This is a genomic window from Cohaesibacter marisflavi (assembly GCF_900115225.1).
Taxonomy (GTDB): domain Bacteria; phylum Pseudomonadota; class Alphaproteobacteria; order Rhizobiales; family Cohaesibacteraceae; genus Cohaesibacter; species Cohaesibacter marisflavi.
On sequence record NZ_FOVR01000010.1, the window covers coordinates 1 to 115,343 of the forward strand.

General features: G+C 54.5%; 96 protein-coding genes, 2 other RNA genes and 1 pseudogene (1 of these 99 running past the window's edge). 67 read left to right on the forward strand and 32 right to left on the reverse strand.

Annotation, left to right across the window (positions count from 1 at the left end; genetic code table 11):
* The 4 genes from BM258_RS16455 to BM258_RS16470 form a co-directional block, all read left to right on the forward strand.
* A partial coding sequence (locus BM258_RS16455; protein WP_210186785.1) for a mannitol dehydrogenase family protein occupies positions 1–460 on the forward strand: 460 nt, incomplete at its 5' end.
* Between the two features lie 416 nt (positions 461–876).
* The gene (locus BM258_RS16460) at positions 877–1,851 is read left to right on the forward strand and encodes a C4-dicarboxylate TRAP transporter substrate-binding protein (RefSeq protein WP_090074154.1); all 975 of its coding nucleotides are present in this window, start codon (positions 877–879) and stop codon (positions 1,849–1,851) included.
* Positions 1,852–1,931: 80 nt separating this feature from the next.
* Complete coding sequence (locus BM258_RS16465) at positions 1,932–2,429, forward strand: TRAP transporter small permease (RefSeq protein WP_090074156.1); 498 nt, start codon at positions 1,932–1,934, stop codon at positions 2,427–2,429.
* Positions 2,426–3,709, forward strand: coding sequence for a TRAP transporter large permease (locus tag BM258_RS16470; protein ID WP_090074158.1), 1,284 nt, complete (start codon positions 2,426–2,428; stop codon positions 3,707–3,709). The genes BM258_RS16465 and BM258_RS16470 overlap by 4 nt, the downstream gene beginning before the upstream one ends.
* Before the next feature lie 175 nt (positions 3,710–3,884).
* Here BM258_RS16470 and BM258_RS16475 read toward each other — a convergent pair whose 3' ends face one another.
* A complete protein-coding gene (locus tag BM258_RS16475) occupies positions 3,885–4,613 on the reverse strand; it encodes a FadR/GntR family transcriptional regulator (RefSeq protein ID WP_090074159.1) in 729 nt (242 codons plus the stop codon).
* A 465-nt stretch (positions 4,614–5,078) separates the two neighbouring features.
* Between BM258_RS16475 and BM258_RS16485 the strand changes: the two genes are divergently transcribed.
* A complete protein-coding gene (locus BM258_RS16485) occupies positions 5,079–6,095 on the forward strand; it encodes a zinc-binding alcohol dehydrogenase family protein (RefSeq protein WP_090074162.1) in 1,017 nt (338 codons plus the stop codon).
* A 178-nt stretch (positions 6,096–6,273) separates the two neighbouring features.
* Here the strand turns inward: BM258_RS16485 and BM258_RS16490 are convergent, their stop codons facing one another.
* Positions 6,274–7,305, reverse strand: a complete 1,032-nt coding sequence (locus BM258_RS16490; RefSeq protein WP_090074164.1) for a YeiH family protein — start codon at positions 7,303–7,305, stop codon at positions 6,274–6,276.
* A 107-nt stretch (positions 7,306–7,412) separates the two neighbouring features.
* On the opposite strand from BM258_RS16490, the gene BM258_RS16495 reads away from it, so the two are divergent.
* Positions 7,413–8,300 (forward strand): LysR substrate-binding domain-containing protein, encoded by an 888-nt coding sequence (locus BM258_RS16495; RefSeq protein WP_090074166.1) that lies wholly within the window; start codon positions 7,413–7,415, stop codon positions 8,298–8,300.
* Positions 8,301–8,433: 133 nt separating this feature from the next.
* Here the strand turns inward: BM258_RS16495 and BM258_RS16500 are convergent, their stop codons facing one another.
* Positions 8,434–9,138 (reverse strand): L,D-transpeptidase, encoded by a 705-nt coding sequence (locus tag BM258_RS16500; RefSeq protein ID WP_244544736.1) that lies wholly within the window; start codon positions 9,136–9,138, stop codon positions 8,434–8,436.
* 389 nt (positions 9,139–9,527) lie between these two features.
* Positions 9,528–11,948 carry a heavy metal translocating P-type ATPase gene (locus BM258_RS16505; RefSeq protein ID WP_090074168.1) on the reverse strand — a complete coding sequence of 807 codons (2,421 nt, stop codon included), beginning with the start codon at positions 11,946–11,948 and terminating at the stop codon, positions 9,528–9,530.
* Between the two features lie 294 nt (positions 11,949–12,242).
* Here BM258_RS16505 and BM258_RS16510 point away from each other — a divergent pair, with 294 nt between their 5' ends.
* Complete coding sequence (locus BM258_RS16510; protein WP_090074169.1) at positions 12,243–12,629, forward strand: DUF302 domain-containing protein; 387 nt, start codon at positions 12,243–12,245, stop codon at positions 12,627–12,629.
* Positions 12,630–12,684: 55 nt separating this feature from the next.
* Here the strand turns inward: BM258_RS16510 and BM258_RS16515 are convergent, their stop codons facing one another.
* Positions 12,685–13,299 (reverse strand): phosphoglycerate mutase family protein, encoded by a 615-nt coding sequence (locus tag BM258_RS16515; protein ID WP_090074171.1) that lies wholly within the window; start codon positions 13,297–13,299, stop codon positions 12,685–12,687.
* Positions 13,300–13,308: 9 nt separating this feature from the next.
* Positions 13,309–14,091: a 3-deoxy-manno-octulosonate cytidylyltransferase gene (gene kdsB / locus BM258_RS16520; protein ID WP_090074172.1), complete on the reverse strand. Its 783-nt coding sequence runs from the start codon at positions 14,089–14,091 to the stop codon at positions 13,309–13,311.
* Positions 14,092–14,761: 670 nt separating this feature from the next.
* Here kdsB and BM258_RS25100 point away from each other — a divergent pair.
* The 3 genes and pseudogenes from BM258_RS25100 to BM258_RS16530 form a co-directional block, all read left to right on the forward strand.
* Positions 14,762–14,902: pseudogene (locus BM258_RS25100) on the forward strand (CBS domain-containing protein); the annotation flags it as partial.
* Between the two features lie 9 nt (positions 14,903–14,911).
* Entirely contained in the window at positions 14,912–15,211 is a 300-nt protein-coding gene (locus BM258_RS16525; protein ID WP_244544749.1) for a CBS domain-containing protein, read from the forward strand.
* A gap of 92 nt (positions 15,212–15,303) precedes the next feature.
* Positions 15,304–16,647 (forward strand): ArsB/NhaD family transporter, encoded by a 1,344-nt coding sequence (locus tag BM258_RS16530; RefSeq protein ID WP_090074176.1) that lies wholly within the window; start codon positions 15,304–15,306, stop codon positions 16,645–16,647.
* Positions 16,648–16,931: 284 nt separating this feature from the next.
* Here the strand turns inward: BM258_RS16530 and BM258_RS16535 are convergent, their stop codons facing one another.
* On the reverse strand, positions 16,932–17,138 hold the full coding sequence (locus BM258_RS16535) for a hypothetical protein (RefSeq protein WP_090074177.1): 207 nt from the start codon (positions 17,136–17,138) through the stop codon (positions 16,932–16,934).
* Between the two features lie 219 nt (positions 17,139–17,357).
* Complete coding sequence (locus BM258_RS16540) at positions 17,358–17,672, reverse strand: hypothetical protein (protein ID WP_090074179.1); 315 nt, start codon at positions 17,670–17,672, stop codon at positions 17,358–17,360.
* Between the two features lie 115 nt (positions 17,673–17,787).
* On the opposite strand from BM258_RS16540, the gene BM258_RS24505 reads away from it, so the two are divergent.
* From BM258_RS24505 to BM258_RS16550, 3 genes are all read left to right on the forward strand, one after another.
* Positions 17,788–18,120 carry a hypothetical protein gene (locus BM258_RS24505; protein ID WP_175528121.1) on the forward strand — a complete coding sequence of 111 codons (333 nt, stop codon included), beginning with the start codon at positions 17,788–17,790 and terminating at the stop codon, positions 18,118–18,120.
* Complete coding sequence (ykgO, locus tag BM258_RS16545) at positions 18,074–18,199, forward strand: type B 50S ribosomal protein L36 (protein ID WP_090074422.1); 126 nt, start codon at positions 18,074–18,076, stop codon at positions 18,197–18,199. The genes BM258_RS24505 and ykgO overlap by 47 nt, the downstream gene beginning before the upstream one ends.
* 365 nt (positions 18,200–18,564) lie before the next feature.
* Complete coding sequence (locus BM258_RS16550) at positions 18,565–20,505, forward strand: methyl-accepting chemotaxis protein (protein ID WP_090074181.1); 1,941 nt, start codon at positions 18,565–18,567, stop codon at positions 20,503–20,505.
* Positions 20,506–20,584: 79 nt separating this feature from the next.
* Here the strand turns inward: BM258_RS16550 and pyk are convergent, their stop codons facing one another.
* Positions 20,585–22,027, reverse strand: coding sequence for a pyruvate kinase (pyk, locus tag BM258_RS16555; protein WP_090074182.1), 1,443 nt, complete (start codon positions 22,025–22,027; stop codon positions 20,585–20,587).
* A gap of 10 nt (positions 22,028–22,037) precedes the next feature.
* Complete coding sequence (locus BM258_RS16560) at positions 22,038–22,496, reverse strand: DUF1036 domain-containing protein (protein WP_175528123.1); 459 nt, start codon at positions 22,494–22,496, stop codon at positions 22,038–22,040.
* A gap of 775 nt (positions 22,497–23,271) precedes the next feature.
* On the opposite strand from BM258_RS16560, the gene BM258_RS16565 reads away from it, so the two are divergent.
* The 5 genes from BM258_RS16565 (at position 23,272) to metH (ending at position 30,056) form a co-directional block, all read left to right on the forward strand.
* Positions 23,272–23,526, forward strand: coding sequence for a DUF2312 domain-containing protein (locus BM258_RS16565; RefSeq protein ID WP_090074184.1), 255 nt, complete (start codon positions 23,272–23,274; stop codon positions 23,524–23,526).
* 85 nt (positions 23,527–23,611) lie between these two features.
* On the forward strand, positions 23,612–24,052 hold the full coding sequence (locus BM258_RS16570; protein WP_090074425.1) for an NUDIX hydrolase: 441 nt from the start codon (positions 23,612–23,614) through the stop codon (positions 24,050–24,052).
* 214 nt (positions 24,053–24,266) lie between these two features.
* A complete protein-coding gene (locus BM258_RS16575; protein WP_090074186.1) occupies positions 24,267–25,259 on the forward strand; it encodes an ArsR/SmtB family transcription factor in 993 nt (330 codons plus the stop codon).
* Positions 25,260–25,353: 94 nt separating this feature from the next.
* Positions 25,354–26,253, forward strand: coding sequence for a methylenetetrahydrofolate reductase [NAD(P)H] (metF, locus tag BM258_RS16580; protein ID WP_090074188.1), 900 nt, complete (start codon positions 25,354–25,356; stop codon positions 26,251–26,253).
* Positions 26,254–26,357: 104 nt separating this feature from the next.
* Positions 26,358–30,056 carry a methionine synthase gene (gene metH / locus BM258_RS16585; protein WP_090074190.1) on the forward strand — a complete coding sequence of 1,233 codons (3,699 nt, stop codon included), beginning with the start codon at positions 26,358–26,360 and terminating at the stop codon, positions 30,054–30,056.
* Positions 30,057–30,701: 645 nt separating this feature from the next.
* Here metH and BM258_RS16590 read toward each other — a convergent pair.
* Positions 30,702–32,000, reverse strand: coding sequence for an amidase (locus BM258_RS16590; RefSeq protein WP_090074192.1), 1,299 nt, complete (start codon positions 31,998–32,000; stop codon positions 30,702–30,704).
* 74 nt (positions 32,001–32,074) lie between these two features.
* Between BM258_RS16590 and BM258_RS16595 the strand changes: the two genes are divergently transcribed.
* The 3 genes from BM258_RS16595 (at position 32,075) to BM258_RS16605 (ending at position 34,521) form a co-directional block, all read left to right on the forward strand.
* Positions 32,075–32,776, forward strand: a complete 702-nt coding sequence (locus BM258_RS16595; protein ID WP_175528124.1) for an extensin-like domain-containing protein — start codon at positions 32,075–32,077, stop codon at positions 32,774–32,776.
* A gap of 222 nt (positions 32,777–32,998) precedes the next feature.
* Positions 32,999–33,709 carry a TerB family tellurite resistance protein gene (locus BM258_RS16600; RefSeq protein ID WP_090074194.1) on the forward strand — a complete coding sequence of 237 codons (711 nt, stop codon included), beginning with the start codon at positions 32,999–33,001 and terminating at the stop codon, positions 33,707–33,709.
* 65 nt (positions 33,710–33,774) lie between these two features.
* The gene (locus BM258_RS16605; RefSeq protein ID WP_090074196.1) at positions 33,775–34,521 is read left to right on the forward strand and encodes an N-acetylmuramoyl-L-alanine amidase; all 747 of its coding nucleotides are present in this window, start codon (positions 33,775–33,777) and stop codon (positions 34,519–34,521) included.
* A 93-nt stretch (positions 34,522–34,614) separates the two neighbouring features.
* On the opposite strand, the gene BM258_RS16610 is transcribed toward BM258_RS16605, so the two are convergent.
* From BM258_RS16610 to BM258_RS16620, 3 genes are all read right to left on the reverse strand, one after another.
* Complete coding sequence (locus tag BM258_RS16610) at positions 34,615–35,043, reverse strand: glyoxalase superfamily protein (protein WP_090074197.1); 429 nt, start codon at positions 35,041–35,043, stop codon at positions 34,615–34,617.
* Positions 35,040–36,449 carry an MATE family efflux transporter gene (locus BM258_RS16615; RefSeq protein ID WP_090074429.1) on the reverse strand — a complete coding sequence of 470 codons (1,410 nt, stop codon included), beginning with the start codon at positions 36,447–36,449 and terminating at the stop codon, positions 35,040–35,042. Before BM258_RS16615 ends, BM258_RS16610 begins: the two co-directional genes overlap by 4 nt.
* A 212-nt stretch (positions 36,450–36,661) precedes the next feature.
* On the reverse strand, positions 36,662–37,330 hold the full coding sequence (locus BM258_RS16620; RefSeq protein WP_090074199.1) for a pyridoxamine 5'-phosphate oxidase family protein: 669 nt from the start codon (positions 37,328–37,330) through the stop codon (positions 36,662–36,664).
* A 155-nt stretch (positions 37,331–37,485) separates the two neighbouring features.
* Between BM258_RS16620 and pdxR the strand changes: the two genes are divergently transcribed.
* The 22 genes from pdxR (at position 37,486) to ligA (ending at position 65,910) form a co-directional block, all read left to right on the forward strand.
* On the forward strand, positions 37,486–38,973 hold the full coding sequence (pdxR, locus tag BM258_RS16625) for a MocR-like pyridoxine biosynthesis transcription factor PdxR (RefSeq protein WP_175528125.1): 1,488 nt from the start codon (positions 37,486–37,488) through the stop codon (positions 38,971–38,973).
* 33 nt (positions 38,974–39,006) lie between these two features.
* Positions 39,007–39,392: RNase P RNA component class A (rnpB, locus tag BM258_RS16630), an RNA gene on the forward strand.
* Between the two features lie 408 nt (positions 39,393–39,800).
* Positions 39,801–40,280, forward strand: a complete 480-nt coding sequence (locus BM258_RS16635; protein WP_090074203.1) for a division/cell wall cluster transcriptional repressor MraZ — start codon at positions 39,801–39,803, stop codon at positions 40,278–40,280.
* 1 nt (position 40,281) lies between these two features.
* Positions 40,282–41,322 carry a 16S rRNA (cytosine(1402)-N(4))-methyltransferase RsmH gene (gene rsmH / locus BM258_RS16640; protein ID WP_090074204.1) on the forward strand — a complete coding sequence of 347 codons (1,041 nt, stop codon included), beginning with the start codon at positions 40,282–40,284 and terminating at the stop codon, positions 41,320–41,322.
* A complete protein-coding gene (gene ftsL, locus BM258_RS16645; RefSeq protein WP_090074206.1) occupies positions 41,319–41,690 on the forward strand; it encodes a cell division protein FtsL in 372 nt (123 codons plus the stop codon). The genes rsmH and ftsL overlap by 4 nt, the downstream gene beginning before the upstream one ends.
* A gap of 9 nt (positions 41,691–41,699) precedes the next feature.
* Positions 41,700–43,433: a peptidoglycan D,D-transpeptidase FtsI family protein gene (locus BM258_RS16650; protein WP_090074207.1), complete on the forward strand. Its 1,734-nt coding sequence runs from the start codon at positions 41,700–41,702 to the stop codon at positions 43,431–43,433.
* A gap of 44 nt (positions 43,434–43,477) precedes the next feature.
* A complete protein-coding gene (locus BM258_RS16655; protein ID WP_090074210.1) occupies positions 43,478–44,974 on the forward strand; it encodes a UDP-N-acetylmuramoyl-L-alanyl-D-glutamate--2,6-diaminopimelate ligase in 1,497 nt (498 codons plus the stop codon).
* Positions 44,971–46,374 (forward strand): UDP-N-acetylmuramoylalanyl-D-glutamyl-2,6-diaminopimelate--D-alanyl-D-alanine ligase, encoded by a 1,404-nt coding sequence (locus BM258_RS16660; RefSeq protein WP_090074212.1) that lies wholly within the window; start codon positions 44,971–44,973, stop codon positions 46,372–46,374. Before BM258_RS16655 ends, BM258_RS16660 begins: the two co-directional genes overlap by 4 nt.
* Positions 46,375–46,420: 46 nt before the next feature.
* Positions 46,421–47,506 carry a phospho-N-acetylmuramoyl-pentapeptide-transferase gene (mraY, locus tag BM258_RS16665; protein ID WP_090074214.1) on the forward strand — a complete coding sequence of 362 codons (1,086 nt, stop codon included), beginning with the start codon at positions 46,421–46,423 and terminating at the stop codon, positions 47,504–47,506.
* Between the two features lie 80 nt (positions 47,507–47,586).
* Entirely contained in the window at positions 47,587–49,050 is a 1,464-nt protein-coding gene (gene murD / locus BM258_RS16670) for a UDP-N-acetylmuramoyl-L-alanine--D-glutamate ligase (RefSeq protein WP_090074215.1), read from the forward strand.
* Positions 49,047–50,189 (forward strand): putative lipid II flippase FtsW, encoded by a 1,143-nt coding sequence (gene ftsW, locus BM258_RS16675; protein WP_090074217.1) that lies wholly within the window; start codon positions 49,047–49,049, stop codon positions 50,187–50,189. Before murD ends, ftsW begins: the two co-directional genes overlap by 4 nt.
* A gap of 146 nt (positions 50,190–50,335) precedes the next feature.
* Complete coding sequence (gene murG, locus BM258_RS16680) at positions 50,336–51,442, forward strand: undecaprenyldiphospho-muramoylpentapeptide beta-N-acetylglucosaminyltransferase (protein ID WP_090074219.1); 1,107 nt, start codon at positions 50,336–50,338, stop codon at positions 51,440–51,442.
* Complete coding sequence (murC, locus tag BM258_RS16685) at positions 51,439–52,848, forward strand: UDP-N-acetylmuramate--L-alanine ligase (RefSeq protein ID WP_090074221.1); 1,410 nt, start codon at positions 51,439–51,441, stop codon at positions 52,846–52,848. Before murG ends, murC begins: the two co-directional genes overlap by 4 nt.
* Before the next feature lie 8 nt (positions 52,849–52,856).
* A complete protein-coding gene (gene murB / locus BM258_RS16690; protein ID WP_090074223.1) occupies positions 52,857–53,810 on the forward strand; it encodes a UDP-N-acetylmuramate dehydrogenase in 954 nt (317 codons plus the stop codon).
* Positions 53,811–54,226: 416 nt separating this feature from the next.
* Entirely contained in the window at positions 54,227–55,150 is a 924-nt protein-coding gene (locus BM258_RS16695) for a D-alanine--D-alanine ligase (protein WP_090074225.1), read from the forward strand.
* Positions 55,138–56,070: a cell division protein FtsQ/DivIB gene (locus BM258_RS16700; protein ID WP_175528127.1), complete on the forward strand. Its 933-nt coding sequence runs from the start codon at positions 55,138–55,140 to the stop codon at positions 56,068–56,070. Before BM258_RS16695 ends, BM258_RS16700 begins: the two co-directional genes overlap by 13 nt.
* Positions 56,067–57,386 (forward strand): cell division protein FtsA, encoded by a 1,320-nt coding sequence (gene ftsA / locus BM258_RS16705; RefSeq protein ID WP_090074230.1) that lies wholly within the window; start codon positions 56,067–56,069, stop codon positions 57,384–57,386. The genes BM258_RS16700 and ftsA overlap by 4 nt, the downstream gene beginning before the upstream one ends.
* A gap of 201 nt (positions 57,387–57,587) precedes the next feature.
* Positions 57,588–59,483 (forward strand): cell division protein FtsZ, encoded by a 1,896-nt coding sequence (ftsZ, locus tag BM258_RS16710; protein WP_090074231.1) that lies wholly within the window; start codon positions 57,588–57,590, stop codon positions 59,481–59,483.
* A gap of 296 nt (positions 59,484–59,779) precedes the next feature.
* On the forward strand, positions 59,780–60,745 hold the full coding sequence (lpxC, locus tag BM258_RS16715; protein ID WP_244544738.1) for a UDP-3-O-acyl-N-acetylglucosamine deacetylase: 966 nt from the start codon (positions 59,780–59,782) through the stop codon (positions 60,743–60,745).
* A gap of 372 nt (positions 60,746–61,117) precedes the next feature.
* On the forward strand, positions 61,118–61,936 hold the full coding sequence (locus tag BM258_RS16720) for an outer membrane protein assembly factor BamD (protein ID WP_090074233.1): 819 nt from the start codon (positions 61,118–61,120) through the stop codon (positions 61,934–61,936).
* Between the two features lie 170 nt (positions 61,937–62,106).
* A complete protein-coding gene (gene recN / locus BM258_RS16725; protein WP_090074235.1) occupies positions 62,107–63,786 on the forward strand; it encodes a DNA repair protein RecN in 1,680 nt (559 codons plus the stop codon).
* 3 nt (positions 63,787–63,789) lie between these two features.
* Positions 63,790–65,910, forward strand: a complete 2,121-nt coding sequence (gene ligA, locus BM258_RS16730) for an NAD-dependent DNA ligase LigA (protein WP_244544739.1) — start codon at positions 63,790–63,792, stop codon at positions 65,908–65,910.
* Between the two features lie 103 nt (positions 65,911–66,013).
* On the opposite strand, the gene BM258_RS16735 is transcribed toward ligA, so the two are convergent.
* Positions 66,014–67,834 (reverse strand): aminopeptidase P family protein, encoded by a 1,821-nt coding sequence (locus tag BM258_RS16735; protein ID WP_090074237.1) that lies wholly within the window; start codon positions 67,832–67,834, stop codon positions 66,014–66,016.
* A 302-nt stretch (positions 67,835–68,136) separates the two neighbouring features.
* On the opposite strand from BM258_RS16735, the gene BM258_RS24960 reads away from it, so the two are divergent.
* Together BM258_RS24960 and BM258_RS24965 are read left to right on the forward strand one after the other, a co-directional pair.
* Positions 68,137–68,271 (forward strand): hypothetical protein, encoded by a 135-nt coding sequence (locus BM258_RS24960; RefSeq protein ID WP_280141781.1) that lies wholly within the window; start codon positions 68,137–68,139, stop codon positions 68,269–68,271.
* Between the two features lie 347 nt (positions 68,272–68,618).
* Positions 68,619–68,747, forward strand: a complete 129-nt coding sequence (locus tag BM258_RS24965; RefSeq protein WP_280141782.1) for a hypothetical protein — start codon at positions 68,619–68,621, stop codon at positions 68,745–68,747.
* A gap of 170 nt (positions 68,748–68,917) precedes the next feature.
* On the opposite strand, the gene BM258_RS16740 is transcribed toward BM258_RS24965, so the two are convergent.
* From BM258_RS16740 to BM258_RS16755, 4 genes are all read right to left on the reverse strand, one after another.
* The gene (locus BM258_RS16740) at positions 68,918–69,820 is read right to left on the reverse strand and encodes a 50S ribosomal protein L11 methyltransferase (protein ID WP_280141784.1); all 903 of its coding nucleotides are present in this window, start codon (positions 69,818–69,820) and stop codon (positions 68,918–68,920) included.
* A 39-nt stretch (positions 69,821–69,859) separates the two neighbouring features.
* Entirely contained in the window at positions 69,860–72,199 is a 2,340-nt protein-coding gene (locus BM258_RS16745; RefSeq protein WP_244544750.1) for an ATP-dependent helicase, read from the reverse strand.
* A 401-nt stretch (positions 72,200–72,600) separates the two neighbouring features.
* On the reverse strand, positions 72,601–74,229 hold the full coding sequence (locus BM258_RS16750) for a chloride channel protein (RefSeq protein ID WP_090074243.1): 1,629 nt from the start codon (positions 74,227–74,229) through the stop codon (positions 72,601–72,603).
* A gap of 208 nt (positions 74,230–74,437) precedes the next feature.
* Positions 74,438–75,718 (reverse strand): chloride channel protein, encoded by a 1,281-nt coding sequence (locus BM258_RS16755; RefSeq protein ID WP_244544740.1) that lies wholly within the window; start codon positions 75,716–75,718, stop codon positions 74,438–74,440.
* 546 nt (positions 75,719–76,264) lie between these two features.
* Here BM258_RS16755 and BM258_RS16760 point away from each other — a divergent pair.
* Together BM258_RS16760 and BM258_RS16765 are read left to right on the forward strand one after the other, a co-directional pair.
* Positions 76,265–77,686 carry an FAD-binding oxidoreductase gene (locus BM258_RS16760; RefSeq protein WP_090074247.1) on the forward strand — a complete coding sequence of 474 codons (1,422 nt, stop codon included), beginning with the start codon at positions 76,265–76,267 and terminating at the stop codon, positions 77,684–77,686.
* Between the two features lie 384 nt (positions 77,687–78,070).
* Positions 78,071–82,144, forward strand: coding sequence for an AsmA family protein (locus tag BM258_RS16765; RefSeq protein WP_090074248.1), 4,074 nt, complete (start codon positions 78,071–78,073; stop codon positions 82,142–82,144).
* On the opposite strand, the gene BM258_RS16770 is transcribed toward BM258_RS16765, so the two are convergent.
* The 4 genes from BM258_RS16770 to ssrA form a co-directional block, all read right to left on the reverse strand.
* Complete coding sequence (locus BM258_RS16770) at positions 82,138–82,386, reverse strand: ribbon-helix-helix domain-containing protein (RefSeq protein WP_090074250.1); 249 nt, start codon at positions 82,384–82,386, stop codon at positions 82,138–82,140. The two genes, BM258_RS16765 and BM258_RS16770, sit on opposite strands and share 7 nt — an antisense overlap.
* Positions 82,387–82,397: 11 nt before the next feature.
* On the reverse strand, positions 82,398–82,610 hold the full coding sequence (locus tag BM258_RS16775; RefSeq protein WP_090074252.1) for a DUF4169 family protein: 213 nt from the start codon (positions 82,608–82,610) through the stop codon (positions 82,398–82,400).
* A gap of 42 nt (positions 82,611–82,652) precedes the next feature.
* Positions 82,653–83,240 (reverse strand): SspB family protein, encoded by a 588-nt coding sequence (locus BM258_RS16780; RefSeq protein WP_090074253.1) that lies wholly within the window; start codon positions 83,238–83,240, stop codon positions 82,653–82,655.
* 145 nt (positions 83,241–83,385) lie between these two features.
* Positions 83,386–83,757, reverse strand: a transfer-messenger RNA (tmRNA) gene (ssrA, locus tag BM258_RS16785).
* 132 nt (positions 83,758–83,889) lie between these two features.
* Between ssrA and BM258_RS16790 the strand changes: the two genes are divergently transcribed.
* The 7 genes from BM258_RS16790 (at position 83,890) to BM258_RS16820 (ending at position 90,349) form a co-directional block, all read left to right on the forward strand.
* Positions 83,890–84,684 carry a thymidylate synthase gene (locus BM258_RS16790; protein ID WP_090074255.1) on the forward strand — a complete coding sequence of 265 codons (795 nt, stop codon included), beginning with the start codon at positions 83,890–83,892 and terminating at the stop codon, positions 84,682–84,684.
* Between the two features lie 11 nt (positions 84,685–84,695).
* The gene (locus BM258_RS16795) at positions 84,696–85,223 is read left to right on the forward strand and encodes a dihydrofolate reductase (protein WP_090074256.1); all 528 of its coding nucleotides are present in this window, start codon (positions 84,696–84,698) and stop codon (positions 85,221–85,223) included.
* Positions 85,224–85,590: 367 nt separating this feature from the next.
* A complete protein-coding gene (gene hflK / locus BM258_RS16800) occupies positions 85,591–86,730 on the forward strand; it encodes an FtsH protease activity modulator HflK (protein WP_090074258.1) in 1,140 nt (379 codons plus the stop codon).
* A gap of 2 nt (positions 86,731–86,732) precedes the next feature.
* Positions 86,733–87,743: a protease modulator HflC gene (gene hflC, locus BM258_RS16805; RefSeq protein WP_090074259.1), complete on the forward strand. Its 1,011-nt coding sequence runs from the start codon at positions 86,733–86,735 to the stop codon at positions 87,741–87,743.
* An 83-nt stretch (positions 87,744–87,826) separates the two neighbouring features.
* Positions 87,827–88,012, forward strand: a complete 186-nt coding sequence (locus BM258_RS16810) for a DUF2065 domain-containing protein (protein ID WP_090074261.1) — start codon at positions 87,827–87,829, stop codon at positions 88,010–88,012.
* A gap of 165 nt (positions 88,013–88,177) precedes the next feature.
* Positions 88,178–88,639 carry a hypothetical protein gene (locus BM258_RS16815; protein ID WP_090074263.1) on the forward strand — a complete coding sequence of 154 codons (462 nt, stop codon included), beginning with the start codon at positions 88,178–88,180 and terminating at the stop codon, positions 88,637–88,639.
* A gap of 342 nt (positions 88,640–88,981) precedes the next feature.
* A complete protein-coding gene (locus BM258_RS16820) occupies positions 88,982–90,349 on the forward strand; it encodes a Do family serine endopeptidase (protein WP_244544741.1) in 1,368 nt (455 codons plus the stop codon).
* A gap of 104 nt (positions 90,350–90,453) precedes the next feature.
* On the opposite strand, the gene serB is transcribed toward BM258_RS16820, so the two are convergent.
* Positions 90,454–91,347 carry a phosphoserine phosphatase SerB gene (gene serB, locus BM258_RS16825; RefSeq protein WP_090074264.1) on the reverse strand — a complete coding sequence of 298 codons (894 nt, stop codon included), beginning with the start codon at positions 91,345–91,347 and terminating at the stop codon, positions 90,454–90,456.
* A gap of 48 nt (positions 91,348–91,395) precedes the next feature.
* On the opposite strand from serB, the gene miaA reads away from it, so the two are divergent.
* From miaA to BM258_RS16860, 7 genes are all read left to right on the forward strand, one after another.
* Entirely contained in the window at positions 91,396–92,349 is a 954-nt protein-coding gene (miaA, locus tag BM258_RS16830; protein ID WP_244544742.1) for a tRNA (adenosine(37)-N6)-dimethylallyltransferase MiaA, read from the forward strand.
* A gap of 395 nt (positions 92,350–92,744) precedes the next feature.
* A complete protein-coding gene (locus BM258_RS16835) occupies positions 92,745–94,514 on the forward strand; it encodes an acetolactate synthase 3 large subunit (protein WP_244544743.1) in 1,770 nt (589 codons plus the stop codon).
* 40 nt (positions 94,515–94,554) lie between these two features.
* Positions 94,555–95,097 carry an acetolactate synthase small subunit gene (ilvN, locus tag BM258_RS16840; RefSeq protein WP_090074267.1) on the forward strand — a complete coding sequence of 181 codons (543 nt, stop codon included), beginning with the start codon at positions 94,555–94,557 and terminating at the stop codon, positions 95,095–95,097.
* Positions 95,098–95,224: 127 nt separating this feature from the next.
* Positions 95,225–95,968, forward strand: a complete 744-nt coding sequence (locus BM258_RS16845; protein ID WP_090074269.1) for a pyridoxine 5'-phosphate synthase — start codon at positions 95,225–95,227, stop codon at positions 95,966–95,968.
* 164 nt (positions 95,969–96,132) lie between these two features.
* Positions 96,133–97,152: a ketol-acid reductoisomerase gene (gene ilvC / locus BM258_RS16850; RefSeq protein WP_090074271.1), complete on the forward strand. Its 1,020-nt coding sequence runs from the start codon at positions 96,133–96,135 to the stop codon at positions 97,150–97,152.
* A gap of 166 nt (positions 97,153–97,318) precedes the next feature.
* The gene (locus tag BM258_RS16855) at positions 97,319–98,245 is read left to right on the forward strand and encodes a PhzF family phenazine biosynthesis protein (protein WP_090074273.1); all 927 of its coding nucleotides are present in this window, start codon (positions 97,319–97,321) and stop codon (positions 98,243–98,245) included.
* Positions 98,246–98,338: 93 nt separating this feature from the next.
* A complete protein-coding gene (locus BM258_RS16860) occupies positions 98,339–99,010 on the forward strand; it encodes a hypothetical protein (RefSeq protein WP_090074274.1) in 672 nt (223 codons plus the stop codon).
* Between the two features lie 155 nt (positions 99,011–99,165).
* Here the strand turns inward: BM258_RS16860 and BM258_RS16865 are convergent, their stop codons facing one another.
* A complete protein-coding gene (locus BM258_RS16865; RefSeq protein WP_090074276.1) occupies positions 99,166–100,878 on the reverse strand; it encodes a methyl-accepting chemotaxis protein in 1,713 nt (570 codons plus the stop codon).
* Between the two features lie 626 nt (positions 100,879–101,504).
* Here BM258_RS16865 and BM258_RS16870 point away from each other — a divergent pair.
* Together BM258_RS16870 and BM258_RS16875 are read left to right on the forward strand one after the other, a co-directional pair.
* Positions 101,505–103,061, forward strand: a complete 1,557-nt coding sequence (locus tag BM258_RS16870) for a 2-isopropylmalate synthase (RefSeq protein WP_090074277.1) — start codon at positions 101,505–101,507, stop codon at positions 103,059–103,061.
* A 111-nt stretch (positions 103,062–103,172) separates the two neighbouring features.
* On the forward strand, positions 103,173–103,730 hold the full coding sequence (locus BM258_RS16875; protein ID WP_244544745.1) for an MOSC domain-containing protein: 558 nt from the start codon (positions 103,173–103,175) through the stop codon (positions 103,728–103,730).
* 35 nt (positions 103,731–103,765) lie between these two features.
* On the opposite strand, the gene BM258_RS16880 is transcribed toward BM258_RS16875, so the two are convergent.
* Positions 103,766–104,230 (reverse strand): GIY-YIG nuclease family protein, encoded by a 465-nt coding sequence (locus tag BM258_RS16880; protein ID WP_090074279.1) that lies wholly within the window; start codon positions 104,228–104,230, stop codon positions 103,766–103,768.
* 6 nt (positions 104,231–104,236) lie between these two features.
* Positions 104,237–105,295 carry a DMT family transporter gene (locus tag BM258_RS16885; protein WP_139229301.1) on the reverse strand — a complete coding sequence of 353 codons (1,059 nt, stop codon included), beginning with the start codon at positions 105,293–105,295 and terminating at the stop codon, positions 104,237–104,239.
* 301 nt (positions 105,296–105,596) lie between these two features.
* Here BM258_RS16885 and BM258_RS16890 point away from each other — a divergent pair, with 301 nt between their 5' ends.
* The 3 genes from BM258_RS16890 to BM258_RS16900 all read left to right on the forward strand — a co-directional run bounded on the left by BM258_RS16890 (position 105,597) and on the right by BM258_RS16900 (position 108,499).
* Positions 105,597–106,502 carry a DMT family transporter gene (locus BM258_RS16890; RefSeq protein ID WP_090074283.1) on the forward strand — a complete coding sequence of 302 codons (906 nt, stop codon included), beginning with the start codon at positions 105,597–105,599 and terminating at the stop codon, positions 106,500–106,502.
* A 183-nt stretch (positions 106,503–106,685) separates the two neighbouring features.
* A complete protein-coding gene (locus BM258_RS16895) occupies positions 106,686–107,495 on the forward strand; it encodes a UDP-2,3-diacylglucosamine diphosphatase (protein WP_244544746.1) in 810 nt (269 codons plus the stop codon).
* Positions 107,492–108,499, forward strand: coding sequence for a glycosyltransferase family 4 protein (locus tag BM258_RS16900; RefSeq protein WP_090074284.1), 1,008 nt, complete (start codon positions 107,492–107,494; stop codon positions 108,497–108,499). Before BM258_RS16895 ends, BM258_RS16900 begins: the two co-directional genes overlap by 4 nt.
* Before the next feature lie 131 nt (positions 108,500–108,630).
* Here the strand turns inward: BM258_RS16900 and BM258_RS16905 are convergent, their stop codons facing one another.
* The 5 genes from BM258_RS16905 to BM258_RS16925 all read right to left on the reverse strand — a co-directional run bounded on the left by BM258_RS16905 (position 108,631) and on the right by BM258_RS16925 (position 114,269).
* Positions 108,631–109,143: an ABC-type transport auxiliary lipoprotein family protein gene (locus BM258_RS16905; RefSeq protein ID WP_175528128.1), complete on the reverse strand. Its 513-nt coding sequence runs from the start codon at positions 109,141–109,143 to the stop codon at positions 108,631–108,633.
* Positions 109,144–109,493: 350 nt separating this feature from the next.
* Positions 109,494–110,891 (reverse strand): MlaD family protein, encoded by a 1,398-nt coding sequence (locus BM258_RS16910; protein WP_090074287.1) that lies wholly within the window; start codon positions 110,889–110,891, stop codon positions 109,494–109,496.
* Positions 110,892–110,894: 3 nt separating this feature from the next.
* Positions 110,895–111,707: an ABC transporter ATP-binding protein gene (locus BM258_RS16915; RefSeq protein WP_090074289.1), complete on the reverse strand. Its 813-nt coding sequence runs from the start codon at positions 111,705–111,707 to the stop codon at positions 110,895–110,897.
* 10 nt (positions 111,708–111,717) lie between these two features.
* A complete protein-coding gene (locus tag BM258_RS16920) occupies positions 111,718–112,872 on the reverse strand; it encodes an ABC transporter permease (RefSeq protein WP_090074290.1) in 1,155 nt (384 codons plus the stop codon).
* A 200-nt stretch (positions 112,873–113,072) separates the two neighbouring features.
* Positions 113,073–114,269 carry an MFS transporter gene (locus tag BM258_RS16925; RefSeq protein WP_090074292.1) on the reverse strand — a complete coding sequence of 399 codons (1,197 nt, stop codon included), beginning with the start codon at positions 114,267–114,269 and terminating at the stop codon, positions 113,073–113,075.
* 134 nt (positions 114,270–114,403) lie between these two features.
* Between BM258_RS16925 and BM258_RS16930 the strand changes: the two genes are divergently transcribed.
* Positions 114,404–115,343, forward strand: partial view of a protein phosphatase CheZ gene (locus tag BM258_RS16930; RefSeq protein ID WP_175528130.1) — the 5' portion only. 446 nt of this gene lie beyond the right edge of the window; 940 of the gene's 1,386 nt are visible here — the first part of the coding sequence; its start codon is at positions 114,404–114,406; its stop codon lies off the right edge, out of view.

Here is a 115,343-nt window from a genome sequence, read left to right on the forward strand (position 1 = left end):
GCTGCCGCGCGAAGAACTGAACGAGTTCAGTGCCGAGGTCCTGCGTCGTTTTGCCAACCCGTTCATCGTGCATCGCTGGTACGATATCTCGCTGAATGGTATGGCCAAGTTCCATACCCGCAACTTGCCACGCTTTGAAAGCGCCATGGCAGCAACCGGCAAGGCGCCGCGTTGCATGAGCCTGTCGCTGGCAGCCTGGCTTGCTTTCTATACCGGTGCCTTTGAAGGCAGTGCCGAATTGCCACCACGCGATGCAGAAGACGTGATCGCCAAGATGGCTGAAATCGGTGCGCTGAAAGAAGCGCAAGGTGTTGAGGCAATGGTCAAGGCTTACCTCGGCGAAGAAAGCATCTGGGGGAAATCTCTGGCAAGTGACACCCTCGTCGCTGCCGTCTCTGAAGCTTATGCTTTCCTGACTGAGAGTGCTTTCAGCCTTGATGACCTGTCCAAGTGGGCTTAACACACCCATCTTCCAAAGATCCGGGTTATGACGGCTCAAGCTAGCTGTTTCCGGTTTCAACTTATTGGAGTCTGGCGCCCGATCGGGTGGCGGACTTCTTTTTTAGGCGTCATGACCTTGATTCTACGGAAATAACAGGTTGCGCGCCTGTGCCTCTTGCTGCCTTTGATCGAGACACAGGAAGGCAAGATGAAAATTCAATTCTGAAATTTTTCATAATTATTCTAAATTTCCAAAACATGGGATGTATATTGCGAAGAACGCGGAAAATGGCCGATTATTTCTTGACATAAAGTATGTTTTTATGTCAATCATGGGATGAAATGGCGGGTAGGGAGGTCTACCCACATCTCACCCTGCAAAAATCTACACATGATAGATCTTGCTAACTTCAGGACCCATATACGGGAGGGATTATGAAAACTCTGCTCAAATATTCCGTAGCAGCTGCTGTTGCATTGACTGCCATGGTTGGCGCTGCAATGGCTGATGTGACCATTAAAGTTGCTTACGAAAACAACCCAGGCGAGCCTCTTGACATTGTTGTCAATAAATGGGCCAAAGATCTGGAAGCAAAAAGCAACGGGACCATCAAACTGGAACTGTATCCTAGCTCTCAGCTTGGTTCCAAACAGGACGTAACCGAACAGGCCATGTTCGGCTCAAACGTCATCACCATCAGTGACGTTGGGTTCCTTTCCGACTTTGTTCCTGATCTGGGCATTCTGTTTGGCCCATATCTGACCGAAGATCCAGCCAAACTCTTCGCTATCTATGAGAGCGACTGGTTCAAGGAAAAAGAAAAAGAACTGAATGAAAAAGGCGTTCATCTGGTCATGAAGAACTACCTCTATGGTGTTCGTCAGTTGATTGCCAACAAACCGGTTCGTACGCCAGAAGACCTCAAAGGTCTAAAGATCCGTACACCTAACAACGTCATGCAGATCAAGGCTATCGAAGCAATGGGTGGCACGCCGACCCCAATGCCTCTTGGCGAAGCTTACACCGCTCTGTCTCAGGGCATCATCGATGGTGTTGAAAACCCGCTTGCTGTGATCTATGGCGCCAAGTTCCAGGAAGAAGCCAAGTATCTTTCCATGATCAACTATCTGACGAACACCTCCGTGTTCATCGGTGGTGAAGCCTTCTTCCAGACACTGGACAAGAAAGACCTGGATTTGATCCATGAAACTGCGTATGACGCAGGTGTATTCAGCCAGCAGCTCGCAAAGGAAAGCGAAGCTGACTTCATTGCAAAATTCAAGGAAGCCGGCGTAGAGGTTATCTATCCTGAAACCGCTCCTTTCCGTGAAAAGGCAATGGCCGTTTACAGCCAGTTCCCAGAGTGGAGCGATGGCCTCTATGAAAAAATTCAGGAACAGCTGAAGTAACTGGTTCCGGAACAATGATCTTGCCTGTCGCAGACGCTGCGGCAGGCATCTCTAACGCCTTGACTTGAAACGGAATTCCAATGTCTATAACGCGTCGAATCTTCACGATTCTGCTGGGTCTACCACTTGCCTATCTGGTCCTGGCAACCTCCTATTCAGTTTTCATGCGTTACTGGATGGAAAGCCCCATTTTGTGGATGGAAGAAACTTCCGGCCTTGCCATGATCTGGGTGGTTATGATTGGTGCAATGTGTGCTGAAAGGGATCGTGAGAACCTTTCCATTGCATTTCTGACCGATCTTATGGGTGAGAAGACACGCCTGATCTGCTCGGTTGTGATCTCCCTGATTTCAATCGGACTGCTGCTTTACATCGCCTACCTTGGACACAGCCTGGCTGAGCGTGTTGCATTCAAGCTGACAGGCGTTCTGAAAATTTCCTGGTACTGGATCGATATTGCTGTGCCGGTTGGCATGATTGGTTCCGCAGTTTTTGTTGCCATCAACATGGTGAAGAAAATCCGCGGGTACGAGGACCACGAGCATCAAGACCATAATAAGGAAGGAGAAGCAGCATGACCTGGCTGTGGATCATCCCTCTCATGTTGGTAGCCTTTGCGCTCAACATGCGCCTTTATCTCGGCATTCTTTTGGCCGTGCTGTGTTACTTCACCTTTTTCTCTTTCACACCGCCTGAAATTGCGATCCAGCGTTTCATCGCGCCCGCGCTCAATACCTCGCTTCTGGCAATTCCGTTCTTTGTCATGCTGGGTACGCTGATGGCGCACTCTGGGGTGGCTGAACGCATCATCGACGTTGCCCTGCTGCTTGTCGGTCGCATTCGTGGTGGTCTGGCTCTGACCAATATCCTGGTGAGTAGTCTTCTGGGCGGTCTGTCCGCTTCCAACCTTGCCGATAGTGCGATGCTGACCCGCATGATGGTTCCTGAAATGGAACGTCATGGATATGATCGCGGTTTCTCTGCTGCTGTTACCGCAGCAGGCTCGCTGATCACTCCGATCATTCCTCCCGGAATTGCGCTTATCATTTATGCGCTGATCGCTGACGTGTCCGTTGCGTCCATGTTCATGGCGGGTATCCTGCCCGGGTTGCTCTGTGCCTTCCTGCTGATGGTCACCGCCTATTTTGTATCGGTCAAACGTGGCTATCTGCCCAAGAGCATGCAACGTCCGACAAGACGCGAAGCTGGTATCACTATCTTGCGGTCCTGGCCAGCCTTTCTGCTGATCATCGTGATCATCGGCGGCATCCGTCTTGGCATCTTCACGCCGACCGAAGCAGGTGCTGTTGCGGTGCTCGCCATCATCCTGATCGGTACGCTGTTGCACCGTACGATGACCTTTGGTGACATTCTCAATTCCATCTATTCTGCAGGTAAGTCCACTGCGTCGGTGCTGTTGATCATCATGGCCAGTGGTGCGCTGGGCTGGATCTTCTCAAACGAGAAAGCCGGTATTGCCTTTGCAGAACTGATCACCAACTTCACCACCAACAAGTATCTGTTCCTGATCACACTCAACATCGCTCTCCTGTTCTTTGGCATGTTGATCGAGGGAACGGCGCTGATGATCATTCTGGTGCCGCTGCTCAAGCCAACCCTGATGAGCATGGGGATTGATCCGGTTCACTTCGGTATCATCATGATCCTCAACATGTCGATCGGTACGCTGACCCCGCCAGTTGGGACCGTCATGCTGGTTGTTTCCCAGCTCGCCAAAGTGGACGTAATGCGCTTTACCAAGGCTGCCGTACCTTTCTACATTGCCCTGTTCCTGGCGCTCGGTATGGTGATCTTTATTCCGGAAATCTCTCTCCTGCTGCCGCATCTTAGCCAGTAAGAGATTGAGCAACACAATCAAAAAGCCCCGCAGTTTGACTGCGGGGCTTTTTTTGTTTCTTACGCAATGGTTTGTTGTGCAATGGGGTCGTTGAGGCAGGGCGCAGATATGACGAGGGGCCCGACTGGAATTCGGCCTCTGCGCCGAACGCGCGCCCTGATAGGGTGCGGTGTGACTATTCGGCTGGGTTTGAAGGGGCGACCGGGTCTTCCTCGTTGAAGAAGAAATCAGGATGTGCCTTCACCCATGTCTGAACACCGCTGACATGGGCATACATGGCGTATTTTGCACCCTCGACATCCTGCGCTTCAATGCAGTTCAAAACAGCTTCATGTTCAATACGCAGGTTGTTGGTTGCGCTGTCGGTCATGCGGTTGCGCCATATACGAGCCCTGAGGGCCGGGGCCGAGACCACATTAAGCAGCGAGATCATGATCGGGTTCTGGGTTGTTTCCGCGATAATATGGTGGAACTCGGAGTCCTTCTTGAGAAGGGTATCCGTGTCCTCTGCATTCAGCATGGACTGATGGCATTGTTTCAGTCGATCCAGATCTGCCTTGGTGCGCCGCGCAGCGGCAATGGCTGTGGTGTGAAGCTCCATCAAGATTCGAATTTCAAGGAACCACAGCACGGCTTCAGGGCCGGAAACGTCCACGGCGAAGCGCAATGTTTCGATCATCTGGGTGGGGTCGAGGCCGGAGACATAGGTGCCATCCCCTTGTCTGGCCTCAAGTATCTTCATGGCGCTCATCGCACGAACTGCTTCACGCAGGGAATTGCGCGAAACGCCGAGTTGCGTAGAAAACTCGGCTTCGTTTGGAAGGCGATCTCCGGGTTTGATTTTACCAGATCGAATCAAATCCTGAACCAATGAAATAGCCAGATCTACCTTTGGGCTGCTCATGTGCGTGGGTACCTCATTTGAAAATTGAATAGCTGTAACATGATCAATTTGACCCTATAAGTCAATGATCCCATCAATTGGTGAAATATTGCAGATTTCATGCCGAAGCTTTGTCTTTATCTTGACAATCATCCCATGATTATGCGATAAAACATCCTATCAATTAGGCGAAATATTACAAAAGATGCGTAAAATTTCGTGCTTTTGGAGAGAAACATAGGAGCTATATAGAGAAACGTCCGGAAAACTAACAATTCGGATATCCCGACATGCCTGAGCGGTTGAGACCAGGCTTTGGGTGGTACGCGCACCCAGAGTTGAAACGCCTCCCAAGACGAGGGGCCTCCCATCTACCCTCCATGATCAAGGTGGCCCTGAAGGGCTCCCGCTCAGGCGTGCAAATCCTAACCGAAATAGCAGAGCAGGCGACTGCTCTGAAAAAGAAGCTCGCTAAGGAGATGAGTGATGAAAGCACTTTGCATTGTTGACGCAGAAAAAAGTGAGGTTCGCGACGTTGAACCGATGACAATGGGACCCGATGACGTTGTTGTCGATATCTCCTATGTCGGTTTTTGCGGTAGTGACCTGAACACCTATATGGGCAAGAACCCCCTGGTTCAGCTGCCACGTATTCCGGGCCATGAAGCGTCCGGTTTTGTAGTAGAAAAGGGCGCCAATGTTGGCGACGAAATCAAGATCGGCCAGTCCGTAATCCTGTGGCCATATTCTGCTTGTGGTCATTGCAGCAGCTGCCGTGCAGGTCGCCCGAATGCTTGCCGTTACAACGAGACGCTCGGTGTGCAGCGCGACGGTGCTCTGCGTGAGAAAATGGTTATTCGTGCCGATTGTGTCGTGCCGAATGAAAGCCTGTCTCCGAAACGTCAGGTTCTGGTGGAGCCTCTTTCCGTTGGTTTCCACGCGGTTTCCCGTGGACGTGTAGAAGCAACTGATACAGTTGTTGTCATGGGCTGCGGCATGATCGGTGTTGGCGCCATTATGGGTGCTGCTGCACGTGGTGCGCGCGTGATTGCAGTCGATCTGAGCCCAGAAAAGGAAGAAATCGCCAAGCTTGTTGGCGCAACCGAATTCCTGACTCTCAGCGGCGAAGAGCTCGTCAAGAAAGTCAATGAACTGACCGATGATCATGGCGCCAATGTCGTGATTGAGGCCGTTGGCCTGCCGATCACCTTCACTACGGCCATTGACGCTGCCTGCTTTGCTGGCCGCGTGGTTTATGTTGGTTATTCCAAGGCGCCTGTTACCTATGAAACCAAGTTCTTCAACCTTAAAGAGCTGGACATCATGGGCTCCCGTAACGCAATGCGCCCGGATTTTGACGCCGTCATCGAAGCTCTGCTGAAGATCGGCGACAAGATGGATACCTTGATCACCAAGACCTTCCCGATGGACGAAGCCGCTGACGTGCTGCCATATTGGGAAGCCAACAAGAATGATGTTCTGAAGCTGGTCGTAGAGCTTTAAGGCCTGTTCTGCCGGTAACGGTCCCCGCATATAATAATGATAAGAACTTAAACTGCCAAAGGCGGGTTGCTCCTATGCAATCCGCCTTTCTTTTTGGGCTCGAGGCTGAACTCCTGATTTTGGGCCCGGTTTGCTTTTGGGGCCTGGTGTTGTGAGTGGTGGACGCTCAGGGCCTTTTTCAAAGCGACAGAAGAGCGATTGCTAAAGCGCCAAGAGCGCCCAGAAACAGGATCGACAGAGCGCCGGTTGCCAAGACGCGGCCGCTTGAGGCGAAGACCGATTTTACATCCACCATCAATCCCAATCCGGCCATGGAAAGAATGGTCAGCAGCGTAGTGACTTCCTTGATGGGAGGCATCACGGCAGTCGGTATCGCACCCAAGGATTGAAGCGCAATCATCAGGAAAAAACCGATGATGAACCACGGCACCAGTTGCCGGAATTTAAGGCTTTTTCCAGTGCTTCTTTCGGCGGCCAGTTCGGCTTTGCGCCCGGTACGGAAGCCCAGTACCAGAATGACCGGTCCAAGCATTAATACGCGCATGAGCTTGACCAGCGTTCCATAATGAACGCTGATGGTGCTGACCGGAGCGGTCGCCGCCAGCACTTGCGGCACTGCATAAACGGTCATGCCAGCGAAGATACCGAAGCGATGTGGATCGATGGCGAAGGCATTGGCAAAGGCGGGCAAAGCCAGTACCACGATGATGCCCAGCGTTGCCGAGAAGGCGATGGCGGATGCAATGTCGTCGGAATCCGCCTCGATGACGGGGGCGACGGCGACAATGGCGGAGTTGCCGCAAATCGAGTTGCCGCAGGCCACCAGAAGCGCTTGCTTTTCGGGTAATCCCAACAGTCTGCCAACGGTGTAGCTGGTGATGATGGCGATTGTCACAATCACGATGACTACCAGCAGCAAAAGTGGACCGAGCGTCTGGATGATGGTCAGACTGACGGACGCCCCCAACAGTACGATGGCGAGCTCTAGCAGGTATTTGGCCGAAAAGTTGACGCCCTTTTTGAAAATCGGATTGAGGCCTAGAATGGAGTGGACCGCTGTGCCCAGTATGATGGAAAATACCAGAGCGTCCATGAAGCGGTGGCCGGTAAGCTGGATTTCTACCCATTCGACCCCATAGGCCAAAAGCGTGATGAAGCAACACAGGAAGAAGCCGGGGAGAATGGATTGAGTATAGTGCCAGATTCGCATTGTTATCTCTTTGGAAGTCTTGAAAATTCGCGGCACCATCTCACAAAATATCATTCAAAAATATCGAATAATATAGTATATTCCATGTAATAGAATTGGATGGTTTGATGACTCTTGAGCAACTCACGATTTTTGTCGCCGTGGCCGAGCGACAGCATATTACGCGCGCAGCGGATGCGGTTGGGCTCACGCCATCGGCGGTGAGCGCTTCTATCAAGGCATTGGAAGCCTTTCATAATGTCAAACTGTTCAATCGTGTTGGGCGGGGCATTGAACTCACTGAGGCGGGGCGGCTTTTTCTCAAGGAGGCTAAGGCCACGTTGGCGCGGGCGAATGCTGCTGCGTTGGTGCTGAGCGAGCTTGGCGGATTGAAGCGCGGCGTGCTGCATATCCATGCCAGCCAGACGATCGCCAGCTATTGGTTGCCCTCTCGCATGGTGCATTTTCATGATCTTTATCCAGCCATTGACCTTCGCCTGACCGTGGGTAATACGCAAACTGTCACCCGCGCGATCGAAGAGGGACAGGCGGAAATCGGCTTCATCGAAGGGGATATCGATGCGCCCCTTTTGCGCTCAGCCAAGCTGGCAGACGATGAAATTGCCATTGTGGTCGCGCCGGGCCATCCGTTGGCCATTGCGGTTGAGCAGGACTGGCTGGGGCTGATCAAGCGCACGCTGTGGGTTATGCGCGAGCAGGGATCCGGTACGCGATCCACCTTTGAAACGGCGATGAGCAGTCTTGGTGTGTCCCCTGAAGCAATCAACATTGCTCTGGAATTCCCAAGCAACGAGGCGGTGTTGTCTGCCTTGGTGGGAAGCGACTATGCGGGAGCGGTTTCCAGAATGGCAGCCGGACCGCTTGTGGCAACCGGTCAGATTACCTTTGCCGATGTTCCGTTTCCACCGCGGGATTTCATGGCGCTCAGTCACAAGGAAAGAGCTCTCAGTCCGGCGGCACATGAGTTTTTGCAACTGTGCCATCAGGCGCTCTAGGGGCACCTGCGGGTAGGCCTGATCAGCTTGGGCGCCTGCCGGATCTGGTCGTTGGTTTGTTTTGGGGAAAGCGATGAGGGAAGCAAGATCGGACATGTTTGCCCGATCTCTCACTATTGCGTTGAGGGTATCCCTACAGAACCACAATCGGGGACGGGGTGGGAACCCGTCTGTGCAGATCGATGATATCGTGGTTGAGCAGGCGCACGCAGCCGGATGATACGGCGCGGCCGATAGACCATGTTTCTGCGGTGCCGTGCAGGCGATAGAGCGTGTCGCGGCCATCCTGATAGATATAGAGCGCACGGGCGCCAAGCGGGTTGGTCGGTCCCGGAGGCATGCCGCCATTTCTCCAGCTCCATTTTTCCAACTCTGGCTGCCGTTCGATCATTTCGTCGGGTGGCGTCCATTTTGGCCAGACGGCCTTGCGGGCAACCGTGGCACGACCCGACCATTCGAAGCCAGCCCGTCCCAGACCGACGCCATAGCGCATCGCTGTGCCATTTTCCTGCACCAGATAGAGATAATAGTTGCTGGTATCCACCACCAGCGTGCCGACCTTTTCGCTGGTAGGATAAAAGACTTCGCGGCGCAGAAATGCCTTGTCTAACTTACGCAAGTCAACGGCAGGCAAAGGAAAGCGCTCATCTGGCAATGGGCCATACATGGCGCTGTAGGGGCGTTCAAGACCCGGAGGGGAGAGCGGTTTGCGTGTGCGCGGGCTACAGGCGCTTAGAAGCCCTGCGGCCAAAATGGCACTGCCTCCCAGAAACTGGCGGCGAGAGGTCATCCCCTGTTCGGAGGCATGAGATGGCGGGGTTTGTTTTTCTTTTATCATTTCATTTAACTCATTTCGAACCGGGTCTTAGAGCTTTTTGCTTGAAGAAAATCCGTCTTATTTAGAATCAGTCAGCAACACATGGTCAGTCGCCGCTTTCCGGTATGAGGAAATGGTGGCCAAAAGGTGTTCCAGACTATTTCTTGAAAACAGTCTTGTCTTGCGAAAAGGAAATCCGTTCAATCAAACAAAGTGTGCGGTGGGCTCTTGAATGTGTGGTTCGTGTTTCTCCGGTGGCAAGGTTGATTGCTTCTGGTTTTACGCACCTCTTGCGAACCGATTTTCAGTTTGAGGTGATAGTGCCATAAAATCATGACTGTAGCGGTCACAAAATCGCGAGGCGGTATTGATCATGCATAGTTTTATTTTCTCATTTTTCCTTTTCTGTTTCATAGCTTGGCTTGCCTGAGCCGCAGGGCGTTGGCGATGACCGATACGGACGACAAGCTCATGGCTGCTGCGGCAAACATGGGCGAGAGCAACAGGCCAAAGACTGGATAGAGAATGCCTGCCGCTACCGGTACGCCTGCGGAGTTGTAGACGAAGGCAAAGAACAGATTCTGCTTGATATTGCGCAGCGTCTTGGTGGCCAGTTTGCGGGCTCTGACAATGCCAGCCAGATCACCGCTCAGTAGCGTGATACCAGCGCTCTCCATGGCGACGTCCGCACCTGTTCCCATGGCGATGCCTACATCGGCTGCGGCAAGGGCAGGGGCGTCGTTCACTCCGTCGCCAGCCATGGCCACATAAGCGCCATTGGCATGCAGCTCTTCAACCAGTGCCTTCTTGTCTTCCGGCAGAACTCCAGCCCGCACCTGATCAATGCCAAGCTTGCCAGCAACGGCCTTGGCTGTGCGTTCATTGTCGCCTGTGGCCATGATGACGGTCAGGCCGAGATCATGCAGATCCGAGATTGCCTGCTGCGTGGTTTCCTTGATGGGGTCGGCAACGGCAACCATGCCAGCCAGGTTGCCATCGATAGCAATGAACATGGCGGTCTTGCCCTCTTCCTGAAGGCTTGCTGCCTGTTCCTGCGCTTCATCAGCGCTGATTGATAGCTCTTCCAGCATCGCAATGTTGCCAAGGGAGACGTGCTTTCCTTGCACCTTGCCTTTGACGCCCTTGCCGGTCATGGCTTCAAAGTCGGATGAGTCCAGACGCTCGGCGTCTCTTTCCCGGGCACCGCTGACGATTGCTTCGGCAAGCGGGTGTTCGGACCCGCGCTCAAGGGCCGCTGCAATGGCCAGAATATCGGCCTCTTGTCTGTCGCCGAGCGCAATCACGTCTGTGAGCTTGGGTTTGCCTTCGGTGAGCGTGCCGGTCTTGTCAACAATCACGGTATCCACACGGGCCATGCGCTCCAGCGCTTCGGCATCCTTGATCAGTACGCCAGCCTGAGCGCCGCGTCCTGCTGCCGTGGTGATGGAAATAGGTGTTGCCAGACCCAGAGCGCATGGGCAGGCCACGATCAGAACGGAGACTGCCGATGCGATGGCAAAGGCGAGCGCCGGTTCGGGGCCAAAGATGAGCCAGACGACGAAGGCCAGAAGGGAGGCTGCGACCACGGCAGGCACGAAGATGGATGAAACCTTGTCGGCCAACCCCTGAATGGGCGCGCGGGATTGCCGCGCACTGGAGACCATGCCCACGATCTGGGATAGCACCGTCTCCGAGCCGATATGGGTGGCCTTGATTGCCAGAGATCCGTTCTTGTTGATGGTGCCGCCTGTGACTGCGTCGCCTTCGTTTTTCTCGATCGGGACCGGTTCGCCGGTGATCATGCTTTCGTCAACGGAGGAGTGCCCCTCGGTTACTTCGCCATCCACGGGGATGCTATCGCCGGGACGGACACGCAGCAGATCGCCTTCGAGCACATTCTCAAGCGGTGCATCATATTCGCTGCCATCGGGCAGGATGCGGCGGGCGGTTTTGGGGGCTAGATCAAGCAGAGCCCTGATGGCGTCTCCCGTGCGCTCGCGGGCACGCAATTCGAGCACCTGACCCACAAAGATCAGCGCGATAATGACAACGGAAGCCTCGAAATAGGTGCCGACGCCTTCCGCGCTTTGATATTGTTCGGGAAAGATATCGGGCAGGAAGGTTGCGAAGAGCGAGTAGATATAGGCTGCGCCCACGCCCAGAGAAATCAGCGTCCACATATTGGGCGAGACATTCTTGATCGACTCCAAGCCGCGCTTGAAGAATGGTTGGGCTGCCCAGAGCACGATGGGGGTTGCGATGACAAATTCGATATAGGCGGACAGCTGATGGCCCAGCCAATCGCGCACCGGCAGGCCGATCATGCCGCCCATGGTCAGGATCATCAAGGGGATTGCTGCGCCCACACTGATCCAGAGGCGACGGGTGAAGTCAACCAGCTCTTCAGAGGGCTCATCAGAAGGTACTGTGGGTTCCAAGGCCATGCCGCATTTGGGGCAGGAGCCAGGCTCATCGCGGATGATTTCCGGATGCATGGGGCAGGTCCATTGCGTTCCCGGCTGGGTCTGCTGGTTGGCTTTTTTGGCATTGCCCGAGGCGTAGAAATAGGGATCGTCGTGGAACTTGCTCTGACAGCCATCGGAGCAAAAATAGTAGATTTCGCCGTCATACTGCTCCGAGCGTGTGTCTTGCTTGACCGTCACACTCATTCCGCATACTGGGTCGGTTGCAGTCTTGGCACCCGGCTCGGCAGGGGGCTGCTGCCCATGATGATGATCGTGATGGTCATGAGCATGGTGGCTATGGTCGTTATGCTTTCCATCATGGTCATGATGAGAGTGATTATGGTGTTCGTGCGTATGACTGGACATAAACGCCTCCTGTCATTTGTTCTTTCAATTTGCTTATGCGGTGAACGAGGGCGTTTCATTGCTCTTGTTGTTGCATTCTAGATGGGGCTTCCACCAACTGGAAGGTCAATGGTGGGGGCGGGATTTTGTTCCTGATTTTGTCTGCGTAAGACTTTTTTCTCGTCTAAGGACGCAGGCATATCAGCCAAAAATCGGGCCGGTCCTGTCTTGTTCTTGCCGCTGTTTGGGTGTTTGGTTCCTTGATGACCGGGGACATCGCCCCCACATCAGGCGTCATGAAAGGGGAGAAATGCTATGAATTACACAATCGATAAAGTGTTGGCAGGCGTGACAGTGGAAGAGGCCGAACCACGCGTGCGTGAAGCGCTCGCTGCCAAGGGGTTTGGTGTGCTGACGGAAATCAACGTCAAGGAAACGCTGAAGAAAAAACTCGGTGAGGATGTTGCGCCCTACAAGATTTTAGGTGCTTGCAAGCCGGAAATGGCACACAAGGCCATGATGGCAGAACCCAAGATTGGCGCCATGCTGCCATGTAACGTTATTCTGAGGACGGTTGAAAATGGCACAGAGGTCAGCGCAATTGATCCGCTGGCATCCATGAGTGCTGTTGAGAATCCTGCCCTCATGGGGATTGCCACGGATGTCAAAAATCTGCTCACTGAAGTGATCGTTGATTTGTAAGGGCGTAGAGAGCGCTGACAGCTTCTCGCCTTTGCAAAGAGGCTAGAGTTTGGATCTATTCGGACGCCGAAAGGCTCTTGGCGTTCCAGATCTTTACGACACCATTGTCAACAAGGCAGAGAGACCCAGTGCCTACCTTGGCCTCGCTGGCGGCAATGCCGAATTGCGGCGCCACGATTCTCAGGATGCCATTGCTGGTCACGATGACGGCTGTGGCATCTTCTCCGAAGGTCTCTTCTATCTCTGTCATCATGGCATTCCAGCTGGAAATAATGGTTTGCGGATCCGGTGACCAATCGTAGCCATCCGGCCAGATGCTCTGCTGCTGCCAACCATCGATATCTTTGTCGCCATAGTCCGCACGGATATCATCATTGGATCGGGCTTCCCAGAGGCCGTAGTCGATTTCCCGCAAGGCATCGCTGACAGTCATCTCGACGCCGTTCCAACCGGCTGTCGCGAGGGCGACTTCTGCGGTTTGTACCGTACGCTTGAGCGGGCCGCAATAAATCACATCCGCTGTTATGCCGCTCTCTTTGAGCGCTTCGCCAACGGCTTGGGCCTGTTCTTTGCCCTTTTCCACCAGGGGCAGATCGCTGCGGGCGCCAACCCAGACCACCTTGTCGCCTTTTGCGAAGGTGTTGCCATGCCTTACCAGAATGAGCTTCATGGGAGCCTCCTATAGAACCAGTTCGCCTTCGCGGCTGATGATTTCTTCGGCGATGGCGATGTCTTCCTTGGCGTCCACCGAAGCATGGGTGCGGTTGCGATAGTCTACGATGACGACGCGGACCGTCATGCCATATTCCAGCGCGCGCAACTGTTCCAGACCTTCGGTCAATTCCAGCGGAGAAGGCTCCAGCCCGACATAGCGCTCAAGCGAGGCCTTGCGATAGCCATAAAGGCCGATATGACGATAGGTCGGCGAAAAGCCCTTGCTTCTGGCGAAGGGCAGGATGTTCTTGGAGAAATAAAGCGCGTTATGCTGCTTGTTGAATACGACGGTGGTGCCGCTGGCTGGATTGACCTTTTTGCTTTCCGTCAGGATCTCAATCGCTGCTTCAGACATTTCGGTAGCGGGCGTTACGATATCAAACGGATCCTGTGACTTCTCGAACTCGTCAATCATGGCCTGAATGACCCATGGAGGGGTCAGAACCGCATCGCCCTGAAAGTTGATGATGGCATCTTCGGTGATGTTGGCCGCCTTGATGGTCGCATGAGCGCGCTCGGAACCGTTGCGGCAGCTATCCGACGTAAGAACGGCCTCCGCACCAAAGCTTTTGGCATGATCGACGATTCTCTGATCTTCTGTGCTGATAACGATTCGGGAGCAGCCACTGGTCGCGCCAGCGATTCGCCAGACCCGCTCAAGCATGCTGGTTCCCAAAATCGGCAACATTGGCTTGCCGGGCAGACGGCTTGAGCCGTACCGGGCTGGAATGACGATCGCAACGGACATGGCGGACCTCCTCAAGAGAAACTATCCTGCCCTTGTTAGCCCAGCATCCTTATAAGAAGAAAGAAGAGGTGGTCCGATTTTCAGGTTTTCCTATGGATAAACGGCGATCTGGGTGTTTGCTCACAGGTCACACACTCCGACTTCCCGAGAATGAGGGATGCGAGCAAAGAAGCGATTCTCTTTTTGTTTCATTCGTTTGGTGTGAAAGAAAGCTGTCACAAATATCGTCGCATGGCCAATACTGTCCACATCGGCTCGTACGCAGAACGGTTTCAGTAAAAATACCCAGATCCAAAGATTGCGCTTTCGGACCACTCCGTCTATAAGACGCTCGCACCTAACAATTGAGCTATAGTTGTATAGTCTGACTTGTTGGAAACCCTGGTTGTCTGCTGCGGAGCGCTTGTTGGTCTGCAACTTTAGTGTTACGAGAGCTGCGCCTTAGAGACAACTTGTGGAATTGGTTGAAGGGACATAAGGTCCGCTTCCGTGAGCTGTGAAGATCGGGTAGCAGCCAGGCTAAGATTTGTTTTTCAAGCCTGCTGTTGGCGACACAACGCATTGTTCTTGGATGTCGCAAATTTCGGGTATAGTCTATACCCATCCAAATTTGCGGTCGTTCAAACCGCCAGAGAGCATAGGGAGGTTTACCGTGCCCTGCATAGACGCAATGGTCGATAAAGTTGTTAGTTTGACCCCCGATCAAACTGTCGAGGAAGCTATGAAGGTCCTCGAAACACGGCAGATAAGAACGGCCCCGGTTCTTGATGAAAATAACATTCTTTTGGGAATGTTTGGGTTCGAGTCGCTTTTGAAACAAATGCTTCCCGTCTCCGTCAGGATGCCGTCCGGGCTCCAACGTCTCGGTTTCGTGCGTGGTGCCAAGCCGGATATTGCGCGTCGCTTGCGTAGTATCAAGGCCCAGTCGCTGACAGACGCCATGAACCGGGATCCCATTGTCCTCAGCCCCGACCTTTCGGTCTGGGAGGGCATTCGCAAGCTGGCCAAACACGGCAGTCCGCTGCCGGTCGTGGAGAATGGTACAAACAGGTTCCTTGGCATCGTGACGGAGCAGTCCGCCATTGCCGAATTGGAACGTGACGAGTATTCATCACGTTAAACAGGGCTCAGCGCAGTAGATAACCCTCTATGGGGTGTGTGCGTTACGGACTGCACACATCCATAGTTAGTGAGAAGAGCCTTAGTTTATCTATGGAACATGCCAGTGGAATCGCCACGAGCGCTGTCTTCGGATGGTCGCCTCTCGTTGTGGCAACGGTAATTCTGATTGCTGCCTACTTCTTCATTATTTCAGAAAAGATCAACCGCGCCATTGTGTCCCTTTTGGGGGCGGGGTTGCTGGTTCTGCTCGGTGTTCTGAACTTCGAGTTGGTCATTGAAGGCATCGATTTCAATACGATCTTCCTGCTTACGGGCATGATGGTGATTGTCGCAATCACCAAGGATTCCGGGGTCTTCCAGTTTGTCGCCATTTATACCGCGAAGGCAGTGAAGGCGAACCCGCGTAAGCTTCTGGCCGCTCTGGCCATCGTGACGGCTGTATTCTCTGCTCTTCTGGATAACGTGACAACGGTTCTGTTGGTGGTTCCGGTTACGCTCCTGTTGACTGATCAGCTCAATCTGAAGGCCTATCCGTTTCTGTTTTCGCAGATTTTTGCTTCCAACATCGGTGGTACGGCAACCCTTATCGGTGACCCGCCGAACATCCTGATTGGCTCCGCTGTGGGCCTTGGCTTCATGGATTTCGTTGAATGGGTTGGCCCGATTGCCCTGATCATTTTGATCTTCTGCCTTTTCTTCTTTGATTTTATCTGGGGTCGCAAGTTGACCGCGAGTGAAGAAGACAAAGAAGCAATGATGAAATATAACGCCTTCGAAGCCATCGAAGACAAGGTGCTTCTGGTCAAATCCCTCTTCACTCTTGCCCTCGTTCTGGCTGGTTTCATCTGGGGGCATGGACAGGGCTGGGAACCGGGCACCATTGCTCTGACGGGCGCAGCCTTCCTGTTGCTGCTGCACAGCTTTGGTGGCAAGCCTGAAGAACAGTCTCATCATGTTCACAGTGCTTTCCAGCAGGTCGAATGGGAAACCATTTTCTTCTTCCTTGGGCTGTTCGTTCTGGTTTCCGGTGTCGAGCAGACTGGTCTTCTGAAGATCATGGCCGAGAAACTTCTTGGTCTGACCGGCACGAATATCGAGCTGGCTGGCATGATCATTCTGGGCGCATCGGCTGTCCTTTCGGCGATCGTTGATAACATCCCGTTCGTTGCCACGATGATCCCGTTGATCAAGGCCATGCAGGCCGATCTTGGTGGGCCTCAGGCGATTGAGCCGCTGTGGTGGTGTCTATCGCTTGGTGCATGTCTTGGTGGTAACGGCACTCTGATCGGTGCCAGCGCCAACGTCATGGTGGCCAGTTTTGCAGAGCGTGCAGGACAGCGCATCTCCTTCATGGACTTCATGAAGCTGGCTTTCCCGCTGATGCTCTTCACAACTTTCCTATCTGCTATCTTCGCCTATTTCGTCTATTTCTGATAGACTGGCCAGAGCAGAAAGCACATAGCGTTTACAACCCTGTCGCCGATGGTTCGGCGGCGGGGTTTTTCTTTGTGCTGGCTTGTCTGGCGATGGCTGTCAGTCTTCTGCACAGTCAATCCAAAGGCAGGCGTTGGTGAGCCTCGGGGCAACAGAGTGCCGCAGGATTGCGCATAAGCGCGCACAACTGTGCTTCAGCAGGGCGCCTGAGGGATTGTCCGAAAGGTCTGGTACGTTGTCAGAGGGCTGCCATGTGTAATGATGTTGTGATGCTGCTGGAGCGATCAGGAAGCTGTGTTGCTATTGGTCGTCGCGTGAAGGGACAGATGCGCGATTGCATGGGCCTTCGTTTCGCAGGAAAAGCTGTAGCCTTGCTGCGATGCCTTTTGCATGATCAACTGCATGCATTTGTCGAGGTCACCATGGAAGAAAGCTTCGGTGAGGCGCTTGCCTTCAAGAGCGCTCGGGTGTTGGGTGGCTTCATCTCGCAATGGTCAGGCCTCGTTCTTGAAATAGTAATCAGATCAGGAGCAAGCTCCTCTTGCGCTAAGCATCCTAAGGAAAGATGGGCTTTTGTCCAGAGGTGTTGCGGATAATTTCAACTAAAAGTTTTGTCTGGTTGTTTTGCCACGACAAGATTGCGCGCAGATAAATGGGCTGTTTATTGAGACGATATGGCTGTTTCATGGTTGGAAAGGGCGCTTGTCCCTTTAGCAGACGATTTGCCATTTGACAGTCCCTGCCGAATGCGGATTGGACTGGTTGATCCTTGCCACAAGACGGTCTTGCTGATCGAGGCTGACAAGGGCATGGCCATGAGCCCGGCCTGATACCATCAGTACATCTTCCTTGCGCCCGTTGCTCTCACGGGTGAGAATGATGGTTGGAGCGTGGCCCTGATGATCCTGATCGCCGAATTGGTTCATTTCCACATGAACAACAATGGTTTTGCTAACCCATTTGAGATCAAGGAGAACAATCTCCTTGTGATGCCAGTTGAGATCCCCGGACTTTTCGAATGGCATAATCAATCCTCCCCACAAGACTATTCAGAAGAAGCTATAATGGTGCAATAGTTTCTGTCGAGCTTAAAAGTGATCCAAGCGGCATTCTTTGTAAACAAGAGGGGTTTTGTGGACGGTGTCCGAATCTGTGCAAGGAGAGGGCGAAGAATCTGCAACCTTTGCTTTATGGTGTGGGCTATTCGCTCCCGAATTTTTTGATCTTTGCTGGCTTTCGACCGCTTTTTCTTTTATTTGGGGCGAAATTATACAGCGGATTTGGAAAATTCAGAGGAATCGCGGGATTCCAGTCACAGGAGTCGTTTTCCCGGTTGACAATGGCAGGCAGGAACCGTATTTTCCGCTCGAATTTGCGCGCCTCGGCGCGCTTTTTGTTTCGCAGATTTTGGCCGAGGCTTGGGACAATGAAAATCAAGAATTCACTGAAAGCACTTGCCAAGCGTCACCGTGATAACCGCATGGTTCGCCGCAAGGGTCGTGTTTACATCATCAACAAAAGAAATCCACGTTTTAAGGCTCGTCAGGGCTAATAGACGTCGGGCCACTTTTGGTTGACGAAACAACAAACGCGCTTGAGATATTATCTCAGGCGCGTTTTTTGTTGCGTTCAAATGAGTGGCTTCGTGTCTAAATTGGTTTCAATTGAAGGTTTTGAACTGAAGTAACAAATACTTTCACGATACGTTTATTTTGTTCATTGTATAATATTACATATTTATTGGATTGGTTCTTTGTTATATTAGGGATTTTTAACTGGATTCTTATTTTCTTCTTATAAACAAGAATGAAATATCGAGATAAGTAACAAAAATATAATTATTGCATGAAATATTCACCTGAATGTTGCTGGCTTGGCTCAGCGTGAGACTTGTCTCGAAACTCGGTAGGGTGAAACATGAAACTAAAATATCGCATCTGGGGCTTATTGCTGCTTGGCTTTTTTGGTCTTGGGGTGCTTTCGGGTGCCTTCTACTGGGGGGAAAGCAGAAAAGCGCAAGTGACGCGTGCGACAATGCTCGGGGAGGAGAATGTCGCTGCTTTTAACATCGCTGAAGTGGGAATCGGTAAAGTTGCTTCTCTTTCCGAGCAATTTTTGCAGCGGGGCGATATGGCTCTTGTCGGCGCGATGGATGCTGCGGCTGAAAAAAGCCAGGCCGCGTTTGGCGAACTGGGTGATCAGAGCGCCATTCTGACGAGCCTGACGATGGATGCTCTCTCGGGAGCAAAAGAAATCGTTAAGGCGCGCACCGTCGCCGGATTGTCCGAAAATGAGGGCCTGAAGGGTGAGCTGCGGAGCGCAGTCAAGACCGTAGAGGCCAAGCTGAACGAATTGGGTGAGGCTGATGCATCCTTGTCGATCGATGCTGTCATGGTCAAGATGCTGATGCTGCGTCGTCACGAAAAGGACTATATGCTGCGCCAGCAGGACAAGTATGTTGAGAGCTTCAACGCGCGGATCAAGGAGTTCTATACCGTTCTTGCTGCCTCCAACGTGCCACAGGCTGCGCAGAAAGAGATTGTGCCGCTGATGGAAGCCTATCACGACACATTTCTCAAATGGACGGACGCCAACAATCATGTACTGGAACTGGTTACCGCTTACCGCAACAGGGTCGAGGGTATTTCAGGAGAGCTGTCCGAGTTGAAGGACACGGCAAATGCGCAGTTGGCTGTGGCTCTAATTGAGCGTAAGGCCATTGAAGCGCAGGTGGATGCCATTGCCATTGGGACCATGATCGCGACTGCCATCATTCTTCTGGGCGGCGGAATTCTTGTCATTCGCTCTATCACACATCCGATTCAGAATGTGACAGGTGCAATGAACCAGATTGCCAAAGGTAATCTGAATACGACCATCCCCGTTAGCAAACAGGATGACGAGATCGGTGCGCTTTGCAAGATTGCGTCCTTGTTGCATCAGAATGTGAAGATGCAGAAGGAAATGGAGGCCGAGGAGCAGGCCAAGCAACAGCAGGCCGAGCGCGATAAGCGTGCGATGATGATGCAGTTGGCCGATGAGTTCGACAGTCATGTAAGTGGCATTGTGGACTCTGTTTCCCAGTCTTCTCATCAATTGTCTGCTACCGCCCGCACTATGGCCGAGGTTGCAGAGCTCACCGAGCATCAGGCAACGTCTGCGTCTGCAGCGTCTAGCCAGACCATGAGCAATGTGCAGACGATTGCCTCTGCGACCGAAGAAATGACCGCCTCGATTTCCGAGATCAGCGAACAGATCGGCGTGGCATCCGGAGCTGCGCAAGAGGCCGTTGGCAAAGTGGGCAGTACCAATCGGCAAATGCAGACCCTTGCAGCGACCGCGAGCAAGATTGGCGAGGTGGTGGAAATGATTTCTTCCATTGCCGAGCAGACCAACCTTCTGGCCCTTAACGCCACGATTGAATCTGCGCGCGCCGGAGAGGCGGGTAAAGGATTTGCCGTTGTGGCTGGTGAGGTGAAAGCTCTGGCGGGGCAAACGAGCAAGGCGACCGAGCAAATCTCACAACAGATTGCCGAGATCCAGTCGGCAACGAGTGAGGCGACCCTGTCGATTGAAGAGGTCAGTCAGGTCATCCAGAATGTGGAAGCTATTTCTTCGGCCATCGCCGGTGCGATTGCCGAGCAGAATGCGACGGCGCAGGAGATTTCCGGCAACATTCATCAGGCTGCTCAAGGTACTGAGCAGGTGAACGAGAATGTGTCTCAGGTTTCCAGTGCTTCTAAGAATGCTGGGCGCACCTCTGACGAGGTTGTCAGTGCGGTCAAGACGCTGGGTGAGCAATCCGATCAGCTGAAGGAAAAGGTGACCAGCTTCATTGCCCGGGTTCGTGCCGTATAAGCTGATTTAGCAAGGCAGATACGCATAGCAAAAGGGCCGGTTGTTGAACCGGCCCTTTTCATTGAGATATATGCTTGGCTTAGATGCCGCCAAGACCATCGCTGCCGACAAAGGCAATGCGCAGCATGTTGGTCGCGCCCGGCGTGCCGAGCGGCACACCTGCGGTGATGATCACACGCTGACCAGGTTTGGCCAGACCAACCTTGTAGGAGGTGCTGCAGGCACGGTCGACCATTTCATCCAGAATGCCGGTTTCTTCGGAAACCACACAATGCAAGCCCCAAACCAGTGCCAGACGGCGTGCTGTGGCAAGGATCGGGCTGATGGCCACAATCGGTGTCTGCGGACGCTCGCGAGCAGCTCTGAGGCCAGTGGTGCCCGAAGAGGTGTAGCAGACGATCGTTGCCAGATTGAGTGTTTCAGCGATCTGACGGGCTGCTGCAGAAATCGCATCTGCACCGGTTGCTTCCGGTTCGGCGCGCTGTGCGTAGATGATGTTGGTGTAATATGGATCGCGTTCGGCTTCTTCCGCGATGCGGTTCATCATGGCGACCGCTTCGAACGGATAGTCACCAGCTGCGGACTCTGCTGACAACATCACAGCGTCAGCGCCTTCAAACACGGCGGTTGCCACGTCTGAGGCTTCAGCGCGTGTCGGCATTGGCGAATTGATCATGGATTCCAGCATCTGGGTGGCCACGACAACCGGCTTGCCTGCCTGGCGGGCGGCGCGGGTGATCTGTTTCTGGATGCCGGGAACTTTTTCCAGCGGCATTTCCACGCCAAGGTCACCACGGGCAACCATGATGGCATCGGACAGTTCGATGATCTCGTGAATGCGTTCAACAGCCTGTGGCTTCTCGATCTTGGAGAGAATGCCGGTGCGGCCACGAGACAGCTTGCGTACTTCGGCAACGTCTTCGGGGCGCTGTACGAATGAGAGGGCGATCCAGTCCACGTCGGCGTCAACTGCTGCGTCAAGGTCGGCGCGGTCTTTCGGCGTCAGGGCCGAGAAGGACAGGGTGGAGTCTGGGAAGCTGATGCCCTTGCGGTTGGAAATCGGGCCGCCGGTGACAACTTCTGTGTGGATGGAGTCAGCACTGGTGGAAATCGTTCTGAGGCGAACCTTGCCGTCGTCGAGAAGCAGGATGTCGCCTTCTTTGACGGATCCGAAAATTTCAGGGTGAGGCAACTGCACGCGGGATGTGTCGCCCGGCTTGTCGGAGCTGTCCAGAGAGAAGCGGCTGCCGTTGGTGAGCTCAACCTTGGTGTCAGCGAAAATGCCAAGGCGCAGTTTGGGGCCCTGAAGGTCGGCGAGAATACCGATCGGGCGCCCCACTTCCTTTTCAACTTCGCGGATCAATTTGACACGTGTGTTCAGCGTCTCATGATCGGAGTGGCTCATGTTGATGCGGAAAACATCGGCGCCAGCCAGGAAGAGTTGCTTGATTTGTTCCTTCTTTTCTGAAGCCGGGCCCAATGTGGCCAGGATTTTTACTTTCCGGTTGCGTCTTACAGTCACGACAGTTTCCCTATTCTTGATCGGTCAATTGAACCGTATAGTCTTGTTTCCCGGCCGTATCCACTTCGAAAAAGCCGGTGCGTTCAAATCCTCTTGCAACGCATTCCTGTGTGCCTTTGATCTTGAACTCAAGATCCTGGGTACACATGAATGAATCACCGTTCCACTGACCGCCCTTGTCGTAGTCTATAGCGTGAATGAGATAGCGGGTTTTGACGAGCAGGCCCTTGAGCACCGTCTCGCATTTTTCCGGGTCCAGATTCCACCAGCCTTCGCTGATCCATTCACCTTTTAACTCGTATCCAATAGCCAGTCCGACTGTGCTGCTTGTCTTGTTGCAAACCCGAAGGTCTGCTGCTGCATCAAGGCTGCTTGCTACCAGGAGCATCGTGGTCAGAGCCAATGTCTTGCCCTTGATAGAAGCAAGGCATCGAGCAATCGTCTTTGCTTTTTGTTTCCAGTTAAACATGGGGCTCGGTATCGTCTTTTCTTTTTTTAGGAGAGCCGCCAACTGTTTCGCGTTTCATGCATCTATTGTCAATGTATATATCCTACATTAGTAGAATTTTTTTGACATGATGGAGAGGGAGTTATCCAGCTCTTTGTCTGTTCTTCTTCTTGAGGCCTTTTTGCTTGCATATAGACAGGGGCTGAAACAGAGGCCTGCGGAAATCCGGTCTTTGCGCTTGGTCGCTCTAACGGAGATTTTCACAAGGGCCCTCGCACGAATAGCGGTGTATGTTGACGGTATTATGACCTGAACGGCAGCATTATAGTAGGGTCAAAAAGGGGTAAGCAATCTCGACCTTTCGTCTAATGCACTGACCGCTCCCAAGAGGCCAGTCTGCCTGGGGACTTTGGAGTAATTGGGGCGGTGATTTGGGATTTGCTTAAATTGATGCTTGTTCTGCACATCATGCTGGCTATTATGTGCCCCTGCGAAAGATCGCGCCCTTATGATCTTGGCGGCTCTGTCTACCATGGCTCAGGATGTCGAGCGGACCTCTTCTTAAGGTGCCAAACAGGCCCGGGGCTTTGTTCGGGCGTTCTGGCTTCATATTTCAATCCTGATGTTTTCCAGAGTTGGGGACTGGTATAGGGTCTGGATAGATGTGGCCTTGTTCTCGCCGCGATGACGCGTGTTAATCTTGTCGCAATAGAATTTGGTTAGAGAGCGGTTAAAAGAAGCTGCTTGTGGGCCATGGCCCGGTAGCAGGCTTCAGAACCCAATATTGGAGTAGGGAATGTCAAATACTGGTGGTGTCGCCGCTGATCAGTTGCGTGCTTTTGTGGAGCGTATCGAGCGACTGGAAGAAGAAAAAAAGGCGATCTCAGACGATATCAAGGACGTGTATGCTGAAGCCAAGGGCAATGGCTATGACGTCAAGGTGATGCGGCAGGTTGTGCGCATGCGCAAACAGGATAGCAACGAGCGGCAGGAAATGGAAGCTTTGCTGGATCTGTATCTGCATGCTTTGGGTATGGCGCCAAGCGAATAATTGATCAAATTCTGTATGGCCGGTCTGTGTGGCCGGCCATATTCTTCAGAAGTCTATTCTTGTCCTGTTCTTTGGCGCCTTTCCCATGAATGATAATCAGAAACAAAAGCCGCGCGTTGCTGTGCTCAGTCTGGTGGTCAAGGGGCGTCATATTCTGCTGGTCAGACGCGCCAATCCGCCTGATGCTGGCAAATGGGGCTTTCCCGGAGGCAAGGTTGAATTCGGGGAAACTCTGGAAATGGCTGCCCAACGGGAGCTGTTTGAAGAAACCGGTATTCGTGCGCGCGCGGATCGCATTCTGACGACGCTTGAAGCTTTCTCCCGCGATCAGTCCGAGCGATTGCAATTCCATTATGTCATGGTGGCTGTCCTGTGCGAGTGGCAGGAAGGGGAGCCGGTGGCCGGGGATGATGCTCTTGAGGCTGAATGGTATCACGCCGATGATCTGCCGTGGTTTGATCTGGCCACCAGCGAAGATGTGCCTCGGGTGGCGGAAATGGCTTTTGAGGCCATGCAAAAGGCTTGATGGGTCAAGGCTCCGATGCTTGATAATCAGGTGATGGCTGATTATCCGAGCCGAAAAATCTTATCCTTCTCACTTTTGATTTTACAAAAATCTTGTTGACGATGTGTGCTTTAGACCTCTGTGCGGTCTGAAATGGTGGATAGCGCATGCCTGTCGCTCTTGTCTTTTGAATTCTTATGTCATAAAGATATCTTTATATCTTTGAGGTGCTGGCATGTTGTCATTGGATGAAATCGTTGGGTTGTTGAAAGCAAGCGGGGAGCCGACCCGTCTGCGCTTGTTGGCGTTGCTTGCTGAAGGGGATCTTTCGGTCAAGGATCTGACAGCCATCCTGCACCAGAGCCAGCCGCGCATTTCGCGCCATCTGAAGCTGCTTTATGAATCCGGATTGGTGGAGCGTTTGCCTGAAGGAGCGTGGGTTTATTATTGCCTGACGCGGGATAAAGCCAAGGGCGATCTCATTTCGGCATCCCTACGTCATCTGGATCAGCAAGACGCGATGATCCTGCGCGACAGAGACAGGCTCAGGCAAATCAAGGAAGCCAACGCCCAACAGGCTACGGACTATTTCAAGCAGAATGCCGATCGCTGGGACGAGTTGCGCGCCATGCATGTTCCTGAAAGTGCGGTTGAGCGGGCTATTCTGGAGGCCCTGGGCGATCAGGAGATCAGTCAGTTGCTTGATCTGGGTACGGGGACGGGCAGCATTCTCTCTTTGCTAGCGGATCGATGCCGCGACGGCCTTGGACTGGATTCCAACCGCTCGATGCTGGCGATCGCCCGCTCGCGGCTGGACGGGCCAAATCGTGGTCATCTGCATGTTCAGCAAGGCGACTTGCTCGATCTGGCTACGCTTGATCGCAAGTTTGACCTTATTACCATTCATCAGGTCCTGCATTATCTCGATGACCCGTCGGCAGCCTTGCAGGAAGCGGGACGGGTTTTGCTACCGGGCGGGCGCATTCTCGTTGTTGACTTTGCGCCGCATGACCATGAATTCTTGAGAAAGGATCACGCGCACAGGCGATTGGGCTTCTCCCAAGATGCCATGCGCCGCTGGATGCAGGAGGCCGGCTTCTCCGTGACGCTGGCCAGAGATCTTGGATATGAGGGACATGACCCGGCTTTGGCTGGAGAAGCCCTGACCGTTTCGATCTGGCTGGCTGAAAAGACCGACGGCTTGGTTGCCGCAAAAGAAACAGACTAAACAGAGCCTTCTGAAGTCCCAAAGACATTCGACAATATGAAACAACGCGGCGCTCTGCCTCCCGGAGACAGCCAGCGTGGATGAGAGAAAAATTATGAGCCATAACGCAGAACCCAGCGGTCGCCGCAGCAAGGAAACGCACAAACTCAATGTGTCTTTCGAGTTCTTTCCTCCCAAGACCCCGAAGATGGAAGAGAGCCTGTGGGCCAGTGTCGAGCGCCTTGCTCCCTTGCAGCCGGAATTCGTTTCAGTGACTTACGGGGCCGGCGGCTCCACGCGTGAACGCACCCATGCTACCGTTAAGCGGATCATCAAGGAAGCCGGGATTCCGGCTGCTGCCCATTTGACATGCGTGAGCGCCACGCGTGAAGAAGTGGACGCCGTTGTGCGCTCCTATGCCGAAGTGGGCGTGACCCACATTGTTGCCTTGCGCGGAGATCCTGCCGCCGGAGTGGGTGAGAAATATGTGCCTCATGAGGGCGGCTATATTAATGCTGCAGACCTTGTAGCCGGGATCAAACGCGTCGGAGATTTCGAGGTGTCCGTCTCCGCCTATCCGGAAAAACATCCCGAAAGTCCGGATTTTGCGACAGACATTGAAATGCTACGCCAGAAGGTGGAAGCAGGGGCAACCCGCGCGATCACGCAATTCTTCTTTGATAATGACCATTATGAAGCCTATGTTGAGCGGGTCAGACGCGCCGGTATTTTCATTCCGATCGTGCCGGGCATTCTGCCGATCCATAACTTCGTTCAGATGGCCGGTTTTGCTTCTCGCACAGGTGCGAGTGTGCCGCAATGGTTGGCCAACCGGTTTGAAGGGTTGGAAGATGATCCCGAAACCCATCGTCTGGTGGCTGCGGCTGTTGCTGCCGAGCAGGTGGAAAATCTGCGTTCGCGCGGGGTGGATGACTTCCATTTCTACACCATGAACCGGGCGAACCTGTCCTATGCGATCTGCCATATGCTCGGCATGCGTCCGGTCAAGGCATAAGACCTCAGCAATAATTCAGGACTAAGCTATCTTTGAGCTATTCGGGGACCCGTTGAGCGGACAAACCGTCCGCTCTGCCCTTTTGACGTTAAGGAAATTCGATCATGCCGATCTTGCCATTAACCCCCTCCTATGACCAGCTGACCCAATTGGCCGCTGAGCGTATTCTCATCTTTGATGGCGCCATGGGTACGATGATCCAGCGTCTGGGCCTCACCGAAGAGGATTTCAGAGGTGAGCGTTTCAAGGACTGGAAACAGGACCTTAAGGGCAACAATGATCTGTTGTCCATCACCAAACCTGACGCCATTCGCGACATCCATCGTCAGTATTTCGAGGCGGGTGCGGATTTCGCCGGTACCAACACTTTCTCCTCTACCACCATTGCGCAGGCCGACTATGGCATGGAGCAGCTGGCCTATGAGCTGAATGTGGAGAGTGCAAAGGTGGCCAAAGAAGCTGCCGAGGATGTAGAATCGCGTTTTCCGGGCCGCAAATGCTTTGTGCTTGGGGCCATGGGGCCAACCAACCGAACGGCCTCCATCTCGCCTGACGTGAATAATCCCGGTTACAGGGCTGTCAGCTTTGATGAGCTGAAGGCTGCCTACAGGGAAGCGGCAAAGGGGCTGCTTGATGGCGGGGCGGATGCGCTGACGGTCGAGACCATTTTTGATACGCTGAATGCCAAGGCCGCGCTTTTTGCCATTGAAGAGGAATTCGAAGACCGCGGCATGCGCTGGCCGGTGATCATTTCAGGCACCATTACCGATAAATCGGGCCGCACGCTTTCCGGCCAGACGGCGGAGGCATTCTATCACTCCGTGCGTCATGTAAAGCCGTTTGCCGTGGGGCTGAACTGCGCGCTTGGAGCTGCCGAACTGCGCCAGCATATCGATGCGCTTTCCCGCGTGGCTGAAACGCGGATCTCCACTTATCCGAACGCCGGTCTGCCCAATGAATTTGGCGAGTATGACGAGAGCCCGGAACATATGGCCAGCATCATTGACGGGTTTGCCCGCGATGGTTTGATCAATATTGTCGGCGGTTGCTGCGGCACAACGCCGGACCACATTCGCGCTATTGCCGAGACGGTGAAGAAATATGACACCCGTGCCATACCGACAATCACGCCCTATATGCGTCTGTCCGGTCTGGAACCTTTCACGCTGACGCCTGAGACCAATTTCGTCAATATTGGCGAACGGACCAATGTGACCGGCTCGGCCAAGTTCAAGCGTTTGATCAAGGAAGGTGATTTCGAAACGGCTCTTGATGTGGCACGTCAGCAGGTGGAAAACGGCGCACAGATCATCGATGTGAATATGGATGAAGGGCTTCTTGATTCAGAAGAAGCGATGGTGACCTTCCTCAATCTCATTGTGTCCGAGCCGGATATCTCCCGCGTGCCTGTGATGGTGGACAGCTCCAAATGGAGCGTGATCGAAGCGGGCCTCAAATGCTTGCAAGGCAAGTCTGTCGTCAACTCGATCTCCATGAAGGAAGGTAAAGAGGCCTTTGTTGACCATGCCAAGACCATTCTGCGCTATGGCGCGGCTGTAGTTGTTATGGCGTTTGATGAAGACGGACAGGCGGATAGCTACGAGCGCAAGATTAACATCTGCAAGAAGAGCTACGATATTCTGGTCAACGAAGTTGGGTTCCCGCCTGAAGACATCATCTTTGATCCGAACGTCTTTGCAGTCGCCACCGGTATCGAGGAACACAACAATTACGGCGTTGATTTCATCAATGCGACCAAGTGGATTCGGGAAAATCTGCCCGGCGCTCATGTGTCTGGTGGCCTGTCGAACCTTTCCTTTTCCTTCCGGGGCAATAATCTTGTCCGTGAGGCGATGCATTCGGTGTTCCTGTATCACGCGATCAAGGTCGGGCTTGATATGTCCATCGTCAATGCCGGTCAGCTGATGGTCTATGATCAGATCGACAAGGAGCTGCTGGAGCGCATTGAAGATGTCGTCATGAACCGGCGCGATGATGCGACGGATCGGCTTCTGGAGATCGCCGAGCGCTATCTCAACCAGAAGGGCGAACACAAGGTGGCTGATCTGGCCTGGCGCGAGCTGCCGGTTGAAAAGCGGCTCGAGCATGCGCTGGTCAAGGGCATCAATGATTATGTCGAGGAAGATGTCGAGGAAGCTCGCCAGAAGTCAACCCGTACGCTTGATGTGATCGAGGGGCCGCTGATGGACGGCATGAATGTGGTCGGCGATCTGTTCGGCGATGGCAAGATGTTCCTGCCGCAGGTGGTCAAGTCAGCTCGTGTGATGAAAAAGGCCGTCGCCTATCTGATGCCTTTCATGGAAGAAGAACAGGACGGCGATCACCAGAGTGCAGGCAAGGTGCTGATGGCGACCGTGAAGGGCGACGTGCATGACATCGGCAAGAATATCGTCGGTGTGGTGCTGCAGTGTAACGGCTATGAGGTGGTCGATTTGGGTGTCATGGTGCCTGCCAATGATATCCTTGAGGCTGCACGTCGCGAGAAGGTCGATATCATCGGCCTTTCCGGTCTGATCACGCCCTCGCTTGACGAAATGTGCCATGTGGCAGCGGAGTTGCAGCGCGAGGGCTTTGATCAGCCTTTGATGATCGGTGGCGCAACCACCTCGCAGGTGCATACGGCGGTGAAGATCGACCCCAACTATGACAATGGTCAGGCGATTTATGTCACCGATGCAAGCCGTGCGGTTGGTGTGGCCACGCGGCTCCTGTCTCGGGAAAAATCGGAATATGTGGCTGATGTCAAGAATACCTATATTCAGGTACGCAGCAAACATGAGGCCGCTCAGGACAAGAAGAACCGTCTAACGATCGATAAAGCGCGTGAGAATGCCTTCAAGATCGACTGGAACACCTATAAGCCTACCAAGCCAAACTTCATTGGCACGAAACGCTTTGAAAGCTATGATCTGGCTGATCTGGTGCCCTTCATCGATTGGACCCCTTTCTTCTCCACCTGGGAGATGAAAGGGCGCTATCCGGCCATTCTCGACGATGATGTCTATGGTGAGGCTGCGACCAGCCTGTTCAGCGATGCGCAAGCCATGCTCAAGAAGATCGTTGACGAAAAATGGCTGACGGCGCGGGCCGTGATCGGGTTGTGGCCTGCCAATAGTGTGGGCGACGATATCGTTGTCTATACCGATGACAACCGGGTGCAGGAAGCGGCTCGCTTCTATGGTTTGCGTCAGCAAATGGCGGGACGGACGGCGCGTGCTCGTGTTGCCATGGGTGATTTTATCGCTCCGGCCGATAGCGGCATTGCGGATTATATCGGTGGCTTTGCCGTATCGTCAGGCTTTGGTGAGGAAGAGCACGCCAAGGCGTTTGACGCGGCGGGCGACGATTATTCCAAGATCCTGTTGCAGGCTCTGGCTGATCGTCTGGCTGAAGCCTTTGCAGAAGCGATGCATGCCAAGGTGCGTAAGGAATTCTGGGGCTATGCAAGCGATGAAAAACTCAGCAATGAGGAGATCATCGAAGAGCGCTATGATGGCATCCGTCCTGCGCCGGGCTATCCTGCCCAGCCGGATCACACTGAAAAGCGGACGCTCTTCAGCCTGCTTGATGCGGAAGCCCAGACCGGGATCAAACTGACTGAAAGCTGTGCCATGATGCCCGGTTCAGCTGTTTCAGGGATCTATATTGCGCATCCGGATAGCTACTATTTCGGCGTTGGCAAGATCGAGAAGGATCAGGTTGCCGACTATGCGGAACGCAAGGGATGGAGCTTGGAAGAAGCCGAAAAATGGCTGGCACCTATCCTGAATTACAGGACCTGATGGCAGGAGGCCTGTTCTCAATTGCAAAGGCAGGTCTCAGATAGGAAAGCGGATTTTTCGCCAAGTATTCACAAAGTAAAAAAGCCGGGCATTGCCCGGCTTTTTAACTCGCGTGCTGGCGAATAAAGTTGCGTCTTTTCAAGGGTATGAGCAAGACAGCCTCACTGCCTAGCGCAATCGTCGTTGCCTCCTCCTCAAATAATGCCAACGACAATAGCAGCGATGAATACAAAGGCCGCACAAACAAATATCATGTTCATAGATTTGACCATATAGCCTCTCCTCCTAGCCTTTCCTTCATGACGTGAAGTCTACGGCAACTTTCAGAATTCGCGAAATGAAAAAGTTGGTGCAGCGCAGAGAAGGGGGGTAACTTTGTTACCAAATTATGAATAAGTCCTTGAGGCGCCTTGGGTTCAAGTGCGACAATCATGTGACAGAAAAACAGGGGAAAGATAACAGATATTGCGCTGCAGCATGCGAAAAATCGTAAAAATTGCCCCTCGTTTTGCTGCTTAGAGAATGGCCATGTGCCTATTTTCTGTTCTTTGAATTGCCTAAATTGCATGCGCATCGGAGAGCCGAATTCGGCTCCGATCCGTTTCTAGCGGGTGATATGCGGCATAGAACTTTGGCCGTTTCGCCTCAGCCCTTTAAATGGCGCAGTATGGCGCCTTCGAGCCAATGGGCGATCTGGAGCGTTGACTGGTCTTCACCCTCCGGTCCGATCACCTGAACTCCAAGTGGCAGGCCGTTCTCTGTCTCAAGCCCGGTAACATTGACGCACGGGGTATGGAGAAGGGTCCAGATACGGTTGAATATGGGGGAGCCGGTGGAGGCTAGGCCTTCCGGAGCAGGGCCGGGAGCGGAAAGACTGAGCAATGCATCCACGTCCTCGAATTGCTCTCTTAATTCTCTTCTCGCCGTGCGGGCGCAAATCAGGGCTTCATCATAATCCGATGGCGTGATGGTCTGGGCAAAATCGAGTGTCTGCCTGAGCAGTGGGCTCAACTGGTCAGCATGGTTCACATATTCCCATGCCAGCGCTTGGGAAGCCTCGTAATCCTGAATGATCTGGTGCGCTTTGAAAGCACTGAGGAAATGCTCGCTTGGTTTCAGCTCGACAACGGGCGTTCCGAAGCGCTTGAGGCTTTCAACCATCATGTCGAAGCGGGCGACATAGTCGGTATCTGCTTCCTGCCATGTGCGGCAGCGAATGATGCCCAGCGTCGGCTGCTTGAAGGGAGCCTCGGGATCAACCTGAAGGTTGCGGCCTGTTATGGCCGAGGCGGCAAAGGCACAATCGGCCACCTTGGCCGCGAACAGCCCGGCCGTATCCAATGTCCAGGAAAAATCCTTGATGCCGACTTTGGGCATGAGGCTGTAGCTTGGCTTGTAGCCGGTAACACCGCAATAGGCTGCCGGGCGAATGATGGAGCCGCCCGTTTGTGTTCCAAAGGCCAGATGGGCCATGCCGGAGGCCACGGCCGCCGCTGAGCCGGAAGAAGAGCCTCCGGGGGTATGATCGAGATTGTGCGGGTTGCGGGTCTGGCCTGGATCCAGAAAGGCAAACTCCGTCGTTATCGACTTTCCGATCACAGTGCTGCCCGCTTTTCTTGCCATGGTCACAAGGGCTGCGTCACGCACGGGTTCGTGGCCCCGGTAGATGGGCGAGTTATATTCTGTCGCCAACGTACGGGTTTCGAAGATGTCCTTGACGGCAAGCGCGATACCGGCAAGAGGGCCTTTCGCTTCTTTCGCTTCGTTCACCGCGTGGCCGTTGATGGAGACAAAGGCGTGGATCTGCTGTTCGATGAGAGCGAGGCGCTGAAGGCAGGCTTCGATAGAGTCTGCAGGGGAGAGGGTTCCAGCGTCGATTGCCTTGAGCGTATCGAGAAGGCTGACCGGGGCGACGAGATCTTTCACTTGCGATGCTTGAACCATTGCGCTGCCTTTATGTTAACCTTTTCTCTTCAGGATGCGCTGAATTGAATGTGGCTGCAAGCGGGAATCAAAATATGATGAAGCTCACGATCACGAAACGCTCCCTTCTTGCATTGTTGGTAGCTCCGGCAACCCTGACCAGCTGCGGTGGATTTCAGGACCTTGAAGAGATTCCGCAATCGGATTTGCAGAGTGAAGCCATCTGGCCAGACAAATCCATTTCTGCTCAAAACTGTCCAATTGTTGAAAAAGGCTATGTGGATGCAAAAGCCCTGCCTGCGATCAATGGAAAGTGGGGATGTGGCAGCAAGGCGCCCTTCGCTGTCTCGGCTTTGGGGGGGCGCTATCCTGTTGCGTTCAACAGGGATGCGACGACCAATTGTGTGATGACGTCGCAGCTTTATCGCTATTTTTCAGAGGTCGTTCAACCGATGGCGCGCGACACGTTGGGCCAGCCGGTTGTTGAAATCAGGGTGGCCGCATCCTATTCCTGCCGCCCGCGCAACAACAAGCGTGGGGCCAAGCTCTCCGAGCATGGACGGGCAAATGCAATTGATATCAGTGCCTTCACCCTTGAGGATGGGACGGTGCTGACCGTGGAGGATGATTGGGCCAAACGGAACCGGAAGGGAAAGTTCCTGCGCAGCATCAACCGGCAGGCTTGCCGCTATTTCACAACTGTTATCGGACCGGGCGGCGACAAGTATCACCAGAATCATATCCATCTTGATCATGGCCTGCATGGCAAGGCGGGAACCTGGCGTGTGTGTCAGTAGAACTACGCGGAGTTGCCCCTTAGGTTGAGGTTGTTGGTGTGGCTTTTGTCTCTTAAGCGGGCTTTCCCTATTCTCCTGCGCAGTTTTCGGGCACAAAGCTGCCTCATTGTGGCAAGTCGCCTTTTTTTGGCTAACAATGGCTCGTAATTCCGGCGCTTATCACATAAATTGATCGCAAGCGCAGGAATGATGCTTGCGAGGAATGGGTGTTCAGGAGATCTCATGAGCATTTGGAGCCAGATCGGCAGTTTGATTGAAGACCTCCGTCAGAGTGAAGCGATTTCTCAATTCGTGGAGAAGGTCGCTACCACCGTGCGGGGGCTTGGCAGCGGCATAGATCGCAAACAACTCACCTTTACGGTCGCTGTGATTGCTTTGTCTGCCAAAATGGCCAAGGCTGACGGGGTCGTGACGCAGGATGAAATCAATGCCTTCCAGACACTCTTTTCCATCCCTGAAGGGGAAGAGCGCAATGTGCAGCGCATGTTCAACCTGGCCAAGCAGGATGTTGCTGGTTATGAGGCCTATGCCAAGCAAATCGCCGCTCTTTATGAAGACGACATGGAGCCGCTGGCCGATATTCTGGATGGTCTGTTCATGATTGCTGGCGCTGATGGCGTCATGCACAACAGGGAAATGCTCTATCTGGAGCATGTGGCGGAAATATTCGGCATTCCCGAGCGCTGCTTCGAGCGCATCAAGATGAGCCATGTGAAGCCGGATGAACAGGACCCCTATACCATTCTGGAAGCTGAACGCTCCATGAGCGACAAGGAAATCAAAAGCCACTATCGCAAACTGGTGCGAGAGAATCACCCTGATCGGTTGATTGCCCGAGGTGTGCCCGAAGAATTTGTGCGGATCTCCACCGAAAAGCTGGCTGCCATCAATAACGCATGGTCAATGATTGAGATTGAGCGCGGCTTGCGCTAAGAAACGGTCGGTCTGACGAACCCGCTCAGATCCTTTATCCTATTTGCGGTTTCATGGAGAGTGTCATGCCGTTCGAAGCAAAGACAAATTGCCCCTGCGAGGACAAACCTTCCCCCAATTTCGGTGAGCGTAAAGATGGTCGCAAGGTCGATATGCTGTTGCTCCATTATACGGGCATGGAAGATGACGCGCAGGCTCTGGACTGGCTCTGCAATCCCGAGAGTGAAGTCTCTGCCCATTATTTCCTGCATCGTGATGGCACGATTGTGCAGCTGGTCGATGAATCCAAGCGCGCCTGGCATGCCGGCGATGCCTATTGGAAGGGCGAGACAGACATAAACAGCTGCTCGATCGGCATCGAAATTGCCAATGCCGGGCATGAAGAGTTTGGTGAAAAGCAGCTCGACATCCTGCATATGCTCTGTATGGACATTATCGCGCGCAACGAGATTCCCAACTATCGCGTTCTGGGCCACTCTGATGTATCGCCGGGACGCAAGGTTGATCCGGGCGTGAAATTTCCATGGAAGCAGCTGGCGGCAGCCGGTGCGGGGCACTGGGCTGATCCCGAGGTGTCTGGCGGTGGGCGCTTCTTCCAGTTGGGCGATGAGGGGCAACCCATTCAGGCGCTGCAATCAATGTTGGCCATTTATGGCTACAACGCACCGATCACGGGTGTTTTTGATGAGCAGACCGAGAAAGTTGTGCGGGCGTTTCAGCTGCATTTCCGGCCCGAGCTGGTCGACGGCGTGGCTGACACAACCACCATTTCCACGCTTTACAAGCTGAATGCCGGACTACCCCAGCTCTGACCTTATGGATTGGAGATGAGGGCGACAGCTTTTTTTAACGAAAAGGCGCGGGCTCAGGGCTCGCGCCTTTCTTTTTCGCTTCTATTGGCAAGTCTAGATATCGAGGATCATGTGCGGGCGACCATCAGAGGTTTTCTCTCTGGTCGTGCCATCTGGTCCGATCACCTGTGAGGTGCGGCTTCGATAGTTGCTCATGCCCTCGAAGGTGATGACATCGACCGGCTGGTCAAATTGGAATGTCAGCCGATACGTACCATCTGAGAGCTTTTTGACGGCGATGATCTCTGCTTGAAATGCCTGCGAGAGATAAAGTCCGGATACGCGATCGCCCTGTTGCCACGCGCGGGTGGGGCGGTTGCCAAAGCGGGCGAACATCGTGTTCCAGTCCCGAAAGCCATATTGCTGGGCGATCAGTTCCAGTGATTTGCTGTGTGAGATCTCCAGTCCGTCGTCCTTCAGTTTGGAGCGTAACAGTTTGGCCTGCTTTTTGGCCTCTTCAGCCGTTGTGGGACTATTGCTCATTTTTCCGTCTCCCTTGGGGTTGTGAAGAGGCCCCATCTGCGGTTTGTTCTCTGGGCTGTTTGCATGAGTAAGAGAGTTGTCGTGCCGAGCAGCAGCAATTCTGCAATAGGATTGGCAAGCCAGATACCCCGTTCTCCCAGCAGGAGCGGCAAGGCAAACAGCAGTGGCAGCATGAAGATGTATGACTTCGTCAAGCTGAGCATGGCGGCTCGTTTGGCGTCGCCAATGGCTTGAAAATAGGCCGCAACGATGCGTAGAGGCCCCGCAGCAATGATCATGAGCGTCATCAACGGCATGATCCGCCCCACCTCGGCAATCACGGCCTCTTCATTGACGAAAAGCCCGCCGATGGCTCTTGGCAGAAGCAGGAACAACAGTTCGGCGATGAGGCAATAGACGAGTGCCAACACCAATGCAATGCGCAGACTTGCATCTGACCGGTGCCACTTTTGTGCGCCGAAATTGTTGCCCGTGATGGATTGCATCGCAAAGGACAGACCGAGTAACGGCAGGAAGTAGAAGGTCATGATGCGCGTCGTTATGCCGAAGGCCGAGATTGTCACCGCATAATTGGGGCTTGCCATCCACTGGGTCGCCATGATGGTGGCTGTGGAGACAATGGACATGCCGATAAAGCTGAGGCTTTGTGGCGCGCCGAGGGCCAAAATGGCCTTCCAGTCACTCAACGGCGAATGCCTGACAATCTCCGTCGGGGTGAGTTTGCAAGCTCCCCAATGGCGATAGGCAATTACGATGACAAGGGCCAGTCCCTGCGCTGCTGCCGTGCCATAGGCCGAACCGGCAACGCCCATGTTCATGAGAGCGATCAGGACATAGTTGAACAGGATGTTGGCCAGCGTCACCAACAGGCTCATGGCGGCCATGAGAGGGGCGTGCCCTTCGTTGCGCAGGTCGTCGCCATGCAGCGCCAGAATGAAGACAATCGGAGTGGCCAGTATTGTGATGCGCAAATAGATGTGTCCCATCGCTGAGAGAGCATCATCACCGCTCGCCATGAGCATCGTGATGTGATGGCCAAACAGGAGGAACGCACCGATCAGCAGGATGCTGATAAGAAGGGCGAGCCCGTGGGAGCCGGAAAAGAGCTGTCTCGAGCGGAGCATATCGCCTGCGCCCAGATGCCGGGCAAGCAGCGAGGACATGCCGCTTGAAACCAGCGTGGAGAGCGCCACGACGAGCATATAGATGGGAAACATCAGTGTGACGGCCGCAAGGGCCTCTGCACCGACATAGACACCAAGATAAATGGCATCCACGACAGCCAGAAGACCGTTCATGCTCATCACGAAGATGATGGGTAGGGCATTTTGGGCAAAAAGCGACGCAAGGGAGCCTTGGGTAAAGGAATTGCGCGCAGTTGATTTGCGTGAGGTGTCTGATGACATCTCAGCCTCCTTTAGAACGCATTTCTTGACTTTGGACGGGGCTCGCATTGCCAACCGCATGAAATGCATGTGGGGCTGAAATAATCAGAATTTGATAACAGAGCTTCACCATGACCCGAAGGCCTGCGAGCGGCCGGTGTCTGCAACCGTCCGGGGGATATATCCCTGCACCCTGCTTTTGTCAAGCTGAGGGCGCCGCTCGCCGGGCTGTCTTATCGACGGCTGGTCAGCTTGCGTATGCTATCGGCGACAGGAATGCCTGCCTTGAGCCGTGCATCGTCGATGGCCGGGCCAAAACTGGTGCTGATGGGAACCACACCAGCCCAGAAATCGAGGTCGTAATCTTCTTCGTCATCAATGGGCATGCCGCCACGGATCTTAGAAGCGGCCTGTTCAATCGTGACGGCTATCACGGTTGTGGCGTTTATTTCCTTCTTGGTTGTTTCCCGTGTCTCATCCCAACGGCCCGGAGCCAGATGATCGGTGATGGCGACCAACGCGTCGTATTTTTCCTTCTCGTCTTCTACCAGACGGGCGGTGCCGTGAATGTTGGCAGAGCGGAAGTTCATGGTGTGGTGAAAGGCTGCGCGGCCCAGTACGAGGCCATCCACCAGTGTCACATTGAGGCAGACGGGCAGGCCTTCCTTGAGCTTCTTGAGCATGCGGGCCGCTTTTGCGCCGTGAATATAGATCTGGTCGTCAATGCGGCCATAGGCCATGGGCAGGACAATCGGCTTATCATCCAGTACGAATCCGACTTGGGCGATGAGGCCTTCGTCTAGAATGGCAAACAGGGTGTCCCTGTCGTAATTGGCGCGCTTGGCAACCCTGATCTTGTTGGTCGGGGTGACGGGAAAACTGTCTTGTGTTGGTTCGGTCATTGGTCTGTCTTCTGATCTGTCGGCGTCTGGTCAAACGGAGCGCAGTGGTGCCTTGAATATGGATGTTTAGGCGGGTGGCCCATCATTTGGCTTGATTAAAAGACAGGTTTGGCTCTAAATAAAGAGCCATAGTTGTAAATTTAATGGAGCCAAATATGCTGGCGGCGCAGATAGAGCTGGATCGCAGTGACACGGATGGGCTGGCGCGGCAGCTCTTCTTGCGCATTCGGCAGTTGATTGAACAGGGGCGTTTGAAACCGGGAACGCGTCTGCCAGCCTCACGACAGTTGGCTGCGGACTTGGCTGTCGGGCGCAATACGGTGCTGTTTGCCTATGAACAATTGGGGCTTGAAGGCTATCTGGAAGCGGACGGGCGACGTGGAACGCGCGTGAGTGAAGCATCGCGCGGGTTTCATGGTGGGCATTTTGGTGAAGGAAACGAAGAGGCGGCGCTGTCTTCTGCAAGGCTTTCCCAAAGTGCCGATCGGATGATGGCCGTGCCCCGACGTGATAAGCCCGGCTCTCTCACTTTCCTGACCGGCATGCCGGACGTGAAGGATTTCCCCCATGATGTCTGGGCGCGTTTGTTGCGCCGCGCTGCGAGGCAGGTTGCGCTGCATGAAGAGATGTTGGGCTATGCCCATTATTCCGGTTTGCCAGCGCTTAAAGAAGCGATTATCGAGCATGCCTCGGTGGCGCGCGGAGTTGTTGCGGATGCGGATCAGGTCATGATCCTTTCCTCGGCGCAGGCTGCGCAGGATCTGGTGGCGCGTCTGTTGCTTGATGAGGGGGATGTGGCTTTGCATGAGGAGCCCGGTTATGCGGGCATGACGGCGGCTCTGAGCGCCGTGGGGGCACGCTGCTTGCCCATTCGCATTGACGATGACGCTCCTTATCTGGCCCTTGCAGGCGACGCTGGTTTGTCTTCGTCCCCCCGACTTATCTACAGCTCGCCCTCACATCAGTTCCCGACGGGTCGGACCATGGCGCTGGAAGAGCGGCTGGCTCTTTTGCGCTATGCGCAGAGGAAGGAGTGCTTCATCCTTGAAGATGATTATGACAGCGAGTTTCATTTTTCCGGCGCTCCGATTTCCAGCCTGCAAGGCCTGGATCGGCGCGGTGTCGTTATCTATATGGGCACCTTTTCAAAGGCGCTTAATCCCGGCCTTCGGGTGGCCTATCTCATTGTTCCTAAGAGGCTTGTTGATCCTGTCAAACGCTGTTTGCGCAATGTTGGTGCGGTGCCTCCGGTTATCGTGCAATGGGCGTTGAGCGATTTTCTGCGCGAAGGCTATCTTCGCAGCCACATTACGCGCATGACGCGGGTTTATAAGGGCCGGCGTGATCGTCTGGTGTTGCTGTTGCAAGAGAGGGTCGGGGCATGGTTGCGGCCTGCGCTTCCTGATGGGGGAATACAGCTGCCAGCCTATTTTCATGGTAAGGCAATGGGGCTGGATGATCGCGCGCTGCTGGATGCCATGTTGACAAGGGGTATGGAGGGGGCGGCCTTGTCGTCTCTTTACTGGTCGGGCGAAACCTCGCCAAAGCCTGGCGTGCTTTTAGGCTTTGCGGCCAGTGATGAGGGGGCGCTTGCCAAGGGCGTTGATCAACTGGAACAGCTTCTTTGCCAGATGGCCCCTTGACCTTGAGCCGTTTAGGGCTTAGTTCCCATCGCACCAGTCGGTCGGGCAGCCGCACCGGTCGCGCGAAAGCAATCCGGTGAGGAAAGTCCGGGCTCCATGAAAGCACGGTGCCGGGTAACGCCCGGCGGAGGCGACTCTAGGGAAAGTGCCACAGAAAGCAAACCGCCTGACTACGGTCAGGTTAGGGTGAAAGGGTGAGGTAAGAGCTCACCGCGCCTTCAGTAATGAAGGTGGCAGGGTAAACCCCACCGGGAGCAAAACCGAATAGGAATGATGCGGGCTTCGGCCCAGCCGGCTTTCAGGCCAGTCATTCGGGTGGGTTGCTAGAGGCATTCAGCAATGGGTGCCGCAGATGAATGGTTGCCGCGCAAGGCCTCGGTCTTGCCGTACAAAACCCGGCTTACAGACCGACTGGTATTTCTTTTCTTAACAATTTGGCAACAAAAACCCTCTTTGTGGACGGCTATCTGCTTTGCAAACCGCTGGCAGATTGATTTTTGCACTTTTCTACATGTGATTTGGAAAGCGTTAGCCAACGCTATTTGTCGTTTTAGCCAAAATACTTATCCCGATATTATTTTTGTTGCGTCTGTTTTTCTGGTTTTTCGCAACTCTTTGTTAACGTTAACTTTCTTAGACTATCTCTCTTAAGAGGTGCGTTCTGAATCCATCAGAATCCATTGACGCCCATAATATCCCATGGTATCCCATTAAGGGTGATGCTCAGACCATGTCGTTAGTAATGACCTAACCAAGTAAAAAATCGGTTCAACGACTGTGTCAGCGGGCAGACAAGCGGCGGTGTAGGCTTTCTGAAGGCAGTGCGTATGGACGATTTCGTGTCCAATTATGTGAATCGGCTGGATTCAAAGGGTCGGGTGTCTATCCCGGCTCCTTATCGGCAGATTCTTGCCCGCGAAGGCACTGAAGGGCTGTTTTGCAGTCCGTCTATGGACCGTGCTGCTGTCGATGCTGGTGGCCATGGTTTGCGCAAGGCAATTGATGAATATCTCGAGCCTTTCGATGTTTTCACCGAAGAGCGCGAGATACTTGCAACGGCTCTGCTGGGTGAAAGCGAGAGTCTGAAGATCGACAAGGATGGACGCGTGGTATTGAGCGAGAAAATCAAGGCGCATACCGGTATCACGGACTCTGTGGTCTTCGTGGGGCATGGCTATAAGTTCCAGATTTGGCAGCCCGAAAAATATGAAGCTTTCAAGGTGGAAGCCGCCAAGGAAGCAATCGCGCTTCGCAAATCCCTGAGCGCGCGCCGTCAGGCGCTACGGCAGGCAGGGGAAGGAGCGTAATATGACATCTTCCACACAAATGGACCCAGACGGCTCTGGCTCTGCAGCGCGCCATGTGCCTGTTCTGCTCAAGCCTGTGATTGATGCGCTTGCACCCGAGGAAGGGCAGTGGGTTCTGGATGGGACCTTCGGTTTTGGCGGCTATTCGGAAGCTATTCTCAAGTGCGGCGCCAATGTCCTTGGTGTGGATCGTGACCCGGAAGCGGCTGATCGTGCGGCTGTGCTTCAGGCGCAATATGGCGATAAATTGAAATTCGTGGCGGGATGCTTTGGCGAGCTGGCGGACATCGCCGACGAAGCAGGGTGCGCGCCGCTTGATGCTGTCGTGCTGGATATCGGCGTTTCATCCATGCAGTTGGATGAGGCTGAACGCGGCTTTTCCTTTATGAATGACGGGCCTCTGGACATGCGCATGTCCCAGAGCGGACCGACAGCGGCGGATGTCATCAACGACTATTCCGAGGCAGAGCTGGTGCGGATTTTTCGCGAGCTTGGTGAGGAAAAGCAGGCACGCCGTATTGCTGGGTCCATTGTGGCACGTCGTGGCTCCGTTCCCTTTTCGCGCACGCTGGATCTGGCCAATGTGATCGAGCGTGTCGTGGGCCGTAAACCCCAGCAGAAAATTCACCCAGCAACCCGCGTTTTTCAGGCTCTGCGCATTTTTGTGAATGGTGAGCTGGACGAATTAGTTGATGGGCTCGTCGCCGCTGAGCGCTGCCTGAAGCCGGGCGGCAAGCTGGTCGTTGTTACCTTCCACTCTCTGGAAGACCGGATTGTGAAGCGCTTCTTTCAGGAGCGTTCGAAAACCCATGCAGGCGGATCTCGTCATATGCCGGAGCAGGATCTGGCGGCTCCCAGCTTTGACATGCTGGTGAAGGGCGGGGTTGGGCCTGATGAGGAAGAACTGGAGCGCAATCCGCGTGCACGCTCGGCCAAGATGCGAGCCGGAGTGCGGACAGGTGCGGCTCCTCATATGTTGGATGCGAGCGGGCTTGGATTGCCCCGAATGTTGGCGGAGAGCCGCTCTGGAGGCCTTTCATGAGCAGACTCATCAATTTTCTTCTCGTTCTTTTTGCTCTGATGGGAGCCTTCTGGCTCTTTCAGGTGAAGCATGAGGCCAAAGAGGAGGGGGAGAAAATCGCCATCTTGAAGGGGCAAATCCAGGATGAGAAAGACGCTCTTCTGCTGCTCAAGGCAGAGTGGAGCTATCTCAACCGCCCCCAGCGTATCCAGCGGCTGACGGATGAGTTCTCTGACCAGTTGGGGCTGAAGACGATCGAGCCCTATCAGATCGGTGATATCGGCGATGTGCCTGATCGTTCGGGCGAGGCTACGCTGCCCGGTGCCGTGGTTGATGATCTGGAAGAGCTGCTTGAGCACGCTCATCCCGCATCAGCGAAAAGGCAATAGGGGGCGGTCATGGTTGATACTTCTGGCGAATTCAACATAGCAAGCACGATCGATCATCGTTTCGATTTCGAAGGGGCGAACAAGGAACGATCACGGGCAACGCGCGGGCGTATCCTGATGGCCATGGGGGTCTTCGGTTTGTGCTTCATGGCGATGTTCGCGCGTCTTGTCATGCTCGGGCTGGATAGCCCTGCAATGGCGCAAATGGGCTCTGCCCAAGGCGCAATCGCGACGTTCCGCCCTGATTTGGTTGACCGCAATGGCGAAATTCTGGCAACAGACATCAAGACTGCCTCTATTTATGCCGAGCCGAACCGTATTATTGATGTGGAAGAGGCTCTGGATGCGATTACGGGTGTGTTCCCGGATCTGGATTCCCAGTCACTGCGCCGTCGCTTGTCCAACAAGAAGCTTGGCTTTACCTGGATCAAGCGCGAGGTGACGCCAAAGCAGCAGCAGGCCATTCACGAGAAGGGTATTCCGGGGCTTGGCTACAAGAGCGAGAATAAGCGCTTTTATCCCGCAGGGCCGACCGCTTCCCATATTCTGGGCATCGTCAATGTCGATAATGTCGGTATTGCCGGTATGGAAAAATATATCGACGCCGCTGGTTTGGCAAAGGCTGATGGCGGGCCTGCCGGGAGCTCGATGGAGCCTGATCCTGTCAAATTGTCCATTGATTTGCGCGTGCAGCACGCACTGCGTGATGAATTGTACAAGAGCATGACCAAGTTCAAGTCGATTGCGGCTGCGGGCATCGTGCTTGATGTCAAGGATGGGGAAGTGCTGGGCATGGTTTCCCTGCCGGACTTCGATCCCAACAATCCGGTCGATGTCAACAAACCAGATCGTCTGAACCGCATGACCGCAGGTGTTTATGAAATGGGGTCCGTCTTCAAGACCATGACGGTGGCCATGGCGCTGGATTCCGGCTCGGTTCACCTGAATGACAGCTTTGATGCGCGCCAGCCGATCCGTGTGCGGGGCAGCACCATCAGCGACTTCCATGCTAAGAAACGGATTTTGTCGGTTCCTGAGATCTACATCTATTCATCCAACGTCGGGTCAGCCAAAATGGCGCTCAAGGTTGGCAAGGAAGGTCATCGGGACTTCCTGCGTAAAGCACATCTGCTTGATCGCGTGAGAACAGAGCTGCCCGAAACCGCAGCGCCGGTCTATCCATCGGTAAAGCGCTGGACCGATCTTTCCACCATGACGATCAGTTTCGGCCATGGCTTGCAGGTGACGCCTTTGCAGTTTGCTGCTTCTGCTGCGGCTCTTGTAAATGGTGGCTATTATGTCAAACCCACTTTCCTCAAGATGAGTGATCAGGAGAAAGCCGGCGTCGATCATTCGGACCGTGTTGTCAGTGAACAAACGAGCGCCGAGGTGCGTTATTTGATGCGTCTCAATGCGGTCAAGGGATCTGGCAAGCGCAGCCGTGTTGATGGCTATCTGGTTGGTGGCAAAACGGGCACCGCCGAGAAGGTGGTTGACGGCAAGTATGACAATCATAAATTACGCAACTCATTTCTGGCTGCTTTCCCGATCGACAATCCGCGTTACATCGTTCTGGTGATGCTCGATGAGCCCAAAGGCCTCAAGGAAACCTACGGCTATGCGACCGCTGGTGTGAATGCCGCGCCCACTGCAGGGGCAGTTATCCGCAGAGTGGGCTCTATTTTGGGGGTTAAACCACGATTTGGACAAAAGATAGTTCCAACCGTCGAGGCATCCTTTTAAACCTTGGGGTAAGGTTGTCGTGAATCGGGCCGGAGTGCTGTTGGATGAAAGTGGTGGAATTGCTGGGCGGACTTGAAGAGCCCATTGCGGATTTTCTTTTGGTGAATTTGGGCGAGAAGGATGTAACCGGTATTACCGGAGACAGCCGTCTTGTTGAAAAAGGGTTTATCTTTGTCGGGGTGCCTGGCTCGCAGGTCGATGGGGCGCAATTTGTTCCCAAGGCTCTGGAGCAGGGTGCCATATTGGCGATCATCTCTGATCAATCCGCGTTGCCTCGTGATTTTGACCCTAGCGGTAAGCCTATTTTCCGTCTGCAAGATCCGCATCTGGCTCTGGCCAATCTGGCTGGGTCATTCTACAAGGTGGCGCTTGAAAAGGTTGCCGCTGTAACCGGCACCAACGGTAAAACCTCCATCGCTTCCTTCTTGCGTCAGATCTGGGCGGCCAGTGGCCAATGCGCGGCCAATATTGGCACGATCGGCATTGAAGGCCCTTCGGGCAGTTCCTATGGTGGCCTGACGACCCCGGATCCCGTTGGCATGATGCAGAGTGTGAGCGCTCTGGTAGACGAAGGGGTGACCCATCTAGCTCTTGAAGCGTCCAGCCATGGTCTGGAACAAAAGCGCCTTGATTGCCTGCCGGTCGATATCGGCGCTTTCACAAACCTTACCCGCGACCATCTGGACTATCACGGTACCCTTGAGAATTACCGCGATGCCAAAAGTCAGCTCTTTTCCCGTTTGGTCAAAGCTGATGGAACGGCGATCATCAATCTTGATGATGCCAGCGGCGCTCATTTTCTGGCCGTGGCCAAAAAGAGGGGGCTGACATGCCTCACGGTTGGCCATGACAGCAAGGCCGATCTGGTCATTCAGTCCATCTTTGTTGAGGGGCTCGATCAGATTGTCACGCTTTCCGGGCTCTGGGGGGATGTTTCTTGCAAGGTGCCGTTGGTCGGGGCCTTTCAGGTTTCCAACGTGTTGGTTGCCGGCCTGATGGCTCATGCCAGCGGCGTTGAAGCCGCTGATATCCTCAAGGCAATTCCGGAGCTCAAGGGGGCTTGCGGCCGCATGGAGCTGGTTGCTCATGCGGGCGAAGACACCGCCATCTATGTTGATTATTCCCACACGCCGGATTCTCTGGAAGTTGCGCTCAAGGCGTTGCGGCCTTTCGTCAAGGGGCGTTTGATTGTTGTCTTTGGCGCAGGTGGTGATCGGGATACGGGCAAGCGTCCGATGATGGGACAGGTGGCTAATGATTTCGCCGACTATGCCATTGTTACTGACGACAATCCGCGTTCGGAAGATCCTGCCTTTATCCGTGCTGCCGTCATGGAACCTGTTGAAAACGGGGTCGAAATCGGCGGTCGTCAGGATGCCATTTCCTATGGTGTCGACATGATGAAGCCGGGTGACATTCTGCTGGTTGCCGGCAAGGGCCATGAGCGCGGGCAGACCGTTCTGGGCGAAACGCTTCCTTTCTCCGATCATGAGGCCGTTGCCAAGGCTTTGGCAGAGAGTGGCAAGGGAGAGATGGTGTGACTGCACTTTGGGCATCGGGGGAATTTGTTCAGGCCATTGCGCCGCTCGGTCAGCCCGGGGCGATTGACGATGTGTCGGGGATTTCTATCGATAGCCGCACAGTGGGCGCAGGCGATGCCTTCTTTGCCATTAAGGGTGATCGCTTTGACGGGCATGCCTTTGCGCGCGCGGCTCTTGATGGCGGAGCTGCTGTGGTCGTGCTGGAAGAGGCACAAAAGAGCGATTTTTCAGATCTCACTGAACGGGTCTTGTTCGTGGAAGATGTGCTCAAGGCGTTGGAGCGCCTTGGTTGCGCTGCGCGGGCGCGTGTGGCTGGCAAGGTTATTGCCATTACCGGCAGTGTGGGTAAGACGAGCACGAAAGATGCTTTGTGGGCTGCCTTGAAGCCGAGCGGCAAGGTGCATGCTGCCGTATCGTCTTTCAATAATCACTGGGGCGTTCCCCTTACGCTTGCGCGCATGCCTCGCGATACAGAATTCGGCATTTTTGAAGTGGGGATGAATCATCCCGGTGAGATTCGTCATCTTATCGGAATGGTGCAACCGGATCTGGCGGTGATCACCACCATCGTTGCTGCGCATATTGGAAACTTTTCCAGCATCGATGACATTGCAGCAGCAAAGGCGGAAATATTCGAGGGCGTGGTTCCCGGCGGAGCTGCGCTTTTTAATGGCGATATTGCGTTTGCCGACTTCCTTGCAGAACGGGCAAAGGCTGAGGGCGTTGCCCATATTTACCGCTTTGGACGGACTGCGGGCGCAGATGTGCAGCTTTCTGCGCTTGATCTTCAGGCGGATGGTTCAGATGTATCTGTTGATCTGCTCGGTAATATGGTGCAGTGCCATATCGGCGCTCCGGGTGAGCATTTGGCGCATAATGCGCTGGCTGTTCTGGGGGCTGTGTCCTTGGTGGGGGGGGATGTGAAGGCTGCGTCTGAAGCGCTGGCTGGCCATGGGGCCAGCAAGGGGCGAGGGCAGCGTCATACCCTCTGTGCGGAAGGGGGCGACTTGCTTGTAATCGATGAGAGTTACAACGCCAACCCATCCTCTATTGCCGCAGCCCTTGCTGCGCTGGGGCTGATAACGACGTCTGGTCGCAAGATCGCCGTATTGGGCGATATGCTTGAGCTTGGTGACGACAGCAAGGCCATGCATGAAGGTGTGCTTGAGCCTTTGTTGGCCGCAGATGTTGATCTTGTTTTTCTGTGCGGGCCAGAGATGGCCCATCTTTGGGAAAAACTACCTATGACACGGCGCGGTGCCTATGCTAAAGCGTCGGCTGATCTGATTTCCCCTGTTCTTGCTGCTGTCAAAGCAGGGGATTCAGTCATGGTCAAAGGCTCCCTTGGCTCCAGAATGGGCCCGATTGTGGCGGCTTTGTTGGAAGAATTTAAGAAATAAACCGGAAGCTTGAACCGGTAGCGTATGTGAAAGGCCTGTATCTAAGATGCTGATGTATCTTGTCGAAATATCCGATCAGATTTCCGGATTCAACGTGTTCCGCTATCTCACGTTTCGAACCGCCGGTGCCATTATCACTGCGCTTTTGTTCGTGTTTTTGTTTGGCCCGGCCATTATTCGCGGCCTGAGGGTGCGTCAGGGTAAAGGGCAGCCCATTCGTGAGGATGGACCACAAAGCCATCTGTTGACGAAAAAAGGTACGCCGACCATGGGTGGTTTGATGATCCTTACGGGGATGATCATGGCGACCTTGCTTTGGGCAAACTGGGCCAACCCTTATGTCTGGATCGTGCTGTTCGTTACGGTCGGCTTCGCGCTGATCGGCTTTTATGATGACTATCTCAAGGTGTCCCGTTCCTCGCATAAGGGCTTTTCCAGCCGGATGCGGCTGGCGATCGAGGCGGTGATTGCCGGTGTTGCCTGCTTTGCTGTTGCCCAGCTTGGCGAGGATGCTTTCTCCACCTCGGTTACCTTCCCCTTCTTCAAGGATATCCTGCTGGATCTGGGTTGGTTCTTTGTTCCTTTCGGCATGTTCGTGATTGTGGGGGCGGGCAATGCGGTCAACCTTACGGATGGTCTTGATGGGCTGGCCATTGTGCCGGTTATGATTGCCAGCGCCACTTTCGGTGTGATCGCCTATCTTTCCGGTAACGAGATTTTCGCTGAGTATCTGCAGATCCACTATGTGCCGGGCACTGGTGAGTTGCTGGTGCTTTGCGGCGCCATGGTTGGGGCGGGGCTCGGCTTTCTGTGGTTCAATGCGCCTCCGGCTGCCATTTTCATGGGGGATACCGGTTCGCTGGCACTTGGCGGTATGCTGGGCTCGATTTCCGTGGTCACCAAGCACGAGCTGGTGCTGGCCATTGTTGGCGGTCTGTTCGTTCTGGAAGCTGTGTCCGTGATCATTCAGGTGGCTTCCTTCAAGTTGACCGGCCGACGCGTGTTCCGTATGGCGCCAATTCATCACCATTTTGAGCATAAGGGATGGACAGAAGCCCAGGTGGTGATCCGGTTCTGGATCATTGCTGTTGTGCTGGCCCTGATTGGCCTGTCTACGCTCAAGTTGCGCTAATCAGGCAACGAGCAAATGCGGGGTCTGCGCCCCGACTGTGATGACGGCATTGGTGCATTCATTCTGTAAGGGAAAGAGACATGATCCCGATTACCATATTTGAAGGCAAAAAAGTTGCGGTATTCGGGCTCGGCGGAAGCGGGTTGGTCACGCTGGAAGCGTTGACGGCTGGCGGCGCAGAGGTCTTTGCCTATGATGACAAGGAAGCCAGTCGCGACAAAGCTGCCCTGATCGAGGGCGTCAAGATTTGCGATCTGCAAATGGCTGACTGGTCAGACTTTGCCGCGCTGGTGCTGGCGCCCGGTGTTCCGCTTACCCATCCCGAACCTCATTGGAGCGTTAAAAAGGCTGAGGCCGCTGGTGTGGAAGTTATCGGTGACATTGAGTTGTTCTGTCGTCAGCGCAGGGCAAGCGGCATTGATGCGCCTTTTATTGCCATCACGGGGACCAACGGCAAGTCGACCACTACGGCGCTGATTTCCCATTTGCTCTCTGTCGAGGGGCTTGATGTGCAGATGGGCGGCAATATCGGCACGCCCATTCTGGCGCTTGACCCCATCGCACCGGATCGCATCTATGTGATCGAGGTCTCCTCCTATCAGATCGACCTTGCGCCAAGCATCGATCCGTCTATCGGGGTGCTGCTGAATATCTCTGCCGATCATCTGGATCGTCATGGGGATCTTCTCAATTATGCCCGCATCAAAAGCCGCATGGTGACGGCGGCGGAACTTTCAGTTGTGGCGCTGGATGATCGTCTCTGCGCCAATGTGGCCTCGAATCTGCGCTTGAAGGGACATCCTGTCGTTACCGTTTCCGGCTTTGGCAATGAACGCGCGATGGTTTCTGCCCCCGATGGCGTGCTGCAAAGCATGGAAGGGGATTTTCTTTTCAATCTGGATCAGGCACGCGCCTTGCGCGGCACACACAATGCGCAGAATGCAGCGGCTGCTGTGGCTGTTGCGCGCCAATTGGATCTTCCGCCTTCGGTTCTTGTGGCTGGACTTAAGTCCTTCGGCGGACTTGAGCATCGTATGGAAGAGGTCGGCGCTGCGGATGGGCTGCTGTTCATCAACGATTCAAAGGCGACCAATGCGGATGCGACCTCGCGCGCGCTGGCGTCTTTTCCCAAGGTGCACTGGATTCTGGGCGGTCTTCCGAAGGCGGGGGGTATCACCTCGCTGGTGGATTATTTCGATCGCATTGAACATGCCTATCTCATCGGTAAAGCCTCGGAAGAATTCGCCGCCACCCTTTCCAAACACGGGGTTGCCTTCAGCTTTTGTGGTCATATGGATGTTGCGCTGGAGCGTGCAGTGGCGGCTAGCAAGGAAAGCGTCGCCAAGGGCAATAAGGCAGAGCAGGTCATTCTGCTGTCACCTGCCTGTGCATCCTTTGATCAGTTCCCCAACTTTACGACGCGGGGCGATGTATTCCGCGATGCTGTGCATCACTACCTCGAAACGGGGCATGTGTCGGTCGATGCTGCGCATGTTGCCGATCAGGACACGGTTTCAGACACTCTGGTTAGTGAGGGGCATTGATGCACCGAACACGGAAAAATATGCTGACAGAATGGTGGTGGACAATCGACCGCCCGATGCTTGTTGCGCTTATTCTGCTGTTGTTCTTCGGTCTGGTGCTTTCCATGGCGGCCAGTCCGGCCATTGCCATGAAGCTCAATCTTGATGCCTTCCATTTTGTCAAACGTCACGCGATGTTCGTTCCCGTGGCATTGGGCATCATGATCGGGGTTACCTTCTTAAGTCCGCGAGGCGCAAGGAGGCTGGCGCTATTCGTTTTGGTCTGCGCATTTTTTGGAATGGTGCTAACGCTTCTGGTGGGCGGCTCGGTGAAAGGAGCGCAACGCTGGATTTCCATCGCCGGATTTTCCCTGCAGCCATCGGAATTCATGAAGCCAGCCTTCGTGGTGATCGTTGCGTGGCTCTTTGCCGAGAATGACCGCAGGCCAGAGATACCGGGAAACCTCTTTTCCATCGTCATCTTCATGATCGCTGTGGCGCTTCTGGTTGCCCAGCCTGATATCGGGCAGACTGTGCTGCTGGCCATGGTCTGGTCGGGGCTGTTCTTTATGGCGGGCATGCCGATTTTCTGGATCTTCCTTTTGATGGGGCTCGGGGTTGGCGGCTTGACGATGGCCTATTTCTTCGTTCCGCACGTAACCGGTCGTATCAACCGCTTTCTCGACCCTGCGTCGGGGGACACCTTTCAGGTGGATACGGCGATGGATGCGATTATCCGTGGTGGCTGGCTGGGCGTCGGTCCGGGTGAGGGGACGGTCAAGCGCACATTGCCTGACTCTCATACGGACTTTATCTTTGCCGTGCTGGCCGAGGAATTCGGCATCATCGCCTGCATGGTGTTGATTTCGGTGTATCTGTTTATCGTGGTGCGGGCTCTGAAGCTGGCGCTGCAAACGCAGGATCTGTTTAAGAGGCTTGCCATTTCCGGTCTAGCGCTGTTGTTTGGACTGCAGGCTGTTATCAATATTGCGGTGAACCTGAAGCTGATGCCTGCCAAGGGCATGACCTTGCCCTTCATTTCCTATGGTGGATCGTCGCTTCTCTCCGTTGCCCTGACCATGGGGCTGCTTTTGGCCCTGACGCGCAAGCGCCCCGAAATCGGGATGGAAAAAAGGCAGTTTTTCAAACCCTACGATTGAGGTAAGCCTTCTCAAAGTTGACAGACTTTGCGGATAGGACTATGCGGAAGACCCCGCAAAGAGCAGGTATCAGTCCTGCCGGATTTGCCCTGAAGCTGCCTTTGTGCAGCGGCAAGCAAGGAGCCACCCAAGGGGTGGATGAATGAATGACGAAAACTGTTTTGCTTACGGCAGGTGGAACCGGCGGTCATCTGTTTCCGGCCCAGGCTTTGGCCCATGCGCTGATCGCGCGCGGCTGGACGGTGCATCTGGCAACCGATGGACGGGCGACGCGCTATGGGCAGGACTTCCCGGCCGAAAGCATACAGATCATTCCCTCTGCGACGCCATCGGTGAAAAATCCGGTCAAGATGGCCAAGGCAGCGCTCAAGCTGGCCAAAGGCTATATGGCAGCGCGCAAGGTCATCAAGACGCTGAAGCCTGATGTTGTGGTTGGCTTTGGGGGATATCCCACCGTGCCGCCAATGCTCGCTGCCCGCTCACTGGGCTTGCCGACCTGTCTGCATGAGCAGAACGGGGTTATGGGGCGGGCGAACCGCTTTCTGGGCAAGGGGGCAAGTGCCATTGCTGCAAGCTTCCCGATCCTCAAGGGGATTGAGGGGCTTGAGAATAAGGTCGCCTTGACGGGCAATCCGGTGCGGCCTGCCGTGGCGCTGGCCGCTGAAACGGCTTACACGCCATTTGGTGCGGAAGGTGAATTCCGGCTGGTGGTGTTTGGTGGTTCGCAGGGCGCGCGCTTCTTTTCTGAATATATGCCCGGTGCACTGGGGCGCTTGCCTCAGGAAATCCGTGAACGCATTGTCCTTGTGCAGCAATGCCGCCCTGAAGACCTGATGAAGGTCAAGGTCGGCTATCGTGAGCTCGGGCTTAAAGCCGAGCTGGCGCCCTTCTTCTCTGATATGCCCGCCGAGATTGCCAAGGCGCATCTGGTGATTTGCCGCTCTGGGGCTTCCTCTGTCAGCGAGCTGGCGGCCATTGGTCGCCCTTCTGTTCTCGTGCCGCTGCCCGGTACGCTCGATCAGGACCAGCATGCAAACGCCAAGGTACTGGAAGAGGCGGGCGGCGCTTGGGTCTTGCAACAGCGCGGTATGCGTCCGAATGATATTTCCGATTTGCTTGAAGATTTGATTGCCAATCCCGAAAAGCTCACTGCAGCAGCCGAGGCTGCGCGTGGGCAGGGCAAACTGGACGCTGCCGACAGGCTGGCTGATCTGGTGGAAAAACTGGCAGGTGATACAGGAGTTGCCAAATGAAGATGCCTCAGAATATTGGTCCGGTCCATTTTGTCGGGATCGGCGGGATCGGCATGTCCGGTATTGCCGAAGTGTTGCTCAAACTCGGCTATACGGTGCAGGGTAGCGACATTGCCGAAGGGGCCAATGTGGTGCGTTTGCGCGAGAAGGGCATCAAGGTCATGGTCGGGCATGCCGCCGAGAATATCGGTGATGCGCAGGTGATTGTCGTGTCTTCGGCGATCCAGCCTGATAATCCCGAACTCAAGGAAGCCCGTGCGCGGCTTCTGCCCGTTGTGCGCCGCGCCGAAATGCTGGCCGAGCTGATGCGCTTCAAATCGGCTATTGCTGTTGGCGGCACCCATGGCAAAACGACCACCACCTCGCTGGTTGCGGCTCTGCTTGATGCGGGGGGCATGGACCCGACGGTTATCAATGGCGGCATCATCAATGCTTATGGCACCAACGCCCGCATGGGCGACGGTGACTGGATGGTGGTGGAAGCGGATGAGTCTGACGGTACCTTCGTCAAGCTGCCGGCCGACATTGCCATCGTGACCAATATCGATGCAGAGCATCTGGACCATTATCACACCTATGATGCGGTGAAGGATGCCTTCCGGGCGTTCGTTGAAAATGTGCCTTTCTATGGCTTTGCGGCCATGTGTCTTGATCACCCGGTGGTGCAGACCTTGGTTGGGCAGATTGAAGACCGGCGCATCGTGACCTACGGCACCAACCCGCAGGCGGATGTGCGCTATAAGGATTTGCGCTCTGATGGAGGGATCAGCCGTTTCACCGTCGAGATCCGAGATCGCCGCAGTGGGGCGGTAGAAGAGATTTCCGGTCTCACGCTGCCCATGCCCGGTGAGCATAATGTTGCCAATGCGACAGCGGCGATTGCTGTGGCCCATGAGCTGGAAATTCCAGCTGATGCCATCCGCAAGGGGCTTTCGGCCTTTGGTGGGGTCAAGCGTCGCTTTACCCGTGTCGGCAGCTGGAACGGCATCGAGATTATCGACGATTATGCGCACCACCCGGTGGAAATCGGCGCGGTTATGCGTGCCGCCCGGCAGGCTTCGCAAGGCAAGGTGATTGCTGTCATGCAACCGCATCGCTATTCGCGCCTGCAAAATCATTTCGAAGATTTCTGCACCTGCATGAATATCGCCGACCATGTGTTGGTGGCTGATGTTTATCCGGCAGGGGAAAAGCCCATCGAAGGGGTCAATGCCGAGGCGCTGGTCGAAGGCTTGAAGAGCCATGGCCATCGCGGCGCAGCTTTGCTTGGTCCGTCAGACGGGCTGGCCCAGCGTGTTAAAGATCTGGCTGAGCCTGGCGACTATGTGGTTTGCCTTGGTGCTGGGAGCATCACGACATGGGCCAACGGTCTTGCCGATGCGCTCAAGGCTCTGGCGGGAGAGTAGGCTGTAGGATGTTCAAGGATCTGCTAGAAGAGCTGGGAGGCTGGACGGACAAGGTGCGCGGGCGCCTTTCCAGCAATTTCGATGTCGCGAGCTTCACCTGGTTTCGGGTAGGGGGGCCGGCGCAGCTATTCTTCAATCCGGCCGATGAAGCAGATCTGTCCTATTTTCTCAGAAACCTGCCCGAAGATGTTCCTGTTACCACCATCGGCCTTGGCTCGAACCTGCTGGTGCGGGATGGGGGCATCGAAGGCGTTGTCATTCGGCTTTCCGGGCGGGCTTTCAGCTCTGTTGAGGTTGATGACAATTATGTCGTCAAGGTCGGTGCAGCGATGCCGGACATGCGCTTTGCCCAGCAGATGGCGCGGCAAGGCGTGGCTGGCTTCGCCTTTTATAAGGGCATTCCCGGCTCGATTGGTGGTGCCTTACGCATGAATGCGGGCGCTCATGGGGATGAAACCAAGAGGCGTTTGCTCGGTGCGCGTGCGATGGACCGACAGGGCACTATTCACAAGCTGACCCCGGCAGATCTAGGGCATGGCTATCGCTCTTGTTCCGTGCCGTCGGACTATATCTTCACCGAAGCGACCTATCAGGGCGAGGCGGGTGATCCGGAGGCTCTGAAGGCCGAGATGGATGACGTGTCTGCCTATCGTGAAGAGAACCAGCCAACCAAAGAACGGACCGGCGGCTCCACCTTCCGAAATCCCGAAGGGATGAGTGCGTGGAAGCTGGTGGACGAGGCCGGTTTCAGGGGCTTCAAGCTCGGAGGGGCGCAGGTTTCGCCCAAGCACACCAATTTCCTAATCAATACCGGGGAGGCCTCTGCCGAGGATATCGAGCGGCTCGGCGAGAAGATCCGTGGCAAAGTGCGGGATATGACCGGCCTTGAATTGCATTGGGAAATCAAACGCATTGGCTCCTTTGTTGAAGGCACTCGCGTCGACCCTTTCCAGCAGGACTGATTTGCTCGCTCGTGTTCGCATCTTCTTCATCTGATATTTTTCCGCCTCATGCTTGACGATTTTGCAGGCGGTGTTCTTTTGCACAAAAAATCTGACTGAGAGAGCGCTCTTTTTATGGACGCTGCGGGGGAATAACTTTGTTAACATTTCCCCCCGGAAATTGCCTGCGCTGAGCGGATTCCTGCCCTTTCAAAATGCGAATTTACGCGTCTCGCGCTCCGCTTTGCGTCTGCCAGAAACAAATAAGTGATTTCCGCTTATCATTTGTTAGGAATTTTTAACCATAAATAGATGGATCAAGTGCAAATTGCATGACCTGCAAGAGTGCCAAGCTTTGGCCTCGCTGTCATGCAAGGGTCCAAACCAGAGTAAATACGGCCCTTTAGGCTTTCATTCTGGTAGGAAAGGTGTGGTTAATGACAAAGCATGTAGCAGTGTTGATGGGAGGCTGGTCCTCCGAGCGTCCTGTGTCGCTGAGTTCTGGTAAGGATTGTGCAGATGCACTGGAAGCATCCGGATACAAGGTGACGCGTGTTGATGTGCAAAGAGACATATCCACTGTTTTGTCAGAGCTGAAACCGGACGTCGCCTTCAATGCCTTGCATGGCCCGTTTGGCGAGGATGGATGCATTCAGGGCGTGCTTGAATTTCTCGGAATTCCCTATACACACAGCGGTGTGCTGGCGTCTTCCCTTGCCATGAATAAGGAAAAAGCCAAGGAAATCATGCAGGCTGCGGGCATCCCGGTGGCTGAATCCCGCGTGGTTCACAGGCTGGAAGCAGCCAAGGCGCATGTATTGCCGCCACCCTATGTTATCAAGCCTGTGAATGAAGGATCCAGCTTTGGCGTGCTGATCGTCACAGCAGACCAGCAGCACTCGCCGCAAGAGCTCTATTCGGCAGATTGGCCCTATGGCGACATCGTCATGGTGGAACGCTATGTGGCTGGACGTGAGCTTACCTGCGCCGCAATGGGCGACAAGGCCCTCGATATCATCGATATCGTTTCCAACAACGATACCTTCTATGACTTTGATGCAAAATATGCACCGGGTGGCTCAACCCATATTTTACCGGCAGATCTTAAACCGAATATTTACCAATATATTCAATCGTTAACCATAAAGGCTCATCAAGCACTCGGCTGCAAGGGAATCTCCCGCGCTGATTTCCGCTTTGACGAGACTGCCGGAGAGGATGGCGACCTGATCTGTCTGGAGGTGAATACCCAGCCGGGCATGACGCCGACCTCATTGGTTCCCGATATGGCAAGACATGCGGGCATTGAATTCGAACAACTGGTTAGTTGGATGGTGGAGGACGCTTCGTGCGACCGATAAAGGGCAAAGCAAAGGATAGCAAGAAGGCCGGTGCAGGCAAACGCAGCAAGAAAGCTGCGCTTGATCCGCGCGCCTATGCCTACGAGCAGCGTCGTCTGCCGCTATACCGCCGGATCATTCCTCTCGCAGAGGCATGGATACCGCGTGGTTTCGGCTGGGGCTTGTCCGTTGGCTTTCTTGGTATCACTATCCTTTATGGCGCCTCGATTGGTGGTGAGAACCAGACAACGCTGGAAAAGGCGTCTTCTGTCTTCGGTCTCAAAGTCGAAGCCGTATTGATTTCCGGACAGAAGGAAGTCTCCGAGACAGATATCCTGCGCGTGCTCGGCATCAACGAAGACAGCTCTCTTCTAACCTTTAATGCTTATGATGCCCGCAAGAAACTTGAGAGCATGAGCTGGATCGAAGAAGCGACAGTCCAGAAACTCTATCCGAACAAGCTGCAGGTGGTTATTCGCGAGCAGAAGCCTTTTGCCCTGTGGCAGCGCGGGGAATTTGTGTCTGTCATTTCTTATGATGGCTCTGTGCTGACCGATCACATCACGCCGGAATTTGCCAAACTGCCTCTGGTTGTCGGCCATGGTGCGCAGCGTCAGGCTGCGTCCATGTTCGAGCTATTGGCGCAGTTCCCCTCTATCGCGCGCAAGACACGGGCCGTGGTCTATGTTTCCGAACGCCGCTGGGATCTGTATTTCAAGAATGGCGTGCAGGCCAAACTGCCTGAAGTCGGTGTGGTTGATGCACTGGACAAGCTGCTGGCCTTTGATGAAAAAGGCGCGCTTTCCCGCAAGGATATTACAACTGTGGATATGCGGCTTGCAGACAGGACCTTTGTTCGCATGAGCAAGGATGCTGCAGCCAAAAGGCGCGCAACGCTTAGAACGCTGGGCGCAGATATACCTCAAGAGGTGGAAACATGATGGGTTCTTCCTGGGGTAAACGTGATGCCCGTGGTCTCATTCACAAACGCTCGCAGATCGTGACGATCCTTGATGTTGGCTCGACCAAGATTTGCTGCATGATTGCGCGGCTCGTGCCGCGTCCGCAGAGCGAGGCTCTGCCGCATCGCACCCATACCGTTCAGGTGCTCGGGTTCGGATTGCATCAGGCCCGTGGTATCAAGTCCGGTGTTGTTGTGGATCTTGATCAGGCCGAGAATTCTATTCGTCTGGCCGTTGGTGCTGCTGAAACGCAGGCTGACATGACGGTGCAGTCTCTGGTGGTCAATGTGTCCTGTGGGCGCATCAAGAGCGATACGTTGAGTGCTTCGGTGTCTCTCAGCGGACATGAGGTTGACGAGGTTGATATCCGCCGAGTGTTGCAGGCCGGTGCCAGCCATCTGCTGACGATCGACCGCACGGTGGTTCACTCCATGCCGATTGGCTACTCGCTGGATGGTGGCAAGGGTATTCATGACCCGCGTGGCATGGTCGGAGATGATCTGGCCGTCGATATGCATGTGGTAACTGCGCAAACAGCGCCGCTGAAGAATCTGGAGCTTTGCATCAATCGCTGTCATCTGGATGTGGCGGCCATGGTGGCAACGCCTTATGCCTCGGGGCTTTCCTGCCTCGTCGATGATGAATCCGAGCTCGGGGTCGCCTGTGTCGATCTGGGTGGCGGAACCACGTCGATTTCGATTTTCGTCAACGGGCAGTTCGTGCATTCGGACGCCGTGGCGATGGGGGGGCATCACGTCACCATGGATCTGGCGCGCGGCCTTTCAACTCGGTTGGCCGACGCAGAGCGGATCAAGACCCTTTATGGCAGTGCGCTTCTGTCCCTGTCTGATGATCAGGAGCTGGTTGCGGTGCCGCCGGTTGGCGATGATGACCGCGATTTGCTCAATCAGGTGCCCAAGGCATCCCTCACGCGCATTATCAAGCCGCGTGTTGAAGAAATTCTGGAAGTCGTTCGGGATCGGATCGAAGCATCCGGTTTCTCCGGTCATGTCGGACGGCGCGTGGTGCTGACCGGCGGGGGAAGCCAGCTTACGGGCATGGCGGAGACCGCAAGACGTGTCATGGGACGCAACGTAAGGCTTGGCCGACCACTTGGCGTGGCCGGTTTGCCCGATATTGGCAAGGGGCCCGCTTTCGCTACAGCAGTTGGCCTGATGATTTATCCGCAGGTTGCCCAGATCGAGCAATTTGAAAAAGTACCGGTCAAACCAAAACTGACCGGAACCGACGGCTATCTGTCCCGAATGGGGCAGTGGTTGAAGGAGAGTTTCTGATTTCGATGGATAGTTGCGTGAAACACGCGTGAATCGTTGATCGGAATCAAGGGGTTGAGGTATATTGGATGAATGATTCGTCTGACTGCCTCGCTTGAGAGAAAAAGACAAGTAATTGGAGCAGTATGGGAATGCGTTGCTCCACAGTTTGACGGATTGAGATCGGTAGCAATTCGATCCATGCAGTGAGATGAGGGTACTATGACCATCAATTTGAAGATGCCCGATATTACCGAATTGAAACCGAGAATCACGGTCTTCGGTGTCGGTGGTGCTGGCGGTAACGCAGTAAACAACATGATTGACACCGGTTTGATGGGCGTCGATTTCGTGGTGGCCAATACGGATGCGCAGGCTTTGAGCCTTTCCAGGGCTGAACGTCTCGTTCAGATGGGCGTGGCCGTAACCGAAGGGCTCGGCGCTGGATCACAGCCCGAAGTCGGACGCGCTGCTGCCGAAGAAGTGATCGATGAAATCAACGACCACCTTGACGGTTCGCACATGGTCTTCATCACTGCCGGCATGGGCGGTGGTACTGGTACCGGTGCTGCTCCTGTGATCGCACGCGCTGCTCGCGAGCAGGGTATACTTACGGTAGGTGTGGTTACCAAGCCGTTCCATTTCGAAGGTCAGCGCCGTATGCGTCTCGCAGAGAGTGGCATCGAGGATCTTCAGAAAAATGTCGATACACTGATCGTCATTCCGAACCAGAATCTGTTCCGTATTGCAAACGAGAAAACGACCTTCGCCGATGCCTTCTCCATGGCCGACGAAGTGCTTTATTCCGGTGTTGCCTGCATTACCGATTTGATGGTCAAGGAAGGTCTCATCAACCTCGATTTCGCTGATGTGCGCTCGGTCATGCGTGCAATGGGCAAAGCGATGATGGGAACCGGCGAAGCCTCTGGCGAAGGCCGTGCATTGGCTGCTGCCGAAGCTGCGATTGCCAACCCGCTTCTGGACGATATCTCCATGAAAGGGGCACAGGGCCTGTTGATCTCCATCACTGGTGGCAAGGATCTCACTCTGTTTGAAGTGGACGAAGCTGCAACCCGTATTCGTGAAGAAGTGGACGAAGACGCCAACATTATTCTTGGTGCGACGTTCGACGAGAATATGGAAGGCATGATCCGCGTATCCGTCGTTGCCACCGGCATCGACCAGCTCCTGACCGAGACGGTTGTGCCTGCTGACCAGCGCATGAAAGAACTCTCAGATCGGTTGCGCACGGCAAATAATCCGGCTCAGTTCGAAGCGGCCCAGCAGGAAGAACAGCAGTACGAGGAACAGCCGGTTGAAGCATTGTCTGCTCCTGAGGCACAGAAGCCGGAAATGCTGTCAACCGAGTTCGAGATGCATGAACAGTCTTACGCGCGTCCTTCCGAGCAGGACCCAGCTGTTTCCATTGCTCCTTTCAAGCCGGAAGCTGCACGTGATCCGGTTATCGAAGAAGAATTTGATGCGCCCAAGGCTGTGGTTGAAGAAACCGTGGATGCTGCAACGCCTTTCATTCCGCCGGCAGCTGAGGTGCCTGAAAATCTGCATCGTCCAATGCCAAATGTCGACGAACTGCCTCCAATGATCCAGCGCGAACTGGCAGCCCTGCGCAACCGTGAAGAAGGCATCGAGCATCATGACGATGACAATCGTCCGATGAGCCTTCTGAAGCGTCTGGCGGCTGTTGGTCTTGGTCGTCGCGAAGACGAGCTGGACGGAGAGCATTACCATGAAGGTCATCATGCTCAGCCCGCTCAGCAGCAGGCGCCACAGCAAGCACGTATGGCTCCTCAACAGCAAGCTCCCCAGCAGCAGATGCATGCGCCTGAAGCGCCTGTCATGCCGCGCATGAGCGCTCCTGCAGCGCCTCAGGCTCCGATGTCTTCAGGGCAGGGCATGCCAGCATCCGGTTCACCGCTGAATGAGTTTGCCCCTCGGCCACAGCAGCAGCGTCCGATGCCGAATGCCGGTTATCAGCCGCAGCAGGGCCAGCTGGATGCACAGGGTCGCGCTGTTCCAAATCAGGGCCAGCAGGCTCCGAGAATCAGCGAAGAAGACCAGGTTGAAATTCCTGCATTTCTGCGCCGCCAGTCTCGGTAACACTTTGTTACAAAGACAGGAATTGTGAATTGATCAAAAGGCCGATACCTTCAGGGTGTCGGCCTTAAGTATATGTAATATTGAGATTTATTAAAGTGGAGGAAATTGCGCCTTCCCTGTGCGTTAAGCGTAACAATGGGTAAGAAAGCGTGATTTGGTAAACGGAACCCTGCCAAGTTATGTTGACATCGAAATAAAAGCAAAGCGTACCGGTATTTGCCGGGCGGGCGAAGCGCAAGAGCGCACAGTAGCCGCCAAATCTGGCAATAAGATGGATACGATTAGGGGCAATATAAATGGCCAAACTGCTAAACGCCAAGCAAACCACTTTGAAAGAACGCGTTGTGGTTTCCGGTGTCGGTGTGCATAGCGGCAAACCTGTCGAAATGATCTTGCATCCTGCTGACGCAAACTCTGGCATAACCTTCCTTCGCGTTGATCGCGAAAAGAAGACCGAGTTTGAGATCAAGGGGGACTATTCTTCTGTCATCGACACAAGACTTTGCACCATCGTAGGTCATCCCGAAAAGGGCATGGTAGCGACCATCGAACATCTCATGGCGGCATTCCGCGGGTATGGTGTTGATAATGTGATGGTCGAGATTGATGGCGACGAAGTGCCCGTCATGGACGGTAGCGCGCGGGCCTATATCGATGCGATTGATCAGGTGGGCTTGAAAGAGCTGCCTTTTTCGCGTCGCTACATTCGTGTGCTCAAGCCGGTTCGTGTGCAGAATGGTGATTCTGTTGGAGAGCTTCTGCCTTACGAAGGACAGCGCTTTGACGTGACCATCGACTTCGAGAGCGACGCTATCGGTGTACAGCATTTCGATGATGAGATGACGCCGGATGTCTTCAAGCGCGATATCAGCCTTGCCCGTACCTTTGGCTTCATGTCTGATGTCGAACGCCTTTGGGCGGCTGGTTATGCGCTGGGCTCTTCCCTTGAGAATTCCGTTGTCATCAATGATGAACAGAAAATCGTCAATCCGGACGGTCTGCGCTATAAAGACGAATTCGTCCGTCACAAGACACTGGATGCGGTTGGCGATCTGTCGCTGGCTGGTGCTCCGTTGTTGGCGCATTATCGCTCCTTCAAAGGCGGCCACAAACTCAACTTCAACATGCTTGAAGCCTTGTTCGCGGATGACAGCAATTGGGAGTGGGTAGAAGCCGTGCCAGCCCTTCGCAATGCAGCTCGCGTTGGCTCTGCCGTAGACGCCGCGTCTGTGCGGATCGCATTGGGGCCAGAAACCAACTAGGTCGCCATGTATGATGGATGAGAAACAGGGTGGCGGTGGTCACCCTTTTTTGTGTCTGCGTTGGGCCTGATTATTTGATTGATCGCGGATTTGCTTGCATTGGCATGTTTGCTGTGTAGATTTGGGTAGGCAATTGGCATTCAGACACAATTTTTCCCCAATTGTGATTTCTGTGATGGTAAGGACGCGCGCTTTATTGTTAAGACAGGGAATTCAACTAGGTTAAACCGGTTCGCTGATTGGATGAACGGTTTGGCTTTGCTGATCATATCGTAAAGTGCTGCTCTGTGATCAGAGTAGAGCTGGTTGTTCGGGGCAATCAGGCAGTGAGTGCCGATAGAGATTTGTTCCAGTTAAAGGATAGTAGTATCGATGGATTTTCTTTTCGCGAAACGGATCTGGTTCGGGCTCGCTCTCATTGCATTGTCCGGTTTGGGCGCATGCGCCAGCAAGGATCCATCGGATCTGGCCTTTGAGGAAGTTCCTGCAGAGAAACTCTATGCCGAAGGGCTCCTCGCGATGGAAAATGGCGATCGCAAGGAAGCGAAGAAGAAGTTTGATGAGTTGGATCGTCAGCATCCCTATTCAAACTATGCACGCCGTTCGATGATCCTGAATGCCTATTCTCAATATAAAAGCGGTCAATATACCGAATGTATCTCTTCGGCCAAGCGCTTTATCACGCTGTTTCCCGGCGACGAAGATGTGCCATATGCCTACTATCTGATTGGCCAATCCTATTTCAATCAGATTCCGGACGTGACCCGCGATCAGGACACGACCAAAAAAGCCCTGCAGGCAATGAACGAACTGATTCAGAACTATCCTGATTCTGAATATACCAGCGATGCGCGCCGCAAAGTTCGTGTGACCATGGATCAACTGGCCGGTAAGGAAATGCAGGTTGGCCGTTATTATCTAGAGCGCAAGGAATATATTGCAGCCATCAACCGGTTCAAGGTTGTTGTGACGGATTATCAGACAACGCGTCAGGTGGAAGAAGCCCTGATGCGTCTGGCTGAAGCCTATCTTGCTCTTGGAATTACCCATGAGGCACAAACCGCCGTTGCCGTTCTGGGCCATAACTATCCTGATAGCAAGTGGTACAAGATGTCCTACAACATGCTGAACAAGGATGGCTATGAACCTGAGATCAACAAAGGTTCCTGGATGGCCAAAATTCTGGGCTAAGGGCTGGCTATTCCTGCCTTGCTGTCTATATTCCTGTTGAAATGATCATGTTTTGTTCATGTCAACCATGCATTGCCCGATTGCTTTTGATGAGGCAATTGGCATAGCATGGCGCGCAAATCGAGTCAGCTTTGCGATTGCCTGATGCTGTCTGCTCTTATGAGGAAACCATGCTCGCCTCGCTTTCAATTCGCGATATTGTTCTGATTGATCGACTGGATCTTGAATTCGGTGACGGTATGACCGTTTTGACCGGGGAGACCGGTGCTGGTAAGTCGATCTTGCTGGATTCCCTCTCGCTGGCTCTTGGCGGGCGTGGAGATGGCAGCTTGGTGCGCGCCGGTCAGAAGCAGGGGCAGATCGTGGCCATGTTTGACATTGCGCCCAGCCATCCTGTGTTTGCCTTTCTGGAAGAGCAGGGGCTTGATCATGATGGCGATCTCATCCTGCGTCGCGTTCAGAATGCTGACGGCAGAACCCGCGCTTATGTGAATGATCAGCCGGTCAGCGCGGGGATGCTGCGCAGGGTTGGCGAAGGGCTCGTCGAAATCCATGGCCAGCATGACGATCGTGCCCTGGTGGATGCGTCAGAGCATCGGGTGCTGCTGGATGCCTTCGGCAGCTTGCAGAGCGAGCTTGAGGGCGTACGCAAGCGCTATAAGGCTTGGCGCAAGGCAGAGCACGATCTGGCCACCCTGGAAAAGACCATCGAAGAAGCCCGCAAGGAAGCGGACTATCTGACCGCGTCTGTTGAAGAGCTGGGAAGCTTCAATCCCATTGAAGGTGAAGAAGAAGAGCTTGCTGCCAAGCGCACCACGATGATGCAGTCGGAGAAAATTGCGACCGATCTTAATGAGGCTTATGAGGTTCTGGACGGGAATGGCTCGCCCATCCCATCGCTTGCCAGCATGATGCGCAGGTTGGAGCGCAAGACCGAGCAGATGCCGGGCTTGCTAGAACCTACCTTGTCTCATCTGACAATCGCCCTGAATGAACTGGAAGACGCTCGCAGCAGTCTTGAAGAGGCGCAGCGTCAGACCGATTTTGATCCACGTGAGTTGGAGCAGATCGAAGAACGGTTGTTTGCTTTGCGTGCTCTCTGCCGCAAGCACAAGGTGACCGGCGATGAACTGGTTGGCCTGCTCGATCGGATGCGTTCCGAGTTGGATGCGCTGGACCATGGCGAGGAGCGGCTTGTTGCGCTGCATGCAGCAGCGTCCGAGACCAAGGCATCTTATGACAAGGCTGCAGAGTCTCTGAGCCGCAAGCGGGCCAAAGTCGCCAAGGATCTGATCAAGAAGGTGATGGTAGAGCTGCCATCCCTGAAGCTTGAAACAGCCCAGTTCCTTGTCAACCAGACAAGCGACGCTGAGGCACGCAGCGAAGAGGGCATCGACCAGATCGAATTCTGGGTGCAGACCAACCCGGGGACACATCCTGGCCCGATGATGAAAGTTGCGTCCGGCGGTGAACTGTCGCGCTTTCTATTGGCCTTGAAGGTGGCTATGGCGGACAAGGGGTCGGCCCCGACGCTGGTCTTTGACGAAATTGATACAGGCGTTGGTGGTGCTGTGGCAGATGCCATTGGGCGGCGCCTTGCGCGGTTGGCAGAGAATGTTCAGGTGCTCTCGGTCACCCACGCGCCGCAGGTGGCCTCGCGAGCCAACGCCCACATGCGCATTGCCAAGAATGCCGTCAAAGGCGAAGATCGCGTGGCGACGGGCGTGACGGTGATCGATGGGGACCATCGGGAAGAAGAGATTGCCCGCATGTTGGCTGGCGAAGTGATATCGGATGAGGCACGGGCTGCGGCGCGGCATCTCATTTCCGGTAAGACAACAGGAGCATAAGGCGTGGATCGGATTAGTTTGCGCGAGAAGCCGGTTGATCAATTGGAGGCCGACGAGGCGAAGGCGGAGCTTACCTACCTCGCCGAAGAAATTGCCGAGGCCGATAGGCTCTATCACCGCGAAGACGCGCCGGTTCTGACCGATGGGCAATATGATGCTCTGCGCAGGCGCAACAGCGCCCTTGAGCTGCGTTTCCCCACGTTGCGCCGGGAAGACAGCCCGACCTTCCGCGTCGGGGCTGCTCCTTCTGAAAAATTTGCCAAGATCACGCACGTCGTGCCGATGCTGTCGCTGGATAATGCTTTCAGCGATGAGGATGTCTCCGAGTTTGGTGCCCGCGTGCGGCGCTTTCTGGGCCTTGGGCGTGAGGCTGCGCTGTCGATCACGGCAGAGCCGAAGATTGATGGGCTGTCTGCATCCATTCGCTATGAAAATGGCGAACTGGTCTACGGTGTCACCCGTGGCGATGGCACTGTGGGCGAAGACATTACGGCCAATATCAAGACCATTGCCTCCATACCCAATCGCCTCAAGGGTGATAACATTCCTGACGTGGTGGAAGTGCGGGGCGAGGTTTATTTCCCGCGGTCGGAATTTCTGGCGCTGAATGAGCGACAGGCCGAAAGCGGCGGCAAGACCTTTGCCAACCCGCGCAACGCGGCGGCCGGTTCTCTGCGCCAGCTCGACGCCGAGATTACGCGCTCGCGCAATCTGGCCTTCTTTGCCTATGCCTGGGGGGAAGTGAGCGAGCCCTTGGCCGAGACCCAATATGAGGCCGTGCAGCGGATCGGCTCATGGGGCTTCACCGTCAACCCATTGATGCAACGCCATGACAGCATCGAGGGCCTGATCGAGCATTATCATGCCATCGAAGCTCAGCGGTCGGCCCTTGATTATGATATCGACGGGGTGGTCTACAAGGTGGACCGGCTTGATCTTCAGGGGCGGCTGGGCTTTGTTTCGCGGGCGCCTCGCTGGGCCATTGCGCACAAGTTTCCTGCCGAAAAGGCAATCACCCGCTTGCTCGAGATCGACATTCAGGTGGGCCGTACGGGCGCTCTGACGCCGGTTGCCAAACTGGAGCCGGTAACCGTGGGCGGTGTGGTCGTTTCCAACGCGACGTTGCATAACGAGGATGAGATTGTCCGCAAGGATGTGCGGGTGGGCGATATAGTCACCGTGCAGCGGGCAGGGGATGTCATCCCGCAGATTCTCGGGCCGGTACTGGACGAGAATTCAGAGCGCGGCGAGGCTTATGTGTTCCCCACTGTCTGTCCTGTCTGTGGCTCTCATGCGGTACGCGAAAAGAAGGAAAATGGCGAGCTGGATGCTATTCGTCGCTGCACGGGCGGTCTTGTCTGTCGAGCGCAGGCGGTGGAGCAGCTCAAGCATTTTGTTTCGCGCAATGCCATGGATATTGATGGTCTGGGTGAAAAACAGGTCACGGCCTTCTTCGAGCAGGGCATGATACGCAATGCAGCCGATATCTTCCATCTTAGCGAGATGGATGCACAGAAGGGCCGTGGTGAACGGCTGCGTGATATGGATGGCTGGGGGCCGACCTCGGCGCGAAACCTGTTTGCAGCCATTGATGAGCGTCGCGATGTAGAGTTGCATCGGTTCATCTTTGCGCTGGGTATCCGCCATGTAGGTGAGACGACAGCCAAGCTGCTTGGGCGTTATTATGGCAGCTTCGCAGCTTTGAGAGAGGCCATGAAGGCGGCTGGCGACGCGAACAGTGATGCTTGGCAGGACCTCCTCGGTATCGACGGGATCGGGGCGATTGTGGCGCGCAGCATCGTGGAATTCTTCAATGAAGAACATAATGAAGAAGTCATTGATGCGCTCTTGCAAGAGGTGACGCCGCAGGAAGCCGAAGCGGTACAAACCGACAGTTCCGTTTCCGGCAAGACGGTGGTCTTTACCGGCAGCCTTGAACGGCTTTCCCGAACCGAAGCAAAAAATCAGGCCGAAAGCCTCGGTGCCAAGGTGTCTGGCTCGGTTTCCAAAAAGACCGATATTCTGGTGGCTGGGCCGGGCGCAGGCTCCAAGCTGAAGAAGGCACAGGAGCTTGAGATCACCATCATGACGGAAGATGAGTGGATCGCACTGATTGAGGGCTAGTCCCCTCTGCGGCCTGCCATGATTGGATCGAATGAAAAAGCCAGCCTCTTCATCAAGAGGCTGGCTTTTTCTTTTTTATTAGCGTCCGTCTTTAAGGCGTGTCTTAGGCTGCGTGGATCGGCTTTGTGGCCTGCGCCAGCCACGCGCGGACATCCTCGGGGAGTTCGGCTGACAATTCAGCAAAAACCTGCTCGTGATAGTCATTGAGCCAGCCGATTTCTCTCTCGTCAAGCAGAGACACATCAATCAGGCGCTGATCGATGGGGCAGAGCGTGAGGGTTTCAAAGCCATGAATCGGAAGCTCTCCTCCTGCGATGGTTTCAGCCTTGGTGACGGTGATCAGGTTTTCAATCCGGATACCCCACGCTCCGGTCTTGTAATAGCCCGGCTCGTTTGAAAGCACGTTGCCTTCTTCCAGCGCCACGCCACCGCGCTTGGAAATGCTTTGCGGGCCTTCATGACAGCAGAGATAGGAGCCTACGCCATGGCCTGTGCCGTGGGCATAGTCGAGACCAACCTCCCAGAGTGGCTGGCGGGCTAGAGTGTCCAGCTGAATGCCCTTGGTATCGGCAGGGAAGCGGGCCAGCGTCAAGGCAATCATGCCTTTGAGAACGCGGGTGAAGCGATCCTTCATTTCCGCATCTGGTGTGCCGATGGCGATGGTGCGGGTGATGTCCGTGGTGCCATCAGGATATTGCCCGCCGGAATCAACGAGGAATAGCGAATTCTGATCGAACTTGCGGTTGGTCGCCTCCGTTACCCGATAGTGCACGATTGCCCCGTTGGGGCCGGCTCCGGCGATTGTGTCAAAGGAAATGTCCTTGAGGCACCCGGTGGATGCCCGGAACTCTTCCAGAGCCTTTGTGGCTGCGATTTCGTCCAGAGTATCGGTCGGCGCCATGGTGTCCAGCCAGTGCAGGAACTGGCACATGGCCAGACCATCGCGATGATGGGCTTTGCGCATGCCTTCCAGCTCTGCGGCATTCTTGATGGCCTTGGGCTTGAGGCATGGGTCGGCTGCCTTGATGATGGGGGAGCCTGCATCCTCGATCATCGTCTTGATCGCAAAGGGAACAATGGTTTCGTCCAGCATCCAGCTTTTGTCAGGGCCGGATAACGCAGCGATGATGGCTGGCAGATCCTCAAACGGTGCGATGGTGACTTGAGTGGGCAAATGAGCGCGGGTTTCATCGGGCAGCTTGGCAAGGTCCGTGAAGAGATAGGCTGTGGCATCCGCGCGCACGATGGCGAAGGCAAGGGGCAGAGGCGCGCAAGCCACGTCACTACCACGGATGTTGAACAGCCAGGCGATGCTGTCGCCCTGCGTGATGAAGGTGGCGTGAGCCTTGGAGGCGAAGCCTTTGGCGATCTTGCCAAGCTTGTCTTCCGAGGGTTCGCCTGCCAGCTCCATTGGGTGGGGCACAATGGGGTTTTGCGGGCGGATCGGGTGGTCCGTCCATATCGCATCCACCGGGTTGGTCTCGCAGACAACAAGGGTTGCTCCCTTTTCTTCGCATGTCTTGCGGAACCGATCGACTGCACTCTGGGTGTAGAGCCAAGGGTCAAAGCCGATGGTTTCTCCACCTTCCAGTGTTCCGGAAAGCCACTGGGAGACCGACTTTTCCAAAATAGCGACAGGCGTCAGCAGCTTGGTATCAACCTGATCTTGCACTTGCAGGGTATAACGACCGTCCACAAAGATGGCGGCGGATTTTTCTAGGATGACAGCACTCCCGGCAGATCCTGTGAAACCAGTTAGCCACTCAAGGCGTTCTGCATACGGGGCCATGTTTTCGCCGCCGAACTCGTCCGCGCGGGACATGATGAAGCCATCAAGGCCCTGTGTCTTGAGCTGCTCGCGCAACAAAGGGATGCGGAGGCGTCCCTGATCAGGGTTTGCCGTATCACTAAAATCTTGAAACATATTGATTTTCCTGAGAGATGCGGGGTTGGGACTTCGGGTCCGCTCCCTGTATAGACAAGGATTTTCGCCTTCACAGTGCCAAATTTCAGCAGGTCGAGCAAGGGCGGTAAGGCCTGCGAGAGGGAAGTTTTTATCATGCATAAAAACTGAATATTTGCGAAAATGGACTATCTAAAATTTTCGTTATGCATATTGCGCATCGCTGTTTTGAGTTATTGGGTCTTTTTGAATGGAGGGGGATAGCCCATATTCCATGATGTAAGTCAAACAGACAATCACCATACAGAAGAAAGGTTATTATCATGAACTTCTTTAACCGCGCTCTTGAAAAAGTTATCACGGCTCGTGAAGAGCAGGCTCAGCGTTTTGTAGACGAATATATGTCTGACCGTGGCCTCGACTCTATCATCGACATGACCAACGATCCTCGCGGCTAATCGCCGTGAGGCTTCCTGGATGATTTAAGCGTGAAGACAAATTGCCGATCAGGCAGACATCCAGAGAAGCGTCCGGACGGGAGGAGCAAAGCCGTCCAAAAACAAACTCCACTAAAACAAGCGGGCTTAGGCCCGCTTTTTTTATTTATGCTCTCTCATTTTAGTGGCCTGATCGCCTTATCCCTAAAGATGCGTGAATGTGAATGACATAGCTGGATAGATTGCTATGCAGAATTAGTGTGGCTGACTTGAGAAACTGTGTATTTTTGTTTCCAAGGCAGTCTGCTATATAACTTTGGTATAAGGAAGCGGTCAAAAAATTGACCGAAGATCGAAAGGAAAACCAAATGTCCATTCTTAGCAACGCTTTTGAACGCCTGATCGCAGCCCGTGAAGCTGAAGCTCGTTCTTACATCGAACTTTACTCCGCTGACTTCGAAAATTCTGTATCTGCTCGCGACGACAACGACAAATAAGATCCTTGAACTTCCCCTTCAAGGGAAGCTCAAGGGTACCCCCGCATATATGAGGCATGTGGCCTTTATATGCCTGGCTCTGAGAGGAGCTTCCGGGCGGATGCCCGGAAAGCAAATGGCTTTCAGATGCAACAAAGCAGGAAAACTGGTCGATCCTGATGGATCTCTGCTTATCTCTCGAGGACCAGAACAAGCCAACCATCTTCTTTGACTGTTCTGATATGCCGGAAGCCTTGCAGGCGATAGGCTGCAAGAACGCGCGCGCGCTGATGCGGCAGCAGGCCGGAGAGGATGACACGTCCGCCAAGGGCGAGATTGTTTGCCAGATCTGGCGCCATTTTGCACAGTGGCCCGGCCAGAATGTTGGCTACGATCAGATCAAATGGCCCTTTTTCCTTGAAAACCGGATGACTGAAGCCTGCGGCCACCGCTGTGGTGACAAAGGGATGCACTTCGTTGATGCGGATATTGTCCTTGGCCGTTTCGATCGAAACCGGGTCGATATCCGTTGCCACAATTTCCTGTTTCAACATCTTGGCGAGCCCGATGGCCAGTACGGCCGAGCCTGTGCCCAGATCGAGAATGCGTAGCGGATGCGTGCGGCGTAGCTCGTCGCTCAGTACTTTCAGGCAGCCTGCCGTTGTGCCGTGATGGCCGGTGCCAAAAGCCTGACCCGCATTGATCTGCACCGGAATGCGCCCATGCGTATCCATGCCCTTGTCGTGGGAACCGTGGATAATGAAGCGGCCAGCTTCGACCGGCACAAGGCCTTCAAGGCTCTTTGACACCCAGTCAACGTCTCCCAGATCTTCCACCGCGAGCGGAAGCGCGATGTTGAGGCCAGCCAGCTCTGAGAGCGCCTTTTTGTGTGCGTCCTTGATTGCCTCTTCTGAAGGGTAGAGGGAGAGGGCCCAGATGCCATTATCCTCATCAATTTCGAAATTCGAGATGGCAAAGCCGTCCTCTTCGAAGATGACTTCAAGATGCTTGGCGGCAGCCTGAATGTCTTTTGCAGAGCCTTCGGCATAAAGATAATGGGCCATGGTTTCCTCTTGTAAAGCTGATCTGGACAGTCGATAGACCTTCGAAGCCTTAAAGGCAAGCGGGAAGGATCAATGTTTCTCCACGAAACTGTCAAGGACGCGCTTTTGGCCCGTCTGGAACTGGATCGTCAGCTTGTTGCCTTCTATGGACTTGATTTCTCCATAGCCGAATTTGAGATGGAACACCCGTTCGCCAATGGCGAATTTGGACGGGCTATCGGAAACACTCTTTGCGACCAGTTCGCCTTCGATTGTCGTGGTGGCCCGTTTGGCCTTGGGCGTGGACGACTTGCCCCTGCTGGCCTTGTTGGCCTGTGCCCGTTTCCAGCCCGGCGTGTCATAGCTATTCTCGAAGGGATCGGATGTGTCAAACCGGCTCTTGCCATAGATGGAGCCGCCCACACCGGATGCGCCATAACCGCCATAGGTAGACTGGCTTTCCTCTATCTCCACATGTTTGGAGGGAAGTTCATCAAGGAAACGCGATGGAATGGAATTTTGCCAAAGGCCGTGAATGCGCCGGTTTGAGGCAACATAGATCTTGGCCCGCTTCTTGGCCCGCGTGATGCCCACATAGGCAAGGCGGCGCTCTTCTTCCAGCCCCTTGGTGCCGGATTCATCCAGCGCGCGCTGGTGGGGGAACAGGCCTTCTTCCCAACCGGGCAGGAAGACGGTGTCAAATTCCAGCCCTTTGGCCGAATGCAGGGTCATGATCGAGACGGCATCGTTGGTCTCGGCGGAATCCCGATCCATGACCAGCGCGATATGTTCAAGGAAGCTGGGTAGGGAGTCGAACTCCTCCATGGAACGGATCAATTCCTTGAGGTTTTCAAGGCGGCCCGGTGCGTCTGGTGATTTGTCCTTCTGCCACATTTCCGTGTAGCCGGATTCATCAAGGATGATTTCGGCGAGTTCTGTATGCTTCATTGTGGCAAGCATGGTGCGCCAGTGATTGAACTGGCCCAGAAGGCTTTTCAGCGAATTGCGTGGCTTGGGCTTCAATTCCTCTGAATCGACAATCTCGGTTGCCGCTTCCATCAGCGGAATTTCCTCGGCGCGCGCCAGATTGTGGATCTGCTGGACTGTCGCATTGCCCAAACCCCGGCGCGGAGTGTTGACAATGCGCTCGAAGGCCAGATCGTCCGCAGGCTGTACCATGGCTCGGAAATAGGCCAATGCATCGCGAATTTCTGCCCGTTCATAGAAGCGAGGGCCGCCGATGACGCGATAATTGAGCCCCATGGTGATAAAGCGGTCTTCAAATTCGCGCATCTGGAAGGACGCGCGCACCAGAATGGCCATGTCATTCAGTTCATGCCCGTTGCGCTGGTAGGATTCGATCTGGTCGCCAATGGTGCGGGCTTCCTCTTCGGAATCCCAGATAGACGCAACGGTGACCTTCTCTGCTTCATCATCCTCGATTTGCGGATGCAAGGTCTTGCCAAGCCGTCCGGCATTGTAGGTGATGAGATGGGAGGCTGCTGCCAGAATATGAGCCGTGGAGCGGTAGTTGCGCTCAAGGCGGATGACCTTGGCGCCGGGGAAATCCTCTTCAAAACGCAGGATATTGTCCACTTCGGCGCCGCGCCAGCCATAGATCGACTGGTCATCGTCGCCCACACAGCAGATATTGTGGCTCGATTGGGCCAGCAGACGCAGCCAGAGATATTGCGCCACGTTGGTGTCTTGATACTCGTCCACCAGAATATAGCGGAATTTCTGATGATAGGCCGCCAGCACGTCAGGATTCTCGCGGAACAGGCGGATGCATTCGAGCAGCAGATCGCCAAAGTCGCAGGCATTGAGAATTTTCAGGCGATCCTGATAGGCTTTGTAAAGGGCGATGCCCTTGCCTTGCGCAAACAGGAAGGCTTCATCCTGCGGCACCTGATCAGGTGAAAGACCGCGGTTTTTCCAGCTATCGATCAGGGTTGCCAACTGGCGTGCAGGCCAGCGCTTTTCTTCAATGGCATTGGCCTGAATGAGCTGCTTGAGCAGGCGGAGCTGATCGTCCGCATCAAGGATCGTGAAATTGGACTTGAGGCCGACCAATTCGGCATGGCGACGCAGGATCTTGACGCCGATGGAGTGGAATGTGCCCAGCCACTGCATGCCTTCCACCGAGCCGCCAATGAGTGAGCCGATACGCTCCTTCATCTCGCGGGCAGCTTTGTTGGTGAAGGTCACCGACAGGATCTGCCAGGGAGTGGCGCGGCGGGTGGCTAGAATGTGACCAATGCGGGTGGTCAACACGCGGGTCTTGCCTGTGCCTGCACCAGCCAAGACCAGCAAAGGTCCGTCAAGGCTTTCCACTGCATCACGCTGTTCGGGGTTGAGCCCGTTCAGATAAGGCGTGGGGTGCATGCGGGCCAGCTTGGCGCGTATGCCTTCCTGATCTTCCTCCTGCATCTCGTTATGCGGAGAGATTGGCGATGGTGCAAAAAGATCAGACATAGAGGCTACCGGGTCCAACTGTGTTCGGTTTTAAGAGCGCTGATCGATGGCTTTGATCGGCTCGTGCGCTCATGCATTGGTTCAAACGCTATTCATATTCAAGACCGGCTCGGATCGTGTGTGAATAGCTCTGGGTTTGGATTGTTTAATGGCCTTGCTTCTGGTTTGCAAAGGGCAAAAGCGCAAGAAGGGATCCATGCATCGAATCCAAACAAGAACATTATAGCAACAAATGTGGTTTGTCAGGGGCAAATTTGCCCTTTTGGTGATCTTTTCGCCCCAGATCGCTTCCGACTGCCCGGATGGCTGTTTTCTTCTCTCTATCGGAAGGCAGGCGATTGAAAGGCCTTGGCCCTCTAGCGATGTTCTTCGACCTGTGTGTTGATCAACACGGCGTTGAAATGGCGAAGGGCATCCACCTGCCGGGCCCAGCCCAGAATACGGCCCGGATTGTCCGGATCAAGCACGGCGAGATTGCTGCCGCCATTGTCATCAAATTTCTTGAGCGCCAGTTCCAGTGTGTCCTGCAGCTTGATCGGTTCCATATTATGCTCAAGTACGGTGTCTTCAATGGGAATGTCTGCCGCTAGGGGAGTGTAAAAGTCCGCAATCGTGGTGTTTTTCACGACATAGCGATGGGAGCCTTCATGCAGGAAGATGCCGCGCATGCCCAGTTGCCAGTGGAAATAGGAGCGCCCGCTGAGCGCCACGGCGAGGCCGTTGGAGATGGAGACCGTCACCAAGAGGGCGATAGAGAGTGCATAACCGCCGGTCAATTCAAAGACGATCATGGTCGTGGATATGGGCGCGCCGAGCATGGCCGAAGCCACGGCCCCCATGCCCAGTAGCGCATAAAGGCCATGAGTGGAGGCTATTTCGGGCAGCAAGGGTTGCGCTATGAGGCCGAAGGTGCCTCCGACCATGGCGCCGATATAAAGCGAGGGCGAGAAGATGCCGCCGCCAAAGCGCGAGGCCAGTGTTATGGATGTTGCCAGTGCTTTGGCGACAATGAGCGAGAGCAGCATCGTCAGGGGAAGCTGTTGCTTGAGCGCAAGGTCGGTCGCTTCATAGCCAACGCCCAGCACCTCAGGAAAAGCCAGAGCAATAAGGCCAACGAGAAAGCCGCCAATGATCGGGCGGTATATGAGCGGCATCTTGATGTGGCGCGCGATCCAGTCTGTGCCGAGCAACGAGGTTTGGAACAGCACCGCAACAATGGCGCAGACGATGCCCAGAAGGGCAAAGGACGGCAGCTCCCAGTAAGAGGTGATCTGGTAGTCGGGGATGATGAAAGAGGCTACATCGCCAAAAAAGAGGCGCGAGAATGTGGTGCCTACCGCAGACGCCAACACGATGGGCACGAAGGCGGACATGGCATAGTGGCCCAGAATGACCTCATGGGCAAAGAGCACCCCTGCGATGGGCGCGTTGAACGAGGCCGAAACTGCACTGGCCACTCCGCAGGCGAGCAGCACTCTTTGTGATGCAGCCGGTATGGCGAGCCTACGGCCAAGAGATCTGGCCAGACTGGCGCCCAGATGCACGATGGGGCCTTCGCGGCCTGCACTTGCGCCAGCCCCAAGGGAGATGATGGTCACCGTTGCGCTATCCAGCGCTTGCCAGAAGCGTAGCCCTCTGCCGCCGCGCGCTCGCGCTTCGATGACATCGGCCACGCCTTCAGCGCGTTTGATGGGGTGGACATATTGCAGAAAGGCTCCAACAAAGACGCCGCCAAGGGTGGGAGCTGCAACCACAAGCCAGGATGGAGCCTCTCGCAGAGCCGCAATGACATTCTCTGCGCTTGTGCCCAGCCAGAACCATTGCACGCCGCCAATGCCGAGCCGAAACAGAATGGCGGCCAGAGAGACCATAAATCCGATCAGAATGGAAAAAAGCCAAAGCTTGGGCTGCTGGGTCGAAATATAGATCGACCAGTTCGGTTCTATCCAGCTTCGTATCAGTTTGATCGGGTTGGTCCTGATCATGGTCGGCAAACTCTTGTCGCTGAGCCGCTGTAAAGGGAGAGGAGCCGTTGATCGGTTTCACCCCGTTTTCATTGCAAAGCTTTGAAATTTTTGCCTCAAACGTCAAGCCTAACCTTCGGCAGAATAGGGGGAAAAGCAAAAAGCCGCCTTGTGGGGCGGCTTTTGGGTTTTTATGTCTGTCATTTGCGCAGATGAGCGTGTGCCAAGGCTAGCTCTTGGGGGCGGGAGGTGCCTGCTCCGAATCGCGCTGGCGGGCAAAATCGTAGAACTTGCCCGATTGCAGGTGATAGACCCCTTCCTTGCAGAAGACCTTGGAAGCGGCATTGGCGATCAGGGCGCAGGCCATGAGCGGCAGCATCATCTGGTGGTTATCGGTCATTTCCATGACGATGACGAATGAGGTGATGGGGGCCTGCACCACGCCGGTGAAGTAAGACACCATGCCCAAAAGCACGATGGCGCCGACGGGAACCTTGGGGAAGAAGCCTGCAAGGTCAGCTCCGAGGCCGGCTCCGACTGACAAGGACGGGGAGAAAATGCCGCCCGGCAGGCCGCTGATGGATGAGGCGATGGTGGCCAGCAGTTTGAGCGGTGCATATTCAAGGCGCAGATCGGTTTCGCCATGCAGCACATCGCGGGCTGCTTCATAGCCCGAACCGTTGACCGCGCCATCGGTATAAAGACCGGCAAGGGCAACAAACAGGCCGCACAGGATTGCGAAGGGAACCGGATGGGCTTTGATGATTTTGCCGACAGTGCCGGGCAGGCCATAGGTAAACAGCACCAGAATCTTGGAGAAAAAGCCGCCGGCCAATCCGCCAATTACGCCCACGATGGGAACCGCTATCCAGCCCCAGCCGAATTGCAGCAGATCGTGGGAGGTGCCAAAATAGGTGTAGTTGCCGAAAATAGCCATGGATGTGAGACCGGCGAGAATCACCGTGCCCAGGATCATGCCACTGGTGCGCATCTCGAAAGAGCGGCTCATTTCCTCAATGGCAAAAACGATCCCTGCCAGAGGTGTGTTGAAAGCACCAGCAATACCGGCTGCAGCACCGGCGAGGATGAGGCCGACTTGGCGTTTGGGAGCGATGCGGCCTGTCAGGAACATGACAGCTGCGCCAACCTGAACGGTGGGGCCCTCACGGCCAGTCGATGCCCCGATCATCAAACCGAGCAATGTCATGATGACCTTGCCCACGGCCGAACGGATGCCGACGAGTCGGGCACGGCTTGTCGGGCGCTTGAGGCGTCGGGCTGCGATGGCTTGCGGGATACCGGACCCTTGCGTTCCGGGGAAATACCGGTTGGTGGCCCAGACAATGGCACCAAAGCCGAGCGGTGTTACGAAAAGGCCTGCATAGGGGTAGGCTTCGATCAGTTGACGATAAAGATCCTGGCTGGAATCGGCACCCATGGCCAACACCACTGCGGCGAGGCCAACCATAATACCGCCCAGTCCGAAAATGATCCGTCTTTGCCAGATCATGCGTTGGGCTCTGACACGCTTGCCATGCGGAAGATGCAGGTGAAATCGGTTGTTCATGGTTCTAGGCTGGCTTTTTGGTTTTGCTCGTGGAAATGAGTGTTTGAAATGCGATAATCAAAGCGAATTCTCATTCCGGCTGCCTCCTTTGAAAAGAAGGAAACCGGCTTCAATGGTCCAACAATAGCAAAGGCCGCAAGCGGGTCAACAGAGAGTGACCATGTATCACGTTGGCTTTAGGCTACCATTCGAAGGATTATGAGCGCTGATCAACGCAAAAAAGACCCCGCGAAAACAATGTTTTCGCTGGTATGACAATCTCATATCATTCGTTAAATGGGGGCAGAAGAGCGGAATCGAAAGAGGAGCTATGCATGGGACGATGAGGCCAGATTTCAAGCCATGATGCGATACAATGCTGAAAAAATTTATCGCCCTTTCTCCGGTGGGCGTCTGGCTGTGCGAATTCAGGGGCTCGGTCTGGCAATTTGCGCGTGAGTGTGCGTAATTGGATCAAAAAGCTCAAAGCCAATCTATCCGGAGTGTTCTATGTCTACTGCCGTTCAGCCCCATTTCAAACATCACAAAAACGAGGAGGCCATCAATACGGTCTGTTCGAAATTGTCGGAACGGTTCGGGGACCGATTCACGATGGGCAAGGCTCTGCGCGAGCAGCATGCCCATACCACGACGGGCCTGCAGAACGAAATGCCGGACGGGGTTGTCTTCGCGCAAAGCACTGAGGAGGTCTCCGAAATTGTTGCACTGTGCAATGAACAGTGCGTGCCAGTGATCGCCTTTGGCTCGGGCTCTTCGCTTGAGGGGCAGTTGAATGCGCCCTATGGCGGCATCTCTGTTGATCTTTCGGGCATGAACGCCATTCTGGAGGTTTGTGCCGAAGATCTCAACTGTACGGTTCAGGCGGGCGTGACCCGCAAGCAGCTCAATGATTATCTGCGCGATACGGGCTTGTTCTTTCCCATAGATCCGGGGGCAGATGCTTCTCTTGGTGGTATGGCCGCTACACGGGCCTCGGGCACCAATGCGGTGCGCTATGGCACCATGAAAGACAATGTGCTTTCGCTCAAAGCCGTCATGGCTGATGGCACCATCATTGAAACGGCCAGCAAGGCCAAGAAAAGCTCGGCCGGCTATGACTTGACCCGTCTTCTGGTGGGCTCCGAAGGCACATTGGGCATTATTACAGAGGTATCCCTTAAGCTTTCCGGCATTCCGCAGGCCATTTCGGGGGGCATTTGCGGCTTTCCCGATCTGGAGAGTGCGTGCAATGCCGTGATCATGACCATTCAGTGCGGTATTCCGGTGGCGCGCATTGAACTGCTCGACAGCCTTCAGGTCAAGGCCGTCAACCTGCATTCCAAGCTGGGGTTGGAAGAACGCCCGACATTGCTGGTGGAATTCCACGGCACGGACAGTGGCGTTGCAGAGCAGGCGGAATTGTTCGCCGATATCATTGAGGAATTCGGCGGCTCCGATTTCGAGTGGGCAACCAAGCCGGAAGATCGCACCCGCCTGTGGACGGCCCGTCATGAATCCTACTGGGCCACCTTCTCTCTAAGGCCCGGCGCCAAGAGCGTATCCAGCGATGCCTGTGTTCCCATTTCCCAACTTGCCGAATGTGTGCGGGAAACCCAGAAGGATATCGAGGCGACCGGTTTTCTGGCTCCCATTGTGGGTCATGTGGGCGATGGCAACTTCCATGTCCAGCTGCTGCTCGATCCTGAAAATCCGGAAGAGCATGCCAAGGCGGATGCGTTTCTTGGGCGGCTAGCCGAGCGCGCCATTGCCATGGGCGGCACCTGCACCGGTGAACATGGTGTAGGGCAGGGCAAGATGAAATATATGACCAAGGAATTCGGCCCAGCCCTGAGCTATATGATCGCGATCAAGGAAGCGTTCGATCCAAAAAATATCATGAATCCGGGCAAGATATTGCCTGAGCATGGCTAGATCGGGCATGATGGGCACTTTGATGCTGAATTTCTTTTGTCTTATCAATGCTTGTCCATCTGGTTTGTCCTTTTCAGATGGCGGTGCAAGTGTTATTTGGGAGTAAGAAATTTTTAAGACTTACCAACGGAATGAAGGGTCGGGTCATAAAATCGGCGGGGCGGTATGCATCCATGCTCTTGAGTTTGGCGTTTCCGGTCTGATCGGTTGGTTCTTGTGTGAGTGAACGGTTTTATTGCAAGCAAGTTTTGTGATTTTCAAAAGTTGAAACTGGCTTTGAAGGGCATTCACTTCTGAGGGATTTCTTGATCTGATCTTTGTCCGTTTGTTTTCCAGGGGGGCAGGGTCCTGAATAGTCTCTATTTTACGATTGGTGGGTCCATTTTGCTGGCGCTCGTCATAGCGCTGGTTGGACCGCTATTTGTTGATTGGACATCCTATCGTGCCGCTTTCGAGCGCGAGGCCACGATAGCGCTGGGGCAGCCTGTGCATGTCTTGGGCGCTGCCGACATGCAAATCCTGCCCATGCCCCGGCTGCATTTTGAAAGCGTGCATGTGGGGCCTGATGAGCAGAACCCCATTCTGACCGTTGATGCATTCGATATCGGCATTGAGCTGTTTCCACTTGTTCAAGGCAAGATCGAAGTCGTTGACATGACTTTGAAAAGCCCGTCTCTCAAGCTTGAGGTGGACGAGCAGGGCCAGTTCGACTGGCGTCAGGATGGCGGTAAGCTCTGGGATCTGGATATGGAAAAGATCCGCCTGAATGATGTGCGGATCGAAAATGGACAGATTGATTTTCTCGACAGAAGCTCCGGCCGCAGCAAGCGCCTGACGGGGCTCAACGGGGGGCTGGAAGCGCGCACGCTGGTCGGCCCTTACAAGATCGAAGCCGCCTTCCGGATGGATGGAAATCCTTATTCTCTGATGCTTTCAACCGGCACCGCAAGTGCCGAGGGCATGCGGGTCAAGAGCCTTTTGACGCCCGCCAATTTTGCTGTGTCCCTTGCCATGGATGGCAACATTCAGGAAGGGGCAGACGAGCGGCTCCATTATGTCGGCACCACGCGCATCACCAATGCCATTGAGGGGCTGGAAGGCTCGGTCACACCATGGACCTTGAGCGGGGACAGTGATCTTACGGCCTCATCGCTGGTCATGCCGCAATTCGAGTTTTCCCATGGTCCGGTGGATCAGGCCTATCGGCTGAATGGCGCAGGCACTATCGATTTTGGCGCGAAACCGCGATTTGACGTGGTGGTTTCTTCGCGTCAATTGGATTTCGACCGTGCTCTGGGCAATGGACCCAATGCGCCGATCAATTTGCAGGACGGTATCGAGACGTTGGCCAATTCTCTGGCCGAGATGCCTCTGCCCGGCATTCCAGGACATATCGGATTTGATGTCCCCGGTGTCATTCTCGGAGGCGGTGTGATCCGGAATTTGCAGTTGGACGCGGATCTGGTTGGCACGGCATGGAAGATTGATCAACTGACTGCAGACCTGCCGGGACAGACGATTGTTTCTCTTTCGGGACTGTTTTCCCGTCAGATGGACGACAATGGCAAACGCAACGGGTTCGAAGGGCAAGCGCGCATCCGATCGGATCAGCCGTTGGCCTTTTCCAAATGGTGGCTTGATGATGCGCCGACCAGTGGCCAATTGACGCCCTTTGACCTTAGCGGGCAAGTGCTGGTCAAATCGGACCATATTCAGGTGTCTGATCTGGATCTGTCCATGGAGGGCGATCGCGCCACGGGCTATATCGACTGGTATGCCGGCACTCAGGGGGACGAGAGCAAAGGCGATGCCCTGTCCATCAATCTGGACGCGGAGCGGATCGATCTGGATGCGGTGATGGGGGTTGGCTCCCTTTTGCTGAGCAATTCCTCCGGTTCAAGAGCGCCTTTGCAGGATATCGCGCTTGATATTGAAACCAATCGACTGGTGTCGGGCAGCTTTGAAGGCAATAGCCTGAGCGCCAAATTGCGGCTGGCCAAGGGCAGCATTGAGATCGACCAGTTGAGTGTCGACGATTTTGCGGGTGCCACGATCTCGGCACGAGGCCTGTTGCAGGATGTTTCGGGCACGCCCCATGGCCGAATCGAGGGCAAGATCAGCGCGGATGATCTGGAAGGGTTTTCTGCGCTTATTGAAAGGCTGGTTCCCGATCAGCCTGCTGCTGGCTGGTTTGCACGCAATCAGAGGGCCATGTCGCCTGCCGATCTTTCCTTCTCCCTTTCGGGGGGCAACGCTGAGCGTGGTTTAAGCGCCAAGCTGGACGGCACGCTTGGTGGCGGCAATGCCTCCCTTAAAGGCACTCTGGATGGTGCGCTGGCAGACTGGGCCAATGGCGATCTGGATCTTGCTGTCGACATGGATAATCCCGATGGGCGCAAGTTGCTATCTCTGATGGGGTTGGGCGACGGGCTCATCGACTTGCCTCGACTGTCCGCGTCTGCCTCTCTCAAAGGCGCACTGGCGGATGGCGCTGCCTTTACGGGCTCGCTCAAGGCTGATGACGGTGCATTGACCTATGATGGCGATGTGCAGTTTACCCCCGATGGCCGGGATGGTCTGAAAAGCGAGGGGCAGGTTGCCTTCGAGACCTCTGATCTGGCGCCTTATTTGATGGCGGCTGGCGTATCTCTGACCAATCCGGGGGAAAGCCTACCGGTTTCATTGAAGGCCGGGCTGACCCTTGATGACAAGGCACTGGCTGTTGATGCGCTGGAAGGGCAGTGGAACGATCAGCCTGTGTCGGGCGCACTGAACCTGACGCATCGGGTTAACAATCGCCTGCTCAAGGGTGCTGTCGAGCTTGGGGATATGGATGGCATCTGGCTTGGTGAAACGGTGCTTGGCGCCGGGCGGCTGACAGCGATTGATCGCAATTGGCCTGATCTTGCCTTCATTGCGCCTGTGACCACAGGGGAGGATCTGCCCATTAAAGTGGATGTCTCGGTGAAGGCGCGCAGCCTTGAGCTTGCTGCGCCCTATATTTTCCAGCAACCATCTTTCTCTCTTGTCTGGCAGGATAGTGGCCTGTCTGTGCGCGACTTCAGGGCCTTGTTGCAGGGCGGAGAGGTGAGCGGCGGTCTGGATCTGGACAATGTGGAAGGGGAAGCCCTTCTTAAATCCCATATTCGGGTTGAAAATGCCGCTTTGGCGCCGCTCGTCTGGCAGCGTGACGGACGCTCTGTTGCCCGCGGGCAGCTTGATGTCAATCTCGATGTCGAAAGTCAGGGACGGTCCATGGCGGGGCTGGTGTCCGGCCTCTCCGGCACGGGGACCTTTACGCTTAAGGATGCAACGCTCAACTATCTCAATCCGTCGGCTTTTGCGCAGGTTATTCGCGCAGTCGATGCCGGTATGGAATTGAATGACGAGGAAATAAGAAACACCTTCGTCTCCCACATGGATGCTGGCTCCACCGAGGTTTCCAGCGTTGAGGGCACCTTTGTCATCGCTGGCGGGGCCTTGCGCGCCAACAATATCGAAGCCGATGCGGATATCCTCCAATCTCGTGGCAATCTGGTGGTCGATTTGTCCAATCAGACACTTGATGGCGATTGGTCTATCAAGGTCGAGCCGGATGAGGAAGATGCTGTGACCGGCGCCCAGCCCGAGGTGGGGCTTGCTTTTTCCGGTCCGATGGAAGCGCCCGAGCGCGTGGTTGATGTTGCGCCCTTTACCGGCTATCTGACCATTCGCGCGTTCGAGCGGGAAGTGGACCGCGTGGAACGTTTGCAGGCCGATATTCTGGAGAAAGACCGCATGCGTCGATTACTGCGTCTTTATCGCGAGCGGGCCAAGCATCGCGAAGAGGAGCAGATAGCCAAGGAGAAGGAAGCGATGGCAGCCGAGCAGGCTGCTGCTGAGGCGGAGGCCAAAAAGGCGGACGAAGCACAAGCCGCCAAGGAGCGAGCCCAAGCCGAGGCTGCAAGGCAGGAAGCACAACGCAAGGCTGAGCTAGAGGCAAAACGGAAAGCGGCAGACGCTGCTAAACGGGCAGAACAAAAAGCCCGGGAAGATGCCGCTGCTCAACAGCGCGCTCGAGCAGAAGCGGAACGCAAGGCTGTGGCAGAGCGGGAAGCTGCAAGAAGAACAGAAGAATCCCAAAGAGCCAAGGCTGAGGCGGATCTGCTTGAATCCCTGCGCCAGAAGGACCCTGTGCCAGCGCCTCAATCGGAGAAAACAACAGCTACGCCATCCTTTGACATCAATGCGGGAGACATCATTATGCGCCCGTTGGATGAACTGACGACGCAATCGGTTCCGTCCGCTACCCCACAGGCGCAGCCAGAAGAAGCGCTGCCGCCAGCAAATTATATTGATTTGCCGCAGCGTCTCAACACCTTGCCCAAGGATCGGATTGTACCTTCACTCGGGCAGGGACGCTCGTTTTCGTTTTCAGATGATGATATGGCGACGGACTATATAATCCAGAATTATTGAGGCCCGCCATCGGGGCTGGCATCGTCAAACTGCGCAGAGATGCGGGATTTGTAATAGTCCAGAACCGAGATGCGGATGGCTGAGGAAAGATTGTTTCTGCCGCGGTCCTTGTCGATCTGGCGGATAATGTCCGCCAGAGACTTATTACGGCTATCGGCCAAAACCTTCAGGCCTTGCCAAAATTCATCTTCCAGAGAAATGGACGTGCGATGGCCAGCAATGGTAACGGAGTGCTTTTTCATCGCCTTGCCACTTATTCGCCCTTGTCGTCCATTTGAGACGCGTCGCCCAATGCCTCACGCTTGTGGCCATCGAGATGGCGTTCCAGCTTGTCCGTTTCAAAGCGCTGTTTGGTTTTTTGCGCTTTGGTCTGGCCAAAGAGGGCGCGGTTGGCTTCGGCCTTCTTCTCTTTCTCGGTGCGCGCCTTTGCTTTGCGCGCCTGTCTGAGATTTATGACGTTGCCCATAGCAACCTCACCCCGATTTGATGCTGGAAGGAATGGTGCGCGTTATTTCTTGCGGAAGGCATCCAGAGAGACGACTTCTGCGCCTTCTTTTTCCCTGTCTGCCTTGTCGGCTTCTTCGGTGCTGTCCTCGTCATCGGAGGCGCTTTCCTTTTCATCGTCCGAAGCGGCAGGTTCCGCTGGCATTGAGAATTCTTCGTCGTTGGGAGCCAGCACCGTCAAGATATCGTCATCACCGCCTTCACCCTGTTCATCGGCATTCTCGATTTCTTCTTCCATCTCGATTTCGAACTGGAGAGAGAAATGGACGCTAGGGTCAATGAAAGTGATGATCGCCGTATAGGGAATATAGAGCTTTTCGGGAATGCCATCAAAGGACAGTCCAATCTCAATGGCCTGATCGTTGGCCTGCAAATCCCAGAACTGGTGCTGCAAGACAATGGTCATGTCATCGGGATATTTTTCCAGGAGCCTTGGCGAAATGCGTACGCCGGGCGCTTGGGTGTTAAAGGTGATGTAGAAATGATGCTCGCCGGGCAGGCCTGTGCGTGCAACCTCTGTCAGGACCGTTTTAACCACGCCGCGCAACGCATCCTGTGCAAGGATGTCATACCGGATCAGGTCTTCGCTCATGAGGCCTCCAAAAATTGGACATAAATTTGCCGCCACAATGTCTGAGGCGCATCAAGAAAGTCAAGCAAACGACTGGGAAAACTCAGTTCGGATGGTCAGATATCAACCGTTGCTGTTGCCTTTCAGTCTTATACCCGAGGTCCTTAGTGAGGGCTTCTGTTGCCAGGTGCCCCCGAACCCCGCCTAGCCGAGCATACCGACTAGGGCTTTAGTGGCTAGTCGCACTGCTTAAGCAGCAGCGAGACGAGAGCCTGCATAGTTGTCATTTGCAACTACTCAATTAGCCCGATAACGGTGGTACAATGCCGGGCAAAAGCACGATCTTTACACCCTCGTCGATCCTAGTTCGCCCCCAGCAAAAACACCGTGTTTTGCAAAATGGTCAAAAGCGGTGCTTTTGGTGGAGGCGCCGGGTACCGCCCCCGGGTCCGATAGGCTTATTACAAAGGCCATTTATTGCCATAGTCACCTGCGTGACAACGCGAATATAGGGTGGCTTCCTGTAAATTTAAAGTGGGAAATCAGAACTATGCGCATATTGTGCAGTTCTGGTTGATGCAACGGGGCCTCTGCCTTCCTGCTTGGCCATATTCCGCGCGCCGAGAATCGTGTAACACCGTGGAAAAGAAAATTGGCTGAAAGGATCAAAATGCAGACCTATCTCGATTTGCTGGCCCATATTCTGGACAATGGTGCCGATAAGGGGGATCGCACCGGCACCGGTACGCGCTCTGTGTTTGGCTATCAGATGCGATTCGATCTGGCGAAGGGCTTCCCGCTCTTGACCACGAAGAAGTTGCATCTGCGCTCGATCATTCATGAGCTGTTGTGGTTCTTGGCCGGAGATACCAATATTGGCTATCTTAAGGAAAACAAGGTGCGCATCTGGGATGAATGGGCCGACGAGAATGGCGATCTGGGGCCTGTCTATGGTCACCAGTGGCGCTCTTGGCCTGCGCGCGATGGCGGCACGATAGATCAGATCAGCCAGCTCATCGAACAGATCAAGACCAATCCGGATAGTCGCCGCCTGATCGTTACGGCCTGGAACCCGGCGGACGTGGATCGCATGGCGCTGCCACCCTGTCATTGTCTGTTCCAGTTCTATGTCGCCAACGGGCGCCTTTCCTGCCAGCTGTATCAACGGTCTGCGGATGTTTTCCTAGGTGTGCCGTTCAATATTGCCTCCTATGCGCTGCTCACGATGATGGTGGCGCAGGTGTGCGATCTGGAGCCGGGGGATTTCGTGCACAGCCTTGGGGATGCGCACCTCTATTCCAACCATTTTGAACAGGCGCGCCTGCAGTTGACCCGCGAGCCGATGTCTCTGCCGATCATGACGATCAACCCGGACAAGCGCGATATCTTTGGTTTTGTCTTCGAGGATTTCGAACTGAGTGCCTATGATCCGCACCCGCATATCGCTGCGGCTGTTGCCGTTTAAGGGGGGGGAGCATGGGCGGACGCACCGAACCGAGGATCGTTTTTCATTATGCGGTTGCCGACAACGGCGTGATTGGCAAGGATAATGCCATGCCCTGGCATGTGTCTTCCGATCTCAAGCGCTTCAAGGCGATGACCATGGGCAGACCGCTCATCATGGGCCGGCGAACCTTCCAGTCAATCGGCAGACCCTTGCCCGGTCGTACGAACATTGTCGTTTCACGTGATCCCGACTTCTACGCCGATGGCATCGAAATCGTGGCGTCTATTGACGCTGCTTTGGATCGTGCCAAAGCCATTATACTGGAAGATGGTGGTGACGAGATTGCGGTGATCGGTGGGGGCTCTATTTATAATGCACTCTGGGATCGGGCGGATCGGCTCTATGTGACCCATGTTCATGCCGAGCCGGAAGGGGATACCTTTCTGCCTGCAATCGATGCGGATAGATGGTCTGAAGTCTCGCGTGAGCCGACTGTGCAGAATGAGAATGACAGCGCGGCGATGACCTTTGCCATATATGAAAAGGCCACCTCATAAAGTCGGCTTTCACGCTCTTTTGAGGGGATAAGCATGCTTCTCTTCCGTTTTGCCATGGAAATCGCACCGCCAAACAGGGGACTTGCATCCAAAAGTCCAGTTTGGTCTTGATTTTGTGTCTCGGGGTAACCACCTTGTCTCCAAAGTCGCGTTTGCACCCTGAATGTGGTGTCCTTTATAAGAGAGACGGGTGAGGAGCTGCTTTCCGGGTTGCCAACTGGCACGGATTGGCTCGCAGTATCTCAGCATCTATGTGGAAATGCGCTAAGACTTTAAAAACGGTCAACTTTTCTGTCTTAGGCTGCGCTCTGCCCGACAGAGGGCTGGTCGCAAGATAGATAACGGGTTCCTAACGTAAGGATTGATTATGCCTTGGAACAATCAGAATGGTGGTAACGGAGGCCCTTGGGGGGGCGGCGGCGGTGGCCGCAATGGTGGTCCTTGGGGGCAAGGTCCTCAGAATCAGGGTCCAAATCCGCCAGATCTAGAGGAAATGATCCGCAAAGGGCAGGAGCGCCTTAAGCAGGTATTCCCTGGTGGTGGTGGCGGTTCGGGCGGTGGATCGCTCGGCCTCAAGGGCATTGGCCTGTTGGCTCTGGGTGCTGTCGCAATCTGGATGGCGACCGGCTTCTATACCGTCAAGGAAGGGGAGCTGGGCGTTGAATTGCTGCTCGGTGAACCGATTGCCGTTTCGACCTCTGGTCTGAACTATAACTTGCCTTATCCGATCGGTCGCGCCGAGACGGTCAACGTTGACCAGATCCGTGATGTGACCATTGGTTCTCGCGAGTTTTCCAATCAGCGCGGTTCCGTCAGCAAGCGTGACGTGCCCGAAGAAAGCCTGATGCTGACCGGTGACGAAAACATCATCGATGTGGACTTCAAGGTTCAGTGGAACATCAAGGATCCCGAAGCCTATCTGTTCAATGTTGATAGCCCGGATATCGCGGTCAAGCAGGTTGTGGAATCTGCCATGCGCGAGATCGTTGGTCGCAACACCATGGACGAAGTACAGACCGGTGACCGTGTTGCCATTCAGGTGGCAGCTCGTGAACTGACCCAGAAAATGCTCGATAAATATGATGCGGGCGTCAACATCATTCAGGTTCAGTTGCAGGGCGTTGAGCCACCAGAACAGGTGATTGATGCGTTCCGAGATGTGCAAACGGCCAAAGCCGACAAAGTGCGCATGCAGAACGAAGCTCAGGCCTATGCCAACAAGGTTGTTCCGGAAGCAGAAGGTCAGGCAGCCAAGATTCTTGAAGCCGCCAACGCCTATCGCGAGCAGACCGTTGCGGACGCTCGTGGTCAGGCCCAGCGCTTTACCGAAATTCTTGGTGAATATGAAAAAGCACCAGCGATTACACGCAAGCGTCTCTATCTGGAGACCATGGAGCAAGTTTTGGGTAGTTCCGAAAAGATCATCCTTGATAGCAAGTCTGAAGGCGGTTCTGGCGTGGTTCCGTATTTGCCGCTCAATGAACTGACCAAGAAAGCGGGGAACTGATCATGTCTGTAAAATCTGTCTTTGCTCTGGTTATTGCCGCTGTCATCGCCGTTTTGTTGTATGGATCGGTGTTCCTGATCTATCCGCATGAACAGGCTGTTGTGACCCAGTTTGGCCGCATCGAGCGGGCTGTGCGTGAGCCGGGTCTGTATTTCAAGACGCCGTTCATTCAGAGCGTGGAATATCTGGACAAGCGTGCGCGCTATCTGGAACAGTCCGAGCGTGAGGTTATCGCCTCTGGTAAAAAGCGTCTTCTGGTAGACTCTTTCGCTCGTTATGAGATTTCCGATCCCATCGTGTTCAAGCGTCAGGCCAAGTTTCTGTCCAACTTCGAAAGTCAGTTGAACGGCTTTATGGAAGCATCGCTGCGTGACGTTGTTGCCGAATATACCTTCAAGGATATCGTGCGCGACAAACGTGACGAACTGGTCGAACTGATCCGCAAGAGCGTGGATGAGAAGACCCAGCGTCTTGGGGTGTCTTTGGTTGACTATCGCATTCGTCGAGCTGACCTGCCTCAGGAAAACTCCGAGGCTGTCTATCGTCAGATGCAGACTGAACGTCAGCAGGAAGCCAATGGTATTCGCGCCGATGGTGAAAAGCTCTCCCAGCAGATCCGCTCTGTGGCAGATCGTAATGCAACGGTTATTATCGCCAATGCAAAACGGGATGCAGAAATCCAGCGTGGTGTTGGTGATGCGCTTCGAAACAACATCTTCGCAGCTGCTTATGGCAAGAATGCGGACTTCTTCGAGTTCTACCGTACCATGAAGGCTTATGAAAACAGCCTGTCCAATGGGGATACGCGTCTGGTTCTGTCGCCGGATGGTGAGTTCTTCAGCTACTTCAATAATGCTGGTGACTCTCCTGCCGCGATTGCGCCGGCTGCTGACGCTTCTTCTGATGCAGCAGAGCCGGTAGCACCAGCCTCCAATGATGTCGCCGCCACTCCGGCTGTTAGCCCAAGCGTTGCTCCGGATGTTGTAGAAGATCCTGCGGTCTCGACCAACTGAGACCTTCATTAGATATTGGCTTGCGCGGAACAGCTTAGGCGTGCCGCGCAAGCCTTGCCACTTTCAGGCACCAAGAGGGCAATATGTCGGATTTTCTAGCTGCTATCGGTCTGGTCTTCGTGATTGAGGGCTTTTTATGGGCCGCTATGCCGCGCAGCATGAAGCGCATGATGCTCGAAGTCGCGACAATCCCCGGCGGCAATCTCAGAATCGGTGGGCTTGTTGCCATGGTGTTCGGGGTTCTGCTTGTCTGGATGATCCGCGGCTGAATGGTCTGCTCTTTACAATGCACCGAAACATCTGCTCGGTTGCCGCTAATTCCCACCCTCTTTCTCTTCTTTCTTGCGCCCTTGCCTGTCTTCTTTTAAGGCTTAAAGCCACCGGGTTTTTCGCTGGGAGGGGGCTTTGCCCACCAGTGCGCAAGGAAGAGAATCATGATCCGTTTTTTCATCGCCGCTTCGCTGTTTCTCGCCGGACCAGCTTTCGCAGAAACATGTGAGAATGGGGCCATTTTCGAGGCTCAGGACAATGACGGCAACCAGCATGTGCTAAAGACCAATGGTCTTGTCGATCCGTTCATTTTCGAAATGCATACCGCGGGCCATCTTGTCTGGACACTGGAAGCCGAACAGGGCTGCTCCAATGGTATATCCGTGTGCTGGATGAGCGTTCAGACCACCGAGGAAGAACCGATCGATATTCCTGTCGAGACTGTTCAGGAAGGGGATAGCATCAAATACTATGTATTCGCGCATTTGCGCCAGACATTGGCCAGTTTGAAAATGGATGATGAGCAGTTTGACACCATGGCGCAATGGAATATCGAGCGACCAGACGACTTGTTCGAGAGCTTGGCCATGCCTGTCAATGTGTATGCATTCAAGGGCTGCAGATAAGTCATGGCGCAAATCTCCGGGATGAGATTGGCAGACCGGTAAGCATCTTGCCTTGCTGGAGGACTTACTTGTCCGTTCAATGAGGCTTAATTTTTTCCTGATACTGTATGATGTCCTTCAAGGGATCTGGATTTGCAGGAAGCGGGGCTGATTTGCCTTGCATGGGAAGAAAAGGTCATGACTCTTTTGCACGTTGCTTCGAAGCTGCAGCATAAAGGCTGCGGAGGGTGGAGCTTGGCTTGCCTTTTGGCGTTTCTTTTGTCTTTGTTCCTTGTTGCTTCTGCTTCCGCCCAGCAAGCGACGCAGAGTGCATCCCATGAAACCCGGCGCGGACCAAGGAGTGTGGCTGATTTGGCGGAGCGCCTGACGCCCGCCGTCGTCAATATTTCTACCATTTCGTTGGTCGCTGCTGAAGGGGCGGTACCCATGCCCAAGGTGCCGGATGGGTCGCCCTTCAAGAAATTCTTCGATGACTATTTTGATGAAGACTCCCCCGAGCTGGACAGCAAGCGGAGCATGCAGTCTTTGGGGTCCGGATTCGTGGTCGGTGCCGAAGGGTTGATCGTGACCAACTATCACGTCATATCGGAAGCAGACCGGATCAATGTCAAATTTCACAATGGGTCAAATTATCGCGCCGAGCTTGTCGGGTATGATAGCAAGACGGATCTGGCTCTGCTCAAGGTCGATGCTGACAAACCGCTGCCGACCGTCTCTTTCGGTGGTGCGAAAGATTTGCGCGTTGGCGATTGGGTCATGGCGATCGGCAACCCCTTCGGGCTTGGCGGATCGGTTTCCATCGGCATTGTTTCGGCGCGCAACCGGATCATCAATAACGGACCTTATGATGACTTCATCCAGACGGATGCGGCGATCAACCGTGGCAATTCGGGCGGCCCGCTGTTTGACATGTATGGCAATGTCGTCGGGGTGAATACGGCGATCATCTCGCCCACCGGCTCTTCCATCGGATTGGGCTTTGCCATTCCTTCCGATATCGCCCAGCGGGTGGTGCAGCAGCTTCTTGATTATGGCGAGGCCCGGCGTGGCTGGCTTGGGGTTCGCATTCAGGAGCTGTCTGTAGATCTGGCAGAGGGGCTGGGCGTTAGTGAAGTGCGCGGGGCGCTCATTACATGGGTAGACAAGGACGGACCAGCTTTTGAAGCGGGGCTTAAATCCGGCGATGTCATTTTGGACTATGATGGCACTCGGATCGAGCGGGTGCGCGACTTGACGCGTCTGGTTGCCGATACGCCAGCTGGCAAGGAAGTGGATGTCGAGTTCGCCCGCAAAGGGCAAATTCTGAGCCGCAGGGTGATCGTTGCCCAACAATCGGAAAAAGAGCGCAAGACGGCGCAACAGCCTTATATGGCCCCCAATGGGGCAACGCTCTTTGGTATGTCTCTTTCACGGCTCAGCGCACATGTGCGGCGGCTGCATCATCTTGATGATGATGTGGAGGGCGTTGTGGTGTCCGATGTCGAGGCAGGGAGCCTCGCCGAGCGCAAGGGGATCGAGGCTGGAATGGTCATCGTCGAGATCAATCAGGAAATCGTCTCTTCGCCCAGCAATCTGATTGAGCGCCTTGATCGTCTGAAGGCCGAGGGCAAGAAGACCCTGCTGTTTCTCGTGGCCAAGCCTGATGGTGGAGAGCTGGAATTTGTCTCCATCAAGCTTGAGGATGTCGAAGCCGAAGGTCAGCTGCACTGAGAGGCGTGTTTTCCGCAAGCCGAGCGGTCAAGGGTGACAGAAATGAATAAGGGGCCGAATGGCCCCTTCATGCTGTTTTTGATTGTGTCATGCTCACTTTATGCTCAGGCAAGCACAAAGTCTTCGGCCTTGTAGCCTTGTAGGAACAGAAGGCCGGTCAGGTCGCCATGGTTGATGACGAACTCGGCCTGTGCGGCCACCTTGGGCTTGGCATGCAGTGCAACGCCAGCACCCGCACTCATGATCATCGGCAGATCGTTGGCGCCGTCACCAACGGCCATGGTTTCTGAAGGGGCCAGCTCGTGTTCTTTGATGAGGGCATTGAGGCGGGCCAGCTTGGCATCCTTGCCCAGAATGGGCATGCCGACCTCGCCTGTTAGCAGGCCCTCTTTTTCAATCAGCAGGTTGGCGCGGTCTTCATCAAACCCGAGGATTTCGCGCACGCGTGACGTGAAATGGGTGAAACCACCCGAGACCAGCGCGCAATAGGCCCCGTTGGCCTTCATGGTGTGCACCAGCGCCTTGCCTCCGGGCGTGAAGGTAATGCGCTCGGCAAACAGCTTGTCCACGATATCAAGGCTGAGGCCCTTGAGCAGGCCAACGCGTTCCTTGAGTGCGGGTTCGAATTCGATCTCTCCGCGCATGGCGCGTGCGGTGATGTCGGAAACTTTTTCCTTCAGGCCTACTTCATCCGCCAGCTCGTCGATGCATTCCTGCTGGATCATGGTGGAATCCATATCGGCCAGCAGCAGCTTTTTCTTGCGGCCTTTGCTGGGCTGGAAGATTACATCGACAGGAGCCCCGCCGAGGGCGGCGAACAGCTCGGCGCGCAAATTCGCATAATCGGGGTGATGCGGGATAACAAAATCACAGGCGACCCCTTCCATCAGCCAGGTAAAATCTGTATCGACATGAATGATAGATTGAACTTCAGCCACAAGATCGGCGCTGACGGCTGGGTCAGCTGGCGCGCTAATGAGGGTCAGGGTGAAGGACATGACAGCTCCAAAAATGGGAACCTCTTATCGAGAGGCTACAGAACTCGCGTGATTGATAGCGGAACACAGATTGCAACGGCTCCGTCAGCGGTGTTGATAGCTGGGCCAACGGCCAGCGGCAAGTCTTCTCTTGCACTAAGGCTTGCACAAATCGTTGATGGCGTGATTATCAACGCCGATTCAATGCAAATTTATGACCAATTGTCTATTCTTTCAGCCCGCCCTACGCCTGAAGAAATGGGAGACGTGGAGCATCGGCTCTATGGCTATGTAGACCCGGCCGAGCGCTACTCCGTGGGGCGCTGGCTTGACGACGCGGTGGCTGCCATCACAGATGTCAGGGCAAGGGGGCAATGTCCCATTCTGGTTGGTGGCACGGGCCTCTATTTCAAAGCCCTGCTTGAGGGGCTCAATGTGGTGCCTGATGTGCCCGACCCCATTAGGGCCCACTGGGAGAGCGAGCTTGACCGGTTGCAGAGCCCCGAAGCGCTGCATGCGATCCTTGCCGAACGCGACCCGGACATGGCAGCCACCCTCAAACCCGCAGACGGGCAGCGCATCCTGCGGGCGCTGGAAATTCTCGATACGACAGGCAAGTCCCTGCTCGAATGGCAAAGGAATCCTGTGCTGCGCCACGATCCGGCCATTGCACAAGGGGCCATGAAGTTGGCGCTCTGTCCGCCGCGCGATCTGGTTTACAAGAAAATCGAGGCGCGTTTTGATCAGATGGTGGAGCTGGGGGGCATCCGGGAGGCGGTTCATATGGCCAGCCTCGGGCTTGATCCGGACCTTCCCGCCATGAAGGCGATCGGCGTTTCCTATCTGGCGGACTGTGACGCGGGGCATCTTGACTATGAAGAGGCCATCCGCCTGTGCAAACGGGATACACGTCGCTATGCAAAAAGACAGATGACCTGGATCCGCAATCAGATGTCAGATTGGCCCCTTTTTGACACCGCAGAGGATGCGATTGCCCATTTTTTGATAGAAATGAAAAAATAGGGGGTGGGAAACTGGTCTAATATTGCGAGCATTCCCAAAAATTGTGGCAAAACGGGTTGACCTTGCCGGATTGAGAGACTAACGTGCCTCGCGAAACGAACGGAAAGCTTGTAGCGATTATGCGAAATATTCTTGTGATTCTAGTGGGTAGGCGCGCTGCTGTGATGATTGGGTAATCATTGCAAATGGTGGTGCGCGTCTAGGGCCTTTGAGGGGCCCTTTTTTATTGCCTGATTGGAAATGACAAAGCGTGTTTCTTGGTGGATACAAGGTTTGCGGGCGGAAGGGCCAAGGCTGTCGGGAGGAGTGATCAGACGTTCTGATCGATTTCTGACAGATGACTGATAAAATGGAGCCTCGTGCTGTGCGAAGGCTCGGGTTTAAGGAATGGATGAATGACACGGCAGATGACGGGTGCTGAGATGGTTATTCGTGCTCTGAAAGATCAGGGTGTGGACCATATTTTTGGCTATCCTGGGGGCGCGGTTCTCCCGATCTATGATGAAATCTTTCAGCAGGAAGATATTCGTCACATTCTCGTGCGCCACGAACAGGGCGCTGGCCATGCAGCAGAGGGCTATGCCCGTTCAACCGGCAAAGTCGGCGTGCTGCTCGTGACCTCTGGTCCTGGCGCCACCAATGCCGTGACCCCGCTGGCCGATGCGCTGATGGATTCCATTCCTCTGGTTTGCATTACCGGGCAGGTTCCAACCTCCCTGATCGGATCTGATGCCTTTCAGGAGTGCGATACCTCCGGCATCACGCGCCCTTGTACCAAGCATAACTATCTGGTTCGCTCCATTGAGGATCTGCCGCGCATTCTGCATGAGGCCTTCTATGTTGCACGTTCCGGTCGACCAGGGCCGGTTGTTGTTGATATTCCAAAGGATGTCCAGTTCGCGAGCGGCATGTATCATGGACCGAGCAATGTCAGCCACAAGACCTACCATCCGCAGATCAAGGGTGATCTGGATGCGGTTCGCAAAGCGGTTGAAATGCTGGTTTCTGCCAAGAAGCCGATGCTTTATACCGGCGGCGGCGTCATCAATTCAGGCGCAGAAGCCTGTCAGATGCTGCGCGAGCTGGTGAGCCTTACCGGTTTCCCTATCACGTCCACGCTGATGGGACTGGGTGCCTATCCGGCATCGGGCAAGGAATGGCTCGGAATGTTGGGCATGCACGGCACCTATGAAGCCAACATGGCCATGCATGAATGCGATGTGATGCTGTGCGTCGGGGCGCGGTTTGATGACCGCATCACCGGGCGGCTTGATGCCTTCTCGCCCAACTCCAAGAAGATCCACATCGATATCGATGCGTCCTCGATCAACAAGATTGTTCGGGTGGATTTGCCGATTGTTGGTGATGTCGGCCATGTTCTGGAAGATATGGTGCGTATCTGGCGGGCCAGCAGCAAGAAAACCGACAAGGAAGCCTTGGCGACCTGGTGGGAGCAGATCAAGATCTGGCGCAAGCGCGACTGTCTGGCCTACCGGCCCAATGACGATGTCATCATGCCGCAATATGCCTTGCAGCGCCTGAATGAAAAGCTGAAGGGCAAGGACTACTATGTCACCACCGAGGTGGGGCAGCATCAGATGTGGGCCGCCCAGTTCCTTGGCTTTGAAGAGCCTCATCGCTGGATGACATCCGGTGGGCTGGGCACCATGGGCTATGGCTTCCCGGCTGCTTTGGGTGTGCAGACTGCTCATCCGGAAAGTCTGGTTATCGACATTGCCGGTGATGGCTCCGTTCAGATGAATATTCAGGAGCTTTCGACCGCTATCCAGCATAACCTGCCGGTTAAGATCATGATCCTGAATAACGAGCATCTGGGCATGGTGCGCCAGTGGCAGCAGCTGTTGCATGGCAACCGGCTTTCGAACTCTTATGTCGAGGCTATGCCGGACTTTGTGAAGCTGGCCGAGGCCTATGGCGCCAAGGGCATTGTTTGCGACAAGCCGGATCAGCTGGATGCCGCGATTGATGAAATGATTGCCTATGACGGCCCTGTTATTTTCGATTGTCGTGTTGCCAAACTGGCAAACTGTTTCCCGATGATCCCATCGGGGCGAGCACACAACGATATGCTCTTCTCTGATGAAGCAGAGGACGCGAGCAAGATCGCAACGGCCATTGGGGACGCGGGCAAAAAGCTCGTCTGACCGGTAACGCAACACGCATTTCAAAAGAAGGAACGGCAAGATGCAGCAAGGATCTGCCTATTTCATTGAAGAAGTATCGACCGTTGAAGAAACGCACACGCTCTCTGTTCTGGTGGACAACGAACCGGGTGTGCTGGCGCGCGTAATCGGCCTTTTCTCCGGTCGGGGATACAATATTGACTCTCTCACGGTGTCGGAAACCTCTCATGAGGACCATATTTCGCGCATCACCATCGTAACGACTGCAACGCCACCTGTGCTGCAACAGATCCGCTCGCAGTTGGGCCGTCTGGTGCCTGTGCATGAAGTCGCTGATCTGTCGACATTCGAAGTGGCTCCGCTCGAAAGGGAGCTGGCCTTGATCAAAGTCGCGGGAACTGGTGATAAAAGAGTGGAAGCCCTCAGATTGGCTGATGCATTTCGTGCTACGGTGATCGATGCTACGGCCGAACATTTTGTTTTTGAGATGACTGGTCGGAAAAACAAGATCGAGCAGTTTATCACTATTATGCAGCCGCTTGGGCTGGTTGAGGTGTGCCGTACCGGTGTGGTGGCCCTGCGGCGCGGACAAGATAAAACCTGAGGATCCCCCTCCGGGTAGCGATTGGGAACCGATTGATCGGGCCTTCTGAAAAAAGCAGATGGCTCGATCAATCCTTCTTCTGCCAGGGTGGCTTTCGTTGGGTTACCGTTGGAAGGACTGAATTTCTATGAAAACACGATTGAGCGTGAATGTGAATGCAGTGGCCGTGTTGCGCAACCGGCGCGACCTGCCATGGCCCAGTGTCACGGGATTGGCCCGGATTGCTCTGGAAACCGGAGCAAAGGGCATCACGGTCCACCCACGCCCCGATGAGCGCCACATCCGCGGACAGGATGTGCGGGATCTGGCGGATTTGATCCGCTCCGATTTCACCGGCAAGGAACTCTGCCTTGAAGGCTATCCAGACAATCGCTTTTTGGCTCTATGCGAGGAAGCGCGGCCGGATCAGGTTCTTTTTGTGCCCGACGATCCCTCTCAGCAGACCTCTGACCATGGCTGGGATTTCGAGGCGAATGACGGTTTGCTGCGCCGCTCTGTTGACGTCATCAAAAACTCGGGCATGAAGGTGTCCCTGTTTGTGAATCCGGAACCGGATCAGCCAGCCAAGGCTGCTGCTGTCGGGGCTGACCGTATCGAAGTCTATACCGGCCCTTACGGGGCTTGCTATGCAGATGACGCCCTGGCTGTAACCCGACTTGCCGAAGTGGCTGCCACAGCAAATGCGGCGAAGGAAGCGGGCCTTGGTGTGAATGCTGGCCACGACCTGACACCGGAGAATCTCCCCGCTCTCATGAAGGAAGTGCCCTTCATTAGGGAAGTGTCCATCGGTCATGGCTTTATTGCAGAAGCTCTGATTTACGGATTTGAAGAGACAGTTCGCCGTTTTCAGCGGGCGATGAGCGAATTGTAAGCGGACAATAGCAATCCAGCTCCAATAAGGAGCAACCAGTTCATATTTGGGCTTGACCTTGATCGCGACATCTTTTAGGCCGAGTTCAAATCTTTCGGTTTCGACCAAATATCAGGCTGTTCGGGTAATTTTGTGATCCCACAGCGAGAAAAAAGGAAGAAATAATGCGCGTATATTATGATCGCGATGCAGATATCAATCTGATCAAGGGCAAGAATGTTGCCATTATCGGTTATGGCTCTCAGGGCCATGCTCATGCACTGAACCTGCGCGACTCTGGCGTGGCCAACCTTGCCATCGGTCTGCGCGAAGGCTCTTCTTCCGCGAAAAAAGCCGAAGGTCAGGGCCTGAAGGTTATGACCGTTGCTGACGCTTGCAAATGGGCTGACGTGGTCATGATGCTGACCCCTGATGAGCTGCAGGCTGACATCTACTATGGCAGCATGCATGAAAATCTCAAAGAAAACGCCATGCTGTTGTTTGCTCACGGTCTGAATGTTCACTTCAACCTGATCGAGCCACGCGCTGACCTTGATGTTGCCATGGTTGCTCCGAAGGGCCCGGGCCACACGGTTCGTGGTGAATATGTTCGCGGCGCTGGCGTGCCTACTTTGATCGCGATCGCTCAGGATGCGACCGGCAATGCCCATGATCTGGCTCTGTCTTATGCCTCTGCCAATGGTGGTGGCCGTGCGGGTGTCATCGAAACCACCTTCAAGGAAGAATGTGAAACCGACCTGTTCGGCGAGCAGGCTGTTCTTTGCGGCGGTGTTGTCGAGCTGATGCGTGCTGGCTTCGAAACCCTCGTGGAAGGCGGCTATGCCCCTGAAATGGCGTATTTCGAATGCGTTCATGAAATGAAGCTGATCGTGGATCTGATCTATGAAGGCGGCATCGCCAACATGAACTACTCCATTTCCAACACGGCTGAATATGGCGAATATGCTACCGGCCCTCGCCTGATCACACCTGAAACCAAGGCGGAAATGAAAAATGTTCTGACCGATATCCAGGACGGCACCTTCGTTCGCAACTGGATGCTGGAAAACAAGGTCAACCAGACCTCGTTCAAGGCGATCCGTGCCCGCAACGATGCGCACCAGGTCGAAGAAGTTGGCGCCAAACTGCGTGCCATGATGCCTTGGATCAAGGAAAAAGCCATGGTCGACAAAGAAAAGAACTAAGCGTTTTTTCTTCTGTAAATTCTACAAAAATCCCGGTCCTCGTGATCGGGATTTTTCTTTATTCTTTATTTAGGTTTACCGCGCTTTGATGTTGGTCCACCCAACGGGTTAAGCCTATACTGTCAAGCCCTGCGTCCTTTTGTCATTAAATTCGGAACGAGACCACATGTCCAATGCTGAGCATCGCTATTTCACTCTTGATGTGTTCACCAAAGATCTGTTTGCGGGCAATCCGCTGGCAGTGGTGCTCGATAGTGATGATTTGTCCGATGAACAGATGCAGAAGATCGCCAGAGAGTTCAATTTTTCCGAAACTGTGTTTGTCTGCAAACCCGAGAACAAGGCACATAGTGCCTTTTTGCGCATTTTTACACCGACCTTCGAGATGCCTTTTGCCGGTCACCCCACTGTGGGGGCGGCGGTGTTGCTTGGCTTCTTGCGTTTTCCCGATCTGGAGAGCGAGCAGAATTGCGTAATGCTGCTGGAAGAGAAGGTGGGGCGCATTCGTGCCAAGGTCAAACTGGCGTCAGACGGGATGGGCAAGGCCGTGTTCGAGGTGCCGCAACTGTCCAAGCCCATGGCATCGGTGCAGTTGGGCTCAAAAGACGAGATTGCCGCTGCGCTGGGATTGCACATCAAGGATATCGGCTTTGAGAATCACGTGCCGACGGCTTATTCGGCCGGCGTGCCTTTTGCGATGGTGCCCATTCGCAATCTGGAGGCCATGAAACGGGCGCGACCGGTGATGCCGAGCTGGAGTTCGGCCTTTGGTGCGCATGAGCATAACGATGCCTATCTTTATACGCGCGAAACCACCTGTCATGATTCCGGCTTTCACACGCGCATGTTTGCTCCGGGAACGGGTACTGTGGAAGATCCTGCAACAGGATCTGCTGCTGCAGCCTTTGCCGGCGTGATTTGCCAGTTCGACAAGCCCGGACAGGGAAGCCATAAATATCGCATCGAGCAGGGGTTTGAAATGGAGCGCCCGTCCATTATCGAACTGGGAATGGAAGTCGCCGAGGGACGGCTGACAAGTGAGACAATCGGAGGACGTGTCGTCCTTGTTTCTGAAGGAAAATTGTATATTTAACACTGGCGTTGGGTGAAATTTGGTCTTATTGTGCCACCAACAGGCCATCCGCTGACCTATTTGTTTCATTCAAGATTGTTCCAGGCGACCCTAATGTCTTTTTCTTTCCTACACAGCATCGAGAGTAACATTGCGCTTTTTTCCGAAGCGCTAGAAGGCACAAATCTGGTGCCTGAGCAGCATTTCGTGCGGAATGATTTGCTGCAGAAGGTGACCGAACTTGGATATATCGATGCGGACATCGGAGCGGAAATCGAGCGCGCCATTCTGGAATGCGCCCGCGGGGTCGATTTGTTGCTCGTCACCTGCTCGACGCTCAGCCCGATTGCGGATCGTCTGATGGTTGAAGGGGCGCCGGTTCTGAGGACCGACCGTCTGTTGGCCGATGATGTGTTCAAAAAGGCCATGTCCAATCCGGGACGTAGCGATATCGCCATTCTCGTTACCGCGCCTTCTACCATGGAAGCGACCGGCGGGCTGTTCAAGACCTGCCGCGATGTGCTTGGTGCTGAGTCGATTGGTGTCGAAACCATTCTGCTGCCCGAAGTGTGGGACATCTTCCTTGCCGGAGATCTGGAAGGCTATAAAAAGGCCTGCGTGACCGCGCTTGATACTTTCCTTGAGAATGATGACAAATACACCCATGTGGGTGTTGGCCAGGTATCGATTGCACCGTCGCTGGCCTATTGCAAATCACCGCGCGCTCAGAAGGTGATGTCCGCTTTGAGTGCAACGCGCGCCTACCTGCTCTCTCATTATCGCTAAGAGAGGAAAGGGCTGCGCCAGCGCGCAAGGCCAACTTCGTCAGAATAAAAAAAGCCACGGTGTCGGGTCTTCCGCACCGTGGCTTTTTTGTCTTTCTTGCTGCAAGGCATAGCGGCAAGGTCTGGAGAATGGGCTCCAGACCTTCTTCGCCTGCGTCAGGCTGCCTGAATATCCTTGAGGAAGCTCTCGATGCGGGAGCGCAGTTGCATCGCCTGTTCTGCGGCATTGCGTGAGGCTTCCAGTACATTCTCGGCGGATTGATGGGTATCGGCAACAGAACTGCTGACTGAAGCCATACGTTCGTTAACCTCGCTGGTACCCACGGAAGCCTGCTGAACGTTGGAGCTGATTTCCATTGTCGCAGAGCCCTGCTGTTCAACGGCGGCGGCGATGGAATTGGTATATTCATTCACCTCGGCCATGGTTTCAGAGATCTTGGAAATGGCAGATACCGCTTCCTGAGATGAGGTCTGGATGCCGGAAATCTGGTTGGAGATCTCCTCGGTGGCCTTGGACGTCTGGTTGGCCAGCTCCTTGACTTCGGCGGCCACGACGGCAAAGCCCTTGCCAGCTTCTCCGGCGCGTGCAGCCTCGATGGTGGCGTTGAGCGCCAGCAGGTTGGTCTGTTCGGCGATGGCCTGAATGAGGGTCACGACTTCGCCGATCTTCTGGGCCGCCATGTCAAGGCTCTCGACTTTCTCGTTGGTGGCAACCGACTCATCAGATGCGAGGGACACAACAGACCGTGTCTTGGTGAGCTGCTGTGAGATTTCGCCGATGGAGGCGGAGAGTTCCTCAGAGGCGGATGCAACCGTCTGGACATTGCTTGCCGCTTCGTTGGAAACAGAAGACGCGCTGTTGGACTGTTCTGCCGTGGTCTCGGCAATTTCCGTCAGGCGCTGAGCGGTGCCTTCCATGGTTCTTGAGTTTTCGGCGACTGCTTCCAGAATGGACTGAATGTCGTGATCGAACGCCGTTACGGTTTGCAGCATCTTCTGCTCGCGCAGTTCGCGTTCTTTGTCGGTTTCCGCTTTATGCTGTTCAAGCTCAAGGCGATGCACATTCTTTTCATTCAGTACGGCAACGGCCGCAGCCATATCGCCGATTTCGTCTCCGCGAGACTGGTAGGGAATTTCCGAAATCTTGTCATCGCGCGAGATCGCTGCCAACAGATTGGTCATGACGGGCAGAGGCTTCATCATGCGTTGGCTGGCAAAGAAGGCGAAGGCCACAATCAAGGCGCCAACAACCACCGCCGAGATCAGCAGGCTCTGCAATACGTCACTCAGAATGGACTGGACGCGTTCTTTCTGGATGCCGACATAGAGAATGCCGTTGACTTCGTTCGAGGCAGAGAAGATCGGTTGATAGAGCGTGTAATAGGGAACGCCGAGGATCACGGCTTCACCCACGAATGCCTTGCCTTGCGTGACGACAGGATAAACAGCGCCATTTTGGCCCAAGGGGGTGCCGATGGCTCGTTTGCCGTCCGGCTTCTTGATGTTGGTTGTCTTGCGCCAGAAATCCCTGCTCTGGTCATCCCATGCAAACACGGTAGCGGTCTCGCCGGTAATGGAGCCAATGCGGTCAATCATGTCATGGTCGGAGAATGCGGGTATCTCTTTCATGACGAGGCGACTGATTCCACCAGATGCGTCTCTCGTGACGGTTACATCGGGAAGGCTGGCTTCAAAAACTTGCGAGGCTACGCGGATGCTGATGGACTGTTGTTGCAGCACATCGGATTTGATCTTGGTGCTGATCGTTGACCAGGTTGCCGTTGCGAGCGCGATCATACAGATCAACACCGAGCCGATGGTCAGAAATGTCACTTTCTGGGTGAGCTTCAGTTTCGAAAGCAGGTTCATATTTTTCGCCTTTCGACTGTATTTTTGTTTCCAGCAACTAATACTGGATATTTATTGGCCGACTTTTCCTTAATCTGTATATTTGAAAAAAGTTATTTAAAAAGCATTTATATATTCGCAATTTACAAATACTAAATATGATGTTCACTCAATTAATAGATAGTAATAATTCTAAACTATTGGACTGGACTTCTTTAACTAGCTTTATGCACTTTTTGGTTGTTATGAAGAGGGAAAATAATTTCTATCGTCGTTTAACTAATATCCTTGCTCGGAATGGTGCATGAAATTTCCTCTTGTTTCCGTGCGTTTAATCGGTTACAGATTTTCCTACTGAATGGCAGAGATGCAAAACAGGCTCTGCAAATGTGTGAGAGAGATTTCTATGGCCGCTCCAGAGAGCACAATTGGTCAGATCAAATTGGTTGAGCTATCCGCTCCCAACGCTCTCGCTCGCCTAAATTCCGAACTACTCCTCCTTATCTGCCCCTGAACATCGACAGGCGCTGATCTCATCGGCGGCGGATCTTCAGGGGATTACAAACTTTTAGGCAGCAGGAAATATTCCAGCCGCTTGTTGGCTTTGCATGTGAACAGACCCATGCGCCACAGTGGCAAAAAGCAGGATGAGTTCTATGAATAACGACATTGTAATTTTCGATACAACCTTGCGTGATGGTGAACAGTCTCCCGGTGCGTCCATGACGTTGGAAGAGAAGTTGCAGGTGGCGAAGGTTCTGGATGAATTGGGCGTCGACGTGATCGAGGCCGGTTTTCCCATCGCATCCAATGGCGACTTCGAGGCCGTCAGCGAGATTGCCAAGGTGGTCAAGAACGCTACCGTTTGCGGTTTGGCCCGCGCTGGCTCCAAGGATATCGACCGGGCCGGGGAAGCCATCAAACACGCTGAAAAGCGCCGTATTCATACCTTCATTTCCACCAGCCCGGTGCATATGAAATACAAGTTGCAGATGGAGCCGGACCGGGTTTATGAAAAAGTGATCGAGTCCGTTACGCGCGCCCGCAACTGGACCGATGATGTGGAGTGGTCAGCCGAAGACGGCACCCGCACCGAATTCGACTTCCTGTGCAAATGCGTGGAAGCGGCCATCAATGCCGGTGCCACCACCATCAACATTCCCGATACGGTAGGCTATACCACCCCGCTCGAAATCGCCGATTTGTTCAAACGGGTCATCGAGACAGTTCCGAACTCTGACAAGGCGATTTTCTCGGCGCACTGCCACAACGATCTGGGTATGGCTGTGGCCAACTCGCTGGCCGCGGTGCGTGGCGGTGCCCGTCAGATCGAATGCACGATCAACGGTCTGGGTGAACGGGCCGGCAACGCAGCGCTGGAAGAGGTCATTATGGCCATCCGCACGCGCAATGATGTGTTTGCTTACAATACCGGCATCAATACCAAGCTGTTGACCCGTGCATCTAAGCTGGTATCCGCCGTTTCGGCTTTTCCTGTGCAGTATAACAAGGCGATTGTCGGCAAGAATGCCTTCGCGCATGAATCCGGTATCCATCAGGATGGCATGCTGAAGAATGCCGAAACTTACGAGATCATGAAGCCGGAAGATGTGGGCGTTGGTGGCACGGATCTGGTCATGGGCAAGCATTCGGGTCGTCACGCCTTCAAGCAGAAGCTGGATCAGTTGGGCTATAATCTGGGCGAGAATGCTTTTCAGGATGCCTTCAATCGATTCAAGGATCTGGCGGACAAGAAGAAGAACATCTTTGATGAAGATATCGAAGCGCTGGTGGATGATGAAGTCGGCGCCGCTTCCGATAAGATCAAGGTAATCGCGATGACCGTGATTGCTGGCACCAGTGGCGTACAGAAAGCCATTGTAACGCTGGATATGAATGGCACGCATGTCACCAAGGAAGCCACCGGTGATGGTCCTGTCGACGCGATCTTCAACGCCATCAAGCAGATGATCCCGCACAAGGCCCGCCTGATGCTGTATCAAGTGAGCGCTGTGACCGCCGGTACGGACGCTCAGGCCGAAGTGTCCTGCCGCCTGCGCGAGGGTGATCACACGGTGACTGGCCGGTCTGCGGACACAGACACCATGGTTTCTTCCGCCAAAGCCTATGTTTCTGCTCTCAACAAGCTGATCGTGCGCCGGGAGAAGGAAGTGCACAACGCGCAGACGAGTGCTGCAGAGTAATCAGACAGTCAAATCATTGACATATCAGGAGGGTAGACTTTGTCTTCCCTCCTTTTTTATGTTTGGTTATTCTTATCCCCCGTCCTCCAATCGCGAGAGAGAGGTTCTGCCTTGATTGAGAAGAATTTTGAAGGAACCGTTATCGCGGTCAGTCTTGATAAAGCACATGCATTTTCCAAGAAGCAGAAATCCGCGATCCGGTTGCTTGAAGGCCTTGGCGTGGAAGGGGATGCGCATATGGGAGCGCTGGTCCAGCATCGCTCCCGCGTGCGGGCCAATCCAAACCAGCCTAATCTGCGGCAGGTTCATCTCATGCATCAAGAGCTTTTCGAAGAGGTTGCGCAAAAGGGCTTTACGGTGAAACCGGCCGATATGGGGGAGAATATCACCACAAGTGGCATTGATCTGCTCGCCCTACCAACGGGGGCTGTGCTTCATATTGGTGATGAAGCAGAAGTGGAAATCACGGGATTGCGCAATCCATGTTCCCAGATCGAGGCCTGGCAGCCGGGACTGCTCAAGGAGCTTGTCTATAAGGATGAAGCGGGCGATCTTGTGCGCAAGGCTGGCGTTATGGGTATCGTGCGCAAAGGGGGCATGGTGAAGCCTGATGACAGGATCACCGTGACATTGCCTGATGAACCTTGGCGCAAGCTGGAGCGGGTGTGAGGCGCTCGCTCTTCCTGATAGCTCTTGTTGTTGAGCTAGCCGAGTGGGCTCATAAAGAGGTGGCTCTCGCAGCTGGTGCAGTCTGAGCTGCCAAAGCCGGGCTGAGGAATTGAAAAGGCATCCTGGCTGGCAAGATGAGCCGCCAAAGCGCATTCGGAACCATCCAGCCACGCCCAGACATGCAGGGAACTGGCGCGGATCGTTAGCTGATCCACATGCCAGCGTACCGACTTCTCTTTTGCCAGATGGCGAGCAAGGCGCGCGCGCAACCCGCCGGGGCCATGGGCGCTGCCTACATAGACATAAAGACCGGGAGGCAGGATGGCTGGTGTTGGCCGCAGGATCTTCGTGCGGCGCGGCAGAATCATGGCCACAAGATAGACCCCGCCAGCATTGGGGCATTTGACGAGTGCGCGCCGGTTGCCCTTGAAAACAGGTACCGGAAGGGCTTCAAGGGCCGCAGCGAGGGGTTTGTGAGCAAGAATATGGCTTTGCGGCATCGGGCTTTAATATTTCGGTGGTTGCAGTTTGCGTTCTTTGCCCAGCTTGGCTTCGCGGCGCATGATATAGAAGGTGGACGCGAAGATGATGGCCGCGCCGATCCATGTGTAAACATCTGGCCACTCATTGAACATGTACCAGCCAAGGGCTGCCGAGAGGACAAGGCGCAGATAGTCGAAGGGCGCCAGTGCAGTTGCCTCAGCGCGCTTGAAGGAGTGAAGCATCAGCCATTGCGCGTAGCTCGCCAAAACGCCAATTAGAGCCATAAGGCCGAATTGGCCCAGGGTCATCGGCTTCCAGTTGATCCAGGCAAGGGGGACGAGCGCCAGCCCGATGATGATGGCCTGATAGGTCACAATGATGGTTGGCCGGTCATAGCGCAGATGAACCCGTACGATGGTCTGGTTGGCCGCTACAAGAGCCGCTCCGGCAAGAGCCAGAAGCAGGTTCTGGTCGATTCCACCAATGCCCGCTGCGAGTAATTCAGACGGGCGCGCGATAATCAATACGCCAATGAAGCCAACCACCAACGCTCCGATACGGCGCATGCCTACTGCTTCCTTGAGAAACAGCACAGCAAAAATGGTCAGAAAGAATGTCCGCGTGAAGCTCATCGTCGTGGCGGTTGCCAGAGGCAACTGGATGATCGCCGTGAAACCCGCCAAGATGCTCAGATAGGTAAAGAAAGCACGCCAGAGGAACAGATCCTTCCGATGGATCTTGAGGTCGCCACGGGCTGATTTAAGCATCGGGGGCAGCAGGAAGACGATCATCCAGGCTTGCCGGATGACGATGATCTGGCTGACATGCAGATCCTGCCCAAGCTCTTTTACGATGCCTGCCTGCAGCGTGAAGCCGATCATGGCGATAAACATGACCAGAACGGCTTGCAAGAAGCTCGGCATGCCGTCGAAGGCAGTCAGGGCCTTGCTAATGGTGTGCTTTACGGACGTCATTGAAGAGGAAACTCTGTCTTGGCTGTCCAGACCGGAGCGTTCTTCGCCGCCAAGGCTCAATATGCTTTCGGCTTTGTCCGGTATCGGATGGGACTTGTTGAGTAGCACAACAAATCAATGCTGTAAATCTTATAGCGTGATAGCTTCGACTATAGTGATGAATGCGCGATGGCTTCGACTTTTCCTGAGTGGCTTAGGAAAAGTACGTAAGGGGGGCCCTTTGTTGTGGGGGGAAGCGCCAGTTTTTTCTTGATCTTTCTGGCAAAGCGTGACGAGAATGAGAGCCTCACCCTTGCATGGTGCAGTTGCCCCTTGTCTCCTCCGTCTTCATGACCGTCAGGCAAAAGTCTTTTTGAGACTGGCCAATCCGTCATTATGCTAGCAGAACCGTCAGTCGGGAAGATCAGATATGAACGCCCTATATGGCATTGGACTCAAGATTGCTTCGACGATGTTTTTTGCGGTCATGCTTGCCATGATTAAATATACATCGACGTCCATGCCCATTGGGGAAGTCATCTTCGCGCGCTGCTTTTTCGCCTTGCCGCCGCTTTTGCTGGTAACCGCATGGCAGAGTGACTGGCGCGACTGTATCCGCACGAAGAATCCATGGGCGCATGTGAGGCGCTCTGCGGTGGGGACGACATCCATGTTTTGTTGGTTTACCTCGGTCTCGCTTTTGCCGTTGCCCGAAGCCACCGCGATTTCCTTCTTAAATCCTCTGATGATTGTGGCCATGGCGGCCCTGTTCCTCAAGGAGGTTGTCAAAGCATATCGCTGGACAGCAGTCGGTATCAGCCTTATCGGGGTGTTGATCATTTTGTCACCGCGTCTGAGTGGCTCGACGGGGGATGTCGGCCTGCTGGGCGCCATTCTCTGTCTGAGCTCAACCGTGCTCACCGGGCTAGCTGGAATCCTGATCCGACAGATGACGAAAACCGAGAATAATTCGGCGATCATCTTCTATTTCTTCGTGACGGCCTCCTGCTTCTCGCTCATCACCATTTACTGGGGCTGGGTCATTCCCGATTTGCGCACCTTCGGCTTGATGGTTCTGGCCGGGGTTTTCGGTGGCTTGGGGCAGATCCTCATGACCAAATCCTACAGCGTGGCCGAAGCGTCGCTTGTTGCTCCGTTCGACTATGTGAACGTGGTCTGGAATGTGGTGATCGGCATTGTGATTTTTGGCGAGTATCCGAGTCACGCTGTGGTCATCGGCGGGGGGATTGTCGTTCTGGCCGGCATGTTTGTTGTCTATCGCGAGCGGCAGCTGGGTGTTTCGCGCAAGGCGGAACGTCAGGCAAAGCCGCTCTGAGCGTGACTTCTCTTCTCTGAAACTCGCTTTCCTTGCTGAAATGGCCAGAAAACAGGCTCTTTGCCTCAGGATGGGGGAAAGGATCAGTCTTTTAGATGGCATTTGCCCTGACTGTCACAAAAGTGAGACAGCGCGTTCTTAAAAGTGGCCAAACACTTACGGAACGTGAATCAGAGCAGGCACATGAATCAGTCCAGCGATGAAGGGCTCTATAAACATCGGACCATGTTCATCTCCGATGTTCATTTGGGTAGCCGCGGGTGTCAGGCAGAAATGCTGCTTGATTTCCTCAAATATAACGATGCAGAGACGATTTATCTGGTCGGGGACATCGTCGATGGCTGGCGCCTGCAAGCGCGTTGGCATTGGCCGCAGTTGCATAATGATGTGGTGCAGAAGCTTCTGCGCAAGGCTCGCAAGGGGGCGCGCATCATTTATGTGCCGGGCAACCATGACGAATTTCTGCGCAGCTATTATGGTGCCCATTTCGGTGGTGTGGAGGTCAAGGAACATGACATTCACGAAACCGCAGATGGTCGCCGGTTGCTGGTGATCCATGGGGATCAGTATGACATGGTGGTGCGGCATGCCAAGTGGCTCGCCCATCTTGGCGACTGGGCCTACAGCTTTGCTCTGGGGCTGAACACCGTGCTCAATATTCTGCGCCGCAAGCTCGGCTTCAGCTATTGGTCTCTTTCGGCCTGGGCCAAGATGCGCGTAAAGAACGCGGTCAATTTCATTGGCACCTTCGAGGAAACTCTCTCGCAGGAAGCGCGCAAATTTGACGTTGATGGCGTGATTTGCGGCCATATTCATCATGCGGAAATGCATGAGAAGTTTGGTATCTCCTATTTGAATACCGGCGACTGGGTGGAAAGCTGCACCGCAATTGTCGAGCATCCGGACGGACGGTTCGAACTGATCCACTGGAGCGAAGGTGCAAAAACCGTTCCCCAACTTGAAAACCATACCCCAACCAAGGCACTTGCATGAGTGGACTCTTAATCGTAACGGATGCCTGGCATCCACAAGTCAATGGTGTTGTTCGCTCGCTCGATCGTTTGGGCCAGGAAGTCAAGAAGCAGGGAATGGAGGTGCATTATCTGACGCCTCTTGATTTCAAGACGGTTCCTTGCCCGACTTATCCGGAAATTCGCCTCTCTTTGACAATGCGGCGCGGCGTCGCCAGAAAGATCGAAGAGATCAATCCCGATTATGTGCATATTTCCACCGAGGGGCCGCTTGGATTCTGGGCGCGAAGCTATTGCAGAAAGTCGAACAAGGCCTTCACGACTTCCTACCACACCCGCTTCCCTGAATATCTTGCCGCGCGTTTCCCCATTCCGCTGTCGCTTTCCTATGCGGCCTTGCGCTGGTTTCACAATCCGGGGCGATGCTGCATGGTGGCCACGCCAAGCCTGAAGCGCGACCTAGAGGCTCGCGGCTTTGATCAGCTTCATTATTGGGGGCGCGGTGTCGACCTTGAACAGTTCCATCCGCGCAAAGAGAAGGTGCTCGATTTTCCCGGTCCCTTGCTGCTCTATGTTGGCCGCGTTGCGGTAGAAAAGAATATCGAGGCCTTTCTTGATCTGAAGGTCGAGGGCACAAAGATCGTTGTAGGAGATGGCCCGCAAAAGGCTGCTCTGGAAGAGCGCTATCCGGATGTCAAATTTCTGGGGCTCAAGGAAGGCAAGGAGCTCGCCGACATCTACGCTTCATGCGATGTCTTCGTCTTCCCGTCCAAAACCGACACGTTCGGTATAGTGCTTCTGGAAGCTCTGGCTTCAGGATTGCCTGTGGCGGCTTATCCGGTTATGGGACCGCTGGATGTCATTGGAGACAGTGGTGTTGGGGCTTTGAAAGACGATCTGGAAGAGGCTGTGGTAGAAGCGTTGAAAATCGATCCGGAGGCTTGTCTGGCCTATGCGCAGCAATATAGCTGGGAAGCGAGCGCCAACCAGTTTCTTTCCAATATTTCCAAGATTCATCCTGATTGATCCGACAAGGCTCTGGGGTTCTGGGGCTTTGGGGTTCTGGAGCTTTGGGCGATCTATAACGGTATGACCACAGGCAAGGAGGACGCGTTAGGCGTCCTTATTGCGGGGGCAGGGCTCTTGCCTGCTTTGGATTAAATCGTCTTGAGGGTCCAGACGAGAATCTCGTTCAGTACGCTTTCAAGGGCGCTGTCAAGCGCAGCAACGCCCTTAGCCGGTGTCGCCGAACCGGCCGGTGCGGAGGCTTTAAACAGGCGTGAAGAGACCACGCGGCCATTGCGATCATTGATGATCTTCACCGAAAGCGCGATTTTGGCTACAGGCCGGTTCGCGTCATTCAGCTCAAAGCTACGGATGGATGTTGCGAGTTTATAGTCAACCACAACGCCATCACCCGGCTTGACCACGGAGCGCATGCGGCCGGAATTCTCGAAAGTCTGGATCAGCTTGTCCTGAAGGACATTGGGCAGGCTGTCGCTCCATTGTGCGTCACCAAAATAGGTAATTTCGGCATTATCGGGGCGCACAACGATCATCTCGCTATCAAGCGATTTGAGCGCTGTGGGGACTGAGATCAAAAGCTGCGCATTGCTGCGACCACGCAAATTGTCAAAGCTTGCTGGCGCGCTCAGGTCATAGGTCGTCAACTCTTTGCCCCCGCCTACTACAGAGCAGGAAGCAAGCCAGAGGGCGAGGCAAACAAACGAAAGGGCGCGCACAAATCGGGTCGCAGAAAACAAGGGTGTACCTCGGCAATAAACAAATATGGGCTTACCTTACCGTAGAAATAGCAACTGCCAACCGTTTTTTCCAGAACTGGACCTATTTTGGAGGAAATGCGCGCTTTTGAGCGCAGTCCATACTGTCAAAGTTTGCGGTTGGCGCCTCGTTTCCACAAGGGCCCGGTGTAACTGAGCAAGTCAATGTCATTTGGCAATCATGTTTTGTTTCAATGACATCGACTCATGATTTTGATCGGTTGGTGAGCAACCGACAATTAGTAGCGTTGGTCGAAGGTTTTCACCTTGTTGCCGCCGAATATCACGCTGGAAGGATCCTTCTCCAGTTTGTTTACAGCGCCTTCAACGCGTTTGATGGTTCGTCTTGCTTCTGAAACCATGGCTTCGACATTGCGCAGGCCACTGCCTGAGAAGCGCGCAAGGCCGTCCGAGATTTCATCTGCCCGGCTGTTGAACTTGTCTGCAACACTGCGAATGGAGCGTGCTGCGAGCGTCACTTCCTCGATCACACCCTTGCCGCCATCTTCATCGGAAAGAATGCCGTCGACCTTGCCCAGAATGCCGTCGATCCGTTCCGAGGCCTTGTTGAGGCGGGCAGCAAGTTGCTGTGCGTCTGTCACGATGGCGTTGAAATCATCGGTGCGGGCGGTGAGGGAGGAGGAAAAGCTGCTGATATCGCCTGAGGCCTGTTTGGCATTGGTCAGAATGACATTGATATCGCCTGAGGACTCATCCAGCGTGGTTGCAAAATTCTGCAGGGATGCGACCGCAGAAGAAATTGTTTCCGGGTCCACACTTTCAACCAGACGGTCGACCTTGCCCAGAGACGTGTTCAGGTTGGACGAAAAATCATTGATGCCTTTGGCCGCTTCGGAGGCATCAGCGACAATTGAGTCGAAGCGGTTGGATGTGCCAACGAGATTTTCGCTGATTGTCTCGACATTGGCGATACTCGTCTTGATGCTCTCGGGGTCGACGGCAGCAAGCAGGGTGTCTGCTCTTTCGCTAAGGCCTTCCAATTTCCCCGATAGCGATGTGAGCCCCTTGGCGGCGTCAGACGCATCAGCCAGGAAGGTCTCGATATTGCCGGAATTGTTGTTGAGCGCCGTTGTAAAGCTCTCGATATTCTGGACCGTTTTGTTGATCCCGTCCTGATTGGTATCAACCACTGTCTCGATTTTTGAGAGCACCTTGTCAGCGCGGGACATGAGCTGGCGTGCGCCATTCATAAGATCTTCAAAAGACGAGCTCTGGGCGATCATTTCAGGGGTGCCTGGCTGATCAAGAAGATCGGGCAGATCCGGGCTGCCGCCCTTGATTTCGACGGTGCCTACCCCTGTAAGCCCTTGAAAGGAGAGGCTGACATCACTGTCTTCTTTGAGCGGAATGCCGGCATCAACCAGAAGATCTGCTTTGACATATTTGGGGTTGTCCGGATCATATTCGAGCTTTGCGACTTCGCCCACTTTGATGCCGTTGAACATCACTGCGCCACCGCGAATAAGGCCGGCAACAGAGCCTTCAAAGCGCACAATAACCTCTGTCGTCGGGCGGGTTTCATCATATCTGGCAATCCAGTAGATGAAGCCGAAGCCGACCGCCGTCAGAAGCAATGTGAACAGGCCTATGGCCACATAATTGGCTTTTGTTTCCATGTCTCAGTTCTTGTCCCATTGTCTGATGGCACGCTTGCCCGTGAAATAGCTTTTGATCCAGGGATGCGGGTTTTTCTGCAGATCGTTCATATTTCCTATGGCCAGAACGCGGCGCTCGGCCAGCACCGCGATGCGATCACAGGCTTGGCTGAGGCTATCCAAATCATGGGTTACCATAAAAACGGTGAGACCCAAAGTGTCTCGAAGGGTGGAAATCAAATCATCGAACTCTTCGGCGCTGATCGGATCAAGGCCGGAGGTTGGTTCGTCAAGGAACAGAAGCTGAGGGTCAAGCGCCAGCGCCCGAGCTAGTGCGGCGCGTTTGATCATGCCTCCTGAAAGTTCAGACGGGAATTTGTGGGCCGCATCCGGGGAGAGCCCCACAAGCTCAAGCTTGGAAATGGCCAGCTCGTCCATGAGGCGTTGAGGCAGCGTGTAATATTCACGCATGGGCACCTGAATATTCTGCAACACCGAAAGCGAGGAGAAGAGCGCTCCATGCTGGAAGAGAACCCCCAGTCGGCGTTCGATGGCCAGCCGCTCTTGGCGCGACAGTTTCTCGGTATTGTGTCCGAACATGATGAATTGGCCGGACTGGCGCTGTACAAGCCCCAGGACGCTGCGCAGCAACACGCTCTTGCCTGTGCCCGAAGCGCCAACGATGCCCAGAATCTCGCCGCGTTGGACATCCAGATCCAGATTTTCCAGCACAAGGCGAGAGGAAAAGCCAACCGTCAGACCTTTTACGGACAGGATGGCGCGCGCGCCGGTTTCTGAGGATGCCGTGTTTTGCGGTGTTTGAGGTGTGGCTGTCATGCTGCGCTCCCTAAAACCCGATTGCGGCGAAGAAAATGGCAAAGAGGCCATCGACCAGCACCATCAGAAAAATGGATTTCACCACAGCGGCCGTTGTTCTTCTGCCAAGGCTCTCTGCGCTGCCACCCACCTGCAGCCCTTCGCTGCATGAGATGAGCGCAATGATCAGGGCCATGAAGGGCGCTTTAATCACCCCAACGAGGAACGTGTTGATCGCCACGGCATCGCGCAACCACGTTATATAGGTGGATAGGGAAATATCCGAATAAGCCCAGAGCAGAACGCCTCCTCCGACCAGACCGGCCAGATTGGCCACAAGGCCCAGTAGGGGCAGGGCGATGATCAGCGCAATGACGCGCGGCGCGATAAGGACTTCGATGATATTGAGGCCCATGACGCGCATGGCATCGATTTCCTCGCGCATTTTCATTGAGCCGATTTCGGCAGTGAAAGCGCTGCCCGAGCGCCCGGCCACCAGAATCGCCGTTAGCAGAATGCCTACTTCACGTAAGACGAGAATGCCGACCAGATCGATGACAAAGGGCTCCGCGCCGAATTTGCGCAGCTGGAAAGCGCCTTGCTGGGCGACAATGGCGCCGACCAGAAAAGACATCATGGCAACGATCGGAACTGCCTTCAGCCCTGTATGCTCCATATGATGGACAATGGAGGTAATGCGCAGGCTGCGTGGGTGAATGAGCCCTTTGAGCAGGCAGGAGACGATTTCTCCTGCCAAATAGGCGAGAATCTTGATGTCCTTGTAGATTTCAACGACATCTTCTCCGGTTTTCTGAAACAGGGCGATAAAGAAATTCAGGTTCTTTTGGGTCGTTGGTGCGGTCAGGTTGGTCTCCGCCACCGCTTCAAACAGCGACACATGATCCGGATTGATCGGTGTTGCGCTGGAAAGCTCAAGGCCCAGTCCGCGCAGCAGGCGAATGATGACCCAAGCGCCTGAGGTGTCCAGAGAAGTCAGACCTGAAAGGTCTAGCTGTTTGACGGAAGGGGTCTCTTTAAGGGTCTGATCAACCTGACTGTCGGCATCTTTCAGGGTTTCTATGGTCCAACTGCCAGAGACAAGCAGCACGCCGGACGCAGACGTGCCGTCGGCCTCCAAAACGGGGGGCTGCCCCGAGGCGGCTAAGTCTGATCCCTGTGGAGCCATATAACAGTTTGCCTTACTAGCTTTTGTGCTGCTTCAAAATCATCGACCAGCCAGACTATAGGGCTGGCCTTAAAAAGAATCGATAAAATCATACGCGATCCGGATATCGTGCTACCCGAGGCATGCCAGATTCCCTGTCTTTTATACAGGAAATTCATGCCTTTGCAGAGGGTAAATTGTGGTGTCCTCTCTGAGGGAGACTATTTGCTGGCGCCATTGACCCTTATATGAGTGAGTGGAACCCACCTGCTCAGCATCAACAGGCTCAAAGCCAGAAGGGCAATGAGGCTCATGGTCAGGAATGCGGCACCTTCAAATTCGGCATAAAGGAATCCCGAGGCGGTCGTTGCGATGGCTGATAGAAGGCCCGTGAGCATGGTATAGAGCCCCTGTGCTGTGCCTGAAAGTTCGTCGTCGACGGTTTCATTGATGAAGAACATGGCGCCCAGATGTGCACAGCCAAAGCTTCCCGCATGGAGCACCTGTAGCAGTAGATAACCGTATGTTGGCAGCTCCAGAGGGAAGGTGGCCCAGCGGACAATCGCAATCAGGGCTGCAATCTTCAGCAGTGCTCGCCAGTCGAATATGGCGGATATCTTCTTGGAATAGCGAAACAGAATGATTTCGGAGACGGAGGCCATGGACCACAAAAGGCCTGTCATGTTGGCCGAGACGCCGATCTTGGTCCAGTAGATCGCAGAAAAAGAATAGAGCATGCTGTGCGATGCCTGAAGGAGGGAGGCCGACACGAGGATGATCCAGAAGCAGCCTTGCCCGAATTGCTTCAATTGGGCCCAATCCAGCCGCGTGCCTTTCGCGAGCGCCTTGTTGTCGATCCGACGGGGATCTATGGGTAGGGAAACCGAGAAGATGATATGCAGCATATTGCCGATAACCAGCAACCAGATCAGCTTGTTGGCGCCAAAATGCTCCATGAAAAGGCCGCCTGCGAGATTGGCTGCCAGAAAGGCGAGGGTGCCCGAACTGCGCATGCGCCCATAATCAAGCCCGAAGCGGCGTGTACCAGCCAGCGCCAGAGAGTCTCCCACGGGGATGATGGCACTTTGGGCGATATGTGATAATGCCATAACTAACGCGATCCAGATCAGGCTGTCGTTAAGCATAATCAAGACAAAGGTCAGGCCATAAAAGCTGCAATAGATGCGCAGAGCCAGCCGCCGGTCGCCGATTTTGTCCGATATTGCCGCCATAAGGGGCGTAAAAACCACGCGTGCAATCATGGGTATGGTTAATACCAACCCGATCTCCTCTGGACTAAAGGCCAGACTCTTCAGCCAGATCCCGAAAAAGGGTACGTAAATACCAAAAGGAAAGAAAAACCCGGCATAAAAAAGCGACATGCGCAGCGCGTATTTTTGCTGAATTGGGGGGTGCATCGCGGATTTGCCTGCTGAAAAGTAAAATTGCGTTAAGATTTGGCCTGTAGCATCAGGCAGTGAGAATGCGTATACCGAGCGTGATTCGCGCCAATAATGATAGGAACTTGGTCTGAACCATGAGCAGCAAACCAATGCCACCTACACCACTGCGACAAGAGGACTATCTGGCGATCGAAGCCGCCGTGATGGAAACTGCGAGAGGTCGCTGGTTCCTGGCGGAATATGCCCGTAGAAATCGGAATGCAGATACTGATACTCTATTGACCGCGATCGATAAACTGGAAAAAACGGTCGTACGAGAAAGAGCTCCGTCCTCGCTGATGCATCAGGTTCGCATGGATCTGACGGATATGGCCAATGCCATTGAACGCACCAAAACGGAAATCGCTCAAATCAAACATGAAGACAATCAGGGTTCCGAGCGCTTCGAGCGCGCAACGGTTGAGCTTGATGCCATTGTTTCTCAAACAGAAAGTGCAACCGGAGATATTCTGGGTGCTGCTGAAAAAATTCAGGAATTCGCTTGGACGTTGCGCGAAATGGGCGCTGACAGCGACAAGTGCGATGAACTGGATATGGAAGCAACCAACATTTATATGGCGTGCTCCTTCCAGGATCTGACCGGCCAGCGGATCAGAAAAATTGTGGATGCCATGCGCTATGTCGAAAGCCGCATCAATTCCATGATTGATATCTGGGGCTTCGAAGCCGAGGGTGTGGAAGTGGATCAGCATGATCACCGACGCCATGACAAACGTCCCGATGCCCATCTGCTCAATGGCCCCGCCCTTGAAGGCGAGGGGGTTGGACAAGACGACGTTGATGATCTGTTCAGTGCTCCGGATCTTTATGAAGAAGCCGACCAGAATGATGTTGATGCGTTGTTTGACAATAACGCACAGTCTGACCAGAGCGATGTCGACGCCCTGTTCGATACGGCAGGTTCTGATGAAGCCTCATCAAACGAAGCTATTGAGGAAGAGAGCGATCTTTCTGCCGAGATGAGCCAGGATGCAGCCGACGCGCTGTTTGCAACGGCGTCTGAAGGTGATGAGACAGATGAAGGTAGCT

Bases quoted from the DNA above. Each gene is read 5' to 3' on its own strand.
- BM258_RS16460 (WP_090074154.1), top strand. From the start codon at position 877: ATGAAAACTCTGCTCAAATATTCCGTAGCAGCTGCTGTTGCATTGACT.
- BM258_RS16465 (WP_090074156.1), top strand. From the start codon at position 1,932: ATGTCTATAACGCGTCGAATCTTCACGATTCTGCTGGGTCTACCACTT.
- BM258_RS16470 (WP_090074158.1), top strand. From the start codon at position 2,426: ATGACCTGGCTGTGGATCATCCCTCTCATGTTGGTAGCCTTTGCGCTC.
- BM258_RS16475 (WP_090074159.1), bottom strand. From the start codon at position 4,613: ATGAGCAGCCCAAAGGTAGATCTGGCTATTTCATTGGTTCAGGATTTG.
- BM258_RS16485 (WP_090074162.1), top strand. From the start codon at position 5,079: ATGAAAGCACTTTGCATTGTTGACGCAGAAAAAAGTGAGGTTCGCGAC.
- BM258_RS16490 (WP_090074164.1), bottom strand. From the start codon at position 7,305: ATGCGAATCTGGCACTATACTCAATCCATTCTCCCCGGCTTCTTCCTG.
- BM258_RS16495 (WP_090074166.1), top strand. From the start codon at position 7,413: ATGACTCTTGAGCAACTCACGATTTTTGTCGCCGTGGCCGAGCGACAG.
- BM258_RS16500 (WP_244544736.1), bottom strand. From the start codon at position 9,138: ATGATAAAAGAAAAACAAACCCCGCCATCTCATGCCTCCGAACAGGGG.
- BM258_RS16505 (WP_090074168.1), bottom strand. From the start codon at position 11,948: ATGTCCAGTCATACGCACGAACACCATAATCACTCTCATCATGACCAT.
- BM258_RS16510 (WP_090074169.1), top strand. From the start codon at position 12,243: ATGAATTACACAATCGATAAAGTGTTGGCAGGCGTGACAGTGGAAGAG.
- BM258_RS16515 (WP_090074171.1), bottom strand. From the start codon at position 13,299: ATGAAGCTCATTCTGGTAAGGCATGGCAACACCTTCGCAAAAGGCGAC.
- kdsB (WP_090074172.1), bottom strand. From the start codon at position 14,091: ATGTCCGTTGCGATCGTCATTCCAGCCCGGTACGGCTCAAGCCGTCTG.
- BM258_RS16525 (WP_244544749.1), top strand. From the start codon at position 14,912: ATGCTTCCCGTCTCCGTCAGGATGCCGTCCGGGCTCCAACGTCTCGGT.
- BM258_RS16530 (WP_090074176.1), top strand. From the start codon at position 15,304: ATGGAACATGCCAGTGGAATCGCCACGAGCGCTGTCTTCGGATGGTCG.
- BM258_RS16540 (WP_090074179.1), bottom strand. From the start codon at position 17,672: ATGCCATTCGAAAAGTCCGGGGATCTCAACTGGCATCACAAGGAGATT.
- ykgO (WP_090074422.1), top strand. From the start codon at position 18,074: ATGAAAATCAAGAATTCACTGAAAGCACTTGCCAAGCGTCACCGTGAT.
- BM258_RS16550 (WP_090074181.1), top strand. From the start codon at position 18,565: ATGAAACTAAAATATCGCATCTGGGGCTTATTGCTGCTTGGCTTTTTT.
- BM258_RS16560 (WP_175528123.1), bottom strand. From the start codon at position 22,496: ATGTTTAACTGGAAACAAAAAGCAAAGACGATTGCTCGATGCCTTGCT.
- BM258_RS16565 (WP_090074184.1), top strand. From the start codon at position 23,272: ATGTCAAATACTGGTGGTGTCGCCGCTGATCAGTTGCGTGCTTTTGTG.
- BM258_RS16570 (WP_090074425.1), top strand. From the start codon at position 23,612: ATGAATGATAATCAGAAACAAAAGCCGCGCGTTGCTGTGCTCAGTCTG.
- BM258_RS16575 (WP_090074186.1), top strand. From the start codon at position 24,267: ATGTTGTCATTGGATGAAATCGTTGGGTTGTTGAAAGCAAGCGGGGAG.
- metF (WP_090074188.1), top strand. From the start codon at position 25,354: ATGAGCCATAACGCAGAACCCAGCGGTCGCCGCAGCAAGGAAACGCAC.
- metH (WP_090074190.1), top strand. From the start codon at position 26,358: ATGCCGATCTTGCCATTAACCCCCTCCTATGACCAGCTGACCCAATTG.
- BM258_RS16590 (WP_090074192.1), bottom strand. From the start codon at position 32,000: ATGGTTCAAGCATCGCAAGTGAAAGATCTCGTCGCCCCGGTCAGCCTT.
- BM258_RS16595 (WP_175528124.1), top strand. From the start codon at position 32,075: ATGATGAAGCTCACGATCACGAAACGCTCCCTTCTTGCATTGTTGGTA.
- BM258_RS16600 (WP_090074194.1), top strand. From the start codon at position 32,999: ATGAGCATTTGGAGCCAGATCGGCAGTTTGATTGAAGACCTCCGTCAG.
- BM258_RS16605 (WP_090074196.1), top strand. From the start codon at position 33,775: ATGCCGTTCGAAGCAAAGACAAATTGCCCCTGCGAGGACAAACCTTCC.
- BM258_RS16610 (WP_090074197.1), bottom strand. From the start codon at position 35,043: ATGAGCAATAGTCCCACAACGGCTGAAGAGGCCAAAAAGCAGGCCAAA.
- BM258_RS16615 (WP_090074429.1), bottom strand. From the start codon at position 36,449: ATGTCATCAGACACCTCACGCAAATCAACTGCGCGCAATTCCTTTACC.
- BM258_RS16620 (WP_090074199.1), bottom strand. From the start codon at position 37,330: ATGACCGAACCAACACAAGACAGTTTTCCCGTCACCCCGACCAACAAG.
- pdxR (WP_175528125.1), top strand. From the start codon at position 37,486: ATGCTGGCGGCGCAGATAGAGCTGGATCGCAGTGACACGGATGGGCTG.
- BM258_RS16635 (WP_090074203.1), top strand. From the start codon at position 39,801: ATGGACGATTTCGTGTCCAATTATGTGAATCGGCTGGATTCAAAGGGT.
- rsmH (WP_090074204.1), top strand. From the start codon at position 40,282: ATGACATCTTCCACACAAATGGACCCAGACGGCTCTGGCTCTGCAGCG.
- ftsL (WP_090074206.1), top strand. From the start codon at position 41,319: ATGAGCAGACTCATCAATTTTCTTCTCGTTCTTTTTGCTCTGATGGGA.
- BM258_RS16650 (WP_090074207.1), top strand. From the start codon at position 41,700: ATGGTTGATACTTCTGGCGAATTCAACATAGCAAGCACGATCGATCAT.
- BM258_RS16655 (WP_090074210.1), top strand. From the start codon at position 43,478: ATGAAAGTGGTGGAATTGCTGGGCGGACTTGAAGAGCCCATTGCGGAT.
- mraY (WP_090074214.1), top strand. From the start codon at position 46,421: ATGCTGATGTATCTTGTCGAAATATCCGATCAGATTTCCGGATTCAAC.
- murD (WP_090074215.1), top strand. From the start codon at position 47,587: ATGATCCCGATTACCATATTTGAAGGCAAAAAAGTTGCGGTATTCGGG.
- murG (WP_090074219.1), top strand. From the start codon at position 50,336: ATGACGAAAACTGTTTTGCTTACGGCAGGTGGAACCGGCGGTCATCTG.
- murC (WP_090074221.1), top strand. From the start codon at position 51,439: ATGAAGATGCCTCAGAATATTGGTCCGGTCCATTTTGTCGGGATCGGC.
- murB (WP_090074223.1), top strand. From the start codon at position 52,857: ATGTTCAAGGATCTGCTAGAAGAGCTGGGAGGCTGGACGGACAAGGTG.
- BM258_RS16695 (WP_090074225.1), top strand. From the start codon at position 54,227: ATGACAAAGCATGTAGCAGTGTTGATGGGAGGCTGGTCCTCCGAGCGT.
- ftsA (WP_090074230.1), top strand. From the start codon at position 56,067: ATGATGGGTTCTTCCTGGGGTAAACGTGATGCCCGTGGTCTCATTCAC.
- ftsZ (WP_090074231.1), top strand. From the start codon at position 57,588: ATGACCATCAATTTGAAGATGCCCGATATTACCGAATTGAAACCGAGA.
- lpxC (WP_244544738.1), top strand. From the start codon at position 59,780: ATGGCCAAACTGCTAAACGCCAAGCAAACCACTTTGAAAGAACGCGTT.
- BM258_RS16720 (WP_090074233.1), top strand. From the start codon at position 61,118: ATGGATTTTCTTTTCGCGAAACGGATCTGGTTCGGGCTCGCTCTCATT.
- recN (WP_090074235.1), top strand. From the start codon at position 62,107: ATGCTCGCCTCGCTTTCAATTCGCGATATTGTTCTGATTGATCGACTG.
- BM258_RS16735 (WP_090074237.1), bottom strand. From the start codon at position 67,834: ATGTTTCAAGATTTTAGTGATACGGCAAACCCTGATCAGGGACGCCTC.
- BM258_RS24960 (WP_280141781.1), top strand. From the start codon at position 68,137: ATGAACTTCTTTAACCGCGCTCTTGAAAAAGTTATCACGGCTCGTGAA.
- BM258_RS24965 (WP_280141782.1), top strand. From the start codon at position 68,619: ATGTCCATTCTTAGCAACGCTTTTGAACGCCTGATCGCAGCCCGTGAA.
- BM258_RS16745 (WP_244544750.1), bottom strand. From the start codon at position 72,199: ATGCAGGAGGAAGATCAGGAAGGCATACGCGCCAAGCTGGCCCGCATG.
- BM258_RS16750 (WP_090074243.1), bottom strand. From the start codon at position 74,229: ATGATCAGGACCAACCCGATCAAACTGATACGAAGCTGGATAGAACCG.
- BM258_RS16755 (WP_244544740.1), bottom strand. From the start codon at position 75,718: ATGATCTGGCAAAGACGGATCATTTTCGGACTGGGCGGTATTATGGTT.
- BM258_RS16760 (WP_090074247.1), top strand. From the start codon at position 76,265: ATGTCTACTGCCGTTCAGCCCCATTTCAAACATCACAAAAACGAGGAG.
- BM258_RS16770 (WP_090074250.1), bottom strand. From the start codon at position 82,386: ATGAAAAAGCACTCCGTTACCATTGCTGGCCATCGCACGTCCATTTCT.
- BM258_RS16775 (WP_090074252.1), bottom strand. From the start codon at position 82,610: ATGGGCAACGTCATAAATCTCAGACAGGCGCGCAAAGCAAAGGCGCGC.
- BM258_RS16780 (WP_090074253.1), bottom strand. From the start codon at position 83,240: ATGAGCGAAGACCTGATCCGGTATGACATCCTTGCACAGGATGCGTTG.
- BM258_RS16790 (WP_090074255.1), top strand. From the start codon at position 83,890: ATGCAGACCTATCTCGATTTGCTGGCCCATATTCTGGACAATGGTGCC.
- BM258_RS16795 (WP_090074256.1), top strand. From the start codon at position 84,696: ATGGGCGGACGCACCGAACCGAGGATCGTTTTTCATTATGCGGTTGCC.
- hflK (WP_090074258.1), top strand. From the start codon at position 85,591: ATGCCTTGGAACAATCAGAATGGTGGTAACGGAGGCCCTTGGGGGGGC.
- hflC (WP_090074259.1), top strand. From the start codon at position 86,733: ATGTCTGTAAAATCTGTCTTTGCTCTGGTTATTGCCGCTGTCATCGCC.
- BM258_RS16810 (WP_090074261.1), top strand. From the start codon at position 87,827: ATGTCGGATTTTCTAGCTGCTATCGGTCTGGTCTTCGTGATTGAGGGC.
- BM258_RS16815 (WP_090074263.1), top strand. From the start codon at position 88,178: ATGATCCGTTTTTTCATCGCCGCTTCGCTGTTTCTCGCCGGACCAGCT.
- serB (WP_090074264.1), bottom strand. From the start codon at position 91,347: ATGTCCTTCACCCTGACCCTCATTAGCGCGCCAGCTGACCCAGCCGTC.
- BM258_RS16835 (WP_244544743.1), top strand. From the start codon at position 92,745: ATGACACGGCAGATGACGGGTGCTGAGATGGTTATTCGTGCTCTGAAA.
- ilvN (WP_090074267.1), top strand. From the start codon at position 94,555: ATGCAGCAAGGATCTGCCTATTTCATTGAAGAAGTATCGACCGTTGAA.
- BM258_RS16845 (WP_090074269.1), top strand. From the start codon at position 95,225: ATGAAAACACGATTGAGCGTGAATGTGAATGCAGTGGCCGTGTTGCGC.
- ilvC (WP_090074271.1), top strand. From the start codon at position 96,133: ATGCGCGTATATTATGATCGCGATGCAGATATCAATCTGATCAAGGGC.
- BM258_RS16855 (WP_090074273.1), top strand. From the start codon at position 97,319: ATGTCCAATGCTGAGCATCGCTATTTCACTCTTGATGTGTTCACCAAA.
- BM258_RS16860 (WP_090074274.1), top strand. From the start codon at position 98,339: ATGTCTTTTTCTTTCCTACACAGCATCGAGAGTAACATTGCGCTTTTT.
- BM258_RS16865 (WP_090074276.1), bottom strand. From the start codon at position 100,878: ATGAACCTGCTTTCGAAACTGAAGCTCACCCAGAAAGTGACATTTCTG.
- BM258_RS16870 (WP_090074277.1), top strand. From the start codon at position 101,505: ATGAGTTCTATGAATAACGACATTGTAATTTTCGATACAACCTTGCGT.
- BM258_RS16880 (WP_090074279.1), bottom strand. From the start codon at position 104,230: ATGCCGCAAAGCCATATTCTTGCTCACAAACCCCTCGCTGCGGCCCTT.
- BM258_RS16890 (WP_090074283.1), top strand. From the start codon at position 105,597: ATGAACGCCCTATATGGCATTGGACTCAAGATTGCTTCGACGATGTTT.
- BM258_RS16895 (WP_244544746.1), top strand. From the start codon at position 106,686: ATGAATCAGTCCAGCGATGAAGGGCTCTATAAACATCGGACCATGTTC.
- BM258_RS16900 (WP_090074284.1), top strand. From the start codon at position 107,492: ATGAGTGGACTCTTAATCGTAACGGATGCCTGGCATCCACAAGTCAAT.
- BM258_RS16910 (WP_090074287.1), bottom strand. From the start codon at position 110,891: ATGGAAACAAAAGCCAATTATGTGGCCATAGGCCTGTTCACATTGCTT.
- BM258_RS16915 (WP_090074289.1), bottom strand. From the start codon at position 111,707: ATGACAGCCACACCTCAAACACCGCAAAACACGGCATCCTCAGAAACC.
- BM258_RS16920 (WP_090074290.1), bottom strand. From the start codon at position 112,872: ATGGCTCCACAGGGATCAGACTTAGCCGCCTCGGGGCAGCCCCCCGTT.
- BM258_RS16925 (WP_090074292.1), bottom strand. From the start codon at position 114,269: ATGCACCCCCCAATTCAGCAAAAATACGCGCTGCGCATGTCGCTTTTT.